This is a genomic window from Thioalkalivibrio sp. AKL8 (genome assembly GCF_000380525.1).
In the GTDB taxonomy this organism is placed as follows: Bacteria; Pseudomonadota; Gammaproteobacteria; order Ectothiorhodospirales; family Ectothiorhodospiraceae; genus Thioalkalivibrio; species Thioalkalivibrio versutus.
In genome coordinates this window covers 1-110487 of the sequence record NZ_AQYF01000002.1, presented here as the reverse complement: position 1 = coordinate 110487, position 110487 = coordinate 1, and the positions used below count along the sequence as shown (strand labels likewise).

Sequence of the window (110487 nt, the reverse complement as noted above, 5' to 3'; positions counted from 1 at the left end):
TGACGGCAAGGGCCAGGTCCGGCTGGCGCAGGCCGGCGAGTTGCCCGCGGCGCATGCCGAGCTGGGGCTGGTGGACTGCGTGCTGGAGGCCCAGGTCGAGCTGGAGCGCGAGCTCTCGGTGCTGGTGGCGCGAACCGCGGACGGCGCGAACGAGGCCTTTCCGGTGGCGGAAAACACCCATCACGAGGGCATCCTGCACCTGACGCGGGTGCCGGCCCGAGTCGGCGACGAGCCGCGCGAACGCGCCACGGCGATCGCGCGGCACATTGCCGAGCAGCTCGACTACCAGGGGTTGCTGGCGGTGGAGTTCTTCCTCACGGTGGAGGGTGAATTGCTGGTCAACGAGATCGCGCCGCGTCCGCATAACTCCGGGCACTACACCCAGGATGCCTGCACCATCAGCCAGTTCGAACAACAGGTGCGCGCAGTCTGCGGGCTGGGGCTGGCCCCGGCCTTGCTGACCACGCCGGTGGCGATGGTCAACCTGCTGGGTGACCTGTGGCCCGCCGCAGCGGAACCCGACTGGCAGGGCGTGCTGGCTGCCGGCCGCGCGCGGCTGCATCTGTATGGCAAGGCCGAGGCCCGGTCCGGCCGCAAGATGGGGCACGTCAACGTGCTCGGTCTGCCGGGCGAGGACGACGCCGGCGCCGCGGCCTCCACCGCCGAGGCCCTGTGGCAGGGTCTGGCCGAGGCTGTGGAGCGGACTGCGGACGGAGGGGTGGCATGAAGGAGGGCTTCCCCACGATCCAGGCGCGGCGTACCCGTCAGGCGGAGCTGAAGCGCGACCTGGAGTTCGAGGACACGCTGGCCGGAGAACACCTGCGGTTCCGCACGACCTGGGGTCTGTTCTCGCCGCGCCGCATCGACGATGGCACGCGGATGTTGCTGGAGCGCATCGAGGTGGAGCCAACCGATGCCTGCCTGGATCTGGGCTGTGGCTATGGCCCGATCGGCCTGACGCTGGCGCGCAAGGCGCCGCAGGGACACTGCACGCTGGTGGACACCAACTTCCTGGCGGTGGAGTACAGCCGGCGTAACGCCGAGCTGAACGGCATCACCAATGTGGACTGCGTGACCAGTAACGGCTTCGCGCAGATCCGTGACCGGCGTTTCGATCTGGTCACCTCGAACCTGCCGGCCAAGGTGGGGCGCGAGATGCTCTACACCTACCTGCTGGACGCCCACGAGCAGATGAACCCGGGTGGACGCATCTATGTCGTAACCATTACCGGGTTGCGGCGGTTCATCGAGAAGGGGTTCAAGGAAGTGTTCGGCAACTACGACAAGGTCAAGCAGGGCCGCGAGTACACTGTCGCGGCCGCGGTGCGCGAGCCCGACTGAGCATGGTCGAGGGGGCGGGCGAACTGCCGGTTGCGCTCCGGGTGCTGTCCGCCGTGCTGCTGGGTGGCGGCATGCTGGTGATGCTGCGGCGCATGCCCTGGGAGACCTTCTTCGTGCCCGGCCGCGCCCAGCTGTTCGTGATCGCCACGCTGTGCCTGCTGCTGATCTGGAGCATGCGGGCGCAGGCCCTGGATGGGCTGGCCCTGCATTTTCTGGGCATGGCCACCGTGACCCTGATGTTCGGTTGGCAGCTGGCGATCCTGATGGTCTTCCTGGTGGTGGCGATCCTCGGCCTGTTCGGCGTGCTCCCGCTAGCCGCCTTCCCGTTGACGGTGCTGCTGGCGGGTATTCTGCCGGTCGCGGTCACCTGGGGCCTGCTGCGGCTGTCCGAGGCGCGTCTGCCCGCGCACATGTTCATCTACCTCTACGCGGTCGGTTTCCTCGGCGGGGCGCTTTCGGTGGTTGCCACCGTGCTGGCCTCGGCGGCGATCTACGGGTTGTTCACCGAGCTCGCCTGGGCGGATATCCATCGCGACTACCTGCGCTACCTGGCCCTGCTGGTGCTGCCCGAGGCGGTGATCAACGGGATCGTGATTACCGGCCTGGTCATGGTGCGTCCCGAGTGGCTGGCGACCTGGTCGGACGAGCGCTACATCCACGGACGCTAGGAAGGCTCCGGCCCGCGTTCTCCGACCGATCGAATGGCTCCATGGAGCGGCCTGTGGCTATGTCCCTGTTTGGTTCTATGTTAATGCACCATTCAGGAAAGCCCTGCTAACGTTTGCATCAAGACGGGGCGACGACCCCGCCCGGGAACTTGAGCGAGGAGACTACAATAATGAAAACCAAGCTGTTCGTGCTGGCCGGTATTGCCGGCAGTGTCCTGATGCTGTCCAGTGCGGCCCAGGCCGCCGATATCCAGGCGGGGCAGTCCAAGTACCAGAACACCTGTGCCAGCTGTCACGGTGCCCAGGGCAAGGGGCAGGCGATCTTCCCGGCCTTGGCCGGCAAGGATGCGGACACCGTGGCCAGTCTGCTGGAGCGCTATCGCGCCGGCGAGGAAGTCGGTGATCATACCGCGCTGATGCGTCCGCAGGCCCAGGGCCTGAGCGATGACGACATCGCCAACCTGTCCAACTACATCGCGACCGAGTTCAACTGATCCGGGCGCCTTGGTAGAGGCAAGCGAAGGCAGCCAACGGGCCGGGGGTTTCTCCGGCCCGTTTGCGTTGGAGTGCCGCCCGCTGCGACCACTGGCTTTTGCCTGGCATCCCGGCATCCGGTAAAGTTCGGCGATTCCGAGAGCACGGTCGACGGTCGGCCCTGCTTCACCAGCGATCCCTGCGAGGCTTTCCATGGCACAACCCGATTTCATCGCTCCGTCCATCCTTTCCGCCGACTTCGCCCGCCTGGGCGAGGAAGTCGACAACGTCCTGGCGGCCGGTGCCGACACCGTGCACTTCGACGTGATGGACAACCACTATGTGCCCAACCTGACGATCGGTCCGCTGGTCTGTGATGCCCTGCGCAAGCACGGCGTGACCGCGCCGATCGACGTGCACCTGATGGTCAAGCCGGTGGATCGCATCATCCCGGACTTCGCCCAGGCCGGTGCCAGCTACATCACGTTCCATCCGGAGGCCTCCGATCACATCGACCGCACCCTGCAGCTGATCCACGCCGAGGGCTGCAAGGCCGGGCTGGTGTTCAATCCGGCAACCCCGCTGTCCTATCTCGAGTACGTGATGGACAAGGTCGACATGATCCTGCTGATGTCGGTGAACCCGGGCTTTGGTGGCCAGAAGTTCATCCCGAATACGCTGGACAAGTTGCGCGCCGCGCGCAAGATGATCGACGACTCCGGGCGTGATATCCGCCTCGAGATCGATGGTGGCGTGAAGGCCGACAATATCCGCGAGATCAAGGCCGCCGGTGCCGATACCTTTGTGGCCGGGTCCGCGATCTTCGGCGCCGGCAGCGACACCGACCCGAACCGCTACGACAGCATCATCCAGCAGATGCGCGACGAGCTGGCCAAGGCCTGAATCGACGGTTACCGGAGACCGGGATGTCCCTGAAACGCCCCCGCATGATCCTGATCGACCTGGACGGCACGCTGATTGACAGCGTGCCGGACTTGGCCTTTAGCGTGGATGCGATGATGCGCGAGCTGGGCCTGCCCGAACGCGGCGAGCCGGCCGTGCGCAACTGGGTCGGCAACGGCGTGGAGCGGTTGGTCCAGCGCGCGCTGGTCAACGACCTCGACGGCGAGCCGGACGCGGAGCAGTTCGCACATGCGCTGCCCGTGTTCATGCGCATCTATCAGGAGAACACCGCCGGGCGTTCGCCGCTTTATCCGGGCGTGCGCGAGGGGCTGGACCAACTGAAGGCCGCGGGCTACCGGCTGGGCTGCGTGACCAACAAGGCCGAGCGCTTCACCGTGCCGCTGCTGCGCGAAAAGGGCATCCTCGACGACTTCGAGATCGTGGTCGCCGGCGACGCCCTGCCGCAGAAGAAGCCGGATCCGGCCCCGCTGCTGCACGCGGCCGACAAGCTCGGCGTGGACCCGTCCGAGGCTTTGATGGTCGGGGACTCCAAGAGCGACGTGAAGGCCGCCCGCGCCGCTGGCTTCCAGATCGTCTGCATGACCTACGGGTACAACCACGGCAAGGATATCCGCGACGAGCACCCGGACGCGGTGCTCGATCGGCTGGACGAGTTGCCGGACCTGCTGCCCGCCCGGGCGGCGTGATCCGTGATGTCGGCAACGGACCGGACAATGGGGCGATGGCGAGACGGCGGATGAACCGCCACGCCATCCATCCCCCTTGTCAGGAACCGTTGTGATGACCCCCGAACAGTTCGACCAGCTGGCCCGCGAGGGCTATAACCGCATCCCGCTGGTGCGCGAGGTCCTGGCGGATCTCGAGACCCCGCTGTCCATCTTCCTCAAGCTGGCCAACCGGCCGTATTCCTACCTGTTCGAGTCCGTGCAGGGCGGGGAGCGCTGGGGGCGGTATTCCTTCATCGGCCTGCCGGCGCGCACCCTGGTGCGCGTGCATGGCCACGACATCACCGTGGAGACCGACGGCGCGGTGATGGAGCAGACCACCGAGACGGACCCGCTGGCCTGGATCGAGGCCTATCAGGCGCGCTTCAAGGCCGCGGAGCTGCCGGGGCTTCCACGCTTCACCGGTGGCCTGGTCGGCTATTTCGGGTTCGAGACCGTGCGCCTGATCGAGCCGCGCCTGGAGGGGCCGGAGAAGCCGGATGCCCTGGGGTTGCCGGATATCCTGCTGATGGTCTCCGAGGAGGTCGTGGTCTACGACAACCTCTCCGGGCGGCTGTATCTGGTGGTCCATGCGGATACGACCCAGGCCGGTGGCCAGGCCGTGGCCGCCGCCCGCCTGGACGAGCTGGAGACCCGCCTGGGCGAGCCGCTGGTACCGCCGGAGGATCCGCCGCATCCACACGCGGTGCCGGAGTATGTGTCCGGCTGGTCGGCCGAGGGCTATCAGGCCGCCGTCAAGCGGGCGCAGGAATACATCATGGACGGCGACGTGATGCAGGTGGTGCTGGCACAGCGCATGAGCGTGCCGTTCTCCGCACCGCCGCTGAACCTCTACCGGGCCCTGCGGGCGCTGAACCCGTCGCCCTACATGTACTACCTCGACCTGGACGATCACCACGTGGTCGGGGCCTCCCCGGAGATCCTGGTGCGCCTGGAGGACGACTGCGTGACCGTGCGTCCGATCGCCGGCACCCGCCCGCGTGGGCGTACCGAGGCGGAAGATCGCGCGCTGGAGGCCGAACTGTTGGCGGATCCAAAGGAGCGTGCCGAGCACCTGATGCTGATCGATCTGGGGCGCAACGATGTCGGCCGGGTCTGTGAGATCGGCTCGGTGGAGGTGACTGACACCATGAGCATCGAGCGCTACTCGCATGTGATGCACATCGTCTCCAACGTGGAGGGGCGGCTGGCCCCGGGCCACTCGCCGATGGATGTCCTGCGCGCGACCTTCCCGGCCGGGACCGTCTCGGGGGCACCGAAGATCCGCGCGCTGGAGATTATCGACGAGCTGGAACCGGTCAAGCGCGGGCCCTACTCCGGTGCGGTGGGGTACCTCTCGTGGTCGGGCAATATGGACACCGCGATCGCGATCCGCACCGCCGTGCTGCACGACGGTGAGTTGCACATCCAGGCCGGGGCCGGTGTAGTCCACGACTCGGTGCCGGAAAACGAGTGGCAGGAGACCCTGAACAAGGGGCGCGCGGTGGTGCGTGCGGCCGAGACCGCCCTGGGCGGTCTGGGGCCCCGGCGCCACCGCGACTGAGGGCCGGTCATGCGGTGCGGTGGCCTTCGCATCCTGTTGCTGGTGCTCGGGCTCTGGCTGTTGCCGGGGCTGGCGGCGGCGCAGATCGTGGTGCTGGTACCCGGGGGCTGGGATCGCGGCGACGGTTTTCGCCAGGCTGGGTTCACCGCGGCCCTGAACGCCGCCGGCTATGCCGATGGCGGGCGTGCCCGTGCAAACGTGGGCGCTGCGCACTTCGAGCGAGCTCCCGACCCCGCCGCACGCCAGTTCTATACCGTGGATCTGCCGACCGCTGTGGCTCCACCGGAACGGGCGCGGGCGCTCGGCCAGGTGGTCGATGGTCTGACCCGGCGCCACCCCGGCCGCGAGCTGGTGCTGGTCGGGCATTCCACCGGCGGGGTCGTGGCGCGCGAGCTGCTGGTGCGTCAGCCGCACCCGGCCATCTCCACCCTGGTGACCTTCTCCGCGCCGCATGCGGGGGGCGGCTGGTCCGCGCTGGCGCGTTCGGTGACGGATGCGCTGGCCGATTCCCCGCTGGGGCTGTACGCCCCGTTCGCCGGCGTGCAGGGGCTGCACCGGCGCGAAGGGCTGTGGGGCCCGGAGGGTGGTTCGCCGGCTGCGATGCATCTGGAGTGGCTGAACACGCAGGCGCATCCGCCCATCCGCTATGTCTCGGTCGTGCGCCTGGCCGACCCGTGGGTGGATGCCGCTAGCCAGGACATGAACCGCCTCCCGGCCCTGCGCGGACGGGCGCATACCCTGCCCAGCCCTGGCGGGCACCGGTTGGAGGCCGCCGACGGCACCCTGCTGGTGGCGCTATTGCTGCCGCGATGAAGGCGCGCGGTTTCGTCAGCGCGATTGCGGTTGCGGCGCAACCACTCGGGACCCGGGGTATGCTTGGTCCCTGCCTGGGTGCGCATGACCTCGGTTTTATTCGTCTGCCCGTTTCTTTCGGCCTCCAGGGACGTTCGCCATGATCCTGATGCTCGACAACTACGACTCGTTCACCTTCAACCTGGTCCAGTACCTGGGCGAGCTGGGGGCGGAGGTGGTGGTGCACCGCAATGACTGCATCACCCCGGAACAGATTGCGGAGCTCGACCCCACCGGTATCGTGATCTCCCCCGGCCCCTGTACGCCGAACGAGGCGGGGGTGTCGCTGGAGGTGATCCGGCGCTTTGCCGGCGAGATCCCGATCCTCGGGGTCTGCCTCGGGCACCAGGCGATCGGCCAGGTCTTCGGTGGCCGCGTGGTGCGGGCGCGCGAGATCATGCACGGCAAGACCTCGCCGGTGCATCACACCGGGGTCGGGGTGTTCGCCGGGCTGGAGAATCCGCTGGAGGCCACGCGCTATCACTCGCTGGTGGTCGAGGCCGCAAGCCTCCCGGAATGTCTGGAGGTCACTGCCTGGACCCAGCGCGAAGACGGCTCGCGCGACGAGATCATGGGCCTGCGTCATCGCGAGCTGGATGTCGAGGGCGTGCAGTTTCACCCGGAATCCATCCTGACCCGCCAGGGGCACGAACTGCTCGGCAACTTCCTGAGTCGCCTGCCCCAGCCGGCGTGAAGCGCAGGTCAATAGACACCTTTCCACGCGGCCCTTACTGCTTGTTCTGGACGGCAGGTGGGGTTCGCCTGGCCGCGCCTGCTGGCGGTATTGCGGCTCGCACCGCTCGCGCGGCGGCCTCTCGCGGGTCGTGCCCGACCGGTGTTCACTCTCGATTCCGGCGCGCATGCCTCGCTTGAGGGGCGCCGCCACGGAACGCCGCACGCGGCTGCGCTTCGCCCTGCTGGTAGCGCCGCTGTCCATGCTGGCGCCGTTCTCGCTGGATACCTATCTGCCCTCGTTTCCGGCGATGGCCGAGGCCCTGGCCGTCGATGGTGTGGCGATGCAGGCGACGCTGTCCGCCTATCTGGTCGCGTTCGCCGTTGCCACCCTGATTGCCGGCCCGCTGTCGGATGCCTATGGCCGGCGCCCGGTGGTGTTGTGGGCCCTGCTGGCCTACGTGTTGACCTCGGTGCTGCTGGTGTTCGCGATGGAGTACTGGCAGGTGCTGGCGTTGCGCATGGGACAGGGGCTGGCGGCGGCGGCCGGGGTGGTGGTCGGGCGAGCGCTGATCCGCGATCGCTTTGATCCCACCGACGCGCGGCGGGTGTTCGCGCTGGTCACCATGATGTTCGCGATCGGGCCGGCCGCCGCGCCGATCATCGGCGGCTGGTTGCAGGCGGCGTTTGGCTGGCGTTCGGTGTTCGCCTTCCTGACACTCTACGGCGTCTTCCTGCTGTTGGCGGTGCGCGCCTGGATGCCGGAGACCCTGCCGCCGGTCGGCCGCGTCTCCAGTCACCCGCGTCCGGTCATCCGGGGCTACCTGGGCACGCTGCACAACCCGGCGTTTCTGTTCCCGGTCGCGGTCCATGCGGGGATGTTCGGGGCGATGTTCCTGTTCATTGCCGCGTCCCCGACCATCATCTACGAGCACCTGCAAGGCGGGGAACAGGACTTCTGGTGGTTGTTCGGGCCGCTGGTCGCCGGGCTGGTGGTGGGCGGCTTCGTCGCCGGGCGCGTGGCCGGGGTGGTGAGCCCGCAGCGGGCCGTGGCGATCGGGCTCGGGCTGTCTGGGCTGTCGCTGGCGCTGGTGGGCCTGGCGGTGCTGGCCGACGGCCCGGTGGCCGCGATCACCGGGCCGTTCGCGCTATACAGCTTCGCCCTGGCCACGGCGATGCCGTCGCTGACCCTGCTGGCGCTGGATTGTTACCCCGGCGCGCGCGGCATGGCTGCGGCCATGCAGGCCTTCGTGCAGCTGGGCTTCAGCGCGCTGCTGGCGCTGTTCCTGGTCGACTGGCTGGACGATGCCATGGGGCGTCTGGTCCTCGCGGCGCTGCTGCTCTGGGCCCTGGCACTGGCCGCCTGGCTGGTCGCGCCGGGCGGTGGTCGTGCGGGCACCGCGCGGACGTTACACTAGCCGCTTCGAATTTCCGCAGGAGCAAGCCCGTGACCGTGCAGCAAGCGATAGCGGCCCTCATCGAGCGCCGCGACCTGGACGAGGCGACCATGACCGCCGTGATGCAGGCGGTGATGACCGGCGAGGCCACGGATGCCCAGATCGGCGCGTTCCTGGTGGCCCTGCGCATGAAGGGCGAGACCATCGAGGAGATCCGCGCGGCTGCCGGCGTGATGCGCTCGCTGGCCACGCGCGTGGATGTGCCGCGTACCGGGCTGGTGGATACCTGCGGAACCGGCGGCGATGCCTCGGGCACCTTCAATATCTCCACCGCCGCGGCGCTGGTGGCGGCGGCGGGCGGCGTGCGGGTCGCCAAGCACGGCAATCGCTCGGTGTCGTCGAAATCCGGCAGTGCCGACGTGCTGGAATCGCTGGGGATCTCGCTGGGCCTGTCGCCGGCAGCGGTGGGGACCTGCATCGACGAGGTCGGTGTTGGCTTCCTGTTCGCTCCCGCCCACCACGGCGCGATGAAGCACGCGATCGGTCCGCGCAAGGAACTTGGCGTGCGTACGCTGTTCAATGTGCTGGGGCCGCTGACCAACCCCGCCGGGGCGCCGAATCAGGTGCTCGGCGTGTTTTCCCAGGATTGGGTGCGCCCGCTGGCCGAGGCCCTGAAGGGGCTCGGTAGCGAGCACGTCCTGGTGGTGCATGCCGAGGATGGTCTGGACGAGATCAGCATCGCCTCGCCGACCCGGGTGGCGGAGCTGCAGGATGGCGAGATCCGCGAATACACCATCCGTCCGGAGGATTTCGGGCTGACCACCACGGCGCTGGATGCGGTGCGGGTCGACAGCGTGGAGGCCTCGGCCAGCATGCTGCGCGGCGTGCTGGACGGACAGGCGGGTGCGGCACGCGACATCGTGCTGCTGAATGCCGGGGCGGCGATCTACGCCGGTGGCGGGGCGGACACACTCCCAGCGGGGATCAAGGCCGCCGCCCGGGCGATCGATTCCGGCGCGGCGCGCGAACGGCTGGAGCGCCTGCAAGCGACCAGCGCAAGACTGGCAAACAAGGAAGCACAATGAGTGAAGGCAACGCAGTACCCGACATCCTGCAGCGCATCCTGGAGCGCAAGCGCGAGGAGCTGAAGGAACGCGAGGTGTACTGGCCACTGCGCGAGTTGCGCGGCTGGATGGGGTCCGCCCCGGCGCCGCGTGGTTTTCGCGCGGCCCTGCAGCGCGATATCGACGCCGGGCGCCCTGCGGTGATCGCGGAGATCAAGAAGGCCAGCCCGAGCCAGGGCCAGATCAGCCCGAACTTCAACCCCGAGGCGTTTGCGCGCAGCTACGAGGAGCATGGTGCGACCTGTCTGTCGGTGCTGACCGACGTGGACTTCTTCAAGGGACGCGACGGCGACCTGCGCGACGCGCGTGTGGCCTGCACGATCCCGATCCTGCGCAAGGATTTCGTGATTGATCTCTACCAGGTCTACGAGGCGCGGGTGCTGGGTGCGGATTGCGTGCTGCTGATCGCGGCGGCGCTGGATGACACGGCGCTGCACGAGCTCTTCTTCCTGACCCGCGAGCTGGGCATGGATGCCCTGGTGGAGGTACATGACGCCGAGGAGCTGGAGCGGGCCAAGCGCATCGGGGCCGACCTGATCGGCATCAACAACCGCGACCTGCACAGCTTCGAGACGCGGCTGGAGACGACGCTGGAGTTGAAGGATCAGGTGCCGGAGGAGGCCCTGCTGGTGACCGAAAGCGGCATCCACACGCGCGAGGATGTCGCGCGCATGCAGGCGGCCGGGGTGAATGCCTTTCTGGTGGGAGAGGCCTTCATGCGCACCGAGGACCCGGGCGCGGCCCTGGGCCGGCTGTTCCGCGGCGAATAACGGCCCCGCGGGCCCGACCCGGGCGGGCTCGTGTCAGCGGGTGCCGAACACCACGATGGTCTTGCCGTGGGCGGTGATCAGGCCGCGTTCTTCCAGATCCTTCAGCACGCGTCCGGCCATCTCGCGCGAGCAGCCCACGATACGCGCGATCTCCTGCCGGGTGATGCGCAGCTGCATGCCGTCGGGGTGAGTCATCGCGTCGGGCTGCTGGGCCAGGTCCAGCAGGGTGTGGGCGATGCGTCCGGTGACATCCACGAACGCGAGGTCCATCACCTTGCGCGAGGTCTGACGCAGGCGGGCCGCGATCTGGCTGGTGAGCAGCATCAGGATCTCGGGGTCGCGCTGGGCGATCTCGCGGAACTGGGTGTAGGGGATCTCCGCGGTCTCGGTGTCCTCGCGGGTGGTGACCGTCGCGCTGCGCGGGTCGTCCTCGAACATGCCCAGCTCGCCGAAAAACTCGCCCTTGTTCAGGTAGGCAAGTACCAGCTCATGTCCGTTGTTCTCGCCCAGTACCGAGACCGAACCACTGACCACGTAATACAGTGTGTCGGGTACGGTGCCCGAGTGAATGATCGTGGTGCGCTTGCGGTACTGGCGCCGGTGGCAGTAGCCGAGGAAACGCTCCAGCGCGGGCGATGGCTGCGCCGGGCGGTAAATGAACGGGTTGTTCAAGGCTTCCATGGTCACGTCCGATATCAGCTTCCTGAAGATGAGCGCCAGTGTAATGCAGCATCCGTGCCCTGCACCCCGGGGTAACTGGCACCGTTCACAAAATCCGCCGGCAGGGCCCTGTTTTGTGCAGCAGGTCCGCCCTGAGTAGAGTTCTACCCGAGTATAGGCGTGGATTTCTCCATCCAACAGTGTGAAAGGACAAGCCCGATGCAGGTGAAAGTGAAATGGCTGGATCAGGTGGCCTTTGTCGGCGAGACCGACAGTGGCCACGCGGTGGTGATGGACGGGGCGCCGGATGCCGGCGGGCGCAACCTGGGCGCACGCCCGATGGAGATGCTGCTGTTGGGGATGGGCGGTTGTACCAGCTTCGACGTGATTGCGATGCTGAAGAAGGCGCGCCAGCAGGTGCTGGACTGCGAGGTGACCGTGGAGGGCACGCGGGCGGAGACCGTGCCCAAGGTCTTTACCGACATCCATGTGCATTTTCGTGTGTACGGCCACGCGTTGTCGGAGAAGCAGGTCGGGCGTGCGGTGGGGCTCTCGGCCGAGAAGTACTGCTCGGCCTCGCTGATGCTGGGGGCCTCGGCGAAGGTGACCCACGACTTCGAGATCATCGAGGGGCCGGCGCCGCGCTGAAGCCGCGTCTCCCTGGGTCCGTCCTTGGACTTGCGGGCCGGGGCGTCTACAATTCGCCGCTCGCTGCGGCCCGGGCCAAGAGGACACGCCATGCCTCGTCACAAGAAGCAGATCAAGCTCCACGGTTTCAATAACCTGACCAAGAGCCTGAGCTTCAATATCTACGATATCTGCTATGCCTCGGGTGACCGACATCGCGATGAATACATTGCGTACATCGACGAGGCGTACAACGCCCAGCGTTTGACGCAGATCCTGTCCGACGTGGCCCACCTGATCGGGGCCAACATCCTCGATATATCGCGCCAGGACTACGATCCGCAGGGCGCGTCGGTGACCATGCTGATCTCGGAGGAGCCGGTGGCCACCGAAAAGATCGGCTACACCGAAGGCCCCGGCCCGCTGCCGGAGACGGTGGTCGGCCACCTGGACAAGAGTCACATCACGGTGCACACCTACCCGGAGGCGCACCCCGAGGGTGGGATCGCGACCTTCCGCGCGGATATCGACGTGTCCACCTGCGGGCGCATCTCGCCGCTGCGCGCCCTGAACTACCTGATCCACAGCTTCGAGTCCGACATCGTGATCATGGACTACCGTGTCCGCGGCTTCACCCGCGACGTGCGCGGCAAGAAGCACTTCATCGATCACAAGATCAACTCCATCCAGGACTTCCTGTCGCGCGACACCCAGGAGAAGTACCAGATGGTGGACGTAAACGTGTACCAGGAGTACCTGTTCCACACCAAGATGGTACTGAAGGACTTCGACCTGGACAGTTACCTGTTCGGGCTGGGCAAGGATGATTACTCGGCCAAGGAGGCCAAGCGCATCTCCAAGCTGCTCAAGCACGAGATGATGGAGATCTTCTACGGCAAGAACATGAGTCGCCCGGGCTGAGTCGGTGCGCGCCGCGCGGCGTTGCACGCGGCGGTGATCACCTGGCTCCCCGCGTCGCGGGTCAGATCCAGTAGGCGGTGCGCGTCATCACGCTGGACGTCAGCGGCATCAGGAGGTTGCGCACTGGCCACGGCGGCGCCTTGCCGCCCAGTGCCATCGCGTGCGCACCGTGCTCCACCTCGTCCTGCTTCATCCGCGCCAGGATGCGCGCGGAGACCTCGTCCTGTGCCGGCAACCGCTCCAGATGGCGGTCCAGGTGGCGTTCCACCTGGCGTTCGGTCTCGTCGATAAAGCCCAGGCTGTAGGCATCGCCGGTCAGCCCGGCGAGCGCGCCCATCCCGAACGAGCCCATGTACCAGAACGGCCCCAGCAGGCTGGTGCGGCCGCCCAGGTCGTGTACCCGGCGGGCGCACCAGTGCAGGTGGTCGCCCTCCTCGCGCGAGGCCTGATCCAGGTGGCCGCGGATCTCCGGGTTGCGGGCGGTCAGCATCTGGCCCTGGTATAGCCCCTGCGCCGCGACCTCGCCGGCATGATTGACCCGCATCAGGCGGGCGGACAGGTCGCGTTCGTGATCCTCCAGGTGCGGCCCGATGTCGTCCCCACCCGGGGAGGGCCGGCCGGTGGAGCGGGCCTGTCCGGAGACGACCTTCACGAAGGCGTCGGCCTGGTTGATCAGGTGGTCCAGCGGGGAAAGTCGGCGCATGGTTCCGGTCCGGTTGGGGCGTCGTGGTGTACCCCTCAAGGGTACCGCAAGCGCGGGCAGGGATCAGCGCCCGGCGGAGTTGTGAGTGTGGTTTTTCAGACGCCGGGCCAGAAAGCGGGCGGGTGACAGGATTTCCGGAAGACCCGATTGTTCGCTGGCCAGCGCCCGCAGGTGCACGCTGCAACCGACATTGGGGCTGATGATCGCGTCCGGGGCGTCGGCGGTCAGGGCCTGCAGGGTCTCGGTGCCCAGGTCGTCGGCCATGGCCGGCTGCGTCAGCATCGCGGTGCCGCCGGCGCCGCAACAGTTCGGCGCGTCGGCGACCGGCGCCAGCGTGACCCCAGGCAGGCGTGCCAGGAGCGCGGGCAGCTCGTGGGCCTCGCGGGTGACGTTGCGCAGGGTGCAGGGCCGATGCAGCGCGATGCGTATCGGTGTGGCGTCCCAGATATCTCCGTTGGTGTTGGTGTCCAGCCACTGCGCCAGAAACCGGGTGAGGCTCTGGCTGCGTGCCGACACAGTGCCCTCGGGGTATTCGCGCAGCGTGGCCTCGCAACCGCTGTCCAGCGCGATCACCGGCACCTCGCGGGTGCCGAAGGCTTCGCCATTCCGCGCCTGCAGCGCCTGCGCCGCCGCGCGGTGGCCGGTGTGCTGGTCCAGCGCTCCGCAGCAAACCTGGCCCTGCGGGATGGCGACGCGCACGCCGAGGGCGTCGAGGACCTCCAGCGCGGCCTCCAGGTCGGGTCCGGTGAAGAAGCGGTCCATGCAGCCGGTAAACAGCAAGGCGTCGGCCGTTTCCGGGGTCGCGGTCGCTCGCAGCCGGGGGGCGGGTGCCAGGGAGTCGCGGGTGTGGGCGAGACTGCGTTCCCAGCCGCCGCGCGGCAGCAGGCGGTCTACACCCAGGCGGGCGCCAGTGCGCGCCGTCAGCCCCCCGAGACTGCGCAGGGTTGGGTGCAGCAGGGCCTGGTGCTGTAGCGCCTGGCGCCAGCGGTCCCCGCGCGACGGCGTGGCGGGGTGTTCGGTCAGGATCTCGCGGGCGCGGTCCATCAGTGCCCCGAAGGGCACGCGTGCCGGGCAGACCAACTCGCAGGAGCGACAACCCAGGCAGCCTTCCAGATGGCTGCGCAGGCGTTCGGATTCCGGCTCCAGCCGGCCCTGGGCCAGGCCCTGCATCAGGGTCAGCCGCCCGCGCGGGGAGTCGCCCTCGACCCCGTGCCAGCCGTAGGTCGGGCAGTGTGGCAGGCATAGCCCGCAGTGCACGCACTGGTCCGCGGCGGAAAGTCCCCTGAATCTCAGGGGCTGGTCCGATACCCCCAGCGGCTTTGCTAGGGTTTCGCCTTTATTCGCTTCCGGGAGGTTTCCCATGCTCGTGCGTTCGTTCCGGTCCGTCGGGTCCGCGTTTGCCTCGCTCATCCTGCTGAGCATACCAGTCTCGCAGGCCCTGGCCTGGGAGGCCGAGGGCTGGCAATCGACGATCGAGCTCGGGGCCTCCAAGACCACCGGGAACACCGAGTCCACCACGGCCACGGGCCGTTTCCGCGCGGAGCACACGACCGTCGACTGGCGCAATCGCATCCGCCTGGACGCGTACTTTCACGAGGAAGACGACGAAACCACCGGCGAGCGCTACATCGCCGGCTATCAGGCGGACCGCAAGCTGGGCGAGCACGACTACCTGTTCGGGGCGCTGCGCTACGAGCGTGACCGCTTTAGCAACTATGACTATCAGGGTTCGGCCACGGCTGGTTATGGTCGGCGCCTGATCGACGGCGAGCGGGTGCAGCTGGACGGCGAGATCGGTGCCGGTATGCGCCAGGTGCGCATCCGCACGACCGGGGAGACCGACAGCGAACCGGTCGGCCGCCTGGCCGGCAACTTCCGCTGGGAGATCAGCGAAAGCGCCCGCCTCACCGACGAGTTGCTGATCCTGACCGGCAGCGACAACACCGAGATCGAGAACATCCTCGCCCTGACCGCGGACGTCACCAGCCGGATGTCCCTGCGTACCAGCTTCACCGTGAAGCACAACACGGACGTCGAGCCCGGCGTGGAGAATACCGACACCATCACGGACGTCAGCCTGGTCTACCGCTTCCGCTGAATGCACGGACAGCGCACGCTGCCACCCGCCGTTTTGCCAGTGGCAGCGTTATCATGAGTCGCAGGGATCACCGGAGACTTCCATGGGCTACTACCAGCGCCATATCTTTTTCTGCACCAACTGCCGCGAGGACGGCAACTGTTGCGAGGACCACGGGGCGACCGAGATGCGCGCCTATGCCAAGAACCAGGCCAAGGCCATGGGCATCCACGGCAAGGGCCAGGTGCGGGTGAACACGGCCGGCTGCCTGGACCGCTGCAACGAGGGCCCGGTCGCGGTCGTCTATCCGGAGGGCGTCTGGTACACCTACCAGGACGAACGCGACATCGACGAGATCCTGGAAGAGCACCTCAAGAACGGCCGCGTGGTCGAGCGCCTGCAGATCTGAACCCCGCCGGGCGCCGCGCTGGCTTGACTTTATGCGCCGGCCTCCGGAGAATCCGCATCCCGCGTGGCTACGTAGCTCAGCTGGTTAGAGCACATCACTCATAATGATGGGGTCCCCTGTTCGAATCAGGGCGTAGCCACCACCGAATTCTCCAAAAGGGCTGCCTTCCGGCAGCCCTTTTTGGTGTTGGGCGCTGCTACCGGTTTTGGCTTTGCGTATCCTGGCAGTGACGAAGGCGTGGGCAAGGGGGCGCTATGCGCAGCAAGCGGACGATTCTGGCGGGGCTTGGGCTGCTGGTTGCAATGGCGGCAGGCGGGGTCTCGTGCGCTGCTGAGGCGCGCCCGGCAGGGTTTGTTGCGGCGGGTGACGTGGTAACGGACCTGGTCGAGGAGATCCACTACTTTGGCGACGACAACTTCGTGGGCGAACCGATCGATGGTTACGAGGCCCCCGTTTGCATCCTGACGTCCCCGGCCGCCCATGCCCTCGCCCGGGTGCAGGAACGTCTCGCGGCGTTCGGGCTTGATCTCAAGGTATTCGACTGCTATCGGCCCGCGCGGGCCGTCGCGCACTTCGTGCGCTGGGCGGAGGACCTCGGCGATACCCGCATGCAGGCACAGTATTACCCGGAAGTTGCCAAGGACGAGTTGTTCGAGCATGGCTATATCGCGGCCCGGTCGAGTCACTCGCGTGGCTCGACGGTCGATCTGACCTTGATTGATCGCGATTCCGGCGAGGCTCTGGAGATGGGCACCGGCTTTGACCGGTTCAGTCCGCGCTCCTGGCCCGGGGATGACGGTGTTTCCGCACAGCAGCGGGCCAACCGCATGCTTCTGCAGCGGCTGATGGTAGAGGCGGGCTTCGAGCCCTACGAGCAGGAGTGGTGGCATTTCACCCTGGCGGACGAGCCCTTTCCGGATCACTATTTCGATTTTGTGGTCGGCCGGGGCCAATAGGCGCGCCGGAGGGCTTTATTGCCGCCTGTTCGGGGCTCGGCTAGACTGCGCGCCGGCCGGCCCGGCTCACTGGGACCAACCTCGGATGAACGCCATGAAACGTTACGGAATCCGCATTCGCCTGCCGGAAGGCAGCACCCTTTCCATGCCGCACCTGCTGGGGGCGGACTGGGAATCCTATCGCTGGTATGACAGTGCGCTGGAGCGTGACAAGGCGCTGGCGGACATGCAGCGCGACCTCCCGAATTACCGCAAGGGCGATCACGTTGCCCAGGTTCTCGAGCGCGTCGAACGCGACGCCTGAGCCGGATTCGAATCCGTCGCGAACAGCGGCGGGATCAGAGCGTCAGCGGCTCCATCAGGTAGCACAGGCAGTCCTGGGCGATCACGCGGGTGTCCAGCGTGAGCATGGACGGCATCGCCTGGCGCTTCAGGCGGATCTCCTGACCGGCCCGCTCCAGATATTCCCCGGTCACCTCCGAACCGTCCTCGGCGATCGCGATCAGCGGGTCCTGGGCGTCTGCGTGCACATTCACCAGGCGCGAGCCGGCGGGCAGTAGCTGGAAATTCAGGCCGTCCAGGTCGGGTTCCAGGCGGACGTCGTGCTGCGCGTCCAGTCCGACCTGTAGTCCGGGGCGCACCCGTACCTGGGCCACGGTGTGGAAGATCTCGATGGCGCCCGTCCGCGGCGGCTCCTGGGCGAAGTGGTCCAGGTGTAGCACTGCATCGATCATCTCGCGCGCGTGGTCCACGCCGGCCGCGTCCTCGGGGTGGCCGCATTCCACTGTGACGGCCGGTGCGATACGCGCCAGTGCCATGGAGGCGACCCCGCGCGGCCGGGTGAAGTAGACCACCGTGCGTCCGAACAGCGCGGCCAGATTGAGGAACGGCGCCTCCAGACGGTTGATGCAGGCGTAATGGGGATTGCGCCCGGTGTTGTTGTGCAGGTCGATTGCGGCGAACAGGCCGCGTCCTTCCAGGCGCTGGCAGAGTTCGGCGAAGACGTCGGCCTCGCGCGAGCCGCCCTGCTCGGTCCCCGGCCAGATGCGGTTGAAGTCCGGCTGGTCGTCCAGGTGGCGCTGGTTGAGCGCAGCGGCTTGTGGGTTGCCCACGACCAGGGTCAGCGCGCGCGGCAGCGGGCGCCCGGTGTAGTGGCGCAGGAGTTGCTGCACCGCGTGCAGGCCCACCGGCTCGTTTCCGTGCAGCAGAAGGACCACGGCCACCGCAGGCTCGCGCTGGCCTTCCAGGTGGATTAGCGCCGGCCCGGGCACGCACTGGTGCAGGGTGGCGGGCGTGGCCTCGAGGAAGCCGTCGGGTAGTTCGAAGTATTCGTTGATCGAGAGAGTCACGGGTTTCCTCAAAGTCCCCAGGTGTGAACCGGCGCGCCGGTGTTCTGCCAGCCGCGGTAGGCGTGGACCAGGCCCGGCCAGTCGCGGCCGTGGCGCGCGACCCAGTCGCGTTGCCAGTGCGTGCCGGTCTGGCGGCTGGCGACGCGCGCGGCGATGATGCCAAGAAGGTTGTCGCGTTCGCTACGGTCGATGCCCAGGCGCTCCAGACCTTCGGCCGCCCGGGGGAGCAGCTCCCGCGTGATCAGGCGTGGCGCCGGGACGGGGTCGCGATGGCCCCAGCGCAGGCGGGCGTCCAGCCCGTAGCGGGCGGCATTGTAGAAGTTGTCGCGGGCCTCGGAAAACGGGGTCTCCAGCGTTCCATCGGGCGATTCGGCCACCAGGTACTCGATCAGGCCCAGGGCGAAAGCGGTGTTGGCCAGCATGTCGATCAGCGACGGGCCGGCCGGCAGGCAGCGAAACTCCAGGCGTAGACTGCGTCGGCCATCCGCATCGCAGCCCACGATCGGCCGGTTCCAGCGCCAGATGGTGCCGTTGTGGAAGGCGAGGTGGGCCAGTTGATCGGCCGGCTCGTCGAGGGCCACTGGCAACAGCACCGGAAAGTGCTCGAGGTTCTCGGTGAACAACTCGCCGATGGATGCGTGCAGATAGCCGGTGCCGAAGGTCACGCGGCGGATCGGGCCACGCGCCGAGTTGGCGAACCCGCCGACCTCCACCGATTGCTCGAACAACGGGATGCGGCTCTCGGCCCAGAGGTCGTGGCCGAAGATGTAGGGCGTATTGCCGGCGGCGGCCAGCACCGGTGCCGCAGCCACCAGAGAGGCGTTGTAGGCGCGGTGGGCGACCTCGGGGCGGGTCTCGATATGCACCTGGAAGGAGGTCGCCGCCGCCTCCAGCATCACGTCCGCATGGCGGTGCTGGAGGTGCTCGTGACCGACGATGTCCACCTGCAGCGGGCGCTGGGCGCGTTGTTCCAGGATCGCGCTGTTCAGGGCCCGGTAGCGGGCCTGCTGCGACATGTGGTGGATCCCGAGGTCGTCCGGTTCCAGGGTGGGCAGGCTGCCGGCCATCAGCAGTTCCGCGCCGGCGTGGCGGGCCGCCCGGCGCGCCCGGCGCAGGGTCTCGTTCAACTCGTCGAGGATGGCGCTGAAGCAGCCGGGACCGGCGCGGAAGACGCCGCTGTTCAGTTCGACATTGAACTGCGCCAGTTCCAGGGTGGCCAGCGGGCTGTCCATCGCCGCAAGGAAGGCGTCATTGACCGGTAGCGGTCGCCCCTGGGTGTCGCACAGCCAGGCTTCGATCTCGAAGCCCAGCCGCGGGGGTGGGGCGGGGTCCTCGGGCGGTTGCGTGCGCAGCCAGTCCAGCAGCTGGGCGGTCTCGTCCGCGAGGGCCTGGTGGAAGCGGTTGAAGTCCGCCGCGCCGAAGTGCTCCTCGCGGATCTCGCGGCCCAAGGGTTAGTCCTCGTCCCGGTCGTCGTCCGGTGCGTCGTCATAGAGGCTCTCCAGAAGATCGCCCCAGATCTGTTCGTGGTGCTCGATGAAGGCCAGCAGGCTCTTGCGGAAGGCGAGATAGTCGGCCTCGAAGACTTCGAAGTCCGCCCCGCCATTGAGCAGCTTGGCGGCCCGGTCGGTCTGCTGCAGGCTGTCACGCAGGTTGAGGCTGGCGGCCATCGCACCCTTGACGCGTTCGCGCTCGTGCGGGATCCAGGCGCGGTCCGACAGCATGGAGCGCAGGTTCTCGCCCAGTTCCAGCAGGCGCTTGCGCAGGCGCGGGACGGCGCCGATGGTGCCGGTCTTGAGCTCGCTCCAGACGGCATCGGTGATCAGGCGCGCCCAGCGTTCGCGCAGATCCCGCACGGTATCGGGGTCAAAGGCGAAAGAGCGCTCCAGTTGTTGCGGATCGAATGGCATTGGGTATCCTGATCGACGAAGCCTGGGATGTGCGGCGTCTGCGGTGGAGGGGCCGGAATAGCCTCGCGCCCCGTAGCGTCCTACAGGGTACAAGAACAAGCAAGGCCGCATGTACGGCCTGCGGATGGAGGAATCGACAACATGGCGACCTGGTTCGCGCAGCGCAGGCTGCGTCAGAAGGTGTGCGACCTGCGGCCACAGATGTACCGCATGGCATTCGCGTGGTGTCACGACGCCGCGCTGGCGGATGACCTGGTGCAGGAGGCAATGATGAAGGCCCTGACCCGGCTGAAGTCGTTGCAGGACGAGAACGCCCTGAAGGCCTGGGTGTTCCGCATCATGACCAACTGTTACCGCGACTGGGGCCGGCGGCAGAAGGACACGGTGGATGTGGACAGCATGGAGCTGTCCTGCGAGGACTGCCCGGAGCAGCAGACCGAGCGCAATCGCATGGTCGCGGATGTTCACCGGGCGATGGCCGAACTGAGTACCGATCACCGGCAGGTGGTCGCGCTGGTGGACCTGGAGGGTTTTGCCTACTCCGAGGTCTCGGAGGTGCTGGACGTACCGATCGGCACCGTGATGAGTCGCCTGAGCCGGGCTCGGGCGCAGTTGAAGAAGGTGCTGCTGGAGCAGCAGGCCGACACGGGGACAGCGGCCGATACACCCTATCTCAAGGTAGTGAGGAATCGGCATGTCGAATGAACGACTGAGTGCAAAGAATCGACCCAGCGAGGAGATTCTCAATGCCTTCGTGGACGGCGAGTTCTCGCCGGAGGATCGTCTGTTTACGTTGAAGACGATCGCCTCCAGTGAGCATCTGAGTCGCGAAGTCTGCGACATGCACCAGCTCAAGGAGCTGGTGAACATGGCCTACGAAGACGTCCCGGCCGGGCGCGCGGCCGGCACCACCGGTGGCCGTTGCCGGTTATCGCGTGGTGGACGTTCGGCCTGGTTCCCGTCGGTGGCGGCCGGCGTGCTCGCGCTGGTCGTGGGTTCGCTGGGTGGATACGAGATCACTCGCGATGCCGGTTTCTTCGGGGGCGACCATGCTGCTGCGGCCGGCCAGGAGTCCGGGGCCCTGGCGCAAATGGCTGCCAGCGATAACGCGCCCGGCGGGGCCGCGGCCCCGCAGCAGGTGTTTTCGGCAACCGAAACCGATCAGATTCTGCTGCACATCAACGAGGCGGATACCCGTGCGATGGCCGAGTTGCTGGACGACATCGAGAGCATGTATCGCGAGGCGGCCACGGTCGGGCGCGACCTGAACGTGCAGGTGGTGGTGCACAACAACGCGATGGGCATGCTGCGAACCGACAGCGCACCCTATCCGGAACGCGTCGCGAGCATGGCGGAGGCGTACCCCACGCTGCGCTTTACCGCCTGTGCCCAGACCCTCAACCGCCTGGCGCGCGAGGAAGGCCAGAAGGTGGATATCCTGCCACAGGCTGAACTGATCGATTCCGGCGTCGCCGAGGCGGCCCGCCGTCAGGCGGAAGGCTGGATCTACATCAAGGTCTGATTCGGCACGGCCGGAGTCTCGATGCAAGTCGACCCACAAGTGCTGCGCCCCGGCTGGTTCCTGGCCGGGGCGCTCTTGTTGATGCTGGCGGCAGGCGGCGCGACTGCTGTATTGATGGGCGCCGTCGCCAAGGCGCCGGCGGCCGAAGAGCCGCTGCGGGTGGTCTATCACATCAACACCGACGACCTGGAGCTCCACCTGAACGCCCTGCGCAACCTGCAGAATCACATCGACGGTAGCCCCGATGATGTTTCGCTCAGGATCAAGGTGTTGACTCATGGCAGCGGCATCAGTCTGCTGCAGCACGCCCGTACCGATCCGGACCTGCGCAGTACCGTGAATACCCTTAAGCTGCAGGATGTGCGCTTTTTGGTGTGTGGCAACTCGCTGGAATCGCGCGGGCTCGAACGCAGCGATCTGCATGAGGTATCGGACAGGGACGTGGTTCCCAGTGGCATCGTGGAACTGACCCGCCTGCAACGCTCCGGTTACACCTACATCAAGCCCTGACCGGGGCGGCCGCATCCCCCCTGCGTTGGGTGATCAGCGCCCCCCAAGCTCGGTGTCCAGCGCCGCCAGGCGCTCCGGTGTGCCGATGTCGCGCCAGGCGCCGGTGTAGTGTTCGCCGGTGACCCGGCCGGCCTCGATGGCTTGACGCAGCAAGGGTCCGAGGGCCCGGCGCCCCGGTGGCAGATCACGGAACAGCGCCGGGTCGTACCAGCCGATGCCGCTGAAGGTCAGCAACTCGTTCCCCGCCAGGGCCACCCGCTCCCCGTCCAGGGCGAAATCGCCCTGCGTGTGATGGTCGGGGTTGGCGACCAGTACGAGGTGCGCGAGCGGTCGGTCGGTGGCTGTGTTCATCGTCGCCGGGGGTGTCAGCGGGTGGTCGCACCAGACATCGCCATTGACCACCAGAAACGGCTCCTCCCCCAGAAGGGGAAGGGCCTGGCGGATCCCGCCCGCGGTCTCCAGGGCACCCTCGGGCTCCGGTGAGTAGCGAATGGCGAGGCCCGTCTGGCATTCACCCAGGGTGGCGCGGATCTGTTCGCCCAGATGCGCGAGGTTGATGACTACCTCGCGGTACCCGGCGGTCGCCAGACGATCCAGCGTGTAGCCGATCAGCGGCCGGCCACCGACCGGCAGCAGCGGCTTGGGGCAGTGGTCGGTCAACGGGCGCATGCGTTCGCCGCGCCCGGCGGCCAAGATCATTGCGCGCATGGCTTAATCCTCCCGCATGCGTTCGGGCATGTGGGTTTGGAACCAGCCCGCCACCGGTGCCAGCGCCGGCTGTGACAGCCCCTGCGCCAGGAGTCGATGCAGGCGCGGCAGGTGTTCCAGGTAGCGTGGTTTGGCATCCCGGCGCGCCAGGCGCACGAAGATCCCGAGGATCTTGGTGGTGCGCTGGACGCCGAGGACGCGGTAGTGCTGCATGAAGATCTCGGGGTCCCAGGCCGTTCCCGCGGCATAACGCTTCAATGCCCGCTCCACGGTGGCGGGTGACACCTCGCGCCGGGCGTCTTCCAGCAGCGAGACGACATCGTAGGCGGGGCTGCCGATCACGGCATCCTGGAAATCCAGGACGGCACAATCGCCATGCTCGCCGGGTGGCAGCATCAGGTTGTCCACGTGGAAGTCGCGTAGCACCAGTGTCCCGGGCAGGACGGGCAGGCCTTCCAGCGCCTCCCGCCAGGCTGCGAGAAATCCGTTGCGCAGGGAGGCGCTCATCGGGGTGCCGTGTTGTTCCGGCCAGTACCAGTCGGCAAACAGCGCGGCCTCGTCCAGCAGGCGCGGGGTGTCGTAGGCGGGGACGTCCGGGGCCTTCGCGGCCTGCGCTGGCCAGGCGCGATGCAGCTGGATCAGGGTGTCGATGGCGCGGTCGTACAACGGGCCTTCCGCGGCCCCCTCGGCGAGGGCCCGGGTGAAGGTTCGGTCGCCGAGGTCCTCGAGCAGCACGAAGCCGGTGGCTGGATCGTGCGCAAGGATGCGCGGCGGGCGTAGCCCCAGCGATTCCAGCAGTCGCGCAATCTCCACGAACGGCTCGGTGGCCTCGCGCTCGGGTGGCGCATCCATCAGCACCACCGGTTGGTCGTCGCGGCACAGGCGGAAATAGCGCCGAAAACTGGCATCTGCACGCAGGAGTGCCAGGTCGGTAAACCTGCCCGGCTGGTCCTTCAGCCAGGCCTGGAGCTGCTCGCTGCGGCGATCGTCCGGGATCATGCGCGGGCCTCGGGAAATTCGTCGGATAGACGCTCGACGCGGGTATCGATGCGGCCATCGGCATGCAGTGCCAATACGCGGTAGCCGGCGTGTTCGGTATCCAGCGCGAACTGTTCGGAGCCGGGGGCGAACTGGACGCAGGTGGAGGGGCAGCCCAGCAGTTCGACGCCCTGGCGCTCGGCGCGGAAATCCTGATGGATGTGGCCGAACAGGCAGGCGCGTACGCGCGGGTGGTGATCCAGGATCGCGAACAGGTCGTCGGGATTGGTCAGGCCGATCCGGTCCATCCATGCGCTGCCGACGGGCACGACCGGGTGGTGAACGGCGACCATGCCCCAGTGATCGGGGTGTGCGGTCAGTACTTGATCCAGGCGCGACAACTCGGCCGGCTCGATGCGCCCGGACGCCTGCCCCGCAACCGCCGAATTGATCCCGACCAGCAGCCAGTCGCCGAGCAGCCGGTGGCCGTCCAGGGCGTGTCCGGCGCCCGTGAAGGCGCGGTGCAGCAGGGTCCAGTCATCGTGGTTGCCCGCCAGGCCGGCGAGCGGCCAGCCTTTCACGTGTTCGTCGAGCATTGCGAGGAGTCGCGTGTAGGCCGCCGGATCCGGATCTTCGGCCAGGTCGCCCGTGAGCCATAGCAGGTCCGGCCGGGCCTCGTTCCGGCGCAGGGCCTCGAGCACGCGGGCGAGCTGGCGGTCGCTGTCGGGATAACCCGGTCGAATGGGGCCCGGCTCCCGGCCGAGGTGGGTGTCGCTGATCTGAAGGATGTGCTGCATGCGGCCGGTGTCGTTTTCCGTATGGTGCCGGTTGTGTGCGTTCGGGCGCGCTTTCGCGTTTGCCGCCCGGCAGGGTTATTGCCCTATACTCGATCGGGTGTACCGTGCAATGCGCCGGGGCCCTCCCGCATGGGGCGAGAGGGGGCCTGGCGAGGGGTCCAAGATGAGCCAAGAAGCCAAGACCCGCCCGGATTCCGGGTACCGTCCGTCCGAGGACGAACCCTACATGAATCCGCGTCAACTGGACTACTTTCGCGCCAAGCTCGAGGCCTGGCGTGCCGAGCTGATCGAGGAATCGGAGCAGACTCTGGAGCACCTGCGCAGCGAGAGCTGGCAGGAGCCGGACCCGAATGACCGCGCCAGCCACGAGACCGATGCCGGCCTGGAGCTGCGAACCCGGGATCGGTACCGCAAGCTCCTGAACAAGATTGACGCGGCGCTGGCGCGCATCGAGCAGGGCGAATACGGCTATTGCGAGGAGACCGGTGAACCGATCGGCATCGCCCGGCTGGAGGCGCGCCCCATTGCCACCCTGAGCGTGGCGGCCCAGGAGGCCCACGAGCGCGAAGAGGATCGCTACGCGCAATAGCCGCCGAGAACGAACCCCGCGCCGCTCAGGGTGTGGGGTTATGCGTCCGTCAGGGTTCGGGTAAACACCCGCGAGTTGCGCGCCTGGTTGTAGCGGGTCTGCCGGCTGACGGGCAGATCGTCCACCTTGCCTGGCGTGTAACCGCGTTCCTGGAACCACTGGGCGGTGCGTGTGGTGAGCACGAATACCCGCCGGATTCCCTGTTCCTGCGCCAGGTGTTCCATCGCCTGCAGCAAACGGTCGCCGCGGCCGCTCCCGCGGTAATCCGCGTGCAGGGCCAGGCAGGCGATCTCCGCGGCATCCGCCTCGAACGGGTAGAGTGCGGCGGTCCCGATGATCAGGCCGTCGGCCTCCAGCACCTGGAAGCGGTCGATCTCCAGCTCCAGGTGCTCCCGCGCGCGATGCACCAGGATGCCCTCGGCCTCCAGCGGTTCCAGTAGTGCATGGATGCCGCCGACATCGTCGAGCGTGGCCGGGCGCAGCCGTTCCAGTGGCTCGCGCGAGACCAGTGTGCCGATTCCCAGACGTGTGAACAGCTCGGTCAGGAGCCCACCGTCGTCCCGACGGTCGATCAGGTGCACCCGGATCTCGCGCTGGCGACAGGCGTCGAGCGCGCTCTTCAGGTGGTTGGCCAGTTCCTGCGGCAGGTCGGTGGCGGTCTCCAGCAGCTCCTGCGCGGCCGGCACGGTGAGCTGGTCCAGCACGCCGTGTTCGGGATCGCGCAACACCCCGGCTTCGGTGAGAAAGATCAGCTTGTCGGCGTTCAGCGCGATCGCGACCTGGGTGGCGACATCCTCGCCGGAGAGGTTGAACACCTCGCCGGTGGGGGAGTAGCCGAGCGGGGAGACCAGGGCCACCTGCTCGCGGTCCAGCAGGGCCGCGAGTGCGGTGGTGTCCACCCCGCGCACCTCGCCGGTGTAGTGGAAGTCCACGCCGTCGCGTACGCCCAGTGGCCGTGCGGTGACGAAGTTGCCACTGGCCACGCGCAGGCGTGCGTTGCCGGTACCCGGCTGGCCGAGGCTGCGCGAGAGCAGGCCCTCGATCTGCAGGCGCAGCCGACCGACCGCATCCAGCACGGCTTCCAGCGCTGCGCCATCGGTTACGCGCAACCCGTTGGCGTAAGCCGGGGTCAGTCCGCGCTCGGTCATCCGTGCCTCGATTTGCGGGCGCGCCCCGTAGACCAGCACGACCCGGATACCCAGGGCATTGAGTTTGGCGATATCGCGCATCAGTGCCGGAAACTCCGGCGCCTGGGCGGCCTCGCCTGCGAGCGCGATCACCATGGTGCGCCCGCGGTGGGCGGCGATGTACGGCACCGCATCACGGAACCAGGCGAGCTCCCCGGGCTGCGGGGCTCGGCGCGAGGGCGCGTGATTGCGGGCGGCTGGGTTGGATGTGGCGGTCACGGGCGTGTCCGTTTCCTGATGATGTCCTTGAGCAGACAGTCTAGGGAATCACGGATCAATGTACACGTGGGATCAGTCAGGCCTGCTGGCCCGATCCTGCGGGAAGGGGTGTTAGGGAAACATTGATCAGTGTTTCCCTAGTCGGTCTCGCCCACGAGGCGTTCGAGGTCCGGGACGGAGGCGCCGGGCGCGATACCGTGTTCCTTGAACCACCCGGCATTGACCTCCAGGGCGTAGCGCACCGGCCGTTTCGCCTCGTGTATGCGGGTGGAGTGGGGCGTCATGCTGGCGATGTTGGTAATAGTGAAGTCGGCATCGATGAAGGCCACGTCCAGCGGGATGCGGGTGTTCTGCATCCACATGCCGTAGTGCGCCGGTCGTGGCCAGATGAACAGCATGCCGTGGTCGGCGGGCAGGTGGTCGCGGTGCATCAGCCCGATCCGGCGGCTACGGTCGGTCGCGGCGATCTCGATCGTCAGGGCTCGTTCGCCGAGTTGCAGTTCGGCGGTCGGTAGCCCGCTTTCGGCCTGCGCCAGCCCCGTGCCCAGGACGAACAGCAGCACCAGCCCGACAAGGCCGGGCTGCGCGCGCCCCCGCGACGTATTGATCAAGCCTATTCGCCGCTCATGCGCCCCACGGCGCAGCTGGCAAACGACTTGGCCTTGGCGCTGGCGGAGCGCAGGCCGGAGACCGAACCGACCTCGGGGTAACCCATGCTGGCGAGCTTGGCAGCGACCGCCTCGCGGGCGCTGTCGGGCGCCTCGATATCAACCGCACCGCCTTCCACGTCCACCTCGGCGTCGGTGACGCCCTCGACCTGCAGCAGGCCCTTGCGGATGGAGCTGGCGCAGCCGCCACACTTGATGTTCTCGACTTCGATTTTCATTGCAGGTGCTCCGGGGTACTGGGGTTTGTACGACTCATTATGTACGATCTGCGTTCACCGTAATCGTTCACGAGAATATACATGCCCGCCTATCGTTCCCGCACCACTACCCACGGCCGCAATATGGCGGGTGCCCGCGCCCTGTGGCGCGCCACCGGCATGAAGGATGGCGACTTCGGCAAGCCGATCATCGCCATTGCCAACTCCTTCACCCAGTTCGTGCCCGGGCACGTGCATCTGAAGGACCTGGGCCAGCTGGTGGCCGGCGAGGTGGAAAAGGCCGGCGGCGTGGCCAAGGAGTTCAACACCATCGCGGTGGACGACGGGATCGCGATGGGCCACGGCGGGATGCTCTATTCGCTGCCCTCGCGCGAGATCATCGCCGACTCGGTCGAGTACATGGTCAACGCACACTGCGCCGATGCCCTGGTCTGCATCTCCAACTGCGACAAGATCACCCCCGGCATGCTGATGGCCGCGATGCGCCTGAACATCCCGGTGGTGTTCGTCTCCGGCGGGCCGATGGAGGCCGGCAAGGTGCAGGCCCCGGGCAGCGACAAGGTCATCCACCTGGATCTGGTGGACGCGATGGTCAAGGCCGCCGACTCCAGTGCCAGTGATGAAGAAGTGGAGGCCATCGAGCGCTCCGCCTGCCCGACCTGCGGGTCCTGCTCCGGCATGTTCACCGCCAATTCGATGAACTGCCTGACCGAGGCGCTGGGGCTGTCGCTGCCGGGCAACGGCTCGCTGCTGGCCACCCACGCCGGGCGCAAGAGCCTGTTCGAGCAGGCCGGCCGGCGCGTGGTCGAACTGGCCAAGCGTTACTACGAGCAGGACGATGAATCTGCTTTGCCGCGTTCCATCGCCACCTTCGAGGCGTTCGAGAACGCGATGAGCCTGGATATCGCGATGGGCGGCTCCACCAACACGGTGCTGCACCTGCTGGCGGCCGCGCGCGAGGGCGAGGTCGACTTCACCATGGCCGACATCGACCGCCTGTCGCGCAAGGTGCCGAATCTGTGCAAGGTCGCCCCGGCCACCCAGCTCTATCACATGGAGGATGTCCACCGCGCCGGTGGTGTGGTCGGCATCCTCGCGGAGCTGGACCGCGGCGGGCTGATTCACCGCGACATTCCCACCGTGCACGCCGAGACCATGGGCCAGGCCCTGGAACAGTGGGACGTGATGCGCCACGCCGCCGAGGCCGAGACGCTTTACCAGGCCGCCCCGGGCGGTGTGCCTACCCAGGTCGCGTTCAGCCAGGACAAGACCTGGGACAGCCTGGACATCGACCGCGAGAACGGCTGCATCCGCGACATCGAGCATGCCTACTCGAAGGACGGTGGCCTGGCCGTGCTCTACGGCAACATGGCCCCGGATGGCTGCATCGTGAAGACTGCCGGGGTGGACGACAGCATCCTGACATTCTCGGGTCCGGCCCGTGTCTTCGAGAGCCAGGACGCGACGGTGGAGGCCATTCTTGGTGACCAGATCCAGGCGGGCGACGTGGTGATCATCCGCTACGAGGGCCCCAAGGGCGGCCCGGGCATGCAGGAAATGCTCTACCCGACGTCGTATCTCAAGTCCAAGGGCCTGGGCAAGGAATGCGCGCTGGTCACCGACGGGCGCTTCTCCGGCGGCACCTCCGGGCTGTCGATCGGTCACGTCTCGCCGGAGGCGGCGCAGGGTGGTGCGATCGGCCTGATCGAGGAAGGCGACACCATCGTGATCGACATCCCCGGTCGCGAGATCCGCATCGACGTCGACGACGCCACGCTGGCGGCGCGGCGCGAGGCCATGGAGGCCCGCGGCGCGAAGGCCTGGAAGCCCGGGTCGCGGGAGCGGGCCGTCACCCAGGCCTTGCGCGCCTACGCCCTGATGACGACCTCCGCCGCCTACGGCGCGGTGCGCGACATCTCCCGCTTCGAGGACTAGCCCAGGGCCCAAACCGAAAAAAGCGAACGCATGTAACGCAACCACAGGGAGGTGGTGATGGCGATTACCGACTGGCCCGCGGCCGAGCGCCCGCGGGAGAGGCTGATCGAACGCGGCGCGGCCGCGCTTTCGGATGCGGAGTTGCTGGCAATCTTTCTGCGCACCGGCGTGGCCGGCAAGAGCGCGGTGGATGTCGCGCGGGACCTGCTCAGCCGCTTCGGCGGGCTGCGGCCTTTATTACAGGCGGATCAGGCGGGGTTTTGCGCCGCCCCGGGGCTGGGGGATGCCAAGTACGCCCAGCTCCAGGCCGTGCTGGAGATGGGGCGACGGCACCTGGCTGCGGACCTCGAGCGCGGCGATGCGCTGACCTCGCCCGCGACCACCCGACAGTTCCTGGCGGCGCGCCTGCGCGACTATCCCTTCGAGGTCTTCGGCGTGCTGTTCCTCGATAACCGCCACCGCGTGATCGCCTTTGAGGAACTCTTTCGCGGCACCATCGACGGTGCCTCCGTGCACCCGCGCGAGGTTGTGCGGCGCGCGCTGCACCACAACGCGGCGGCTGTGATCCTGGCCCATAACCACCCCTCGGGCGTGGCCGAGCCGTCGCGTTCGGATGTCGCCATCACCCGCCGCCTGACCGACGCCCTGGGGCTGGTGGACATCCGCGTCCTCGATCACGTGATCGTCGGCGACGAGGCCGTCTCCCTCGCCGAACGCGGCGAGCTGTAGGGGGAGGCTGACCCAGTCGCACGTCTGCGTTGCAACGCGGTGAGCTGCCGGCCGCTGGTCCGGCACTGAATGGTCATGGCGAGGAGCCGCAGGCGACGAAGCAATCTGCCGATATTCTCTCCCGGGGCAGCCGGATGGTATTTGTTTCGTCGCTTTGCTCCCCGCAATGACGGTTAGAAGCTTGCGCGCGGTGTCACGCCGGTGTGTCCTTGAGAGCCTTTTCCAGCGCCTGCAGCAGTGCGTCGACCTGCGTTTGGGTGTGGGCGGCGGACAGGGTGATGCGCAGGCGGGCCTCGCCTTCCGGGACGGTCGGGGGGCGGATCGCGGGGACCAGGAAGCCGGCCTCGAACAGTCGCTCGGCGACGGCGCTCGCGCGAGTGGCGGTGCCCAGGGTGACAGGCTGGATGGGTGTGAGGGGCGGTGGGTGTGGCAGGCCGAGGCGATCCAGCCCGTCGCCCAAGCGTCGCAACAGGTTCTGCAGGTGCGCGCGGCGGTCGTGGGCGGACGCGGCGATTTGCACCGAGGCCAGGGTGGCGGCGGCCAGGGCGGCCGGCATCGCGGTGGTGTAGATGTAGGGGCGCGCGGTCTGGATCAGGGTCTCGATCAGCCGTTCGGAGCCGGCCACGAAGGCCCCGGCGGTGCCGAAGCCCTTGCCCAGCGTCCCCATCAGGACCGGTACGTCGTCGCCGCCGAGACCGAAGTGCTGGCAGGTGCCGCCGCCGGTGTCGCCCAGCACTGACAGGCCGTGGGCGTCGTCCACCATCAGCCAGGCATTATATTCGCGCGCCAGGGCGGCGAGTTCCGGAAGCGGGGCGATATCGCCGTCCATGGAGAACACGCCGTCGGTGATGATCAGGCGCTGGCCGGTCGCGGGCGCCTTCTCCAGGCGCTCGCGCAGGTGTTCGGGCTCGGCGTGGCGGTAGCGCTGGCTGCGCGCGCCCGACAGGCGCACGGCGTCGATCAGCGAGGCGTGGTTCAGGCGGTCCTCGAAGACGGTGTCGTGGCGCCCGACCAGGGCCTGGACCAGGGCCAGGTTGGCCATGTAGCCGGTGGAGAAGACGAGTGCCCGAGCGCGCCCGGTGAAGCGGGCCAGGGCCTGTTCCAGCTCGTCGTGGGCGCGGCTGTGACCGTTGATCAAATGGGCGGCCCCCGCACCGACGCCGTACTGATCCAGCGCCTTGCGGGCGGCGGCGGCGACCGCCGGGTCACCGGCCAGGCCCAGGTAGTCGTTCGAGCAGAAGGCAATCACGCGGTGGCCGTCGATAACCTGTTCGGGCCGCTGTGGGCCGTCGAGCATGCGGGTGCGGCGCCATAGCCCGGCGTCGCGCACAGTGCTCAGGCGTTGCTCCAGGTAGTGATCGAGTGAGTCGCTCATGGGCGCAGGCCCGCGCGCAGGAAGATCGGCCAGTGCACCCGTGCCGGCATGCTCGGGTTGGACCACAGGGCTTGCAGGGCCGGCGCCAGCGCGGCCAGCGGGTCCTGGCCGGCGGCGCGGGCGCGGCGGATCGCGGACCAGGTGCCGAGATAGCCCAGCAGGGTGGCGCGATCCCATTCGCGCGTGATGCGAAACTCGGGCGCCTCGATCTCGGGCCAGGGAAACGGCAGGTTGCGGTAGTGGTTGCGGATGTGCTGGCGCTCTTCCGGCCACCAGGGGGCCAAGGTGGCATCGTGAAAGTCGATCAGCAGGTGGTCCAGTGCCGGGTCCTCGGCCCGCAGCACGCCGTAGCCCCAGATCGCCAGGAGTCCGTCCGGGCGCAGGACGCGGGCGACCTCGTCGTGGAACTCGGTGTGGCGGAACCAGTGCGCGGCCTGGGCCACACAGGCGAGGTCGACCGAGCCATCGGCCAGAGCACAGGCCTCGGCGGCACAGGCGACGCGGTCGATCCCGGAGTGATCCGGCAGTGTGGCCAGCAGCGATGGGGCGGCGTCCGTGGCGAAGACCTGCGAGAAGTGGGGCGCCAGGCCCCGCGCGGCCTGGCCGTTGCCGCTGGCACAGTCCCAGGCGCGCTCGTGGTGCGGAGTGTGCGCCGCCAGCCAGTCAAACAGCTCGGCCGGGTAGTCCGGGCGGTGGCGGCCGTAAGCGTTAGCCACCGCCGAGAAATGGTCGGGGAAGCCGCCGCTCACCGCCGGTCTGGCTCAGGCCGAGGCGGAGGCTGACTGGTCCGATTTCGCAGGGGCTTCCGGGCCAGTCTCCGGGCGCAGGCCCAGGCGCTCGAACAGCGCGAGGTCGTGGTTCTCGCCGGGGTTTGGCGTGGTCAGCAGGGTGTCGCCGTAGAACAGCGAGTTGGCACCGGCGAGGAAGCACAGGGCCTGCATCTCGTCGGACATCTCGGTGCGCCCGGCGGACAGGCGCACGTAGGAGGCCGGCATCAGGATGCGGGTGGCCGCGATGGTACGCACGAACTCCAGCGGGTCGAGGTGCTCGATGCCGTGCAGCGGCGTGCCCTCCACCTGGATCAGCTGGTTGATCGGCACCGACTCCGGGTGTTTTGGCAGGTTGGCCATCTGCTGCAGCAGCCGCGCACGATCGCGGCGCGACTCGCCCATGCCGAGGATGCCGCCGCAGCAGACGTTCATGCCTGCCTCGCGTACGTGCTCCAGGGTCTCGAGGCGATCGTCGTAGGTGCGCGTGCTGATGATGTGACCGTAGAACTCCGGCGAGGTGTCGAGGTTGTGGTTGTAGTAGTCCAGTCCCGCCTCGGACAGGCGTTTGGCCTGCTCGGCCTTCAGCATGCCGAGGGTCATGCAGGTCTCGAGGCCCTCGTCCTTCACCGCGCGGACCATCTCGATCACGCGCTCCAGGTTCTTGTCGGTGGGGTTGCGCCAGGCCGCGCCCATGCAGAAGCGGGTCGCGCCCTGGGCGCGGGCGTTGCGGGCCGCCTCCAGCACCTCGTCCAGCGGCAGCAGGCGTTCGCGCTCGATCTCGACCTCGTGGTGCGCGCTTTGCGGGCAGTAGGCGCAGTCCTCGGGGCAGGCCCCGGTCTTGATCGACAGCAGCGTGCTCACCTGGACCGCGTTCGGGTCGAAGTGCTCGCGGTGGACGGTCTGCGCGCGGAAGATCAGGTCATTCAGCGGCAGGTCGAGCAGGGCCTCGACCTCATCGGTGTTCCAGTCGTGGCGGGGCGTGCTCATAGATGATGTTCCTTGTCGGCTTCGGCGGGGATCTCGACGTCCGTCCAGGGCTCGCGATAGATATTGAACAGGGCGTAGATCGTCCACGGCAGCAGGATGGCCGCGGCGATTGCCCAGTAGGCGCGGTAGTAGTTCAGATCCGGCGGAAAGAAGGTGGCGACCCCGATCAGCAGGCCCATCAGGGCGTAGTAGCGATAGGCGGCCCACTGCGTGAAGTGGCCGACGCGGGGATCGGGGTGGTGCTTGTTCAGGGCGTAGACCAGCATCGAGCCGCCAAACCACAGTACCAGCGGGACGATACCCATGATCGCGGCGATGATGAAACCGACCCCGACGCCCTCGCTGCTCACCAGGAACAGCGGGATGCCGGCAATCGACACGCTGATCAGGTTGCCGATATCGAACATCGACGCGGCGCGCCGCGAGCTGCGTCCGGAGACGGTCCTGGTGGCCATGGTCTACCCTGCATGCAAAAAGCAGAGCATACCATTATGGCCCAGGACCCTTCATTGCGCCCCGTTTCCAGGCGGTCTCCGGCCGCGCGCTTGAGGGCCCGGGCTGCGGCCTGCGTCGACTGGCTGGGGGAGGCCCTGTACCCCGGTCAGTGCGGACTGTGCCTGGCCCCCGGTCCGGCGATCTGCGCGGATTGCCGGGCGGATCTTGCGCCGCTCGCGCACCCCTGCCCCACCTGTGCGTTGCCCCTGCCGGTCGCCGGCGTGTGCCCGGCTTGCATCCGCCGAGCGCCGGTCCTGGATGCACTGCATGCCGGCTGGGCCTATGCCTGGCCGCTGGATCAGCTGATCCTGGCCTACAAGCACGGCGCCAATGCACGGGCCGAACGCATCCTCGCGGCCCTGGCGGAGCAGGTGGCGGGCCGTCTGGTGGGCGAGAACGGCGATCTGCCCGATCTAGTGCTCCCCGTGCCGCTGCATGGCAGGCGGCTGCGCGAGCGGGGTTTCAATCAGTCGGACTACCTGGCGCGGCGTGTGGCGGGGGTGCTGGATGTCCCGCTGGATACCCGCGGACTGCGGCGCATCCGCGCGACCGAGTCGCAGCAGGCGTTGGGTCGCAAGGCGCGGCGGCGCAATGTCCACGGTGCGTTTGCCTGGGACGGTTCGAGCCTCGCCGGGCAGCATGTGCTGGTGGTGGATGACGTGGCGACCACGGGCGCGACGCTGGCCGCACTGGCCGAAGTGCTGCGCCGCGAGGGTGCCGCACGGGTGGAGGGACTGGTCCTCGCGCGCGCCTGAGGGTGTGCGGGCGCGGAATTCAGGCCCCCAGGTGGTGGTCGGCGATCATCGCCAGAAGGATGACGGCGCCCAGGTAGTGGTTGTTTTTGAAGGCGCGCAGACAGTCGGCGGGTTCGCGTTCGAAGATCAGGAACTGCTGGTAGAACATCAGCATTGCCACCACCACGAGCCCGGCGGTGTAGTAGCCACCGAAATCGGCGTGCTGGCCGACGAGATAAAGCCCCAGCCACACGAGAACCTGCAGCCCGCCGGTGATCAGGCGGTCGAGTTCGCCGAAGGCGATGGCCGTGGATTTCACCCCGATCTTCAGGTCGTCTTCGCGATCCACCATGCCATAGAAGGTGTCATACACCACCGTCCACGCCAGCACGGTTACGAACAACAGCCAGGCCACTTCGGGCGGGTGCTCGCCGGTGACGGCGGTGAACGCCATCGGCACGGCCCAGGCAAAGGCGGCGCCGAGATGGACCTGCGGGAAGTGGTGGAAACGCTTGGAGAACGGGTAGGTGCCGGCCAGTGCCACCGCCACCAGGGAATACAGGATGGTCAGCCCATTGGTGAACAGCACCAGGACGAAGGCGACCACGCTGAGGGCCACGAAGGTACCCAGCGCCTCGCGTGGGGTGATGGTGCCGAGCGCCAGCGGTCGGTCGCGGGTGCGCGCCACATGGCTGTCGAAGTCGCGGTCGGCGTAGTCGTTGATCGCGCAGCCCGCCGAGCGCATCAGCACCACGCCGGCGGCAAAAATGAAGATCAGGTAGGCCGGCGGCCAGCCCTCGGCCGCCACCCACAGGGCCCAGAAGGTGGGCCACAGCAACAGGTAGATGCCCACCGGGCGATCCAGCCGGATCAGGCGGGCGAGTTCCCACAGGCGTTCGCGCTCGGTCATGGCGGCCAAGCTTACCAGCCTTGCGGCGCCAGGGCGCCGGGTGTCGCTCCGGCGTCGGGGGGCGCTACAGGTGCGCCTCCAGCCATTCGTCCAGGTCGGCCGGTTCCACCTCGCCACGATGGGTGTCGAGGATGGTGCCGTCACGGGCGATCAGGACGGTGTAGGGCAGGGCGCCGATGCGGTTGCCGTATTCCCGGCCGATCGCGACCGCGTCGTCCTGGCCGATCAGTACCGGGAATCCGATGCCGAAATCGTCGACGAAATGCTGCGTGGCTGTCTGCTCGTCCACGGCGACCGCGACGATGGTAAAGCCATCCTCCTGGTTGGCATCAAAGGTGTCCTGGAACAGCGGCATCTCCTTCTTGCAGGGCGGGCACCAGGTGGCCCAGAAGTTCAGCACGATCAGGTCGCCGTCCCACTCACTGAACTGGCGTTCTTCACCGGCGAGGTCGGGCAGGGTGAAGTCGATGCGCTGATTGCCCTGGGTCTCCTCGGCGGCGACCTCGGTGGCCGCGTTGGCAGAGGTTGCCCCGGCGTCCATCTCGGGTTCCGGGTCACCACAGGCGGTCAGGATCAGGGCGCTGGCCGTGGCGACCACCACCCCTGCGAGTGCGTGCTTGCGGTGTTTCATGGTGTCACCCCGATGGCGCTTTCTACATGTGCCAGGAAGCGGTCGGCATTCAGGTAGCCGACATTGCGGTAGTTGCGCAGCTCGTTGCCGTCGCGGTCATAGAAGATCATCGCCGGCGGCCCGAACAGGTTGAACTGACGCATCAGGTCGCGGTGCTCGGAGGTGTTGTCGGTCACGTCGGCCTTCAGGAGGTGCACGTCGCCCATGGCCCGGATCACGCGCGGGTCCTGGAAGGTGGTGCGATCCAGCCGCACACAGTCCACGCACCAGTCGGCGTAGAAGTCGAGAAACACCGGCTGGCCGTTTTCGCGGGCCCGGGCCACTTCGCGTTCCACGTCCTCCAGGCTGTCGACGTAGGTGAACGCCATCTCGGTCGGCCCGGACTGCTCGCCCGTGGCCGTCACCGCGGGCTGATTGAACGTGGCCAGCGGGCGGAAGATGTCCTTGCCGCCGGTCGCCGCGCCGAGCATCAGCAGCACGCCGTAGATCAGGATCACCACACCCAGGCCCTTCCACAGGCTGTACCAGCCGGAGACATTGTCCGGCAGGGTCCTTAGTGCGCCCATGTAGACGGCGGTCACGATCAGCAGGATCGCCCACAGGAACATCGCCACCTCGCCCGGGATCACCCGTTCGAGCAGCCAGATGCCGATGGCCAGCAGGCCGACCCCAAACACCGCCTTGATGGTATCCATCCAGGGACCGGCCTTCGGTAGCAGGCGCCCGGCGGAGGTGCCGATGACCAGCAGCGGCGCCCCCATGCCCATGCTCAGCGCGAACAGCGCGATCCCGCCCAGCACTGCATCGCCAGTGTGGCTGATGTAGAGCAGCGCCCCGATCAGCGGTGCGGTCACGCAGGGGCCGACGATCAGGGCGGAAAGGAAGCCCATGATGCCGGCGCCTGCGTAGGTGCCGCCTTCCTGCTTGTTGCTGATCTGCGAAAGCTTGCTCTGCACGCCGGCCGGCATCTGCAGCTCGTAGAAGCCGAACATCGACATCGCCAGCGCGATGAAGATGGCCACGAAGGTCCCGATAATCCAGGGGTTCTGGAAGGCCGCCTGCAGGTTGGCACCCGCCAGGCCCGCGAATACGCCGGCAATGGTGTAGGTCAGGGCCATGGCCAGCACGAACACAAGCGAGATCAGGAATGCCTTGCGTGTGGTCAGGTTCTTCTGCCCGATGATGATGTTCGACAGGATCGGGATCATCGGGAACACGCAAGGGGTGAAGGTCAGCAGCAGCCCGAAGCCGAAGAAGGCCAGGGCTACCAGCCAGATCTGGCCGTCTGCCAGCTGGGCCGCGATGCGGTCCTGCTGGGTGACCGGTGCCGCGGCCTCGTCGTCTTCCGCAGCCCCGTCGCCGGTTTCCGGAAGGGCGTCGGTGTCGGCCTCGGCGGCCAGATCGGCAGCAAAGGAAACCGAGACCTCCTGGGTCAGCGGCGGGTAGCACACGCCGGCGTCGGCGCAGCCCTGGTAGTCGATCGCCAGGGTGATGTCGGAGACGTCATCCGCGTCGCGCAGGACCGGAACAAGGATCTCGACCTGGCCCCGGTAGACCTGGCTCTCGCCAAAGAACTCGTCTTCCTGGAGCTCACCGTCCGGTGGGTTGACCGGCCCCAGCTCGATGCCATCGCCCTCGGCGATGCGCACATCCAGCTGCTCACGGTAGAGATAGTATCCCTCGGCGATGTCGAAGCGCAGGATCGCCGCGTTCTGGCTGATCGCCTCCAGCGAGGCGGCAAAGGCCTTCTCCGGTTCCAGCAGGTCATCGGCGGCGCCGAGGTCGCCGGACAGGTTGCCTAGGTCACCCAGCGCGCTGCGTTCTTCCCCGGCATCTTCGTCCGCGCGGGTCTCGCCATTGCCGCTTGGCAGGCCGGGCAGTTCGATGGATACGGTCTGGAAGTGCGGCGGGTAGCACACGCCCAGGTCCGCGCAGCCCTGCGAGCGCGCCGTCAGCTCGATGCTGGTGCTGTCGGCCGCCTTGATCGGCAGCTCCACCTGCACCTGGCCGCGATAGGTCTCGACGCGCCCGAAGAATTCGTCCTCGCTGACCTCGCCATCCGGGATCTCGGCCTCGCCCAGTTCCAGCCCGTCGCTTTCCGGGGTGAAGTCGAACTGCTCGCGGTACATGTAGTACTCGTCCGCGATGTCCCAGGTCAGCCGTACCGTGTCGGCGTCGATCGCCTTAGCGCTCAGGGCGAAGGCGTCATCCGGGTCCAGCAGGTCGTCTTCGAAGAGGGCGTGCGTCAGTCCCGGGGCCAGCAGGAGTGCGACCAGCAGGGTTGCCAGCCAGGTGCGCGGATTCATGAGGTGCATTGCGTTATCCAGTCCAGGTAATCGGGCAGCCCGCGTTCAATCGGCAGGGCGATGATCTCGGGTGTGTCGTAGGGGTGTTGGTCAGCCAGCTGCGTCTGGAGTTCGTTCAGGCGCGCAGGCGCGGTCTTGATCAGTAGAGTGACTTCGGAGTCGATTTCGATATTCCCTTTCCACATGTAGACCGAGCGTCCGGGCGGGAGGATATGCACGCACGCGGCCAGACCCTGTTTCACCAGGGCGCCGGCCAGGGTGTCAGCCGTGTCCGGGTCGTCGAGTGTGGTAATGACCAGCCAGGCGCGGGCGCTGGATGGCGATTGCTCATTGCTCATGTATCAGGAGTCCCGTTCGATCCGTGCAGGCTGACCCGGGCGCAGTGGGGTGTCGTCCATCGGTGAGAATTCGACCTCGACGCGGTAACCCCGCTCGGGCTCTTCGCCGGTCGGCTCCCAGCCGATGGTCGCAATGGTGCCGGAAAGACGCTGGTCGCCGACTACGACCGTAACGGCCTCTCCGGGTTCCAGGTCGGCGGCGGTGGCGGCCGGGACGGTGGCCACGGCACGCATCGGGTCGATGGTGCCAAGGATCGCCAGGACCGGCGGCAGCAACGCCGGATTGACGTACTGCCCCGTGTTGGCGTCGATGCGCACCAGGCGCCCGCTGGCCGGGGCGCGGATGGTCGCGTCCTCGAGATCGGCGCGGATGCGGTCGCGCTGGGCGCGGGCCTCGGCCAGGCGGGCCGCGACGGTCGCGTAATCGATACGTGCCAACTCCAGTTCGCGGGCGGCGATCAGGGTCTGGTCGTAGAGATCCTCGGCCTTGTCGCGCTCGCGCTCGGCTTCGTCCAGCTCCATCTGCAGGCGTTCCATGGTCGCGCGGGCGGCGCGCAGGTCGGCATCGCCGCGCCGGGTATCCAGCCGGAACAGGACGTCGTCGGCCTCGACCCGGTCGCCGGCGCGGGCCTCGATTGCCTCGATGCGGCCCGCGATCGGGGCGGTAATGCGGTGGCGCTCGCCCCAGTCGAGTTCGGCCGCGAAGCCGTCCTCGCCTAGCACGGGCACTGGCGCCAGGGCGAGCAGGGCCAGCAGGCTTCCGGTGGTCAGCAGGGATGGGGCATGGAATACGCGGGGCATGGTCAGGTCTCCCGTCCGGTCGCCGGTGGGTGGGCGGCTCAAGGGTTTTCGTCCGTGGCGCGGAACGGGCTCAGCTCGTCGCGCCCGCTCAGCAGGGCCAGGCGCTCGTAGGCCAGGGCCAGTTGGAATTCGGTGCTTGCATTGAAGTGCGCCGCGGCGCTTTGCTGGACCATCGAGTCGCCCAGGTCGGCCTGGTCCTCGATGTCGTACAGGTAGCGCGCGCGGTCGATGTACAGCTCGCGGTAGTCCATGCGCCAGGCGGCCTCGTCGCGCTGGGTTCGTAGTGCGCGGATCTCGTCGTACAGCTCGCGCAGGCGGTTGCGCGCCTCGATGCGGGCCTCGCCCAGTTCGGCCTCGGCTCGATGGCGGGCGGCGACGGCCTGGCCCACCCGGCTGTCGTGGCGGCGGCCCTCGTACAGCGGGATTTCCAGGACCAGGCCGGCGGCGAACGGGTTGCGATCGCCGCCACCGAGGTCGCGGTGCCACCAGCCGGATTCGGCCTCGGCGTACAGGCGCGGGCGCCGCTGCGCGCGCGAGGCCGCCACCTCGCGGCTGGCGGCCTCGACGTGGCGGCGCTCGGCCATCAGGCGCGGACTGGTGTTGTCGAGTTCGGCGAGCAGCGCATCCAGTTCGGGCAGTTCGGGCAGATCCAGGGGCAGCATGGGGGCGAGTACGGTACGCACGCGCCGGTCCGGGCGGTTCAGGGCCTCGGCCAGCGCGGCCCGGGTGCGGGCCTGGTCCTGCAGGGCGCGGGTACGTTGCACCCGCAGGGTCTGGTACTCGGATTCCAGGCGGAAGACCTCGATGTCCGAGACCTGGCCGCGCTGGTTGCGCTCCTCGGCCCGTTCCTTGGATACGTAGGCGGCGGCCATGGCCTCGGTGTCGCGGGCGAAGGCGAGATCCGCCAGCAGCACGTCGAAGTAGCGCTCGAGGACGTGGATGCGGTGACGGGCATGGGTCAGCGCTTCCTGCTGGCGGGCCGCCTCCAGGCGCTGCTCGCTGGCGGACTCGCGCGCATGGGACTGGCCGAAGTCGCTCAGCAGCTTGCGCGCGACGATGGCGGCGCGGGAGTCGTTGCGGGTGCGGTCTTCGACCAGGTCGTTGGGCTCGATCCAGCGGGCCTCGAGCCGCGCGTCCACGCGCACATCGCGCTCGGCCCGAGTCGCCTCCAGGGCGGCGCGGGCCTGTTCGCGGTCGGCGCGCGCCTGACGCACCCGGGGGTGCAGGGCGTCGACCCGCTCCAGGGCGTCACCCACCCGCATTGGGTTGGGCAGCGGGCCGAGGCCGGTCGCGCCGCCGGCTTCCTGCGCAGTCGCCGGCCCGGCCAGGTGCCACAGGAGCAGAATGGCCAGTAGCAGGCGAGCCAGGGGCCGCCGGCGTCCGGTGCAGGACGAGCGGGGGTGCATCGGCGACATCAGGCGTCGATCCTCGGGAGTGGCAAGAAGAGGGGTTTAGCGGCCGTCTTGCTCGCGCTTGAAGCGCGTGAAGTTCTGGTCCTTGTAATGCCCCTCGGCGACAAACTCGCCCAGTTGCAGGAATTCGCGGGAGTCGCGGGTGGCCCCGGTGAAGCGGGCGATGGGTTCGCCCTCCAGGTTGAAGAACTGGAACACCGGCGTGGCGCGTACCCGGTAGTCGCGGGTGGCCCAGTCCATCTGGGTCTTGGTCTCGCCCTCGAAGGTGACGATCTCGATGGCGCCCTCGACATCGACGCTGAACACCCGGAAGTGCTCGCTGAAGTATTCCTGGACCTCGGGCTGGTTCAGCACCTGGTTCTTCATGCGATGGCAGAACGGGCAGTCGGCCATCTCGAAGAAGATCAGGATGCCCTTCTTGCCAGCCGCGCGCGCCTCTTCAAGCTCTTCAGGGAACTCGCCGAAGGTCGGGTCGAAGAAGTGGTGTGTCGGATCGCGCGGGTCTTCGACCGCGGCGGTTGCCAGAGCGGGGACAAGGAAGGCCAGCAGGGCCAGCATCAGGATTGGATTACGCAACATGAGCCGTCACTCTCCGAATATGTAGATAGCCGTATGCACCAATGACGTGCAGGAGACTGGCTTAATTCCCTTTGTCGTGCAAGGACAAAGGGGCGAGCTCCCCGCGAGTGCCTGGATATCGGAGTGTCCACGCATCAGCGAGGTTCCAATCGACACCACCCGGGGCGCATGTTCCAATAAACAGGCCTGATCTGCGGAACCCTTCGATGCGCAACCCCCTCTTTCCCCTGTTTGTCTTTCTCGGTCTGGTGCTGCTCGAGATCTTCGGCTTCGCCTGGGTGGGCGATGCCGTGGGCGCCCTGATGACGGTGGTGCTGGTGATCGTCACGGCGGCGGCCGGGCTGATGTTGTTCCGATTGCAGGGCTTCTACCATTGGCGGCGGCTGCAACAAAGCCTGGCGCGGGGGGAGGTTCCGGCGCGCGGGCTGGTCGAGGGCTGGCTGCTGATGTCGGCGGCCGTGCTGCTGTTGCTGCCGGGGTTCTTTACCGATGCCGCCGGCTTCGTGCTGTTGATTCCGCCGCTGCGGCGCTGGGCGGCGGCCGGCATCCTGCGCCGCGGCATGGTCCGCACGCGCACCGGCGGCCCTGGTGGGCCGCCGGGCGGCGGTACCATCGAGGGCGAATTCCGCCACCACGACGATCGCCCCGAGGCGCCGAACGATCGGCTGGACCACGACGACCGTCGCTGATTCACGTTTCTGGCCCCGCTTTCGTAACGCGCGCTCTTGACTCGCCCTTGTGTGCCCCTATTATTAGCACTCGTCAGGGGTGGGTGCTAACAGGGTGCCTGCCCGACAAACCAATTTTCCTGTTTGAGACATTTTATTAAGGAGTTCGCGCCATGAACCTGCGTCCTTTGCACGATCGAGTCATCGTGAAGCGTATGGAAGAAGAACGCACCACCCCCGGCGGCATCGTGATCCCGGATTCCGCGGCCGAGAAGCCGATCCGTGGCGAAGTGGTTGCAGTAGGCAACGGCAAGATCCTGGACAACGGCGAAGCCCGTCCCCTGGACGTGAAGGCTGGTGACACGGTCCTTTTCGGCAAGTACTCCGGCACCGAGGTCAAGGTCGATGGCAACGAAGTCCTCGTGATGCGCGAAGACGACATCATGGCCGTCATCGAGGGCTGAACGCCCCGAACCGCGACCGTCTAACACGAATTTTCAGGAGTAGAACGAATCATGAGCTCTAAAGAAGTACGCTTTGGTACCGACGCCCGTACCCGCATGGCCAAGGGCGTGAACACCCTGGCCAACGCCGTGAAGGTCACCCTCGGTCCGAAGGGCCGCAACGTGGTCCTGGACAAGGCCTTTGGTGCCCCGACCGTGACCAAGGACGGCGTGTCCGTGGCCAAGGAAATCGAGCTGGAAGACAAGTTCGAGAACATGGGCGCCCAGCTGGTCAAGGAAGTCTCCTCGCAGACTTCCGATACCGCCGGTGACGGCACCACCACCGCGACCGTGCTGGCCCAGTCCATCGTCCGCGAGGGCATGAAGGCCGTCACCGCCGGCATGAACCCGATGGACCTCAAGCGCGGCATCGACAAGGCCGTGAAGGCCGCCACCGAGGAGCTGAAGAAGCTCTCCAAGCCGTGCACCGAGCACAAGGCGATCGCCCAGGTGGGCTCGATCTCCGCGAACTCCGACACCGCAATCGGCGAGATCATTGCCGATGCGATGGACAAGGTCGGCAAGGAAGGCGTGATCACCGTCGAGGAAGGTTCCTCGCTGGAAAACGAGCTGGATGTCGTCGAGGGCATGCAGTTCGATCGCGGCTACCTGTCGCCTTACTTCATCAACAACCAGCAGAACATGAGTGCCGAGCTGGAGGATGCCTACATCCTGCTGTTCGACAAGAAAATCGCGAACATCCGTGATCTGCTGCCGATCCTGGAAGGCGTGGCCAAGGCCAACAAGCCGCTGCTGATCATCGCCGAGGACATCGAAGGCGAAGCCCTGGCGACCCTGGTCGTCAACTCCATGCGCGGCATCGTCAAGGTCGCCGCCGTGAAGGCCCCGGGCTTCGGTGATCGCCGCAAGGCCATGCTGCAGGATATCGCCGTGCTGACCGGTGGCCAGGTGATCTCGGAAGAAGTCGGCCTGTCGCTGGAGAAGACCACGGTGGAAGACCTGGGCCGCGCCAAGAAGGTGCAGGTGACCAAGGAGAACACCACGATCATCGACGGCATGGGGTCCAACAAGGACATCAAGGGCCGCGTCGACCAGATCCGTGCGCAGATCGAGGAAGCGAGCTCCGACTACGACAAGGAAAAGCTGCAGGAACGCGTGGCCAAGCTGGCCGGCGGTGTGGCCGTGATCAAGGTCGGTGCTGCCACCGAGATCGAGATGAAGGAGAAGAAGGCCCGCGTCGAAGACGCCCTGCACGCTACGCGTGCGGCGGTGGAAGAAGGCGTGGTTCCCGGCGGTGGCGTGGCCCTGCTGCGTGCCTGCGCCGCGATCACCAAGCTCAAGGGTGACAACGATGAGCAGACCGCCGGTATCAACATCTGCCGTCGTGCGATGGAAGAGCCGCTGCGCCAGATCGTCTACAACTCCGGCGACGAGCCGTCCGTGGTCCTGAATCAGGTCCTGGAAGGCAAGGGCAACTACGGCTACAACGCAGCAAGCGGCGAGTTCGGCGACATGATCGACATGGGCATCCTGGACCCGACCAAGGTGACCCGTTCCGCGCTGCAGAACGCCGCATCGGTCGCTGCCCTGCTGATCACCACCGAGGCCATGATTGCCGACATCCCGAAGAAGGATGACGGTGGCGGCGCCGGTGGCGACGACATGGGCGGTATGGGTGGCATGGGCGGCATGGGTGGCATGGGCGGCATGATGTAATTCGCCGCTTTACCCGTGCATCGTTGATGTACCTTGGGACCCCGCTTCGGCGGGGTCTTTTTGTCTGACCGGTACCGTTTCCTGGGGTCCGGGTTCGGGTGCCAAATCCGCGGTTTCAGGAACCCTTAGCAGGGTTGTGTGTCTTCCGGAGTACAGCTTGCCGGAATATGTCTGTGCGATTCGGGTTTCGCCTGTTGCAATATCGAAACAGGGCAGTCGAAAGTCACTGGATATTCGGAAATTTACGGAATGTGACGATGTTGTGATGTCGACACATAATTTGCGCTCCGGCGCGTGCAAAACCCGAACTTGTGTGCCACTATCAGGGTACTGTAGGGGGCTTGGCGCAAGGAGCTCGCTGCTTTGGATTGCGGTCGCGGCGCGTACCATGGTGGTCGCGCGGTTCAACCCGGGTCCGACGTCGATTGTTTTTACAAGGAGGCTTTGCAATGAATCATAAGCTCGTTAAGAATCTTCTGGCCGCTTCCGTGGCCTCGCTGGTGCTCGGCGCCGCCGGGCAGGTTGTGGCGCAGGAACCGCCGGCCGCCAACGTGACCGACCGTAGCGGCAAGGTTGTGGTCGATCGCTCCGGCGAATGCGTGCGTACGCGTTCCTGGACGGAAGAAAACGTGAAGTTCCCGCATTGCGCGGGCTACATCGAAGAAGTTGCCGAGGCCCCCGAGCCCGAGCCGGCGGCTGCCCCGGCGCCGGAGCCGGAGCCGGAATTCACCACCACCACGCTGAGCGCCCAGGCCCTGTTCGACTTCGACAGCGCTGATCTGCGTTCCGAAGGTCGTTCCGCCCTGCGTGATCTGGCCCGCAGCCTGACCTCCGACGACGCCGAGTACAGCTCGGTGCTGGTCGAAGGCCACACCTGCACCATCGGCCCGGCCGACTACAACCAGGGCCTGTCCGAGCGTCGTGCCCAGGCAGTCACCGACTTCCTGGCCAGCGAAGGCGTGCGTGAAAGCGACATCCGCACCGTCGGCTACGGTGAAGACCGCCCGACCGCCGACAACTCCACCCAGGAAGGCCGCGAAGCCAACCGCCGCGTGGAAGTGACCTCCGACGTGCGCAAGCGCGCCGACTAAGGTCGCCGGCAAGACCCTGACCGCCGGTTCGCCGGCGAGTTGGAATCAGGCCCCGCTCCGGCGGGGCCTTTTTTGTGGGCAACTCGCGGGCGCCATTCGGCGGACCTTCGGGCCGGCCGGAGGCGGGGGCGCGATTGCTGGCTCTTCAGCCTGCGTTAATGTGGCGGCCCTAGACTGGTTCCAAACACCCAAGGATCCATGATGACCATGACCCTCAATACGAACCTTCCCCGCTCCCCGTTCGCCTCGATGCTGCTGCGCTCCGGTGCCTTGTTGGTCGGCATGCTGCTGGCTACTGCGGTCGCGGCGGGCGGCGTCGAACGCGCCACGGACCTCCAGGCGCTGAACACCCAGGGCGATGGCAAGGCGACCGTGATCATGTTCGCGTCGAGTAGCTGCCCGTACTGTGATCGTGCCGAACAGCGCTATCTCGGCCCGATGACCGCGGACCCGGCCCTCGAGGGTGTGAATATCCGCAAGGTCATGCTGGATCGCGAGGAGGTGCGCGATTTCGACGGCACGACCAAGCTGGGCAGTGAGCTGGGTCGTGCCTACGGCGTGCGGGTGGTGCCGACGATCATGGCGTTCGATGCCGAGGGCCAGCCGGTCGGGCGTCCCCTGGTGGGCATCCCCAACGAACAGCTCTACCGCAGCCAGATCCGCGTGCGCATCGACGCCGCGCGCAACGGCGCTCGCGATACCTCAAGCTAGGGAGACTCTGGTCAACGCGCACTTCGCGATCGCGCCAGAAGTGGTGTGGGTATGGAATGACAGGTTTGTCGTTCTGGGCTCAGCGAGGCCACCCCGAAAGTCCGCTGGGTTGCATTCCACGGAGATCGCCACGGCGCTTCGCGCCTCGCGATGACGGGCCAGCACCGGCATTGAGAAGATCTTCAAGATGAAATCATTCGAGCGCCGATCACCACCGAGAGCAGGTTTGAGCACCTCCGTGAACTCCGTGTCCTCTGTGGTTAAACCGGCATGGATCTTTTCTTCGTACCTTCGTGTGCTTCGTGGTGAAAAAGGCCTTTGATCCTTAGTCCGCAGCGTCCTCCTAGCGCTCGAATCGATAGATCAGGTCTACCGACTGTTCCGTCGTCCCGGAGGCGGTCTCGACGCTCAGGTTGCGGGTCAGTTCGTAGCGCAGCAAGACCTTCGATGTGTTGTCGAACAGCCCGATGGAGTAGCGCAGCAGCAGGCGCGGCGAGAGGTACAGGCCCAGTGTCAGCGCGCTTTCGTCCAGCCCGCCCTCGGTGTCCAGCTCCACCTCGTCCAGGCCCAGTTCGCGGCCGATGCGTTCGGTAATCACGGCCCCTTGTTCCAGCCCGTACGCGGCTGCGGCAGCAGCGATCATGTTGCCGTCGGATTGCGAGGCGCCGGATAGGGGGCGTCCAGTCAGCAGGTAGGACATCGCCTCGGTCTCGTCCATCGGCGGGTCCGAGATCACCCGCGAGCTCAGGTTGTCCGGCGTGCCGCGGATCTCCAGCCCGACGGTCACGTTGTATTCGCGCACGGTGCGTACCGCGCGCAGGTCCAGTTCCGGGTTCTCCGCCGGTCCCTGGAAGACCAGGCTGCCGCGTTCCACCCGCAGGTCCTGGCCGTAATCGCTGTACTCGCCTTCGGGGATCGTGATCTCGCCGAACAGTTGGGTCGGTTGCCCGGTGACCTCCTCGACATCCACCTCGCCGGCGAAGCGTGCGGTCAGGCCGAAGCCGTCGAAGCGCACGTCATCCCCCAGGCGGATCCGAATGCGGATGTCGGTCTTGAGTCCCTGTGCCTCCGTGATCTCCTCCCCGAGGATGATCTCGTCGCCGGAGACGCGGATCGCTCCGGGCGGCAGATCCGGCGGACGGATGCGCGCCCAGGGCAGAAAGACCTCGCCGCGCACACGAATACCGTCGTCGGGGGTAAAGACCAGTTGCAGGTCTGGTGTGATGCGGGCCTCGGCGTCGATCCGATTGACCACCAGGAAGTCCTCGCCGGTCAGGCTCAGCTCGGCACGGGGCCCGGCGTCGCCGAGGTCCACGTGACCGTCGAGGTCGATGCCGCCGTCTCCGGACTCCAGGCGGCCGGTCAGGGTCAGCTGTTCGGCCGAGACCACCCGGGCCGTGATCTCGGGAATGACGATATCGATGCCGGCCTCGGGGATCAGGACCCCGCCGTCGCGGAACGCCACTTCGCCTTCCACCAGTGGCGCGTCCAGTCGTCCGCCGAAATCCAGACGGGCGTTGAGCGAGCCACGCAGGCGCTGGATCTCGGGGCTCAGAGCCGCGAGCCAGGACAGGTTATCGAGGTGCGCCTCGAAGTCACCGTCGATACGCAGGTCGTCGCCGTCCGGGCGTAGTTGGATATCGCTGCGCGCCGTCCCGCCATCCAGGAAGTCGAGCCGCAGGGAGGCGTCCACGTCGCGATCGCGCACCCGGGCGGCCAGCCGCACATCGCGGTAGGGCACCTCCTCCAGGTCTCCATCCTCGTCGCGCACGACCAGGTGGCCATCGGTCGGGCTCACGGTCAGGTCGGCCGTCACGGTGCCATCGGCTTCCATACGGCCGCTGGCGTCAGCATTCAGCTGGCCCGCGATAGCGAGTTCCGGCGGCAGGAAGGGTTCCAGCCAGGCCAGGTCCACCGCCCGGGCCTCGGCGGCGAACTCGGCCCCTGTCGCCGCATCCCAATCCCCCTCGACGCACAGCCGTCCGTCGTCGCGTGCCAGGCACAGGCGCTCCAGCCGTGCATCTTCCGGCCCGCCTTCCAGTGCGACCGGTTCGGTCAGTTGCCAGGGGCCCCCCGCGGGTTGGTCCAGATCCAGCCGTGCGATCTGGCCGCGCCAGTGCAGGGTGTCGGGGTTCAGTTCGCCTTGCAGCGCCAGATCCAGCGAGCCCAGATCCCCGGCATCGGCCGCCAGTGTCACGCGATGCCCGTCGATGCGACCGGAGGCCCCAAGGCGCAGGGTCTCCACGCGTGTGCCGTCGGCCAGCCCGAGGCCGGTCAGGCGCAGGTCGATCTCGGCCGGGGCGGCGACCTCGAGGCCGGCGTCGGCCCCCAGCTCCAGTTGCTCGAGGGTGATATCCGCGAGCCGCAACCCCGCACCGGTTCCGCGTGCCGCCACGCGCGGCCGATCGGGTTCTCCGGTGATGTGTGCATCGAGCTCCAGTCGGCCGGCGAGGTTGGGCCAGAGCCGGTCCAGCTCCGGGGCATCCAGGCGCAGCTCGAAGTCCAGGGCCTCGGTCCATTCGCCGTGGGCGATCAGGGTGTTCCGGCCCAGCGCCAGGTCCAGCTGGTCCACTCGCAGATGTTCTCCCTCCAGCTGCAGTTGGCCCTGACCGGATACGGGCTGGTCGCGCAGCGTACCCTCCAGCCGTTGGAGTTGGGCCTGCACGCGGGGGGTGCCGTCGGCGTCGAGGTGCCCCTGGCTGAGCAGGGCGAGGGCGATCTGGCCGGGGGCCTCGGCGACCACCAGCGACGGATCCAGCCCGTCGCCTTCCAGCGCGAGGTCCCAGCGCAGGCCCTCGGACCAGTCGAGATCCCCATTCAGGGCGAGCCGGGCACCTGTGTCGGTGGCGAGGTGCAGCCGCTCGATCTCGCCACCAGCCTCGGTTAGCGCGATCCGTGCATCGCCCGTGATGTCGATCCCGCGCAGTCGGGCGCGCAATGGGTCCAGGCCAAGCTGCGCGCTCAGGGCGCCGCTGGCGGGGGCGTAGTTGCCGTCCAGCACGAGTCGAAGTTGCTCGATCTGCCCGTCCAGCTCCGAGTGCAGGCGCGCCAGATCCGGGGCCTCCAGATCCAGTCCGAGGTCGAAGACGAGGCGGTGATCGGGGTCGCTCAGGTCGCCCGTGAGGCCCGTGGCCGAAGCGTTCAGGTCCAGCTGCGCGGTATCGCGGATCGTCAGGTGCGTGTCCTCGATCCGCGCCTGACCGTCGACCAGCCAGGCGTTCAGGCTGCCGGTGATGGGTTCCCCCTCGTAGTGCCCGGTCAGCTCGTCAAGGGTGACGCTCGCGTCCAGGGCCGCCAGAGGCGGGGTGTCGGTTCCCAGCGGTAGGGTGCCCTGCAACCGTCCCTTCAGGCGTTCGACCCCGGCATTGAACTCCACACCCATTCCGGCGGGGGTCAGGTCCTCGGCCTCCAGGGTGAGGTCCCAGTCCAGGGTGTCGACAAAGCGAACGGGCCCGGCGAGCGTGACCCGCCCGGCCTCGGAATCGATATCCAGGGCTTCGATCTCCACCGATTCGAGGTCCCCGTGCGCCCGGGTGTTCAGCACAAGCCGTGGCCAGGGCGTCAGGGTGGCCGCGGTCTGCAGATTCAGCGCCCAGTCCTCCGGAGTCCCCTGCAGGTCGAGGCGGCCGCCCTCCAGGGCGATGTCCTGTTCCGGGTCGAGGTGGTAGGTGAAGGGTTGCCACTGCGCCGCCAGTTCCAGCGCCGGGGTGGTGAACAGTTCGTGGGCGCTGGCCTGCAGGTTCAGCTCGATCCCGGCGCGCAGGTCATGTTCGAGCTGCACACGTTCGCGCAAGGCCCCGGTGATCTCCAACTCGCCACGCGCCTCGTCCGTGCCCAGGCCCTCGGCCAGGGCCGTGGGCAGGGGCGCCTGCCACTGACCCCGCAGGTGCACGGGGTAGTCGCCATCGGCCTCGAGCGATCCGGCCAGTCGGGCCCGGACCTCCGGCATGTCCAGCTCCAGCGCGTGTAGCTCGATGCGCGAGCCGCTGGCCCGCGCATCGGCCGTCAGGCGGGTGATCGAGGCCAGGGGTTCGCCCGCCAGCAGGATCTCCATGTCCTCCACCTGGAGCTGGCCCAGGCGCACCGCCAGCGGCAGCCGGAAGGAATCGGGCAGGGCGAAGGGTTCGTCCGCGGGTGGCGCATCCGGGTCGGGTGGTGGCAGGTCCACGCGCAGCCCGGTGGCGGCCAGTATCCGGATGTTAAGCTCGCCGCGGAGCAGGCTGCGGGCGCTGATCCCGACGCGCCCGGTGGGCAGGTCGATCACCGGGCCGTCGGGCAGCGCGAGGTGCAATCCGTGCAGGTGCAGCTCGGTGAACAAGGTCCCCTCGACCCGGTCGATGCGCAATTCGACGGGGGCCAGGCGCTCGCCCTGTTCGACCAGCCAGCGGGTCCCCGATTCGGTCGCGAGCAGGGCCCCGAGGGTGCCCAGCAGGATGATCACCAGGGTAAGGACCGTGGAGAGCCCCCACAGTGTGCCGCGCAACAGGGGTCTCAAAGGTCCGGACCCATGGAGAAGTGGATGCGAAAGTCATCGTCCGAGTCCGGCCCGTGGGCCAGGTCCACGCGGAGCGGGCCGACCGGGGAGCGCCAGCGCACACCGACCCCGACGCCGTAGACGGGGTCGAACTCGTCCCACTCGTTGACGACGTTGCCGGCGTCGACGAAGGCCGCGGCGCTCCAGTTGCCGACGACCGGGTAGTCGTACTCGAGGCTGCCCACTACCTTGTGGCGTCCACCAATCACGTCGCCGCTGTCGTTGCGTGGCCCGACCCGCTGGTAGCCGTAGCCACGGATGCTGGCGTCGCCACCGGCATAGAAGCGCAGGGAACTGGGGAGGTCACTGACCGAGTCCACGTCGGTGAAGCCAGCATCCACTCGGGCCAGCACCCGGCCGGTGCCGATGCCGCGAACCACCTTGCCACTGGCCAGGACCTGGGCGAAGGAGGTGCTGGACAGGATCTCTTCGCGTGCGCCCTGCACGGTGGTCTCGAAGCGGTAGCCACGGCGTGGGGTCATGGGATCGTCCGCGTCCATGCGGCTGATGCGGTAGGACGGAATCAGCAACCGGCTACGGCCGCTGTCATCCTCGCCGGCGGTGTAGTCCTCGTATTCGTAGCGCAGCCCCTCGGTGGTCTGCCAGCCGCTGCGGCGCTGCAGGACCCGGTTGGCCCCGATCTGGAAGCGGTCGGACTCCTGGGTGTCGGTCTCTTCCGTGCGATAGGTGGTGAACAGGTTCAGGCGTTCACGCAGCGGATCGCGCAGCGGGATTTCGTAGTTGTAGCCGATCCCGGAGCGCACCGGTGACGCCTCGATCTCGGCCTGGTAGCGATGGCCGATCCGGTTGGCGTAGCGATGCTCGTAGCGCAGCCGGATACGCGGGCCGATATCGGTGGAGTAGCCGATGCCGGCTTCGTAGCTATGGCGTTTGCGGGGCTCCAGCTCGACCAGGATCGGGACTTGCCGATCCTCCGCCGCGTCGCGTTGCGGGCGCACACGTACGCCGCCAAAGTAGCCGCTGTCGTTCAGGTTGCGCTGCAGGGCGATGATCTGGGCCGAGCTGTATGGGTCGCCCGCCTCGAACGGCACCATGCGCTGGACGAAGTCCTCGGAGAGGATGTCCTGGTCGATATGGACCCGTCCTACGCGGTAGCGATCGCCGGTATCCATGTGCAGGCGGATGGTCGCGGTGCGGGTGTCGCGATCCACTTCCAGGCGTCGGGTGTGGAGATCGGCGTCGAAATAGCCGCGATCCGACGCGATCCGAGCCATGCGGTTGCGCAGGGCCTCGTAGCGATCATGGCGCAGGGTGTCGCCCTCGCGGATCTCGGTCTGGCTGAGCACGGCCTCGAAGCCGAGATCGCTGGCTCCCTCGCCGGTGATCTGAAGATCCACCTGCTCCACCGTGGTCGGTGGACCGGGTTCCAGGCTAATGCGGATATCCCAGCAGTCCTCGCGGCGTTCGAAGTCGAGATCCAGCTCGGGGTCGTAGAAACCGATTGCACGCAAGGCATCGGTGGCGCGCGCCTCGGTGTCGCGTAACACGCGGCCCTCGCGAAATCCGGGCAGGTCGCATGGCTGGCGCGCCAGGTTGATGCTGTTGCGGATATTGCTGCGCTGGGTGTCGGTACCCCCCTCGATCTGCAAGCCGGGGGTCGGGCCATCCTCCGCGACGACCGTGCCCGGGATGCCCGCCAGCGCGATCAGGACCGCGATCACGCCCAGCCCGGTGTGGGACGGGCGGTGGGCAACAGGGGCGTCGGCGTGGGTCATGAAGCGATGATAACGGTTGCGGAATGGGGTGCGTGTGGAGATCGGAACACGTGAAATCACGCGAGTTCCAGATGGCGTGGCGCCGGGGTCGCGCCGTGCGCGGATCAGGAGGCCGGGCAGTCGACCCCACTGCCGCGCGAGAACACCACCAGGTGGGTGAAGTCGAGGCGCAGGCGCACGTGCTCGCCGATGACGAAATTGTCGTGGCTGGGTGCCATGCAGAGCACGCTGAGACCGTCCGGCAGGCGCAGGGTGTAGAGGAAGTCCGCCCCGCGGAAGGCCTTGTCGAGGATCTCGGTGCGGATGGTGCCCGCTTCGTTGTCAATGGCGATGTCGTCCGGACGCACAAGGACATCCACGGCGGTGCCGGGTGGCAGCTGTTCCGACAGGGTGCCCTCGATCTGGCCAAAGGCGGTATCGACCACATGCTCGGCGCAGACCATGCCGGGGATCAGCGTACCCTCGCCGACGAAGTCCGCGACGAAGCGGTCCGCCGGACGATGGTAGAGGTTGTAGGCGGTGTCCCACTGGGCTACGCGACCCTGGTGGATCACCGCGATGCGGTCGGCGAAGGCAAACGCCTCGTGCTGGTCGTGGGTGACCAGGATCGCGGTGGTGTTCTCCGCGCGCAGGATGCGCCGCACCTCGCGCGCGAGCTCGCCGCGCAGCTCCACGTCCATGCTGGAGAACGGCTCGTCCAGCAGCAGCAGCTTGGGCCGTGGTGCCAGGGCCCGGGCCAGGGCGATGCGCTGCTGCTGACCACCGGACAGGGCGTGCGGGTAGGACTCGCCATAGCCCGACAACCCCACCAGCTTGAGGAGCGAACGGATGCGCCCGTCGCGATCCTTGCGGTTCCAGTGGCGGATGCCGAAGCCGATGTTGTCGGCCACGTTCAGGTGTGGAAACAGGGCAAAGTCCTGGAACACCATGCCGACCCCGCGCTTCTCCGGCGGAATCGTGCGGTGGGCATCGCTGACGCTGCGCCCGTCCAGCTGGATGCTCCCCGCCATCAGCGGCTCGAAGCCGGCGATCGCCCGCAGCAATGTGGTCTTGCCGCAGCCGGAGGGGCCCAGCAGGCAGCCGATCTGGCCCTTGGGCAGGGCCAGGGAGACCTGATGGACCACGGCGGTACCGTCATAGCCGATATCCACTCGATCCAGGGCGATCAGCGGGGTATGGGGCACCTGCAGTGTGGTTTCGATGGGCTGGGTCATGGCGTATTCGTCGTGCCTGCGGGCATGGCGAGGGGTTTTTGCGGCGATTCTTCGTCCGCCGCGCGGGTCGGGCCCTGCTGGCCGGGGCGCGAGCGGCCGATGGTCACCGACAGCAGGATAACGGGAACCAGCCCGACCAGCACGATGGCCAGGGCGGCGCTGGAGGATTCGGCCAGGCGCTCGTCACTGGCCAGCTCGAAGGCGCGCACCGCGAGGGTGTTGAAGTCGAACGGGCGCAGGATGAGCGTCGCCGGAAGCTCCTTCAGGACATCGACGAAAACCAGCAGCAATGCCGTCAGCAGGGTGCCGCGCATGATCGGCAGGTGTACCCGGGTCAGGGTCTGCAGTGGACGCATCCCCAGCGAGCGGGCGGCATCGTCCATGCTCGGCTGGATCTTGCCCAGCCCGGCCTCGACCGTCTGCAGCGAGACGGCGAGGAAGCGCACGGCATAGGCGAACAGCAGGGCGAACAGCGTGCCCGACAGCAACAGGCCGGTGGATACCCCGAAGGTGTCGCGCATGAAGCCGTCCAGGGCGTTGTCGAAGGCGGCGAACGGGATCATCACGCCGATCGCGATCACGATGCCGGGTACCGCGTAGCCCATCCCGGCGACGCGCACGGCAGCCGCGGTGAAACGCCCGCCCTCCATGCGCCGTGCATAGGCGAGGACCAGGGCCAGGACGACCGCGATCACGGCCGCGGCGATGGCCAGCCAGAAGCTGTTGAATACGAGCCGCCCGAAGGCCGGGTTCATCCATTGTTCGGTGGTCTGCACGGTCCACAGTCCGAGCTGGAGGGCCGGCAGCAGGAAGCCCAGCAGGACCGGAAACAGGCAGCCCAGGAAGGCCGCGGTGGCCTTCCAGCCGCGCAGCTGGTAACGCGGCAGGGTCGAGTAGCGGCGGCTGGTGTGATGGAAGCGCGCCTTGGCCCGCGACCAGCGTTCCAGCACGATCAGTACGAATACGAAGGTCAGCAGCACGGCCGCGAGCTGGGCCGCTGCGGCCGGGTCGCCCAGGGCGTACCAGGTGCGGAAGATGCCGGTGGTGAAGGTGCTCACGCCGAAGTAGGCGACCGTGCCGTAATCGGCCAGCACTTCCATCAGCGCAAGGGTCAATCCGGCGATGATGGCCGGGCGCGCGAGCGGCAGGGCGACCCGGCGAAAGCCACCGAATGGACCGGCACCGAGGGTGCGGGAGACCTCCAGTACGCAGACCGACTGCTCGAGGAAGGCGGCGCGGCTGAGCAGGTAGACATAGGGGTAGAGCACCAGCGTCAGCATGGCCATGGCGCCGCCCAGCGAGCGGATCTCGGGGAAGTAGTACTCGCCGTAACCCAGTCCCGTGAGTTCACGGATCAGGCTTTGTACCGGGCCGCTGAAATCCAGCATGCCGGTGTAGGTGTAGGCAATGATGTAGGCCGGCATGGCCAGCGGCAGCATCAGCGCCCACTGGAAGATCGAACGGCCGGGGAACTCGCACACGCTGACCAGCCAGGCAACCGGTACCCCGATCACCAGCACCCCGATCCCGACGCCAATCAGCAGGGCCAGGGAGTTGACGACATAGTCCGCGAGGACTGTCTCGCGCAGGTGGGTCCAGACCTCGCCGGCGGGGATGAACACGTGCCCGAAGATGACCAGGATCGGCAGGGCGAGTGTCAGCGCTACGACGATGGCGACCGCCGACCACGGGCTGAACGGCAGGCGCTGGCGAACCGCAGGATTCGCAGGCGTCGCGGGCGGGTTGGTGGTCTGGGCGGTCATGGATTGCGAATAATAAAGGTTCTTGTTTCGAATACCACTATGGCCGCCTTGTGACTGGCGGATTGTCGAGGCCATGTGCCGCGACCCCGGTCGCTACACCGCGCCTTATGCCCGGCCCTGTGCCCTCCCCGCGTTCTGTGGTGCCAAACAGAACGCCCCCGGAGGACCGGGGGCGAGAGTGAGTGGGGTGTCGTGGACGAGCATCAGCGCCAGCGGACGCGGTCCATGATGCGTACGGCCTCGGCGTTGTGGTTGCCCAGACGGTAGAGCTCGATGTCGTCGGACTGGAATTCGCCGAAACTCTGGAGGATGTCGCTGGCCGGTACGTCGTCGCGGATCGGGTATTCCTGGTTGACCTCGGCGTACCACTCCTGCGCCTCGGTGGAGGACAGGAATTCCAGCAGGCGAATCGCGTTGTCCCGGTTCGGGGCATGCGCGGTGACGCCGGCACCGCTGATGTTCACGTGGGTGCCGCGGCCGTCCTGGTTGGGCCAGAACACCCCGATCTGCTCGGCGACTTCGCGATCACGGCCCTCGCCGTCCAGCATCAGGCCCAGGTAGTAGGTGTTGGCAATCGCGACGTCGCAGACCCCGTCGGCCACGGCGCGGATCTGATCGCGGTCACCGCCCTGCGGCTGGCGCGCCATGTTGGCCACGATCCCGGCGGCCCAGTCCTGGGCGGCCTCGGCGCCCTCGGTGGCGATCATCGCGGCCACCAGAGACTGGTTGTACACGTTGCTGGAGGAGCGGATGCAGATCCGGCCCTCCCATTGCGCGTCGGTCAGGGCCTCGTAGGTAGAGAGTTCCGCCGGGTCCACGCGGTCCTTGTGGTAGAGGATGGGGCGCGCGCGCGACGACAGGCCGAACCACTGTCCGTCCGGGTCGCGGTAGCGCTCCGGGATATTCTCGCGCAGCACGTCCGATTTGACCGCCTGCAGCACGCTGGCCTCGCTGGCCTGGTGCAGACGCGCCGCGTCCACGGTGATGAAGAGATCGGCGGGTGAGTTGCGGCCCTCGTGGCGCAGGCGCTGCAGCAGGCTGTCCGCCCCGCCGGTCACCAGGTTGACCGGGATGCCGGTCTGATCAGTGAAGTCGTCCAGCAGCGGCTTGATCAGGTTTTCCTGGCGCGCCGAATAGAGGTTGACCTCGTCCTGGTCGGCGGGGCTGCAGCCGACCAGGGGCATGCTGACGGCGATGGCGGCGGCCGTGGCGATCAGCCAGGCAAACGGGCGAAAGTTCATGGCGAGCGATCCTCGTGTGGATTCATTCGGCGGACAGCCGGGTAGACGAGAACGATTGTTATTTGTGTTCTCATCCAAGTCAATACCCCGCGGCTGGTACGTGCCATGGGGTGGTCTCCCCGGGCCGCAACGCTGATACGCTTGGCACATGGACAAGCCCCTGCCCGAATCCCCCGCTCGCCTGTCGCCGCCGCTGGAGCAGGAGGTCCGCGATCTGCTGGCCGAGCTGGACGAAAAGCTCGCCTGGCCGGACACCTTCCTGGCGTCGACGCCGGCCCCGTTCGCCTTCAGCCACTACCTGGTGCAGACAGTGCGTCAGCATCCGGAGTACTTGCTCGAGGCGCTGGATCCACACGGCCAAATACCGGCGTGTGACGATGCGGACTTCGAGCGCACGCTGCAGGCGCGCCTGGAGGCCGTGACCGACGATGCCGGGCTGCGTCACGCGCTGCGCGAAACGCGGCATCGCGAGATGATCCGCATCGCCTGGCGCGACCTGGCCGGGCACGCCGACCTCGACGAGGTCATGCACGACCTGAGCCGTCTGGCCCGCTCCCTCATTGAGGGTGGCCTGCAATGGCTGGACCGCCATTTGCAGGAGCGTTACGGCCAGCCGCGCAGCCCCGCGGGCGAGGCCCAGTCCATGGTGGTCCTGGGCCTCGGCAAGCTGGGTGGCAGCGAGCTCAACTTCTCCTCCGATATCGATCTGATCTTCGCCTTCGAGGAGGCGGGGGAGACCGATGGCAAGCGCGTGATCGAGAATCAGGAATTCTTCCAGCGCCTGGGGCGCCAGCTGATTGCAGCGCTGTCGGACGTGACTGCGGACGGCTTTTGCTATCGCGTGGATATGCGCCTGCGCCCGTTCGGGGATTCCGGACCGCTGGTGATGCACTTCGACGCGATGGAGGACTACTACCAGGCCCACGGCCGCGAGTGGGAGCGCTACGCCCTGATCAAGGCGAGTCCGCTGGCGGGCGACCCGGACGCCGGCGCGCGCCTGATGCGCCGGCTGCGCCCGTTCATCTACCGGCGCTATCTGGACTACGGCACGCTGGCCAACCTGCGCGAGCTGAAGCAGATGATCAACGACGAGTCGGCGCGGCGCGGTCGATTCGAGGACGTGAAGCACGGCGAGGGCGGGATCCGCGAGATCGAGTTCATCGCGCAGTCGTTCCAGTTGATCCGCGGGGGGCGCGACCAGGGGCTGCAGCGGCGTGACCTGCTGGGCGTGATGACGGCATTGCAGGAGCGCGACCTGCTGCCCGGCTATGCCGTCGAGCAGCTGGAACGTTCCTATCGCTTCCTGCGTCGGGTAGAGAACCGTCTGCAGATGCTGAATGACCAGCAGACCCACCGTCTGCCCTCCAATGGTCAGGACCGGCATCGACTGGCGCTGTCGTTGGGGTTCGACGACGAGGCGGCCTTCGAGATGGCGCTGTTGCGCGAGCAGCGGCGGGTGCATGCTCACTTCGAGCAGGTATTCAGTGCGCCGCAGCGCGCGGACGGCGAGGCCATGGAGGCCTCGCCCGAGACCGGGCGCGAGCAGCAGCTCAATCGTCTGTGGCAGGGCTCGCTGCCGGAGGCGGATGCCCGGGCGGTGCTGGAGGCGATGGACTTTCAGGATGCGGATGAGGCTCTGCGCGGGATCGCCGATCTGCGCGAGAGTCCGGGCGTGCGCGCGATGAGCGTGACCGGGCGCCAGCGCCTGGACCGCCTGATGCCGTTGCTGATCGGGGCGATCGCGGAGATGGACGCGCCGGATGCGGTATTGCCGCGGGCGCTGCAGATGGTGCGCACGATTGCCCGGCGCTCGGTGTACCTGTCGCTGCTGGTGGAGAACCCCCTGGCGCTGTCGCAGCTGGTCAAGCTGGTGGCCGCCAGCCCGTGGATCAACGAGCAGTTGACCCGCCACCCGGTGCTTCTGGACGAGCTACTGGACCCGCGCGCGCTGTACGCGCCGCCCGATCGTGACGGGCTGCGCGAGGAGCTGGAGGCCGAGCTGGCGCAGTTCCCCGGGCAGGACCACGAGCAGATGCTGGACCGGCTGCGCCAGTTCAAGCAGGTGCAGACGCTGCGCGTGGCGGCCGCCGACATCATGGGCTTTCTGCCGCTGATGAAGATCTCCGACCATCTGACCTGGCTGGCCGAGGTGCTTCTGGAGCGGGTGCTGCAGCTGGCCTGGGACAAGATGGTGGAGCGCCACGGCGAGCCGCAGTGCGGGGCCACGGATGCGCGCCGCGTCGCGCGCTTTGCGGTGATCGGGTACGGCAAGCTGGGTGGCTTCGAGCTGGGCTATGGTTCGGATCTGGACGTGGTGTTCCTGCACGACAGCGAGGGCGACGAGGCGCAGACCGCGGGGCCCAAGGTGATCGACAACACCGAATTCTTCGCCCGCGTCGCCCAGCGGGTGGTGCACCTGCTGGGGGCCTTTACCCCGGCGGGTCGCCTGTACGAGGTGGATACCCGGTTGCGCCCCAGTGGTACCGCGGGTCTGCTGGTCAGCGGCTTACAGGCGTTCCGGCGTTACCAGGACGAGTCGGCCTGGACCTGGGAGCATCAGGCGCTGGTGCGTGCGCGCTTCGTGACCGGGGATGCCGAACTGGGCGAGCAGTTCGATGCCCTGCGTCGCGAGGTGCTGACTCGTGAAAGGGATACCGATGCACTGCGCGCCGAGGTGGTCGAGATGCGCAACCGCATGCTGGCCGAGCACGCCTCGAAGCGGGGCCACGGCTTCCATCTCAAGCGCGACCGGGGCGGTATCACTGATATCGAATTCATGGTTCAATACTGGGTTTTGGTATCTGCTCACGATCATCCCGCCGTGTGTGACTGGCCGGACAAGATCCGCACGCTGGATGCACTGGGGCGCGAGGGCGTGATCGACGCGGCGTTGAGCGAGGCGCTGGCGGATGCCTACCGCGATCTGCGCAACCGCATCCACCGCCTGACGCTGGCCGGCTTGGACGCCCGGGTCGAGAAGCCCGACGACGAGCTCTGCGCCGTGCGCGATGGCGTGATCGATGCCTGGAATGACCTGTTCGGCGAGCCGGAATCGGCCGCGAACGAGACCACATAGAGGAACAAGACAATGTCGATGGCCGACCGCGACGGGGTGATCTGGCTGGACGGGCAGATGGTGCCCTGGCGCGAGGCGAAGACCCACGTGCTCACCCACACGCTGCATTACGGCATGGGGGTGTTCGAGGGCGTGCGCGCGTACAAGACCGAGCGCGGCCCCGCGATCTTCCGCCTGCAGGACCACACCCGGCGGCTGTTTAACTCGGCCAAGATTCTCGGCATGACCCTCCCCTATACCGCCGAGGTGCTGAACGATGCCCAGATCGCGTCCGTGCGCGACAACGGGCTGGAAAGCGCCTACCTGCGTCCGATGTGCTTCCTCGGCTCCGAAGGGATGGGCCTGCGCGCCGACAACCTCCTAGTGCATGCGATGGTTGCGGCCTGGCACTGGGGCAGCTACCTGGGCGACGAGGGCATCGAGAAGGGGATTCGTATTCGCACCTCCTCTTTCAGCCGGCATCACGTCAACGTGACCATGTGCAAGGCCAAGGCCAACGGCAACTACATGAACTCCATGATGGCCCTGCAGGAGGCCACCCGCTGCGGCTACGACGAGGCCATGCTGCTGGATACCGAGGGCTACGTGGCCGAGGGCAGCGGCGAGAACATCTTTATCGTGCGCGACGGCGTGCTGTTCACCCCGGACCTGACCTCCGCGCTGGACGGCATCACCCGCCGCACGGTCATCGAGCTGGCGCACGAGGAGGGCCTGGACGTCATCGAGAAGCGCATTACTCGCGACGAGGTGTACATCGCCGACGAGGCCTTCTTTACCGGTACCGCCGCCGAGGTGACCCCGATCCGCGAGGTCGACGACCGCCCGATCGGCTCCGGCACCCGCGGACCCATCACCGAGCGCCTGCAGTCGCGCTACTTCGATGTGGTACAGGGCCGGGACAGCCGCCACGAGGGCTGGCTGACCTTCGTCTGAGACGCCCAAATTTTCCGTCAACCGGATGCGAGAAAAACCATGGTGAACCCCGATACCGCCCACCACCAGGATCAGTACCCGACCGCGAACGCGCAGACCGAAATCACCGTCACGCGCAAGGACCTGCCGCTGCACTGCCCCACGCCGACGATGGCGCTGTGGTCCTCGCACCCGCGCGTCTTTCTCCCGATCGACGAGACCCCCGACGGCCGCTACCTGTGCCCCTACTGCGGCACCCAGTTCATCCTGAAAGACGACGACTGAATTGTCAGGTCTTCTTGATCTGATATCCAAACCCCGCCGCTCCAATTGACTCGGGAGAGTGGGGCGAAAGTCGTATGGCCAAAATCCTCGTAATCAAACACGGCGCCTTCGGCGATGTTGTCCAGGTGGATGGAGCGCTACGTGATATCCGGAAGCATCACCCGGGCGATGAACTCGTCGTGTTGACGACGCCGCCGTACCGATCGATCTTCGAGCGCTGCCCACACGTGGATCGCGTGTTGACCGAAACTCGGCCCAAGGCGCGTGAGCCCTTGCGATGGTGGTGTCTGGCGCGGATGCTGCGGGGTGAGCGTTTTGATCTCGTCTACGACCTGCAGAATTCCAGCCGAACGTCGATCTATCGCCGCTACATCCTGAATCGCGCCGCTTGGGTTTTCGGCGAGCGCAAGCGTGGCGAAGAGTCGGCCCTGTCCGCGTTCCAGCGACAGCTTGCGAGGGCAGGGTTGGACACGTCCCATACCCTTGAGCCCGACATCGGCTGGATGGCGGATGACGTCACGCCCATCCTTCAGGCAGGTGGCGTGACCGGAAAGTACCTGGTTCTTATCCCCGGATCCTCCGCTAGCCATCCCGAGAAACGCTGGCCCTATTACTCGACCCTGGCAGCCGCGATCGCCAACCGGACGGACTATCAAGTCGTCACTGTCCCCGGGCCCGATGAGATCGAGCTCTGCCGATCGATATCCGCGACGCCCTTGTTGGGCACTAACGACGAGGTGCTCGACTGGTTCGGGTTGGCGGGTGTGATGCGGGGTGCCTCCTATGTGGTCGGGAACGACACCGGGCCGACGCATGTTGCGGCCTGTCTCGGCAAGCCCGGGCTTGCCTTGTTCGGGGCGCATGCATCGCCCGTGCGTACGGGGCTGTCCCGCGCCAACTTCCGGGCTATCGAGGCGGACGACCTGAAGGAACTCCCGATGGAGACCGTGTTGCGGGAAGTGCTCGCGGACCTTCGGCCCGCCTAGCTTTTGTAGTCCGAATAGGATTTTTCCTCGACAATCGCCGAGTTGCAGAGTGTATTAACGGCCTTTTTGATCCGGGCGCGCTCGTCGTTGGTGATGTACACCGACCGCGCCAGCTGTACGAAGCGTTCACCGAAATCCTTTTTCGCTTCACATTCGCGGATCTCGTCCTCGATGTCCCATAGCTTGGAGTTCACTTCGCGCAGGTCCCGCTCGAGCTCTTGGACCTCGGGGCTGTGCAAACCGGCTTGCACCCAGGTCTCCTGGAGCACATTCAGCTCATGGCGAATGTTCCGGAGTTTCTCGGCATCGCTGATGCGCTCATTCTTGATCTTCAGGATCGTGATCTTGTCCAGCAACTCGCCTGCGCCTACTTCGATCGTGACTGAACCTGCTTGGTTTTGCATGGGACCCCCGAGTCATTTGCATCGGTAATTATCCCCCAGGGTTGTATGCCGTGTCATGGTGCGGCTCGGCGGCCGAGCTGCTGGGTCACGCGAGTGCCAATTTGCGCTAAGATCACGCGCCTTCGGATGGGGGTGGGCATGACTTTTCTCGCTAAGGTTCCTGGGGGCGATTCGGCGGATAGCGCGCAAGAGCGCTGGATCTTCGGTCTTGTGCTGGGGTTGGTGGGGCTGGCCTTGTTTGTTCTGCCTTTTGGGACGGGGGCATTTTTCCCATTGGCGGCACTCTCTCTCGCCGGTCTTGTTTTGATCGCTCTCAGGTTGCCCGGCTTGTGGGCGGAGCGCTGGATCCGCTGGGCATTGCTGCTCTTGTTGGCGCTCTGGGTGCCGCAGTTGGTGTCACTGACCGTGGCGGTCGATTTCGACCGAGCCCTCCGGACAGCCCTGACCTATCCATTGTTCGCGATTGCGATACTTCCTCTGCTGTGGGTTGCCCGTCGCCGTGATGTGGCTACACCCCTGTTATACGTTGTGCTGGCGCTGGCCGTATTCTGGTCGCTCGACGGGGTTTTTCAGTTTGTTACTGGTGCAAACGTGCTGGGCTATCCGTACAACGGGCGCCGGATCGACGGTCTGTTTCACCCGAACATGCGCCTTGGCATTGTGCTGGCCCACTTGCTTCCGTTCGTCCTGGAGGCATCCCGCCGGTTGGCTTCTCGCAATCGCCTGGCCGCGGTATTGCCCCTGATCGTGGTCATCGCGATTCTCCTCTCGGGTTCCAGGGCTGCCATGCTGGCGACATTGATCACGCTGGTTGCCTACGGCGCCTTTCTGATCTGGTTCTACCGCTTGCGAATTAGGACCGTGTCAGCCTTCGCCCTGGTGCTTGTGCTGGGCGTCGCGTTGGCGCTGTGGGTGTCACCGGAAACCCGGGACCGGCTGGTGGTCATCTCCAAGATGTCCGAGTTCAGTCTTGAGGGTCTGGATCAGGCGACGGCGAAGCGCGGGACGATCTGGCTTGCTTCCTGGCGCGTGGCGATGGATGAGCCGATCCTTGGCGTGGGTGTGCGAGGGGTCGAGCCGGTGGCGGAGGCGCGAGGCTACTCTGACATGCCATTCGCGCATATCCATCTGTATTTTCTTGATGTCCTGGTCTCGACCGGGGCTGTGGGATTGTTCGCCTACCTCGCGGCATTGCTAGGGATTCTTTCGGCGTTTTGGCGGCGTGCGAGAGAGCATGGGGCCGTTGATTCTCCTGATGTTCTCGTAGCCGGTGTGGCGATCTTTGTGGCTCTTAACCCCATCAACGTCCACTGGACTGTCTACAGTTCATACACGACAGCGGTTCTCTGGCTGGTGGTCGCTCTCGCGCTGGCACCGCTCATTCAATCAAGCAATCAGAGGCCCGTGCCTGAGCGCGGCGGCGAGGGGATGGGTGAGAGAACCGGGCCTGGCGCGGGTGGCCACCAAGAATGAGCAGCGCCTCCGACTGGCGTGATCGCGTGTGACCAACATGTCCACCCTCTGAGTCCGGCTTGTCTTAAAGGAGCTCTCGGTAGACGTCGAGGGTTTGTCCTTGCATCTCGTCGAGCGTAAACCCCCTAAGATGCGCTGGCCGCGGGGCGGAGCCTTTCAGCCAATCAGATATCCTGTCTGCTGCCAGTTCGGGCCTGCATGGCGGGATTGTTCCCTCGCCGAACAAAGCGGCCATCTGCTCACCCACGCCTCCGTGATCGTAGGCAATCACGGGTCGCCCCAGGGATAGAGCTTCGAGCGAGACCCGGCCAAAAGCCTCTGGCTCGCGCGAGAGCGAAAGTACCGCGAACGACATCGCCATGATCTCCCGAAGATCGGAACGCTGTCCCAGCCAGGAGATGTGGGATTCCAGTCCCCGTTCTTGGATTTCCTGGCGCACTTCGGCTTCGTAGCGCTGGCGGCGTCTTTCCGTTCCTCCCACAACAAGGCCATGGACGTGGAGGTTCCGCTTGATTAGGGAATCCATGACCTTCACGAAATCCAGTTGCCCCTTCCATCGCGTGATGCGACCGGGGAGCGTTATAAGCGCTCGATCGCGGGCGTGCGCCGGAAGGGTTTGGAAGAAGCCCTCAATCCAGTCATCGCCTGGCTTATGGCCATAAGGGAACTCACTGGGATCCACGCCTCGATGGATGACGCGAATACGTTCTGTCGGGCATGCCGGAAAGTGCTTCTGAATGTAGGCCGAGATGCTCGTAGAGACGGCAATGACGCGGTCCCCGCGGGTCATAATCGAGCTGTATCGGCCGGGGCTGTAAAACCCGTGGAAGGTCGTGACCAGGGCCGGGCGTTCAGTCCGGGGCATGCCCTGTAACGCGCGCCATACGATCCATGCGGGTACGCGGGAGCGGACGTGTACCAGGTCTACTTCCTGTTCGCGTATGAAGTTGCGCAGCGGGCGCACCAGGCGCAATGACCGCAGGGACTTTTTGCCCACCGGCCAGGTGAAGTGCTGGCTCCCTTCGGCTTCCAGCGAAGGAGCCATGCTGCCCCCGCCGGACATGACCAGGGAGCGTTCTCCTGCATCCTGGATGGCACGAGCCATTTCCAGGGTACCGCGTTCCACGCCGCCGGATTCCAGGGCGGGCAAGACTTGCAGAATAGTTGCCATGGGGCTGGCTTCCTCGTGGAGTAGTGCGTTTCTTTGCGCTAATTGTTCTGGTGCCCGAGGTCGGGTCTAACTCAGGTACAGGATCGAGTTGGACCGTGAGCGGCTCTGGATTTGGTAACCATGCTCCCGAAGCAGGGCCAGGACGTCTTTTTCCCAGATGTGCCCGTGACAGCTTTCTATAACGATGCATCTAGGATGCAGCGATGGAGCCGCGTCCCGGAAAAACGGTTCCAGGGCCTGGTACTCGTATCCTTCGATGTCGATCTTGAGGCCGTCGATGCGTTCGATTCCGGCATTGGTGAGTACATCCAGAAGGGGCTCGGTCTGGACCTCAACCGTGTTGCCCCGTGACTGTTCCGACGGATTGAGCGAGGCGGAACCCAGTCCTTCGGCCAAGCGCAGCATGGCGGTACCGTTTGGGCCAATGGCCAGCGGGAGGGCTTGAATTGCCTCGGCAAAGCGATTGCATTCCAGGTTGAACAGAAGTCGACGGAATGTCGGAGGGTTGGGCTCAATGGCTAGGACCTGGCGTGCCCCGGCGGCCGCCACGTGCAGGCTGTAGTACCCGGTGTTGGCGCCGATATCGATGAACGTGCCTTCATCGCATGCGTTCGCGAGATGCTCCAGTTCCTCGCGGTCGTAGACCTTCGATGAAAGGAGTATTTTCGCGTCGGTGACATTGTCCCGAACGTTGAGCCGATACCGGATGCCTCGTCGTTCGATATCGACGGTGGTTGGAAGGCGGCTGTTCCAGAATCTTCTGAGCTGGCGCGACAACGTGCCTCGTGCCAGCCCTAGACGCACGATCCAGAGTAAGGCGTGGGCAAACCCCTTGGGGCGATATGTGCCAAACGGGGTTGTATCAGGGTCCGATAAGGGCCCGTCTGAAGGTGTCATGGCGTTGGCCTGGGTAACGGTGGATCTTTGGGGGTGCGATATCGGAATTGTCGCCAGTCTAGCAGCCTGTTTGAACGCTGTTTTTTGTGGAATCCCCCTGGTTTGCACTACACTGTGCGGCGTTGTTGAATTTAGTGGAAAAAGAAATGGATACCGCCGCTGAAGTGGCAAGTCAGGTCGAGGCGTCGCTTCGGCGCGCGCGGTCGGAGGCGTATCCGTATCGGCGGTGGTATCCGCAGGCGATACTGCCCGAGGCGGCGGCGCGCGCGGTGGAGGCGCTGCCGTTCGAGCCGCCCGCGATTGGTGACACCGAGGGCAAGCGTGAGACGCACAACAGCTCGCGGCGCTTCTTCGACGTCGAGAACCGGCGGGCCTCCGATGTGTGCGAAAGCGTTGCAGCGGCGTTCGAGAGCCCGCAGGTGCTGGATGCGATCTACGAGGTGTGCGGCGTGGACGTCAGCGGCAACTACCTGCGCATCGAGCATTGCCTGGATACCGAGGGTTTCTGGCTGGCACCACATACCGATCTTGGCGTGAAAAAATTCACCATGCTGCTGTACCTGTCCACCGATCCCGGTTACGAGAACTGGGGCACGGACGTGTACGTGGACGCGGACACGCACTACGAGACGGCGCCGGGCACATACAACAGTGCGTTGGTGTTCGTGCCGGCCGACAACACCTGGCATGGCTACCACCTTCGCCCCCTGGAAGGTGTGCGACGCTCGTTGATCATCAACTATGTGACCGAAGAGTGGCGCAACCGCCACGAACTGGCCTCTCCCGACACACCTGTGCAGCGCCGCGTGCCGGCGTGACCGCAGGCCAGGCGACGAACGCTTCATTGTGACCGAGGCTTACTGCTGGACACTGACGACCGGCGAGGCCGGGATGACCAGTCAGGTCCGTGGCCTGGCCGAAGCCGTGGGGCTGCCCTACGAACACAAGACAGTGGGGCTGCGTCCGCCCTGGCGCTGGATGCGCGGTTCCTTCGCGCCCGGCGTATTGCGAGGGCTCACCTCCGATAGCGATTCCCTGGCGCCGCCCTGGCCGCGCCTCTTGATCTCCTGCGGGCGCCGCAGTGCCACGGTGGCCGTGGCACTCAGGCGCGCCAGCGGGGGTGCCATCATGACCGTGCATATTCAGGATCCACAGATCGCCCCGCGGCATTTCGACTGGGTGGTGCCGCCGCGCCACGATGGGCTGACCGGCCCGAACGTGATCGCGACGCGCGGCGCCCTGCACCGGGTGACGGCCGAGCGGCTGGAGGCGGCGCGTGCGGACCTGGGGGATGCCTGGGCTGCATTTCCCCGGCCCTGGATCGCGGTGCTGATCGGGGGCGCCACCCAGCGGGGAGATCTGGGCCAGGAGCGGCTGGATGCCCTGATCCGTGACCTGCGTTCGGCGGCCGGAGCCTCTGGGGGTAGCGTGCTGGTGACCCCTTCGCGGCGTACGGGCGAGGCCAGTACCCGACGACTGGTGGAGGGGTTGGCGGATGTCCCGGGGTTTGTCTGGGGCGGGCAGGGAGAGAACCCCTTCATGGCGATGCTGGCAACGGCCGACCACATCGTGGTCAGTGCCGATTCTGTATCCATGGTCTCGGAAGCGGCGGCGACCGGTGTGCCGGTGTACACGGTGGCCCTGGGGCCACTCGGTCGTCGCCTGCAGGCCTTCCATTCCGCTCTGGAGGCGGAAGGGGTAACCCGGCCATTCACCGGCGCGCTTGACCAGTGGGCCTACACGCCAGTGAATGACACGCCGAAGGTGGCGGCACGTATCCGCCGCGAACTGGGGCTAGAAGCTGGTGCCGCACCAGAATCCGTGTCTCTCTCGCCGTGATTTCTAGGTGGGGTGTCCACGGGGTTTTCCGGAAGTGTCAATTTTTGGCTTGTGGCCACGAAAACTGAGGGCCGGAGAAAAATACCAGCTCCAAAATTGGACAGTCTATCCGCTTGTGTCCAATAGAGAGGTCGTACGGGGGCGCTTCGGAGCCACCCGGGCTACTTTTCGGCTCGTTCCGGGTAGAAGAGGTAGTCCTCCTCTCCCTCGATCAAACCCTCGACGGGGCGCTTTTCTCCTGACCTTTCGATCACGGCGGCTCGATAGCCGAGGTTGGTTAGGAAATCGAACACTGTCTCGGGTTTGTACCCCATACGTGCGGTGGAAGTGGAAATCAGCTCACAGTAGACATGAGGTTGAAGCTCTTTCAAGGTCTTTTCTGCGCCCTGGAGGATCTGGAATTCGGCCCCCTCCACGTCCATCTTGACGAAGTCGAGGCGCGCTAGCCCTTGCTCGGCTACATAGGCATCCAGGGTGAGGGTTTCCACGGGCTCCACGATGTAGTCTCGCCGCACCTCGTCGCCAAAATGCGCAAGTCCGATACCCAAGCGCCCGGATTCCTTTATGGGAATGCTTAGCTTCATGTGCCCCGCCTGATTTGAAAGCGCGCGTGATTCGATATGGACGTTTTGGAATCTATCGACCACTCGTTCGAGGATGGAGCGAGTGTATGGTACCGGCTCGAAGCAGTGGACCATGCAGCTGCCGTTGTGGATCACGGCGAACTCTTTGGCCAGATAGCCAAAGTGTGCGCCAACATCAAAGATTACCCCTCCCTCGGGAATGAAGCCTGCAAGGCGACGTACTCGTGGGCGCTCCTTGGGGTTCTGGCGGGCCTTGAGATAATGCAGCCACCAGGCAAAGCGCTGGCGCAAGTGGGAGTAAACAGCCTCTTTGGGCAATTCCATCGCTTCGTTATCCATTAGGGTTTGGGTAAGGAGTACGGCCAGCACCTTTGCGGGTGAGTGCCGGAGTTGGAGCCTTCCGGAGGGGCTCTTGCAATGGCCCGGGCAGTATAACGGCAGGCGGCTCGCCATGATCATTGTGGCTGGCTTATTGTCTCCTGCTCGGAGGCAGCCTTCGAGATTCCACGCTAGGGCGCGTAGGGGTCGGGCAGGCCCGCGCGTTTCTTGAAGCGCTTGTGGGTCCAGAAGTACTGCCCCGGGGCATCCATCACGGCTTCTTCGATGATGTGGTTGATGCGCAGGGTGTCGGCGTGGGCGTCCTCGGTGGGGAAGCCCTCTACCGGGGGGTGGATGGTCACGACGTAGTGGCCGTCTTCGCGCCGGTAGCCGAAGAAGGGGAGGACCGGGGCGCCGCTGACCCGGGCGATGCGATGCGTGGCGGTCTGCGTGTTCGCGGGTTCGCCGAAGAACGGGACCAGCTCGGTCTGGCGCCCGCTGGTGGCCTGGTCGGGTGCATACCACACCGGCATGTTCTCGCGCAGGGTGCGCAGCAGTCCCTTGACGTCGTCGCGTGCGATCACGCCGGCCGTGTGGCGGTTGCGATTGACCTTGAACAGGTAGTTGATCAGCGGGCGTTCGCTGGGGCGGTACATCGCGGCAAACTCCCGGTGCAGCGCCAGCAGGCGCCCGCAAAGCTCGAGTGTGGTGAAATGGGCGCTGACCAGCAGGGCCCCCTTGCCTTGCTCCAGTGCCTTGTCCAGATGTTCCAGCCCGTGGATTGTGTAATGCCCCTTGAGTTGCGCGTCGCGTCCCCACCAGGCCATGGCTATTTCCAGGACACCCATTCCGGCCGCCTCGAAGTGCTCGCGCAGCCACTGTTCGCGCCGTTCCGGCGGCTGGCCGGGAAAACACAGTTCGAGGTTGGTGCGGGCGATCGCGCGCCGCTTGCGGCCGTAACGGTAGAACAGCCGCCCAATGCCGCGCCCAAGCGCTTGTTGCCAGCGGATGGGCAACTGGATGACCAGCCGAGCCAGGCCGATCACCGCCCACATGGGCCAGGTGGCGGGGCCGCGGGGCGGGCGTTCGGTCGCGCTCGGATGTTCGGGGCGGGCCGTCACGGATCGGAGTCTCCCTGCGAATGACCCGCGTAGTCTACACGGCGCTGCTTGCGTTGCTGACCCCCTTGCTGCTGATCCGCCACGGACTGCGCAGTCGTCGGGCATCGGTGCGTGTGCGCCCGGGCGAGGTGATGGGGTGGGCCCCTCCGCCGGAGCCGGCGGAGATCTGGATCCATGCGGTTTCGGTCGGTGAAGTGCTGGCGGCGGAACCGCTCATTCGCCAGCTTCTGGCGCCCGGCCCGCGTCGCATCCTGGTAACCACGACGACGCCGACCGGCGCCGCGATGCTGACCGAGCGGCTCGGCGATCGCGTCATGCATCGCTTCATGCCACTGGATCTGCCCTGGCTACAGGGGCGCTTCCTGCGAGCGCTGCGGCCGCAGTGCATCGTGGTGATGGAGACCGAGATCTGGCCGAATATGCTGGCGGCGGCCCGACGGATGGGTATCCCGGTCGTGCTGGCGAACGCCCGTATGTCCGGGCGTTCGGCTCGGCGTTATGCGCGGCTCCCGCGGCTGATCACGCCGGCATTGAGCGGGTTTGACTGGATTGCCTGTCGCAATCCGCTGGACCGCGAGCGTTTCGTCGCGCTCGGGGCCGTGCCTGATCGCGTGACGGTCAACGGCGACATCAAGTTCGATATCCGCGTCGAGGAAACCGATCGTCAGGAAGTCGAGTCCCTGCGCCCGGTGGTTGATGGGCGCCCGGTGGTCGTTCTTGCCAGCACCCATGCCGACGAAGAGGCCCAGTTGCTCTCGGGACTGCGCGCACTGCGCACCGAGTATCCACGCCTCCTGGTTGTGGTGGCGCCACGCCATCCGCAGCGGTTTCCCGCAGTGGCGGACTTGCTGGAGCGTTCCGGTCACACCTTCGTGCGTCGCAGTGAAGGTCTGCCGGACGCCGCCACCCATTTCTGGCTCCTGGATACCCTCGGGGAGCTGAAGCGCTTCTTCGGGCTGGCCGATGCGGCCTTCATAGGGGGGTCGCTGGTTTCGGTGGGCGGGCACAATCCGCTGGAGGCGGTGTTGTGGCACTGCCCGGTTGTTATGGGTCCGCACGTGGACAACTTCGAACTCCTGGTGGAGCGCATGCAGGCTGCGAATGTGCTGGGGCGAGCGGCCGACGCCGACGAGGCCATTACCCGTCTTCGGGCATTGCTGGTAATGGATGAACCTGGGCGTGAGGCCTTGCGGCGCCGTTCGGCCGCTTTTATTGCGGAGCATCAGGGGGCAACGGTGCGGCTGGTTGACTATATCAACAGCCACGCGGCCCGGAATGATGGTGGCTCCTCAGGGCGCTCCGCCGTCGGCGTGCTTTAGCCATTCGCCGCATTGGCGGCACTGGTAGTGGTAGCCGCGTTTGCGAATAAGAAAGTGTCGGCGCGCGCTCAGTAGTTGAGGGCCGCAGGCGCACTCGTAGTTATATTGGCGCATCTTGCGTGTGGTCAGCGCGGTCGCATGTGTGACCCGGGGCTTTTGAAACCCCATCGCCTGCATGAACCCCCGCCATTCAGGGCCGTGGGGCCGAACCCTGCGCGCGCCGTAGGTGCGATATACCAGAGAGTGGGCGACTTCGTGTGCCACTGTTTCCGGGAAATGTTGATTCCAGTCCAGACTGAAGGCTTCCGGATTGAAGCGCAGGGTTTCCGTGTTCTTTCTCAGGCGCCACTGGCCGGCCGCCCGGCCTTTCAAGTCAAAGTGAACGGCGGGAGGATCGGATGCGCGCGTGCCCGCGGCCTGGTTATACAATCGGGCGACCTCTTCTCGTATGAGTGTGCGGTTTTCGCCAGAAAGTGCGTGTGGTCGCTCTTGTGCCGTGTGCGCCTTATTATGATCGTTACAGCATTTATCCATGGGGTGGTACTATTCTATGGTGATCAAATGTTAGAGGCTAGACTGAATAGCCGGAAACCCTTTGGTCTTAACCTGTAATCGCATCCGTTTTAAGAACCCGGGAGTTCTGTATGAGCATGGATAACAAGAAGGCCTCCGATCTGTCGGCCGAAGAACTGTACGCCCTCGCGCGCCAGCGGGAAAAGGAAGAAGCCGAGGGCAAGGAAGCCGAACGCCGCGAGAAGCGCGAGAAGCTGATGGAAAAGCGCAAGGAGATGGTGGCACGGCATCGCAAGGAACTCGGCGAGCTCGAGCGCCAGATCCGTGAACTGGGCGGGCGCGTGGGCCGTACCGCGGGCGGCGGACGTCGCGGGCGCCGGGCCGGTGGCGAGTCCATCAGCCAGAAGCTTTGCGATATCGTCGCCACCCAGCCGGAGATGGGGATCAAGGAGATCAAGGCACAGGCCGAGAAGGCCGGCCTGGATACCAAGAACATCAGCCAGACCCTGGCCTACCTGAAGCGCCAGGGTCGCCTGACCTCGCCGCGCCGCGGGATCTACAAGGCCGCCTGACGCTACCGCTGCAGATCCGCCAGGACGGCGGTTACGGGCGGATCTGCAGCCCTTCCTCCGTACGTGTCAGCTCACCATCGCCCGCAAACCAGCGGGCGATGGTCTTTCCGGCGATCTCGTGACGCCAGCCGCTGCCCAGACGGCCGCTCGTGCCGTCGCCCTTCAGGAGTTCGATGACATCCTTGCGCTGCGCAATCGCGCCGGCGGTGATCTGGTTGCGTCGCGCGCACTCGCGCAGCAGGGCCATGCCGATGTCCGCCAGGACCTCTTCCGCCTCGGTCAGCTTCGCCTTGTCCGGTAGTTGTGGCCATTCCTCGCGGGGCAGGGCCTGGCCTTCGCGGATCGCCTCCAGCAGCTCTTCCTGACGCGGCGGCTTCATGCCGTCGGGGAACCCGCGCAATTGGTGCAGGGCGGCGGTGTCCTCCGGCGTGCGCCGGGCGATATCGATCAGGATGTCGTCGGCCAGGATCCAGCGGCGCGGGCGGTCGCTCGCCTGCGCCGCGCGTTCGCGCCAGGCGGCCACGGCCTTGAGTACGCCGCGCTCGCGCGGCTTGAGCCGCTTGGCCCCGGAGACCCGCTGCCAGGCCGCCTCGGGGTTTGGTTCGTACAGGCCCGGGTCGCTCAGGGCCTCCATCTCCGGGCGCAGCCAGTGCATGCGGTCATGGCTTTCCAGTTCGTGCAGCAGGCGCATGAACACGGTGGCCAGGAAGCGTACGTCATCGGCGGCGTAAAGGATCTGTTCCTTGCTCAGGGGGCGGCGTGCCCAGTCGGTGCGGGTCTGGCTCTTGTCGAGGTCGCGATCGAGGATCGCCTTGACCAGGTTGGCGTAGCCGATCTGCTCGCCGTGGCCGAGCATGCTGGCAGCGATCTGGGTGTCGAACACCGGGGCGGGCACGCGTCCGAGTTCGCGATACAGGACCTCGAGATCCTGCGAGGCCGAGTGGAAGACCTTGGTTACGCCGGCATCGAACAGCAGGGGTTCCAGCAGCTTGATGTCGAGTTGCAGCGGGTCGACGCAGGCGATCTGGTCCAGAGTTGCCAGCTGGATCAGGCACAGGCGCGGGTAATAGGTCTTCTCGCGCATGAACTCCGTATCCAGCGCGATCCAGTCGGTCCCGGCGATGGTGTCGAGGAAGCCCTGCAGGGCCTCCGGGCTCTCGATCAGGCCGTGATCATGCATGGGGCGATTTCTGGCTGGCCTCGAAGGCCGCCTTCTGCTCCGGCGTCGCCTCCTTCTGGTAGCGCTCTTTCCACTCGCTGTAGGGCATGCCGTAGACGATCTCGCGGGCACCCTCGTAGTCGATGGACTCGCCGCGTTCTTCGGCGGCGGCCACGTACCACTTGGACAGGCAGTTGCGGCAGAAGCCGGCCAGGTTCATCAGGTCAATGTTCTGCACGTCCTTGCGTTCGTCCAGGTGCTGCAGCAGGCGGCGCAACACGGCGGCTTCGATCTCGGTTTGCTTGTTCGGGTCCATGCAAGGCTCCTTGTTTCGGTTCGGACACAGTATGCGTGACAGTCCCGGTTTGCTTCGACCGGGATGGGGTCGGCGTTTTCCTCAGGTGAGGTGCAGCAGCCAGCGCCGACGCAGGTCGCGCAGCAGGGAGAAGATCAGGGGCCAGACCAGGGCGCTGGTGAGGACCGGCGCCCAGTACCAGAGGCTGCCCGGCGGAAATCCGGTGATGCCCTGTGGCCACAGGGCCAGAAGCTTGAACAGGGCCATCAGGATGGCGACCACCATCATCTGTTGCCAGACCGGATAGACCCGCAGGCGCGGGTGGATCTGCAGCACGATGTAGATGACCACTGCCAGGGCGATGGCGTTCTGTCCCAGCAGCTGGCCCTGCAGGGTGTCCAGCAACAGGCCGGCGACGAAGGCGGTCAGGATGCCGATGCGCGACGGGAAGGCCATGGCCCAGTAGATCAGGATGAGCGCCAGCCACTCCGGGCGCGCCGGGCGCAGGATATCCGGGACCGGCACGATGGCGAGGGCCAGAGCTGCCAGCAGGGTCAGCGCCACCGGCCAGGGGATGCCGATGGCACGGGTCACGGTGTCCCTTCGGCCGGTTCTGATTCGAGCGCGTTCGGAGCCGCCTCCAGGTCGTTGTCCAGATTGAGCGGAGCGATCGCTGAAACGGCGCCGTCGGTCCACAGCAACAGGACCTCGCGGGAGCGGTCCAGGGCCGCCAGCGGTTCGGCCTCGATGCTCAGGAATGGTTGGCCCTGTGGCCGCTCGACCGAGGTGACCCGGGCCACTGGGTAGTCGGCCGGGAAACGGCCGCCCAGCCCGGAGGTCAGCAGCAGGTCGCCGGGCTCCACATCCTCCTGCAGCGGAACGTGGCGCATCTCCAGGCGTTGCGGGTTGCCGGTGCCGACCACCAGACCGCGCAGCCCGGTGCGTGCGCTCAGTACCGGCAGCGCGTGGCTGGGGTCGGAGATCAGCAGAGCGATCGAGCTGGTCAGGCGGGTCGACAGGACCTGGCCAATCACGCCGTCGGCATTGATGACCGGCTGGCCGGCATAGACATCGTCATTGCGCCCCTTGTTGAGCACGATCTGCTGGCGAAAGGGGTCGAGATCCACGGCCAGCAGCTTGGCGATCTCGACCCGCTCTTCGGCCTGCTCGGCGGTATTCAGCAGGGCGCGCAGGCGGTCGTTCTCCAGCTGCAGGGCCTCGAAGCGCAGCTGACGCGCGCGCAGCTCGGCATTCTCGCTGCGCAGGATGCGGTTCTCGGTGATCAGGTCTTCGCGGCTGGTGAACGACTCGAACACCCGGCTGACCGCGCGGACCGGTGCGTCCACCGCGACCTGCAGCGGGTAGGTGACGGTGGCCAGGGCGCCGCGGACAAACTGCAGTTCGTTGACGCGGTGATCCAGCGCCATCAGCGCCAGGCCCAGCAGGATCACCGCGAGCAGGCGCAGAGTGGGCGAGACACCCAGTCTGAACAGCGGCTTGCTGATGGCGTGACCTCCGGTTCCGGATCGCGTCGACAAGGCAAAGCCGCTGCGGAACCCCGTCCCGTGCGGCTTTGCCGACCTGTTGCGGCCCGGAGTGTAACCCGAACCAGACCCGCGCCGTGGCGACGCGGGCGGGGTGGTCCGGCCTTATTCCATTGCGAGGAAGTCGACCCGTTTCTCGTCGAGCATCTCCAGCACCCGGCCGCCGCCGCGGGCGACGCAGGTCAGCGGGTCGTCGGCGATGACCACCGGGATGCCGGTCTCTTCCATGATCAACCGGTCCAGCTGCTGCAGCAGGGCGGAGCCGCCGGTCAGCACAATGCCGCGCTCGGCGACGTCCGCGCCGAGTTCCGGCGGGGTCTGCTCCAGGGCGGTGCGTACGGCAGAGACGATGCCGTACAGCGGATCCTGCAAGGCTTCCAGGATCTCGTTCGAGTTCAGGGTGAACGAGCGCGGCACGCCCTCGGCCAGGTTGCGGCCCTTGACCTCGATCTCGAGCAGTTCCTTGCCCGGATAGGCCGAGCCGACGGTGTGCTTGATGCGTTCGGCGGTGGCCTCGCCGATCAGTACGCCGTAGTTACGGCGTACATAGGCCATGATGGCCTCGTCGAAGGTGTCGCCGCCGATGCGTACGGATTCGGAATAGACAATGCCGTTCATCGACAGCACCGCGACTTCGGAGGTCCCGCCGCCGATATCCAGCACCATGGAGCCGACCGCCTCGTCCAGCGGGATGCCGGCGCCGATGGCTGCGGCGACGGGCTCCTGCAGCAGATAGACCTTGCGCGCCCCGGCGCCGAAGGCGGATTCGCGGATCGCTCGGCGTTCCACCTGGGTGGCGCCGCAGGGCACGCAGACCAGCACGCGCGGGCTGGGGCGGAAGATCCGCCGCTCGTGCACCTTCTTGATGAAGTACTGCAGCATCTTCTCGGTCGTGGTGAAGTCGGCGATGACGCCATCCTTCATCGGGCGCACCGTCACCACGTGCTCCGGCGTGCGGCCGAGCATCTTCTTGGCCTCGATCCCTACGGCCTCGATGGAGCGCGGGCCGCCCGGGCCGCGGTCCTGACGAATCGCGACCACGGAGGGTTCGTTCAGGACAATGCCCTGGCCGCGCATATAGATGAGGGTGTTGGCGGTGCCGAGATCGATGGAGATGTCGTTGGAGAACAACCCCAGAAGGCGTTTGAACATGAAGAAGAAACCTGCTTGAGTGGGCGGGCGGGAAAGCCGTCGACTCTAGCAAGCGCCCGGGGTTTGGGCAACAACGGCTTTGTGGTAAGTTTGCGCTCCGTTTCGCCCAATGAATCCGAACGCTACAGGACCCACGCCGCCATGTCCGTCGATACCTCCGAAGTCCGGCGCATCGCCCATCTCTCCCGTCTGGCCATGAACGATGACCAGGCCCGGGATTTCGCGGGTGGGCTGAGCGACATCTTTGACTTTGTCGAACAACTGGATGGTGCGGCCATCGAGGGTGTCGAGCCGATGGCCCACCCGCTGGACGCCGAGCAGCGCCTGCGCCCGGATGCGGTGACCGAGCCGGATCGGCGCGAGGTCTTCCAGGCCATCGCCCCGGCTGTCGAGGGTGGCCTGTACCTGGTCCCGCGCGTGATCGAATGATCCGCGCGGTCGCCGTTCTGTTGAACCCGTCACGCTTCTAGCCAGCAAGAGTCCCCGAAACCATGGCCCAGGAAACCCTGTCCGGCTGGGTGCGCAAGCTCCAGGCCCGCGAGATCAGTTCGCGCGAATTGACCCAGCTGTATCTGGACCGGATCGAGCGTCTCGATCCGCAGTTGAACAGCTTCATCACCGTGACCGCCGAGCAGGCGCTGGCGCAGGCCGATGCCGCCGATGCGCGCCTGGCGAAGGGTGAAAAGACCCCGCTGCTGGGCGTGCCGGTCGCGCAGAAGGACATCTTCTGCACCGAGGGCGTGCGCACCTCCTGCGGCTCGCGCATGCTGGATCCGTTCGTCTCGCCCTACAACGCCACCGTCGTCGAGCGCATGAATGCCGCCGGCGCGGTGATGCTGGGCAAGACCAACATGGACGAATTCGCGATGGGCTCGTCCAACGAGACGAGTTTCTATGGTCCTGTTCGCAACCCCTGGGATACCGAACGCGTCCCGGGTGGTTCCTCCGGCGGCTCCGCCGCCGCGGTGGGGGCGCGCCTGGTGCCGGGTGCCACGGGCACCGACACCGGCGGTTCGATCCGCCAGCCGGCAGCATTCTGTGGCATCACCGGGCTCAAGCCGACCTACGGGCGCGTCTCGCGCTACGGCATGATCGCCTTCGCCTCCAGTCTCGACCAGGGTGGCCCGATGGCCGCGACCGCCGAGGACTGCGGGCGGATGCTGAACGCCATGGCCGGCTTCGACGAACGCGACTCCACCAGCGTCGAGCGCCCGGAAGAGGATTTCACCGCCGGACTGGAGCAGGACCTGAAGGGCCTGCGCATCGGCCTGCCGACGGAATTCTTCGGCGAGGCCGGTCTGGACGAGCGCGTGCGCGGCGTGATCGACGCCGCCATCGAGGTGCTCAAGGGCCGCGGCGCCGAGGTGCGCGAGGTCGGCCTGCCGAACAGCCACCTGTCGGTGCCGGCCTATTACGTGGTCGCCCCGGCCGAGTGCTCCTCCAACCTCGCGCGTTTTGACGGCGTGCGCTACGGCTACCGCTGCGAGAATCCCGAGGACCTGATGGACCTCTACACCCGCTCGCGCGGGGAGGGCTTTGGCGACGAAGTGAAGCGCCGCATCATGGTCGGCACCTACGTGCTGTCCGCCGGCTACTACGACGCCTACTACCTGAAGGCGCAGAAGGTCCGGCGCATCATCGCCGACGACTTCCGTCGCGCCTTCGAGGACGTCGACGTGCTGCTGGCGCCGACCACCCCGGAGCTGCCGTTCGCGCTGGGTGCCAAGGCCGACCCGGTCAGCATGTACCTGTCGGACATCTACACCATCGCCGCGAACCTCGCGGGGCTGCCGGCGATGTCGCTGCCGGGCGGGGAGATCGACGGCCTGCCGGTCGGGCTGCAATTGATCGGCAACTACTTTGACGAGGCGCGCCTGCTGGGCGTTGCTCACCAGTATCAGCAAGAGACCGACTGGCACGCCCGCGTGCCGGCGGCCTTCGCCTGAGGGCCCTGAACATGGAATGGGAAACCGTCATCGGGCTGGAGATTCACGCCCAGCTCAATACCGTCTCCAAGATCTTCTCCGGGGCGCCCACCGCCTACGGCGCCGAGCCCAACCGTCAGGCCTGCCCGGTGGATCTGGGCATGCCCGGCGTACTGCCGGTGCTGAACCAGGGCGCGGTGGAGCGGGCCGTGATGCTGGGGCTGGCGATCAATGCCGAGATCACCCCGCGCTCGGTGTTCGCGCGCAAGAACTACTTCTATCCGGACCTCCCCAAGGGCTACCAGATCTCGCAGTTCGAACTGCCGATCGTGGGCCTGGGGCATCTGGATATCGAACTGGAAGACGGCACCATCAAGCGCGTCGGGGTGACCCGCGCCCATCTCGAGGAGGACGCTGGCAAGAGCCTGCACGAGGGCTTCGAGGCGATGACCGGTATCGACCTCAACCGCGCCGGCACCCCGCTGATCGAGATCGTCTCCGAACCGGAGCTGCGCTCCGCGAAGGAGGCCGTTGCCTACATGAAGAAGATGCATTCGCTGGTGCGTTATCTGGATATCTGCGACGGCAACATGCAGGAAGGCAGCTTTCGCTGTGACGCCAACGTCTCGGTGCGGCCCAAGGGCCAGACCGAGTTCGGCACCCGCGCGGAGCTGAAGAACCTGAACTCCTTCCGCTTCGTCGAGCGCGCCATCAACTTCGAGGTCGAGCGTCAGATCGACCTGATCGAAGGCGGCGGTTCGGTGGTGCAGGAGACTCGCCTGTACGACCCGGATCGCGATGAGACGCGCTCCATGCGCAGCAAGGAAGAGGCAAACGACTACCGCTACTTCCCTGATCCGGACCTGCTGCCGCTGGTCGTGGACACCGCGTTCATCGACTCCGTGCGCGAGAAACTGCCCGAGCTGCCGGACGCCAAGCGGGCGCGCTTCGTCGAACAGTACGGCCTGTCCGACTACGACGCCGGCGTACTGACCGCTGCGCGCGACATGGGCGATTTCTACGAGGTCGTGGCTGCCGGTTGCGGCGCGCCCAAGCTGGCCGCCAACTGGGTGATGGGCGAGTTCTCCGCCGCGATGAACCGCTCCGAGGTCGAGCTGGCGGATGCCCCGGTCAATGCCGAGGGTCTGGCCGGCCTGCTCGCGCGCATCCAGGACGAGACCATCTCCGGCAAGATCGCCAAGGAAGTCTTCGAGGCGATGTGGAACGGCGAAGGCGACGCCGACGCCGTGATCGAGGCCAAGGGGCTCAAGCAGATCACCGATACCAGCGCGATCGACACCATCATCGACGAGGTGATGGCCAACAACCCGCAGCAGCTCGAGCAGTATCGCGGCGGCAAGGACAAGCTGTTCGGCTTCTTTGTCGGCCAGGTGATGAAGGCGACCCAGGGCAAGGCGAACCCGGCCCAGGTCAACGAGCGCCTCAAGGCCAAGCTGGACGGTTGATGCCGTTGCGTATTTCGGAGTCCTGCCACCATGCGTGAGACCGATACCCTCCACCGCTTCATGCTGGAGGAGGCCGGGGTGCGCGGCGAGTGGGTGCACCTGGACGCCTCCTGGCAGGCCCTGCTGGAGTTGCACGAGTACCCGCCCGTGGTGCGCGACTTGCTGGGCCAGGCCTATGCAGCCGTTGCCCTGACCGCCGCCACGCTCAAGTTCGACGGCTCGCTGATCCTGCAGATCACCGGCCCCGGGCCGGTGCACATGATCGTCGCCCAGGCCGATGGCCAGGGGCGGCTGCGTGGCCTGGCGCGCTTTCGCGAGACCCCGCCGGAGGGCGCGACACTGGCCGAATGCGCCGGCGAGGACGCACGGCTGATGCTGACGCTGGACCCGGGCGACGGCAGCGAGCGCTATCAGGGCGTCGTGGAGCTGGAGGGCGACTCGCTGGCGGAGGCGATGAACGTCTACTTCGAGCGCTCGGAACAGCTGCCGACCCGGTTGTGGCTGGCGAGCGGGGCGCAGTCCGCCGCCGGTCTGCTGTTGCAGGCGCTGCCGGCCGAGGGTGGCAATGCGGTGACGCGCGATTCGGAGGAGTGGAACCGCGCCACGATCCTGGCCGAGACCACCACCGCCGACGAGTTGCTGAAGCTGGACGCTGGTGCCCTGCTGGGCCGGCTGTTCGCCGAAGAGCGGGTGCGCTTGTTCGACGGCACGCCGGTGACTTTCCACTGCCCCTGCTCGCGCGAGCGCATCGCCGAAACCCTGCGCAGTCTGGGGCGTGACGAGATTCGCAGCATCATCGAGGAGCAGGGCGCGGTGGAGGTGACCTGCGAGTTCTGCAACGCGCATTACCACTTCGATCCGGTCGACGCCGAGGCCCTTTGTGCGCCCGAGGTTGCCCAGCCGCCGATCCCGGACACCCGCCAGTAGACAGGGCTTTCCGGGGTGCCCCCGATCCCGAAGCCTTTCCCGGACTCCCCTCGTTAGCCTGTCGTGACCTTCGGCAACTCTGCCGCAGGGACCCGTGGTCCCCATCGTCCCCCGGCCTTGCTATAGAACAGACTGACCTTGCAGCAGTCTGCAGACGAGGGCGCGATGTATTCCCGGCACACCGAAATCCCGACCCTGGATGTCCGCCCCGGCTGGCTGGTGGAGGCGCGCTATTTCAACCAGGTGCGTCGCGCCCTGGCTCGGCTGGGACCGGAGATCCGCCTGTCCCCGTCGGGGCTCAAACAACTGGACCTGATCCTCCAGCGCGATGCCTGGATCGTCGTGGACCGGGTGCTGAACGATATGCCCGTGGTTGCCTGGACGGCCTTCCATTCCCGTGGTCGGCGCAGCCTGCATCGCCCGGTGGCCTGCGAGCTGTTGCTGTTCCATGCCATGGCCAGCATGGTGATGAACCGCACGCTGTCTGCGATGGAGGCGGAGCTGAACGCGGCGATTTCCGAGGTCGCTCCACCATCATCACCCGGCAAGGTCCTGCCCTTTCATCCCCGCTCCTGCGCCTGATTCGCGCGTATCCGTTCGCTTCAGGCCGGGGCGTGGCGGTGGCTACATGCCGGGCAGGCGGGGTCGCGGCGCAGCCGGATCTCGCGGAACTGCATGGCGAGCCCGTCGAGGATTAGCAGCCGGCCGCTCAGGATCGGCAGCCCCATGAGCAGCTTCAGGGCCTCGGTCGCCTGCAGGCTGCCGACCACACCGGGCAGGCTGGCCAGCACGCCGTTGGCGGCGCAGGTGTCCTCGTCGCCGCCCCCCTCGCCGTACAGGCAGTGGTAGCAGGCCGCCTCCGGATCGCGGTAGTCGAAGGTGGTCAGTTGTCCCTCGAAGCGGATTACCGCCCCGGAGACCAGCGGCGTGCCGGCCGCCAGTGCGGCGCGGCTGATGGCCCCGCGCGCGGCGAAGTTGTCCGTCCCGTCCAGTACGACGTTGGCGCTGGCGAACAGCCGGGTCATCGCCGCGTCACCCAGGCGCTCGGCGCGCGTCTCTACCTGACAGCGGGGGTTCATGGCCGCCACGCGATCGGCGGCCGAGGCCACCTTGTCGCGGCCGATGTCCGCATCGGTATGCAGGATCTGGCGCTGCAGGTTGGTCACATCCACATGATCCGGGTCGACGAGCGTCAGCCGGCCCACCCCGGCTGCGGCCAGGTAGGCCGCCACCGGTGAGCCCAGCCCGCCGAGCCCCATGATCACTGCATGCGCCTGCTGCAGGGATTCCTGCCCTTCGATGCCCACGCCGGGGAGCATGATCTGGCGGCTGTAGCGCAGGAGTTGGTCGTCATCCATGGGGCAATCTCCGGGGTAAGGCCGAAATTGTAACCGGCGTCACGCTCGTGGACGGGCTCAGTTAGGAACCGTTCAGGAACGCTGCATACGCTTGATCCTGGCAATCCTGCCACAACCCCGGGCCGTCGATTCTCTCTCAAGGCGGCCGGGATGGAAGGAGGGATCCATCATGAAACGACTCGCCATTCTGGCGCCGGCCGCGCTGCTGGCATTCGCCCTGTCCGCCCCGACGCATGCGGCCCATCCGGTCGCGGCGGCGGGTGCCTCGACCTTCGATGCGGGTGCCCTGCAGCACGTGCGTCACGGCCATTCGAGCGGGCACAAGGACTACCGTGGCCATCCCGGCGCGCGGGGGCACAAGCAGGCGAAGCGTGCGAAGAGTCGTGGGCGTGGCCATCAAAAGCAGTCACGTGGTCACGAGCATCATCACTATCACTACTACGACCATCGTTCGAGCCGCTACCGCCACCGGTCTTCCCCCGCCGGTTCGGTCAACCTGCACCTGCGTCTGCCGTTCTGACCCGAGAGCGACTGTCACACGCTGGGCCCCGGCCATCTGGCCGGGGCCTTTTTTGTGGTCGGGGCATGCTCGTCACGTTGACGTCGTTTAGTGTCTCCCCAGGCTGGTCCGTTCGTGGCCGGCGGGATCCTTCTGGGTGTGGACGTCCCGATAGCCTGCCTGCTGCAGCCGTTGTCGAACGCGTTCGCCCTGGTCGAAGCCGTGTTCCAGGAGCAGCCAGCCGCCGGGCTTCAGGTGGGGGCGGGCGTTGTCGATCACCCGGTGCAGGTCGGCGAGGCCGTGTTCCGCCGCAGCCAGGGCGGTGCGTGGCTCGAAGCGCAGGTCGCCGCGCGTCAGGTGCGGGTCGTCCGGGTCGATGTAGGGCGGGTTGCAGGTGATGACGTCGAAGTGCAGCTGCGGGGTCAGTGCGTCGAGCCAGTCGCCCTGCCAGAGCTGAACCGGGAGCCCCAGCGCGTGCGCATTGGTCTGCGCCTGCTGCAGTGCACCCTCGCTGCGGTCGCTGGCAAAGGCCTGAATGTCCGGGCGTTCGCTTTTTAGCGCCAGGATGATGGTGCCGGGGCCGGTGCCCAGATCGAGTACGCGGGGTGCGTCGGTGTCCAACTCGTCGATCACGGCCAGCGCCTGTTCCACCAGCAGCTCGGTCTCGGGGCGTGGGATCAGGCAGGCGGGGGAGACGCCCAGCTCCAGCGTCCAGAAGGCGCGGCGCCCCAGGATGTGCGCCATGGGCTCGCCGGCGCAGCGGCGCTGGCAAAGCGTTTCGGCGTGGGCGGCCTGTGCGGTACTGGCGGGGTTGTTACCGCGCGCGATCAGCTGGGCGGTGTCGCGGCCGGTGGTGGCACTCAGGATCATGCGCGCCTCCAGCCCCGGGCTCTCGACGCCCGCCTGCTGAAGGCGGGTGCGCAGGCCCTGCAACAGGGTATCCAGCGTGGGTGGGGCCTCCATTACGCCTCCGCGAGGGTGGCGAGCTGCTCGGCCTGGTATTCGTGGATCAGCGGGTCGATGACCGGGTCGAGGTCACCGGCCATCACCTGTTCCAGCTTGTACAGGGTCAGGTTGATGCGATGGTCGGTCACCCGGCCCTGCGGGAAGTTGTAGGTGCGGATGCGCTCGGAGCGGTCGCCGCTGCCGACCAGACCCTTGCGTTCGGCGCTCTGCGCGGCCGCCTGGGCCTCGCGCTCGGTCTCGAAGATGCGCGCCGCCAGGTAGGTGAGCGCCTTGGCCCGGTTCTTGTGTTGCGAGCGTTCTTCCTGGCACTCGACCACGATGCCGGTGGGCAGGTGGGTCAGGCGCACGGCGGAGTCGGTCTTGTTGATGTGCTGTCCGCCGGCGCCGGAGGCGCGGAAGGTGTCCACACGCAGGTCGGTCGGGTTGATCTCCGGCATCTCGACCTCCTCCAGTTCCGGCAGGATGGCGACCGTTGCGGCGGAGGTATGGATGCGGCCCTGGGATTCGGTCTCGGGGACGCGCTGCACGCGATGAGCGCCGGATTCGAACTTGAGCCGGGAGTAGGCGCCTTGCCCTGCCAGGCGCGCGATGACCTCGCGGTAGCCGCCGTGCTCGCCCTCGCTGGCGCTGAGGATCTCCAGCTTCCAGCGCTGGTTTTCGGCGTAGCGGGTGTACATGCGTAGCAGGTCGCCGGCGAAGATCGCGGCCTCGTCACCGCCGGTCCCGGCGCGGATCTCCAGGAACACGTTGGCGTTGTCGTGCGGGTCGCTCGGGATCAGGTGGCGGTAAAGCTCCGCCTCCAGCGCCTCGGTCTGTTCGGTCAGGGATTCGATCTCGGCCTCGGCCATGGCGCGCAGATCGGCGTCGTCGTCCTCGAGCATCGCGCGCGCCTCCTCCAGCGCCGCGTGGTTGTCGTGCCAGGCCTTCCAGGCCTCGGCCACCGGTTCCAGCTGGCTGTATTCCTGTGACAGGCGGCGCAGCTGGTCCGGGTCCTCGGCGGCGTCGGGGGTGGCCAGCAGCTGCGCGATCTCGGCGTGGCGTTCGGTCAGGCCCTCGAGCTTGGTGCGGAACGAGGTCTTCACGAACGGGCGCCGGAGTCGGAATCGTCGCCGGGGTCGTCTTCCGGGGCGGGCAGCTGGAACAGCCGATGCGCGGCCTCCAGCAGGCGGGCATCGCCCTCGTGCGCGGCGGTGTTCAGCGACTTGCAGGGGGCATGCATCAGCTTGTTGGTCAGGTTGTGCGCCAGCAGCTGCATCGCCTCCTCGGGCGACTTGCCGGCGCGCAGCATGGCTTCGGCCTTGGCCAGCGCCTCGGCCTTCACGCTGTCGGCGCGCTGGCGCAGCTGGCGGATGCTGTCCACCGAGTCGCGGGCACGCAGCCAGCGCATGAACTCGCCGGCGCGCTGGGTGATGATCTCTTCGGCCTGTTCGGCAGCGGCCTGGCGCGAGGCCATGTTCTCGTCGATGACCTCCTGCAGGTCGTCCACGGTGTAGAGGTAGACGTCCTCGAGCTGGCCGACCTCGGGCTCAATGTCGCGCGGCACGGCGATGTCCACCATGAACATCGGTTTGTGCCGGCGCTTGCGCAGCGCGCGTTCCACCGCACCCTTGCCCAGGATCGGCAAGGGTGCGGCGGTGGAGGAGATGACGATGTCGGCATCGGCCATGCGATCGGGGAGCTGGTCGAGGCTGATGGCCTCGGCATCGAAGCGTCCGGCCACCGCGCGGGCGCGCTCCACCGTGCGGTTGGCGACGATGACGTTGCCGATGCCGCCCCCGGAGAGATGCTGCAGGGCCAGTTCGATGGTCTCGCCGGCGCCGATCACCAGGGCGGTCAGCGGCTTCAGGTCGCCGAAGATCTGGCGTGCCAGTGACACCGCAGCGAAGGCGACCGAGACCGCGCTCTGGCCGATGGCGGTCTGGGTGCGCACGTCCTTGGCGGTGGCGAAGGCATGCTGGAACAGACGCTCCAGCGAGCGCCCGAGCGTACCGGCGTTGTGGGCGTGCTGGTAGGCGGTCTTCATCTGCCCCAGGATCTGCGGCTCGCCGAGGACCATGGAATCCAGCCCGCTGGCCACGCGCAGAGTGTGACGCACGGCCGAGCCATCGTGGTGCAGGTAGAGGTAGGGTTTCAGTTCGTCGCGGTCGATGCCGTGGTAGCCGCCGATCCAGTCGATGACGCGCTGCTCGCTTTGCTGATCGTCCTCGCGGAAGTACACCTCGGTGCGGTTGCAGGTGGACAGGATCGCGGTTTCCGGCAATAGCACGCCGGAACGCAGCGAGTGCAGGGCCTCGCCGAGTTCGTGCTCGTTGACGGAGAGCCGTTCGCGAATGGCGACCGGAGCCGTCTTGTGATTGATCCCGAGAGTGAACAGCATGCTGGCGCGTATTGTGCCGGAAAACGCGGGCGCGTGGCCGAATTTCCCGATAGTGTACTGTGCTGTACGGTTAGCAGGAGGTGGCGCGCGCCGGCCGGACGTCTCCGTATACCCGTTGTGTGGAACCCGAGCTGTGGAACCCTGGGGGCCGCTGCCCCGTCCCATCCGATATGGCCGCAATGATCCCGATTGGACACAACATGATTCGAAGCCTGCTCGCGCTCACCGCCGTGTTCTCCCTGGTGGGTTGTGCGCATACCCCGCTGGACGCCTCCGAACCGCCGGAGTCGGATCGCCCCGAGGTGCTGCCCTTGATGCAGACCCAGGATCCGGAGGCTGTGCTGATGTTCAGCGTCCTGGCCGCCGAGATCGCGGTGCGCTCCGGCGAGCATGCCGAGGCGGCGCGCTATTACGGAGCCGCGGCGTTGCTGAGCGACGATCCGGCCATCGCCGAGCGTGCCACCCGGATCGCCTTGTTCGCGCGCGAGCCGGAACACGCACAGCGTTCGGCCGACCGTTGGCTGCGTCTGGCCCCCGAGAGCACCGATGCCAGCCAGGTTTCGACGGTCCTGCGGATCAACGCCGGTGATGCCGGGCAGGCGGCCGAACAGCTGGATTCGCTGATGAATCGCGTCGTGGTGCAGGGCGGCGACCCCTACGCGACCCTGGGTGGTGTGATTGGTCAGGCTCAGGACCAGCAGGCGGCTATGGAGACCATGCACCTGCTGGCCGAGCGCCGCCGCGACGACGTGGGCGTGCATCGCGTGCAGGCCGAGGCCGCGCTGCGCTTTGGCGAGCCAGGTGAGGAGGTGCTTGCGGTGACCGAGCGGGCCGCCGAGCGCTTCCCGGAATCGGTCCAGCTGCGTTTGCTGCATGCACGGGCCCAGAGCGAGGCCGGGCATGACGATGCGGCGGTCGAGACCCTGCGCGCGACCGTGGAGGCGCACCCGGACAGTCGCGAGGCCCGTCTGGGATACGCGCGGGTCCTGACCGAGATGGAGGATGACGTCTTCGCCCGCGAGGAGATGGACCGCCTGGTGGAGATGGCGCCGGAGGATGCCCAGCTCCTGTTGGCGCTTGCCCTGATGAACCTGGAGGCGGAGCAACTGGGCCCCGCGCGGGATTACCTCGAACGCCTGGATGCCATGGGTGAGCGCGAGAACGACGTCGCGTACTACCTGGGGCGCTTGCACGAGATGGCCGACGAGCCGGAGGCCGCCCTGGGCGCCTACGCCCGCGTGGAGGCAGGCGACCATGCCGAGGATGCCCGCCTGCGCAGCGCGCGCCTGACGCTCAAACACGACGGGGCCGAGGCCGCTCGTGACCTTTTCGACCCCATGCAGCAGGGCGTGGATGAGGATCTGGCCCGGCGCGCCTATTTGGCCGAGGCGAACGCCCTGCGCGAGCTGGGCGAGTATGCCGAGGCCCGCAGCCGGTTGAACCGCGGCCTGGTGCAGTTTCCGGGCAGTACGCAGCTGCTGTACCTGCGCGGGCTGGTCCACGAGCGCGAGGACGACATTACAGCGGCCGAGGCCGATTTCCGCGCGATCCTCGAGTCCGATCCGGAGAATATCGCCGCGCTGAACGCCCTGGGTTACACCCTGGCGGACCGAACCGATCGCTATGACGAGGCCTACGAATTGATCCTGCGCGCCTATGAGCGCGAGCCGGATGACGCCGCGATCATCGACAGCTATGGCTGGGTCCTGTACCGCCTGGGCCGTCTCGAAGAGGCCGAGACCCAGCTGCGGCGTGCCTACTCGCTGTCGGACGACGGCGAGATCGCCAGCAACCTGGCGGTGGTGTTGTGGGAGCGTGGCGAGCGTGAAGAAGCCCGGGAGGTCCTCGAGGCCGCGCTGGAACGCGAGCCCGGGCATGAGCGCCTGCAGCGCGTGCGCAACGATCTGATCGAATGAACGGGCACGGGACGACGCGACCGCCGCGACGGATCCGGGGCGCGGGGTGGCTGGCCGGGCTGGTGGGTGGCTGGGGGCTGTTGCTCGCGGGCTGTGCTGCCCCTCTGCCCGAGGCGGACACCTCGCCAGCGGCCGAGGCGGCCTTCGAGGAGCGCACCGAGCAGCTGGTGGCGCTGGACAGCTGGCGGCTGGTGGCGCGTCTGGGTCTGGCCTCCGGGGAGGAATACTGGTCGGCCCAGCTCAACTGGCGGGTGCAGGAAGGTCAGCATGTGCTGGACCTGTCCGGCCCGATGGGGCGCGGCGGCGGTCGTCTGACGCTCTCGGATAACGGGCGCGCGCTGCTGGTCACGCGGTCCGGCGAGCGCTTCCAGGCGCAGGACCCGGATACCCTGGTGGCCCGGGTGCTGGGCGAATCCATCCCGGTCAGCGGGATGATCTACTGGGTGCGTGGCCTGCTGCACCCGGAAGCCTCCTACCAGCTGGATATCGATGCGGACGGCCGTCCCCTGGAGATTTTGCAGTCCGGCTGGGCCATCGAATACACCGAATTCGAGGAGGTTGACGGCGTTTCGATGCCGGTTGCCATGGTCCTCGAACGCGAGGAGGTCGAGTTGCGCGCGCGCATCGGCCGGTGGCAGCTAGGGCCGGACGAGACGTGGTGAGTGCGGCGACGGGCGGGGGGTTCGGGATGCCGTTTCCGGCCCCGGCCAAGATCAACCGTTTCCTGCACATCACTGGCCGCCGGCCGGATGGTTATCATGAGCTGCAGACGGTGTTCCAGTTCCTCGGGCTGGAAGACCGCCTGCGCTTCGATCCCCTGCCCGAGGGGCGCTTCGAGATGGCCGGCGAGGCCATCGATGGGCAGGACAACCTCTGCCTGCGGGCGGCCCGGCGCCTGGCCGAGGTGGCGGACAAGTCCTTCGGCGTGCGCATCCACCTCGAAAAGCGGATCCCGGTGGGGGGCGGCCTGGGTGGCGGCAGCTCCGATGCCGCCACCACGCTGGTGGCCCTGAACTACCTGTTCGATCTGGGGTGTCCAGTCGAGCAACTGGCGGCGATCGGGCTGGAGCTGGGGGCCGACGTGCCGGTGTTCGTCGCCGGACATGCCGCCTGGGCCGAGGGGGTGGGTGAGCGGCTTGCGCCGGTGGCCCCGGATACCGGCTGGATTCTGCTGATTGATCCGGGCGTTTCGGTTGCCACGGGGGCCATGTTCGGGTGTGCGGAATTGACACGCGACTGCGCCACCGAGACAATTTCGTCCGCGATCGATGCCGAGCGGTTCGTGAACGTGTTCGAACCGGTCGTTCGGGCGCGCTATCCGGAGGTCGATCACGCGCTGGCCTGGCTGGCGGATCAAAGCCCCCGGGCGCATTTGAGCGGGAGTGGCGGCTGTGTGTTCGGGATGTTTCCCGATGAGGGGGCGGCCCGGGCAGCGCAGTCCGCGCAGCCCGCCCCGTGGAAAAGCTGGGTGACGACGTTGCAGAACACGTCACCCTTGCAGGCCTGGTTACCGCCGTGCGGCGGTAACCCCGAAAAAGAATAAGTCCACGCAAGGGTGGCGCGCAGCGCCATCATCCTGCCGGCCCGGATCGGCAACGCCGATCCGCGGGATAGGCCGGGCACGGTGCCGGCCAGGCAGTACAATTAGAGTCCAGCGAGATATTGGGCCGTAGCCAAGCGGTAAGGCAGCGGGTTTTGATCCCGCCATGCGCAGGTTCGAATCCTGCCGGCCCAGCCAACAACCGCTTCGCGCCAGAAGGGCGCGAAGCAAAACCACCAAGACCCCGGTCCCGATCCGGGGTCTATAATTTGGAGCTCGGGCGTTCTAGCGCGCTCGCTCCACTCCATCCAGACCGGGACGAACCGTGGTCGACAAGAATCGCATGATGATCTTCGCGGGCAATGCCAACCCGCGTCTCGCCCAGGCCGTTGCGGAACACCTGGGGCTGCCGATGGGCAAGGCCATCGTGGGACGTTTCAGCGATGGCGAGGTGCAGGTCGAGTTGCTGGAGAACGTGCGCGGCCGCGACGTCTTCCTGATCCAGCCGACGGGGCAGCCGACCAACGAAAACATCATGGAGCTGGTGATCATGGTGGATGCGCTGCGCCGCGCCTCGGCCGGACGCATCACCACGGTGATCCCGTATTTCGGTTATGCGCGCCAGGACCGTCGTGTGCGCTCGGCGCGGGTGCCGATCTCGGCCAAGGTGGTCGCCAACATGATCGAGGCGGTGGGCGCGGATCGCGTGCTGACCATCGACGTGCACGCCGACCAGGTCCAGGGGTTCTTCAATGTCCCGGTGGACAACATCTATGCCTCGCCGGTGCTGCTGGGCGACGTCTGGCGGCATGTCTCGGGCGACCTGACCGTGGTGTCGCCGGATGTCGGCGGGGTGGTGCGGGCACGCGCCATCGCCAAGCGGCTGGATGACGCCGACCTGGCGATCATCGACAAGCGCCGCCCGCGCGCCAACGAGTCCGAGGTGATGCACATCATCGGGGACGTGCGCGGCAAGTCCTGCATCATCATCGACGACCTGGTGGATACCGCCGGGACGCTGTGCCAGGCCGCGAAGGCCCTGAAGGCACACGGGGCGCACTCGGTGATGGCCTATGCCACGCACCCCGTGCTTTCCGGCGCGGCAATTGATAATATAAACGGTTCGGCGCTTGACGAGCTGGTGGTGACCGACACCCTGGCCCTGCAGCCCAATGCGCAGGCCTGCGAAAAGATTCGTCAGCTGTCGGTCGCGGAGATGCTTGCGGAGACCATCCGCCGCATCAACCTCGAGGAGTCCGTCAGCTCGTTGTTCATGGACTAGGCCCGTGTGGGCTGGAGCTGTGGACCGCCGATAACCGATTTCGGGAGGCTTGCCTCCCATTCAGCGCCCCGCCTGGTCGCGGGCGGGGTGTTTCAAGGCGCTTCGGGTGAAGCGCCTTTCATTTTGGAGACCGTAGCAATGAGCATGAGCTTTACCATTGAAGCCGAGAAGCGTGACGAACAGGGTTCGAGTGCGAGCCGCCGCCTGCGTCGCGCTGGCAAGCTGCCCGCCATCCTGTACGGAGCGGACAAGGACGCCGTGGCCATCACGCTGGATCACAATGCGATGGTCCACAACCTCAAGGAAGATGCGTTCTATTCGCACATCCTGAGCGTGAAGCTGGGCGGCAAGACCGAGAAGGCGATCCTGCGAGATGTGCAGCGCCATCCGTTCAAGCCGACCATCTACCACGTCGACCTGATGCGCGTGAGCGCCAATCAGCCGATCCGCGTCAGCGTGCCGCTGCACTTCCACAACGAGGAAGAGTGCAAGGGCGTGAAGCTGGGCGGTGGCATGGTCAGCCGCATGATCAACGAGCTCGAGGTCGAGTGTCTGCCGGGCGACCTGCCCGAGTCCATCGATCTCGACGTGATCGAGCTGGATGTCGGTGACACCGTGCACATCTCCGAGCTGAAGCTGCCGGAGGGCGTGCAGAGCGTGGCCCTGATGCACGGCGAGGAATACGACTACGCCGTGGTCAGCGTGCTGCTGCCGCGTTCCGCGAAGGCGGAAGAGGAAGAGCTCGAAGGCGAAGCCGCGGAAGCCGAAGGTGGCGCAGAAGCCGAGGGTGGCGACGAGGCCGCTTCCGGCGACGAGTCGGAGTCCGGGGACAAGGAGTAAGCCTTGCGGCTTGCCGCCTGACTGATGGCGATCCAACCCGAACCGATCCGTCTCGTGGTCGGGCTGGGGAATCCGGGCCCGCGTTATGCCGAAACCCGGCATAACGCGGGTTTCTGGTTTGTGGACACCCTGGCCCGCCGCCATGGCACGGAGTTCCGCCCCGAGAGTCGCTTCGATGGTGAAGCGGCACGTCTGACCCTGCCGGACGGCGACTGCTGGCTGCTCAAGCCCATGAGCTTCATGAACAAGAGTGGCCTGCCGGTACGCAAGTGCGCGGATTTCTACCGCATCCCGCCCGCGGCCATCCTGGTCGTGCATGACGAGCTGGATCTCGATCCTGGCGTAGTGCGACTGAAGCTGGGCGGCGGCCATGGTGGACACAACGGGCTGCGCGATCTGCACCGCCACATGGGCGGGCCGGACTACGCCCGGCTGCGGGTCGGGATCGGCCACCCGGGGCATCGCGACGACGTGGTGCCGTTCGTGCTCGATCGCCCTGGGCGGGATGATGCCCGGGCCATCGAGGAGGCCATCGATACGGCCCTGGACCAGATCCCGGCCCTGGTGGCCGGGCGCTGGGACGAGGCCGTGCGCAATCTGCATGGGGGCGGGTCGAAGCCGGCCGGCTCCAAGAACTCCGAGGAAGCCCGATGAGTCTGAAATGCGGGATCGTGGGCCTGCCGAATGTCGGCAAGTCCACCCTGTTCAATGCCCTCACGCGCGCGGACATCGCGGCGGAGAACTACCCCTTCTGCACCATCGATCCGAACGTGGGCGTGGTGGAGGTCCCGGATCCGCGGCTGACGCGGCTCGCCGAGATCGTGAGGCCCCAGCGCACGCTGCCGACCACGGTCGAATTCGTGGACATCGCCGGCCTGGTCGCGGGCGCCGCCCAGGGCGAGGGGCTGGGCAACCAGTTCCTGGCGCATATCCGCGAGACCGACGCCATCGCACAGGTGGTGCGTTGTTTCGAGGATGACGACATCGTACATGTCGCCGGCAAGGTCGATCCGCTGGCGGATATCGAGACCATCAGCACCGAGCTGATGCTGGCGGACCTCGAGACGGTGAACAAGGCGCTTTCCCGTCTGGCACGTGCGGCCAAGTCGCAGGACAAGACCGCCATCGCCCAGTTGCAGGCGGCCGAGAAGGTGTCGGCGGGCCTTGATCAGGGCATTCCGGCACGGGCACAGGGTCTGGACGAGGACGAGCGGCGGGCCCTGTACGACCTGCACCTTCTGACCCTCAAGCCGGCGATGTACATTGCCAATGTGGACGAGGCCTCGCTGTCCGCTGGCAATGCCATGGTCGAGGCCGTGCAGGCGAAGGCGGCCGAGGAGGGCGCCGAGGTGGTCAGTGTCTGCGCCGCCATCGAGGCCGAGATCGCGGTGCTGGATCCCGAGGAGCGTACCGAGTTCCTGGCCGACCTGGGTCTCGAGGAGCCGGGGCTGGACCGGGTGATCCGGACGGCCTACCGCCTGTTGAACCTGCAGACCTTCTTCACCGCGGGCGAGAAGGAGGTGCGTGCCTGGACCGTGCGCCAGGGCTCCACTGCGCCGCAGGGGGCGGGGGCGATCCACACGGATTTCGAGCGCGGTTTCATCCGTGCCGAGGTAGTGGGGTACGACGACTTCGTCGGATACAACGGCGAGCAGGGCGCGAAGGACGCGGGGAAATGGCGCCTCGAAGGCAAGGAATACGTGCTGAGAGAAGGCGACGTGGTACATTTCCGCTTCAATGTCTGAGCGTTATACTAGGAAATAAGTTTGGGGCGTGCCGCGATGCGCGGCTGCGCCCTGTTTTGGCACCAAATTTCGGGAGTACAGTAATGGACGTAATGGATCGCATCCGCCAGCAGGTGGAAGACAATCCGGTGGTGATCTTCATGAAGGGCACCCCGCAGTTCCCCATGTGTGGGTTCTCCAGCCGTGCGGTGGAGGCGCTCAAGCGCTGCGACCAGGAATTTGGCTACGTGAACGTGATCGCGGATCAGGAAGTCATGCAGAATCTGCCGCGCTTCGCCGACTGGCCAACTTTTCCGCAGGTCTATATCGACGGCGAACTGGTCGGGGGCTGCGACATCACCCTCGAGATGTTCGAGAGCGGCGAGCTGAAGAAGATGGTCGACGAGGCCCACGCCAAGCGCGCGGCCAGCTAGGCTGAACTGGTCCGGCGGCCATGCGGCCGTCCGGCATATGACCCGTCACCCGGGCGCCCTTGTGGCGGCTCGGGCGGCGGGTTTTTTGCGTTCAACTCCCGGGCGGGAGTTCTTCCGGGTCGGGCAGGCGCAGGGCGTTTTGCGGCACCCCGATCCCGTCCTGCCAGCGGTTGGTGATCTGGCAGAAGATGTCCGCCGTCTTTTCCGCATCGAAGGCCGCGCTGTGCGCCGACTCGGTGTCCCAGCCCAGTCCTGCGGCGTCCGCCGCGCGCGCCAGCACGGTCTGGCCGAAGGCCAGTGCCGCCAGGGATACCGTGTCCAGGCTGCTGAACGGGTGGAACGGGTTGCGCTTGATGCCGCAGCGCTCGGCCGTCGCGTGCACGAAGCCCAGGTCGAAGTGGGCGTTATGCCCCACCAGCACCGCGCGCTTGCAGTGGTTGACCTTCACCTCCCGACGCACCTCGCTGAACACCTTGCCCATCGCCTGATCCTCGGGGTAGGCCGCGCGCAGCGGGTGGTAGGGGTCGATGCCGTTGACCTCCAGCGACTTCGGGTCCATTTCCGAACCCTCGAACGGCCGCACATGCACGCTGACCGTGCGGTCGCGCACCAGGTGGTCGTTCGCGTCGCGGCGCAGAAACACCGCAGCGATCTGCAGCAAGGCATGTCGGTGGCAGTCGAAGCCGCCGGTCTCCACGTCGACGACCACCGGCAGGAAGCCGCGGAAGCGGTTCGCCATCGGGCGGTGATTGGGGTCCAGCTGCAGAGTTTCGGGCATTGAGGTACTCGGTTTCGGGTGCGGCGGTGGTTCGGGATGTCGGCGGCGCCGGGCGGGGATTGTCCCGCGTTCCGGCTGTTCAGGCGGGTTGCGCGCACTTTGCGCACGTTCCCGCAGATTTCCCCGACGATCGGCGCCATAGCGGGCTTTCGCTTGACCTGTTGGCGGGACAGTCGGGATACTTGCGCCTTTTATGCCCGCCCAACACCGGCGCATGGTAGCAAATGCCCGCCTGCCCGGTGGCCCGGCCCCCGTAGTGGCAACCCGATTCCCAACCCGTTTTCAGGGGTAGAGCGCATGGACCCGAACGCGACCGAACACGATATCGACCCGCAGGAGACCCAGGAGTGGATCGACGCCCTGGCCTCCGTGCTGGAGACGGATGGCCCGGAACGGGCCCATGCCCTCCTCGAGCGACTGGTCGACAAGGCGCGCCGCAGCGGGGCCTACCTCCCGTACTCCGCCAACACTGCCTATGTGAACACGATCCCCACGCACCTGGAGCCGGAATATCCGGGCGATGGCGCGGTGGAGCATCGCATCCGTTCCTATATCCGCTGGAACGCGATGGCCATGGTGGTCAAGGCCAACCGCGCCTCCGCCGAGCTGGGCGGGCATATCGCGACCTTTGCCTCGGCCGCGACCCTGTACGACGTCGGATTCAACCACTTCTGGCATGCCCCTGCGCATGACCACGGTGGTGACCTGCTGTTTGCCCAGGGCCATTCCTCGCCGGGTATCTACGCCCGCGCGTTCATGGAAGGGCGCTTGAGCGAGGAGCAGCTGGACCACTTCCGCCGCGAGGTGGACGGCAAGGGCCTGTCCTCGTATCCGCACCCCTGGCTGATGCCGGACTTCTGGCAGTTCCCGACCGTGTCCATGGGCCTGGGTCCGATCATGAGCATCTACCAGGCGCGCTTCATGCGCTACCTGCAGGACCGCGGCCTGGCGCAGACCAAGAACCGCCGTGTGTGGAGCTTCGTCGGGGACGGCGAGGTGGACGAGCCGGAGACCCTGGGGGCGATCACTCTGGCCTCGCGCGAGAAGCTGGACAACCTGACCTGGGTGGTGAACTGCAACCTGCAGCGCCTGGACGGCCCGGTGCGTGGCAACGGCAAGATCGTGCAGGAGCTGGAGGCCATCTTCCGCGGCGCCGGCTGGAACGTGGTCAAGGTCCTGTGGGGCCGCTACTGGGATCCGCTGCTGGCCAAGGACACCGACGGCCTTCTGCAAAAACGCATGATGGAGGCGGTCGATGGCGACTATCAGAATTACAAGTCGCGCGACGGCGCCTACGTGCGCGAGCACTTCTTTGGCAAGTATCCCGAACTCCAGCGCATGGTGGCCAACATGTCCGACGAGGACATCTGGCGTCTGAATCGCGGGGGGCACGACCCGGTCAAGGTCTATGCGGCTTACAAGGCGGCAACCGAGCACACGGGGCAGCCGACGGTGATCCTCGCGCACACCGTGAAGGGCTATGGCATGGGCGCGGCGGGCGAGGCCCAGAACCGCACCCACAGCCAGAAGAAGATGGATTCGGACGACATGAAGCAGTTCCGCGACCGCTTCAATATCCCGCTGTCCGACGAGCAGGTGGAGAAGGCCGAGTACATCAAGCCGGATCCCGACTCCGAAGAGATGAAGTACATGAACGCGCGGCGCAACGACTTGGGCGGGCATCTGCCCGTGCGCCGGCCGCTGGCCACGCCGCTCGAAGTGCCCGGGCTGGATGCGTTTAACGGCCTGCTGGAGGCCTCCGGCGAGCGCGAGATGTCGACCACCATGGCCTTCGTGCGGCTGCTGACCCTGCTTGCCCGCGACAAGAAGATCGGCAAGAACGTGGTTCCGATCGTGCCCGACGAGGCCCGCACCTTCGGCATGGAAGGGTTGTTCCGTCAGCTGGGGATCTACTCCTCGGTCGGTCAGCTCTACGAGCCGCAGGACAAGGACCAGGTGATGTATTACAAGGAGGACAAGAAGGGCCAGATCCTGGAAGAAGGGATCAACGAGGCCGGTTCCATGTCCTCCTGGATCGCGGCGGCGACCTCCTACTCCACGCATGGCGTGGCAATGGTGCCGTTCTACATCTTCTACTCGATGTTCGGCTTCCAGCGCGTCGGCGACCTGATCTGGGCGGCCGGGGACATGCGCGCCCGCGGCTTCCTGATGGGTGCCACCGCCGGGCGCACCACCCTGGCCGGGGAGGGCCTGCAGCACGACGACGGCCACAGCCAGATGATGGCCGCCAACGTCCCCAACTGCATCGCCTACGACCCGACCTTCGCCTATGAACTGGCGGTGATCGTCCAGGACGGCATGCGCCGCATGTACGCGGAGCAGCAAAGCGTCTTCTACTACATCACCGTGATGAACGAAAACTACCCGCAGCCGGCCATGCCGAAGGGCGCCGAGGAAGGTATCCGCCGCGGGCTGTATCGCTTCCAGGCGGGCGGGCGCAAGAAAAAGAAGGTGCGTCTGCTGGGCTCCGGCACCATCCTGCGCGAGGCCATCGCCGCCGCCGAACTGCTGGACAACGACTTCGGCGTGGCCGCCGAAGTGTGGAGCGCGACCAGCTTCAACGAACTGGCCCGCGACGGCCGCGATGCCGACCGTCATGCGCGCCTGAACCCGGAGGCCAAGCCGCGCAAGTCCTGGGTGGAGGAGTGCCTGGGTGGTTCGGACGACCCGGTCATCGCCGCGACCGACTACGTCCAGGCCTACGCCGATCAGATCCGCGCCTTCGTGCCGGCCGACTACCGCGTGCTGGGCACCGACGGCTTCGGCCGCTCGGACACCCGCGCGGCGCTGCGCCGGCACTTCGAGGTCGATCGTTACCACATCGCGGTCACGGCCCTGAAGGCCCTGGCCGACGCCGGGACCGTCGAGGCCAAGACCGTCTCCGACGCGATCAAGAAGTACAAGATCGACGTCGAACGGCCCAACCCCTTGCAGGCCTGAGGCCGCCGGTACCGAGGCAGGAGCAGACATGAGCAACACGACTACCGTGCACGTACCGGACATCGGTGACTTCAAGGACGTCGAGATTATCGAGGTGATCGTGAGCCCCGGGGACACCGTTTCTCCCGAGGATCCGCTGATCACGCTGGAATCGGACAAGGCCTCCATCGAGATCCCGGCCCCGCAGGGCGGGACCGTGAAAGCAGTCAAGGTAAAGGCCGGCGACCGCGTCAACGAGGGCGATCCGATCCTGGAACTGGAACCCTCCGACGAGGGTGCCGCCGAGGACAAGTCCGCGAAAGACGAGCCGCCGAAGCAGGAAGCATCCTCTTCGGATGCCAAAGCCGAATCGGCCCCCGAGGCCGAAAAGCCGCAGCCCTCCGAGGCATCAAAGGCCGCCGACCGGGCCGACCCGCGCCCGTCGCCCACCGAGCACATCCGTGACGAGTCGGCCTTCCGCAAGGCGCATGCCTCGCCGGTGGTGCGCAAGTTCGCGCGCGAGCTGGGCGTCGACCTGAGCAAGGTCGACGGCTCCGGGCGCAAGGGGCGCATCCTGCGCGAGGACGTGCAGGGCTTCGTCAAGCGCGCCTTGAGCCAGGGCGCCGGTGGCGGGCTGGGGGTCGAGCCGATGCCGGAGATCGACTTCTCCGAGTTCGGCCCGGTCGAGACCCAGGCGCTGTCGAAGATCAACAAGCTCACCGGCAAGAACCTGCACCGCAACTGGGTCACCGTCCCGCACGTGACCCAGTTCGACGAGGCCGACATCACCGAGCTCGAGGACTTCCGCAAGTCGCTGAAGGCCGAGTACGAAAAGAAGGGCGTGAAGGTCACCTTCCTGCCGTTCCTGATGAAGGCGGTGGTCTCCGCGCTCAAGCAGTACCCGCGTTTCAACGCCTCGCTGGACGCGACCGGCGAGAACCTGATCATCAAGCAGTACTACAACCTCGGCATCGCGGTGGACACGCCGGACGGCCTGGTCGTCCCGGTGGTGCGCGACGTGGACCGCAAGAGCCTGGTCGATATCGCCTCCGAGCTGATGGACCTGTCCCAGCGCGCCCGCGACAAGAAGCTCAAGCCGGCGGACATGCAGGGCGGCTGCCTGACCATCTCCAGCCTCGGCGGGATCGGCGGGACCCAGTTCACCCCGATCGTGAATGCCCCCGAGGTCGCGATCCTGGGCGTGTCGCGCTCCAGCATGAAGCCGGTCTGGAACGGCAAGGAGTTCGAGCCGCGCCTGATCCTGCCGCTGGCACTGTCGTACGATCACCGGGTGATCGACGGCGCACTGGGCGCGCGCTTCGCCACCACGCTGAGCGGGCTGTTGTCCGACATGCGCCGCATGCTGCTGTAACTGAATTCGAACCGGAGCGAACGGATGAGCCAGACCAAGACCATCGAGGTCCCGGACATCGGGGATTTCAAGGACGTCGAGATTATCGAGGTCCTGGTACAGCCGGGCAGCGACATCGCGCCGGAAGACCCGCTGATCACCCTGGAGTCCGACAAGGCGACCATCGACGTGCCCGCCCCCGAGGCCGGCACGGTGAAGAAGCTGCACGTGAAGGTCGGGGACAAGGTGTCCAAGGGCAGCAAGCTCCTCGATCTCGAGGCCAGTGGCGACGCTGCGGGCACCGAGGAGCAGGGCGCTTCCGGCGGTGATGCCAAAGCCGAATCCGCGAAGGCCGAATCCGGCGCCGCCAGTGAGCCGAATAAGGCCGCGGCCCCCAAGGCGGCCGCCGACCCGAACACCGACAGCCAGTGCCAGGTGCTGGTGTTGGGTTCCGGTCCCGGTGGTTATACCGCCGCCTTCCGCGCCGCGGATCTGGGCCTGGACGTGGTGATGGTCGAGCGCTACCCGGAGATCGGCGGGGTTTGCCTGAACGTCGGCTGCATCCCGTCCAAGGCGCTCCTGCATGCCGGCGAGGTGCTGCACGAGGCCGAGCGCTTCGCCGCGCTGGGTATCAAGTTCGGCGAACCGGAGATCGATCTGGAGGGCCTGCGAGGCTACAAGGGCGGCACGGTCAAGAAGCTGACCGGCGGGCTCAAGCAGCTGTGCAAACAGCGCAAGGTGCGCGTGGTCCAGGGCGTCGGCGAATTCACCGGCGCCAACAGCATCGCAGTGGAGGGCAATGACGGCCGCGAGGTGATCGGCTTCGAGCACGCGATCATCGCGGTCGGTTCGCAGGCGATCAAGCTGCCCGGCTTCCCTTGGGACGACGAGCGGGTGATGGATTCCACCGACGCGCTGGACCTGGCCGAGATCCCCGAGCGCATGCTGGTGGTCGGTGGTGGCATCATCGGTCTGGAGATGGCCTGCGTGTACGAGTCTCTGGGCTCCAAGGTCACGGTGGTGGAGCTTTCGGACACCCTGATGCCGGGCGCGGATCGCGACATCGTGCGCCCGTTCGAGAAGCGCGCGAAGAAGCGCTTCGAGAATATCTTCCTGAAGAGCAAGGTGTCCGAGGCCAAGGCCACCAAGGCCGGGATCGTCTGCCAGTTCGAGGGCGAGGCCAAGGGCCTGCCGGAAGAAGACACCTTCGATCGTGTGCTGGTCGCCGTGGGCCGCAGCCCGAACGGGGCGAAGATCAAGGCCGAGGCGGCCGGCGTGCAGGTGAGCGAGCGCGGCTTTATCGAGGTCGACAGCCAGCAGCGCACCAACGTCGAGCACATCTTCGCCATCGGCGACGTGGTCGGCCAGCCGATGCTGGCGCACAAGGCCACTCACGAGGGCAAGGTTGCCGCCGAGGTGATCGCCGGGCACAAGGTCCACTTCGATGCACGCGCGATCCCGTCCGTTGCCTATACCCACCCCGAGGTCGCCTGGATGGGCGTGACCGAGGAGCAGGCGAAGGCCGACGGTATCGAATACACCAAGGGCGTGTTCCCCTGGGCCGCCTCCGGGCGCGCGATCGCGCTGGGTGCCGAGGACGGCCTGACTAAACTGCTGTTCGACGCGGATGGCCGCGTGATCGGAGCCGGTATCGTCGGCCCGTCCGCCGGCGACCTGATCGGCGAGGCGATGCTGGCGCTGGAGATGGGCGCCGAGATGGAAGACATCGGTCTGACCGTGCACCCGCACCCGACGCTCAGCGAGACGGTGGCCTTCGCCGCCGAGGCCGCGCACGGCTCGATCACCGATATTCTGCCGCCGAAAAAGCGCTAGCGGGTCATGGCCCGCTTGCGCCAGTGGCTGCGTTGCGCACTCCCGGGATTGGTGCTGCTGGGGGTGGGTATGGCCACGGCGGGTGCTGCGCCCTACAGCGAACCGCTGGAGCGTAGTGACTGGCAGCTGACCGAGGAAGATGCCGCCTGTCGCATCCAGCAGACCGTGCGTCACGGCGGTACGCTGCGTTTCGAGGCCCGGCCGGGCCTGTTGACCGCAGTCTTCTGGCAGGCCCCCTACGCGATGCCGGCGGGCGTCGCGCCGCGGCTGCGCACCGGCGCGCCGGAATGGCTGCGCCCGGCGACGCAATCGCCGCTGGATGTGCGGTTGCAGCCCCGCGACGCCCGCCTGTTCCGGGTCCCCCAGGCGTTGGCGCAGCCCCTGAAGGCCCGTCTTCTGGCCGGCCATGACGCGCGCATCGATTTTCCCGATGGCGACGACTCGGTGCACTTCCGGGGTATCCGCTTTGCCCTGCGGGCGCGGGATTTCCGCGCCTGTTACGGGGAGCAGGACACGCCTGCCGCGACCCCGGAAGCGGGGGCCCTGGACCGCTGGAGTGTCTATTTCGAAACGGGTAGCCATCGTCTGGATGCCGAGGCGCGTGAGGTCTTGGAACAAGCAGCCCGCATCTTGGCCGATTCGGAAACGCCCCGCATTCGGGTGGTCGGCTGGACGGATGCTGCCGGCCCGCTGGAGATCAACCGCCCACTCAGCCGCAACCGAGCTGAGGTGGTGCGCGATGCCCTGGCGGAGGCCGGTCTCTCGGCTGCACGGGTCGAGATCGAGGCCCCTGGCGTGGATCCGGCCGCCGATGGCGCGCGCCAGGCCTCGCGGCGCAGTGATATTTGGTGGCTGGATACGGGCGATTCGGGCGCGGGCGGCGCATCGGTTGAGGTGCTGCCGGGCGCCGGCACGGAAGAGCCTGAGGGCCACAATCCGCGCCCCGATTCGGCCCCGGCTGCGCCCTCCGAGACCCCGGCGTGGTAGTGACGCTAGCCGTCAAAACGACTATATCTTTACCTTAGGAAAAGGATAGAAATTCTTATGAGCTCCTCGATCAAGCGCGTCGTCCTTGCATACTCCGGCGGTCTGGATACCTCGGTCATCCTCAAATGGTTGGAAGATCAGTACGGCTGCGAGGTCATTACCTTCACCGCCGATCTGGGTCAGGGTGAGGAGGTCGAGCCGGCCCGCGCCAAGGCCGAGGCCCTGGGTGTGAAGCAGATCTACATCGAGGATCTGCGTGAAACCTTCGTGCGCGATTACGTGTTCCCGATGTTCCGCGCCAACACGATCTACGAGGGCGAGTACCTGCTGGGTACCTCCATCGCGCGTCCCTTGATTGCACGGCGCCTGGTCGAGATCGCCGAGGAGACCGGGGCCGATGCCATCGCCCACGGCGCCACCGGCAAGGGCAACGACCAGGTGCGTTTCGAGCTGGGCGCCTATGCGCTGAAGCCGGGCATCAAGGTGATCGCCCCCTGGCGCGAGTGGGACCTGAACTCGCGCGAGCGCCTGATGGCCTACGCCGAGCAGCACAACATCCCGGTGGACTACAAGAAGCAGGGCACCAAGTCGCCGTATTCGATGGACGCCAACCTGCTGCACATCTCCTACGAAGGTGGCCCGCTGGAGGACCCGTGGACCGAGGCCGAGGAGGACATGTGGCGCTGGTCGGTCTCCCCGGAGGCCGCGCCGGACGAATCCGAGACCCTGGCCATCGGCTTCGAGAAGGGTGATCCGGTCTCGATCAACGGCGAGCGCCTGAGCGCGGCCGAACTGCTCGCGAAGCTCAATGAGCGTGGCGGGGCCCACGGTGTTGGCCGGCTGGATATTGTCGAAAACCGCTATGTCGGCATGAAGTCCCGCGGCTGCTACGAGACCCCGGGTGGCACGATCCTCTTGCGTGCCCGCCGGGCGCTGGAATCCATCACCCTGGACCGCGAGGCCGCGCATCTGAAGGACGAGCTGATGCCGCGCTACGCCAGCATCATCTACAACGGCTACTGGTGGAGCCCGGAGCGGCGCATGCTGCAGGCCGCGATCGACGACACCCAGGGCGTGGTCAACGGCGAGGTGCGCCTGCGCCTGTACAAGGGCAACGTGATCGTCGCGGGTCGTCGCTCCGAGGACACCCTGTTTGATGATGCCATCGCCACTTTCGAGGATGACGCCGGCGCCTACGACCAGAAGGACGCCGAGGGCTTCATCCGCCTGAACGCGCTGCGCCTGCGTATCGCCGCCAGCCGCAACCGCAAGCCGACATGACATGAGCGGGGCGGGCCGCCAGCGCTCCTCATTGAGGGTTGCCCCGCTCCGGCGCCCGGGAATCGCGTGGATGTCTGGTGGCCTGGCGGTGCTCCTGCTCTGTTGTCTGTTGCTGTATCCCTCGGCGCCCTTGTTCGCGGAGGAAACGGCGGCGGTGGACGAGCAGCGGCTGTTCCTCGGGGTGCTCGCCCACCGCGGCGACGATGTGGCACGCCAACGCTGGACGCCATTCGTCGAGTACCTGTCAGAGCAGATCGACGGGGCCCGTTTCGTGCTGGAGCCGGTGGACAACGACGGGTTGCAGGCGGCCGTAGCAGACAAGCGCTTCGATCTGATCCTGACCAACAGCGGTTCCTACGTGATGTTGGAGCAGCAGCACGGGATATCGCGCATCGCGACCATGCAGCCGCGTCAGGTGGGCCGTGACGAGGACCGTTTCGGGGCCGTCGTGATCGCCCGCGCCGATCGGGATGACCTGGTGGAGCTGGACGACCTGCGGGGGCAGCGCTTGTCCGCGGTGCATCCTGATGCCTTTGGGGGCTGGTGGATGACCTGGCGCGAATTGCAGGCGGCCGGGCTGGACGTCGAGAGTGATCTGGCGTCGGTGGTATTTACCGGCTTCCCGGTCGGCCGCGGCCTCGACTGGGTGCTGCAGGGGGAGGTCGATGCCGCGACCTTCCGGACCGGCATCCTGGAGGACCTGGAGGCACGTGGCGATCCACGGGTGGAGCAGGTCCGGGTGGTCGGCGAGCGCGCCTTCCCATCGTTCACTTACCGCGCCAGTACCCGTTTGTACCCCGAGTGGCCGCTGGCGATGCGTGGTGACCTGGATACCGGGCTGGCGCATGCCATCCTGCTGGCGACCCTGTTGCTGGATGAGGAACATCCGGCAAGTCAGGCGGCCGGCATCGGCGGCTGGGCGGCACCCCGGTCCTACGAGGACGTGCACGGGCTGATGTACGAACTGGGGGTTGGCCTGTATGCGCCGCAGCCCTTCGATATCCTGGTCTGGCTGCGTGGCAACATCCTGTGGCTGGTCTCGGCGCTGGCAGTGGTCGCGCTGCTGGCGCTGTTGTATGTCTCGCGGGTCCACACCCGGGTGCGCCGCTCCGGGCGCAACCTCGAGCGCAGCATGGACGCGATCCCGGATGCGGTGATCACCCTGGATGCGCGTGGCGGGATCTCCTATGTCAACCCCGCGGCCCGCGAGCTGGCGGGGCTGACCCGGGACCAGGTTCTGGGTTGTTCCCTGGATCAATTGCTCGACTTGCGCGAACTGGGTACCGGCCAACCCCTGCTGCCGGCGGATGCCCGGGGCGAAGCGCTGAACCAGGCCCTCGGCGAGCGTTCGGATGCCCGTCTGGTCCGGCGTGACGGTCACGAACTGATCGTGCGTATCGCCCGTACCGCGCTTGACCCGGTAGCCGGCAGTTCCGTGCGGACCCTGCTGGTGCTGACGGATGTCTCCGAGGAACGCAGGCTGGTGGATCGGCTGGTGCACGAGGCGAGCCACGATGGCCTCACCGGCTTGTTGAACCGGCGCGCCTTCGAGCGCGAGCTGGAGATTGCCATGCATGCCGCCCGCGACAACCGTGCGGTGGCCAGCCTGCTGCTGGTGGACCTCGACTACTTCAAGGACGTGAACGACCACCATGGCCATCGGGTCGGCGACGAACTGCTGCGCCAGGTCGCTCATGTGCTGCGCCAGCTTACCCGTGGTCACGATGCCGTGGCGCGGATTGGGGGTGACGAATTCGCCGTGATCGCGCGCGATACGAACGCGGAGTATGGGCGTATCCTTGGTCAGCGGATCTGCTCGGCCCTCGCCGACCGGCCGTTGCAGGTGGAGGCCCGGGAAGTCACCATTGGCGCCTCGGTGGGCGTGGTCGAGCTGGGACCGGACGTGCCGGGGGTGGACGAGGCCTTTGTCGCCGCGGATCGCGCCTGTTATCAAGCCAAGGATCAGGGCCGTGGTCAGGTCGGGGTTGCCCGCAAGGCGGACATCTACCCGATCACCGGGGCCTGAGCGTAACCGGCTCGGCGCCGGATCGAAAAGTTAAGGAATCACATGTCTGTTGTCTCCTGTTTGCGCCCGGGCCTGCTGGCCCTGATGTTCCTTGGCCTGGCCGGTTGCGCGACGGTGCCCAGCGAGGACCGCCACCCCGATGATCCCTGGGAGTCCTACAACCGGGCGGTGTTCGAGATCAATCAGGACTTCGACGAGTCGCTGCTGCGCCCGGCCGCAGTGCAGTACCAGCGCCTGCCGCAACCGGTGCAGACCGGGGTGGGCAACTTCTTTTCCAACCTCAATGACTTCACGGTCCTGTTCAACAACCTGTTGCAGGGCAACCTGGAAAACGCCGCCTCGGATACCGGGCGAATCATGTTCAATTCGACCTTCGGACTGTTCGGGCTGATCGACGTCGCCTCGCCCATGGGGCTGGACAAGAACAACGAGGACTTCGGCCAGACACTGGGCGCCTGGGGCGTGGCGCGAGGCCCCTACCTCCAGCTGCCCTTCCTCGGACCGAGCACGGCACGGGATGCCCCGGCGCGGCTGGTGGATGGCTACACCAGCCCGCTCTATCACACCAACCTGCGCGACGATCACACCGGGTGGTGGATCGGCCTGATCGCACTGGACGTGGTCGACATGCGCGCCGGCTTGATCCCGACCGAACGCATGCTGGCGCAACTGTCCGACGACCCCTACATCGCGATGCGCCAGGGTTACCTGCAGCGCCGGGACTTCCTGGTGCGGGGCGGCACGCCGGATGGCGAGGCCGATGCCATGCTGGACGAACTGGATGAGCTCGAGGCGCTGGAGGCCATGGAGGCCGAGGAGAGCGAACGTTGAACGGCCTTGCCGCGATGCTGAACATCCTGCGCCTGCGCGCCGGGCCGCAGGACTTGCCGGCGGATAACGGCACGCTGATCTTCTGGGTCGGCATCGCCCTGATCGCCGGCATGGTGATCGGGATCCCGTTGTACGGCTTCGGCCAGGCGCTGGCACTGAACGTGATGGACCTGGTGGTCCTGTATGCCTTTGTCGCCATCCTGCTGAGCATGCAGGGCGTATCGGATCGCTGGCGCCAGACCTTCACCGCGATGGCGGGGACCGGCGCGGTCCTGGGCTTGTTGATGGCGTTTCTGATGGTGCTGGCGGGCGGACCCGATCCGGCGCGCGAGCCGGAGGAGGTCGCCACCGGGGTCGTGTTCGGGATGCTGGTGCTCCTGGCCTGGTTGCTGCTCGTTTTTGGTCACATCCTGCAGCAGGCGCTGGGGTTGGGTTCGCGTCTGGTGGGAATGCTGACCGCACTTGGCTATATCGTGGTCTCCAGCGTGGCCACCCAGACCGCGATCGGGTTGTTCCAGTGACCGGCGGGCAGCTCCACGTCCTCGGGATTGGCGGGACCTTCATGGGCGGGCTGGCCCAGTTGGCGCGCGCGCAGGGGTATGCGGTCACGGGTTCCGACCAGAAGCTGTACCCGCCCATGAGCGATCAGCTGGAACAGGCCGGGATTGCCTACCACGAGGGCTACGACCCCGGCACGCTGCCCGACGCGGGGCCCGTCGTGGTCGGTAATGTAATGCGCCGCGGCATGCCCGTCGTCGAGGCCCTGCTGGATCGCGGGCTGGACTACACCTCGGGCCCGCAGTGGCTGGCCGAACACATCCTTCGTGATCGCTGGGTGCTGGCGGTGGCCGGTACCCATGGCAAGACCACGACCGCCAGCATGCTCGCCTGGATTCTTGAATACGCGGGGATGAGCCCCGGCTTTCTGATCGGCGGGGTCCCCGGCAATTTCGGGGTCAGTGCGCGCCTGGGGGATGCCCCGTTTTTCGTGATCGAGGCCGACGAATACGACAGCGCGTTCTTCGACAAGCGCGCCAAGTTCGTCCATTACCGCCCGCGCACCCTGGTCCTGAATAATCTCGAATTCGACCACGCCGACATCTACCCCGACCTGTCCGCGATCGAGCGCCAGTTCCATCACCTGGTGCGTACGGTGCCGGGGCAGGGGCGTATCCTGATGCCGGCCGGTGATGCCGCACTGGAGAGGGTGCTGGAGATGGGGTGCTGGACGCCGGTGGAGCGCCTCGCGACCGACCCTGAAGGCGACACTGGAAATGCGACCCCCGCGCTGGCCGCGCGCGCCCTGAACCCCGAGGCCTCGGTCTTCGAGGTGCTGGCCGATGGCGTGGCACAGGGGCGGGTGGAATGGTCGCTGACCGGGCGTCACAACCTGGCGAATGCCCTGGCGGCCCTGGCCGCCGCTCGGCATGCCGGCGTTCCGCTGGCTACGGGCCTGGCCGCCATGCCGGCGTTTCGCGGCGTTCGTCGGCGTCAGGAGCTGCGTGCCGAGATCGACGGCATCCGGGTGATCGACGACTTCGCCCACCACCCCACGGCGATCCGCCTGACCCTCGAAGGGCTGCGCGGACAGGTGGCGCCGGGTGGGCGTCTGGTGGCGATCCTCGAGCCGCGTTCCAACACGATGCGCATGGGGGTGCACGCCGAGGCCCTGGGTACGGCGCTTGCGCAGGCCGACGCAGTGCATCTGTACCATGCCCCGGAGATCGACTGGTCCACCGAGGGCCTGCAACAGCAACTCGGCGAGCACCTGTCCGTGGCGCGCGATATCGAATCCCTGCTGCAGGGGATTCTTGCCACCGTTCGATCCGGCGATACGCTGGTGATCATGAGCAACGGAGGCTTCGACGGGTTGCACCTGCGCCTGATTGACGCCCTGCAGGGGACGCCCGCATGACCGAACGCCCGCGCAGCATCTCTCTGGCCCTGACCGGCGCCTCCGGTGCGCCCTATGGTTTGCGCCTGTTGCAGTGCCTGGTCGAGTCCGGCGTCCAGGTGCACCTGATGCTGTCGAAGCCGGCCCAGGTCGTCCTCGGGCTGGAAACGGACCTGAATTTGCCCGGCCGCCCGGTGGAGATTGCGCGCTACTTCGCCGACCGCTATCAGGCGGCCCCCGATCAGATCCACTGTTACGGGCCCGAGCAATGGACCGCCCCGGTCGCCAGTGGCTCGGCCGTGCCGGAGGCCATGGTGGTCTGCCCCTGCACCACCGCCACCGTGTCGGCCATCGCGACCGGTGCCTCGCGCGGGCTGATCGAGCGTGCCGCCGACGTGGTGCTCAAGGAGCGGCGCAAGCTCCTGCTGGTGGTGCGCGAGACGCCGTTCTCCGAGATCCACCTGGAGAACATGCTGCGTCTGGCGCGCATGGGTGCGGTGGTGATGCCGGCCAATCCGGCCTTCTATCACCGTCCGCAGTCCATCGATGACCTGATCGACTTCATGGTGGCGCGGGTGCTGGATCACCTCGACGTCGAGCACGCCCTGGTGCCGCGCTGGGGCGCGGCCCCGGAGCCGGGAGAGGATGCATGACCACGCTGCCGCTGTTTCCGCTGAACACGGTGTTGTTCCCCGAGGGGTTGCTGCCGCTGCGGATCTTCGAGACCCGCTATCTGGACATGGTGCGGCGCTGCCTGCGCAGCGATGGTCGCTTCGTCATCGTGGCGACCGAACCGGAACGCGAATCCGGTGAACTCCCGTCCGAGACGGATCCCTCAGCGGGTTTCTACAGTGTCGGCACCGAGGCGGTCATCGTGGACTGGGACCAGCGCCCCGACGGGTTGCTGGGGATCCTGGTCAAGGGCGAGGGCCGGCGGGTCATCCACAATGCCCGGCACGCCGATGACGGTCTGTGGCTGGGTGATGTGGAGCCCTTGCCGGAGTATCCCGAGGTGAGTCTGCCGGTGGATTATGCCTCGCTGGCCGATCTGCTGGAGCGCTTGCTGGACCAGCTGGGTACGCCCTGGTCGCACCTGGAACGGCGCTTCGACGACTCGACCTGGGTTGCCGCGCGGCTGACCGAACTGCTCCCGATCGACCTCGAAATCAAGCAGCAATTGCTGGAGGCGGACGACCCGATCGAGCGTCTGGAACGCCTGCGAGCGGCCATGCTCGCAGCATCGAAATCCTGAAAGCGGCCGCGGAGGCTGGTAAGGTTCGGGGACATTTTTAACCGGAGCCCGCCATCATGGCCGTTCAGGAACTCACGCAGGACACCTTCGAATCCACCATTACCGGGAATGACATCGTCATCATGGACTTCTGGGCCCCCTGGTGCGGCCCGTGCCAGCAGTTTGCCCCGACCTTCGAGGAGGCCTCCGGCAAGCACCCCGACGTGGTCTTCGCCAAGGTGAATACCGACGAAGAGCAGGCCATCGCCGGCGCCTTCCAGATCCGTTCCATCCCGACCCTGATGATCTTCCGCGAGCAGATCATCGTGTTCTCCCAGCCGGGCGTGCTGTCCGCCGGTCAGCTGGACGAGGTGCTGGGCAAGGTGCGCGAGCTGGACATGGAGCAGGTGCGTGCCGACGTCGAGCGCCAGCAGCAGGAACAGGAGCAGGCCGGGGGCGCGTAAGCCGCCTCTGACAACGGTTTCCCGCGGGCCAAACCCGCGAGATCGAACCCGGCCGGGGGCGTCGCCCCGCCGGGTTTTTTTGTGTGGGGCGCGTGCCAGGATCGTAGAATGACCGCAAACCCCTGCGCCATGCGCGAAAGGATGCCGTCACCATGTCCCAGCACCCCGAGGCCGGACGCCTGCCATGTTGAGCGTGATGACCCAGATGGGGGCGCTGATCGTCGCGGGCGTGGTCTGGCGCGCCCTGCAGCCGGGTGGTCTGGATGCGGATACGACTCGCCGGGTCCTTACGACCCTGGTCTACTACCTGTTGCTTCCGGCGCTGGTCCTGCAGGTGCTGTGGGTGGCCCCGCTGGGCCTCGACTCCCTGCGTATCGCCCTGGTGGCGGGCCTCACGGTTCTGGCGATGGTCGGTGTCACGTTGCTGGCCTGTCGCGTCTGCATGGCGGAGCGTGCGGCGATCGGCGCGATGCTGCTGGCGGCTGCCTGGCCCAATGCCACCTATCTCGGTCTCCCGGTGCTCGACAGCCTGTTCGGCGAGCCTGGCCGCGCGGTGGCGATCCAGTACGACCTGTTTGCCTGCCTCCCGCTGGTACTGACACTGGGCGTGCTGCTGGCGCGGCGCTACGGCGATCCCGAGGCGGTACGCCTGTACGGGGGCGGGAGTCCACTGCGCGGGCTGGCGGCGGTGCCGTCGATCTGGGCGGCGGTGGTGGGTGTGGCGCTGAATCTCGCCGGGGTCCCATTGCTCGACTGGCTGGACGTCTTTCTCGGCTTCCTGGCGGACAGCGTGGCCCCGCTGATGCTGTTCTCGCTGGGGCTGGCGCTGGTATTCAATCGCTTTCGTGGACGCGATGCCCGGCCTCTGGCGGTGGTGGCCGTGGTCCAGCTGATTCTGGCCCCCATCTTCGCGTTGGGGCTGGTGCTGTGGACCGGCCTCGAGGGTGTGCCCGGTGTCGGATCGGTGCTGGAGGCGGCGATGCCGGCGATGGTCCTGGGACTGGTGTTCTGCGATCGCTTCCGCCTGGACACCGGCCTCTACGCGGCCGCGGTCACGCTGACCACGGCGCTGTCGTTGGTCACCCTGCCCCTGTGGTTCGCTCTCGCCACCCGACTCATCGCCTGACCATTGAGGCTCCGTGCGGTCGGCTTTCGCATGTCCGCTAGGCTGGCCCTGGCTCATCGTTCGGTGTTTACGGTGCCTTCGTCTGGCCGCCTGCCAGGCGCTCTCTCGCGAGCGCGCCGCGAGGTACTTTCTTGCTTGCCCAAGAAAGTACCCAAAGAAGGGCACCCGGATTCCGCCCGGGAACCTTGCTCCAGGGCCCTCGGGCCGGCGGCGCTGAACTCGCTGCGCCTTCGGCT

At 66.8% G+C, this 110487-nt stretch carries 109 protein-coding genes, 2 tRNA genes and 1 pseudogene (1 of these 112 only partly in view); 68 read left to right on the top strand and 44 right to left on the bottom strand.

Features of this window, described 5'->3' with window-relative positions:
- The 12 genes from G335_RS0101135 to trpC all read left to right on the top strand — a co-directional run.
- Positions 1 to 727, top strand: partial view of a 5-(carboxyamino)imidazole ribonucleotide synthase gene (locus G335_RS0101135; RefSeq protein ID WP_018168953.1) — the 3' portion only. The gene continues 455 nt to the left of window position 1, outside the view; 727 of the gene's 1182 nt are visible here — the last part of the coding sequence; its start codon lies off the left edge, out of view; the stop codon is at positions 725 to 727.
- Positions 724 to 1341, top strand: coding sequence for a class I SAM-dependent methyltransferase (locus tag G335_RS0101130; RefSeq protein ID WP_018168954.1), 618 nt, complete (start codon positions 724 to 726; stop codon positions 1339 to 1341). The genes G335_RS0101135 and G335_RS0101130 overlap by 4 nt, the downstream gene beginning before the upstream one ends.
- 2 nt (positions 1342 to 1343) lie before the next feature.
- Entirely contained in the window at positions 1344 to 2009 is a 666-nt protein-coding gene (locus G335_RS0101125) for an energy-coupling factor ABC transporter permease (RefSeq protein WP_018168955.1), read from the top strand.
- A gap of 170 nt (positions 2010 to 2179) precedes the next feature.
- The gene (locus G335_RS0101120; protein WP_018145150.1) at positions 2180 to 2503 is read left to right on the top strand and encodes a c-type cytochrome; all 324 of its coding nucleotides are present in this window, start codon (positions 2180 to 2182) and stop codon (positions 2501 to 2503) included.
- A 193-nt stretch (positions 2504 to 2696) separates the two neighbouring features.
- Complete coding sequence (gene rpe / locus G335_RS0101115; RefSeq protein ID WP_018145151.1) at positions 2697 to 3386, top strand: ribulose-phosphate 3-epimerase; 690 nt, start codon at positions 2697 to 2699, stop codon at positions 3384 to 3386.
- Between the two features lie 23 nt (positions 3387 to 3409).
- On the top strand, positions 3410 to 4093 hold the full coding sequence (locus tag G335_RS0101110) for a phosphoglycolate phosphatase (protein WP_018168956.1): 684 nt from the start codon (positions 3410 to 3412) through the stop codon (positions 4091 to 4093).
- A 94-nt stretch (positions 4094 to 4187) separates the two neighbouring features.
- Positions 4188 to 5675, top strand: a complete 1488-nt coding sequence (trpE, locus tag G335_RS0101105; protein ID WP_018168957.1) for an anthranilate synthase component I — start codon at positions 4188 to 4190, stop codon at positions 5673 to 5675.
- Between the two features lie 9 nt (positions 5676 to 5684).
- The gene (locus G335_RS0101100; RefSeq protein ID WP_018168958.1) at positions 5685 to 6488 is read left to right on the top strand and encodes a triacylglycerol lipase; all 804 of its coding nucleotides are present in this window, start codon (positions 5685 to 5687) and stop codon (positions 6486 to 6488) included.
- A 139-nt stretch (positions 6489 to 6627) separates the two neighbouring features.
- Positions 6628 to 7221 carry an aminodeoxychorismate/anthranilate synthase component II gene (locus G335_RS0101095; protein ID WP_018168959.1) on the top strand — a complete coding sequence of 198 codons (594 nt, stop codon included), beginning with the start codon at positions 6628 to 6630 and terminating at the stop codon, positions 7219 to 7221.
- A 166-nt stretch (positions 7222 to 7387) separates the two neighbouring features.
- Positions 7388 to 8617, top strand: coding sequence for a multidrug effflux MFS transporter (locus tag G335_RS0101090; protein WP_018168960.1), 1230 nt, complete (start codon positions 7388 to 7390; stop codon positions 8615 to 8617).
- 29 nt (positions 8618 to 8646) lie between these two features.
- A complete protein-coding gene (gene trpD / locus G335_RS0101085) occupies positions 8647 to 9681 on the top strand; it encodes an anthranilate phosphoribosyltransferase (RefSeq protein WP_018168961.1) in 1035 nt (344 codons plus the stop codon).
- Positions 9678 to 10490 carry an indole-3-glycerol phosphate synthase TrpC gene (trpC, locus tag G335_RS0101080; protein WP_018145158.1) on the top strand — a complete coding sequence of 271 codons (813 nt, stop codon included), beginning with the start codon at positions 9678 to 9680 and terminating at the stop codon, positions 10488 to 10490. The genes trpD and trpC overlap by 4 nt, the downstream gene beginning before the upstream one ends.
- A 33-nt stretch (positions 10491 to 10523) precedes the next feature.
- On the opposite strand, the gene crp is transcribed toward trpC, so the two are convergent.
- Positions 10524 to 11171 carry a cAMP-activated global transcriptional regulator CRP gene (gene crp, locus G335_RS0101075; RefSeq protein WP_018145159.1) on the bottom strand — a complete coding sequence of 216 codons (648 nt, stop codon included), beginning with the start codon at positions 11169 to 11171 and terminating at the stop codon, positions 10524 to 10526.
- 198 nt (positions 11172 to 11369) lie between these two features.
- Between crp and G335_RS0101070 the strand changes: the two genes are divergently transcribed.
- The gene (locus tag G335_RS0101070) at positions 11370 to 11798 is read left to right on the top strand and encodes an OsmC family protein (RefSeq protein WP_018168962.1); all 429 of its coding nucleotides are present in this window, start codon (positions 11370 to 11372) and stop codon (positions 11796 to 11798) included.
- Positions 11799 to 11888: 90 nt separating this feature from the next.
- Positions 11889 to 12698 (top strand): adenosylmethionine decarboxylase, encoded by an 810-nt coding sequence (gene speD / locus G335_RS0101065; RefSeq protein ID WP_018145175.1) that lies wholly within the window; start codon positions 11889 to 11891, stop codon positions 12696 to 12698.
- 61 nt (positions 12699 to 12759) lie between these two features.
- Here speD and coq7 read toward each other — a convergent pair whose 3' ends face one another.
- Positions 12760 to 13401, bottom strand: coding sequence for a 2-polyprenyl-3-methyl-6-methoxy-1,4-benzoquinone monooxygenase (coq7, locus tag G335_RS0101060; RefSeq protein ID WP_018168963.1), 642 nt, complete (start codon positions 13399 to 13401; stop codon positions 12760 to 12762).
- 63 nt (positions 13402 to 13464) lie between these two features.
- Positions 13465 to 14658, bottom strand: a complete 1194-nt coding sequence (locus tag G335_RS0101055; protein WP_018168964.1) for a (Fe-S)-binding protein — start codon at positions 14656 to 14658, stop codon at positions 13465 to 13467.
- A 103-nt stretch (positions 14659 to 14761) separates the two neighbouring features.
- Here G335_RS0101055 and G335_RS0101050 point away from each other — a divergent pair, with 103 nt between their 5' ends.
- The 5 genes from G335_RS0101050 to G335_RS0101030 all read left to right on the top strand — a co-directional run bounded on the left by G335_RS0101050 (position 14762) and on the right by G335_RS0101030 (position 17147).
- Complete coding sequence (locus G335_RS0101050; RefSeq protein ID WP_018168965.1) at positions 14762 to 15499, top strand: YdiY family protein; 738 nt, start codon at positions 14762 to 14764, stop codon at positions 15497 to 15499.
- An 82-nt stretch (positions 15500 to 15581) separates the two neighbouring features.
- Positions 15582 to 15887 carry a ferredoxin gene (locus G335_RS0101045; RefSeq protein ID WP_018168966.1) on the top strand — a complete coding sequence of 102 codons (306 nt, stop codon included), beginning with the start codon at positions 15582 to 15584 and terminating at the stop codon, positions 15885 to 15887.
- 65 nt (positions 15888 to 15952) lie between these two features.
- Positions 15953 to 16029 (top strand) — tRNA-Met (locus tag G335_RS0101040).
- 112 nt (positions 16030 to 16141) lie between these two features.
- The gene (locus tag G335_RS0101035) at positions 16142 to 16843 is read left to right on the top strand and encodes a M15 family metallopeptidase (RefSeq protein ID WP_018175654.1); all 702 of its coding nucleotides are present in this window, start codon (positions 16142 to 16144) and stop codon (positions 16841 to 16843) included.
- 94 nt (positions 16844 to 16937) lie between these two features.
- Positions 16938 to 17147 carry a hypothetical protein gene (locus tag G335_RS0101030; RefSeq protein WP_018168968.1) on the top strand — a complete coding sequence of 70 codons (210 nt, stop codon included), beginning with the start codon at positions 16938 to 16940 and terminating at the stop codon, positions 17145 to 17147.
- 34 nt (positions 17148 to 17181) lie between these two features.
- Here the strand turns inward: G335_RS0101030 and G335_RS0101025 are convergent, their stop codons facing one another.
- From G335_RS0101025 to G335_RS0101015, 3 genes are read right to left on the bottom strand one after another with little or no spacing between them, the layout of a single operon-like run.
- Positions 17182 to 18192 (bottom strand): M14 family metallopeptidase, encoded by a 1011-nt coding sequence (locus G335_RS0101025; RefSeq protein ID WP_018175653.1) that lies wholly within the window; start codon positions 18190 to 18192, stop codon positions 17182 to 17184.
- 8 nt (positions 18193 to 18200) lie between these two features.
- Complete coding sequence (locus G335_RS0101020) at positions 18201 to 19640, bottom strand: glutamate-cysteine ligase family protein (RefSeq protein ID WP_018175652.1); 1440 nt, start codon at positions 19638 to 19640, stop codon at positions 18201 to 18203.
- Between the two features lie 3 nt (positions 19641 to 19643).
- Positions 19644 to 20099 (bottom strand): hypothetical protein, encoded by a 456-nt coding sequence (locus tag G335_RS0101015; protein WP_018175651.1) that lies wholly within the window; start codon positions 20097 to 20099, stop codon positions 19644 to 19646.
- Between the two features lie 141 nt (positions 20100 to 20240).
- Between G335_RS0101015 and G335_RS0101010 the strand changes: the two genes are divergently transcribed.
- From G335_RS0101010 to G335_RS0101000, 3 genes are read left to right on the top strand one after another with little or no spacing between them, the layout of a single operon-like run.
- Positions 20241 to 20804, top strand: a complete 564-nt coding sequence (locus G335_RS0101010; RefSeq protein ID WP_018175650.1) for an RNA polymerase sigma factor — start codon at positions 20241 to 20243, stop codon at positions 20802 to 20804.
- The gene (locus tag G335_RS0101005; protein WP_018175649.1) at positions 20794 to 21621 is read left to right on the top strand and encodes a hypothetical protein; all 828 of its coding nucleotides are present in this window, start codon (positions 20794 to 20796) and stop codon (positions 21619 to 21621) included. Before G335_RS0101010 ends, G335_RS0101005 begins: the two co-directional genes overlap by 11 nt.
- Before the next feature lie 21 nt (positions 21622 to 21642).
- A complete protein-coding gene (locus tag G335_RS0101000) occupies positions 21643 to 22131 on the top strand; it encodes a DsrE family protein (protein ID WP_018175648.1) in 489 nt (162 codons plus the stop codon).
- Positions 22132 to 22164: 33 nt separating this feature from the next.
- On the opposite strand, the gene murU is transcribed toward G335_RS0101000, so the two are convergent.
- Genes murU through G335_RS0100985 form a run of 3 tightly spaced genes read right to left on the bottom strand, consistent with a single transcriptional unit; the run spans position 22165 to position 24614 of the window.
- Positions 22165 to 22839: an N-acetylmuramate alpha-1-phosphate uridylyltransferase MurU gene (gene murU, locus G335_RS0100995; RefSeq protein ID WP_018175647.1), complete on the bottom strand. Its 675-nt coding sequence runs from the start codon at positions 22837 to 22839 to the stop codon at positions 22165 to 22167.
- Positions 22840 to 22842: 3 nt separating this feature from the next.
- Positions 22843 to 23838, bottom strand: coding sequence for an aminoglycoside phosphotransferase family protein (locus G335_RS0100990; protein ID WP_018175646.1), 996 nt, complete (start codon positions 23836 to 23838; stop codon positions 22843 to 22845).
- Positions 23835 to 24614, bottom strand: coding sequence for a metallophosphoesterase (locus tag G335_RS0100985; RefSeq protein ID WP_018175645.1), 780 nt, complete (start codon positions 24612 to 24614; stop codon positions 23835 to 23837). Before G335_RS0100985 ends, G335_RS0100990 begins: the two co-directional genes overlap by 4 nt.
- 163 nt (positions 24615 to 24777) lie before the next feature.
- On the opposite strand from G335_RS0100985, the gene dksA reads away from it, so the two are divergent.
- Complete coding sequence (gene dksA / locus G335_RS0100980) at positions 24778 to 25203, top strand: RNA polymerase-binding protein DksA (protein ID WP_018175644.1); 426 nt, start codon at positions 24778 to 24780, stop codon at positions 25201 to 25203.
- 38 nt (positions 25204 to 25241) lie between these two features.
- On the opposite strand, the gene argA is transcribed toward dksA, so the two are convergent.
- The 3 genes from argA to G335_RS0100965 form a co-directional block, all read right to left on the bottom strand.
- Complete coding sequence (argA, locus tag G335_RS0100975) at positions 25242 to 26609, bottom strand: amino-acid N-acetyltransferase (RefSeq protein WP_018175643.1); 1368 nt, start codon at positions 26607 to 26609, stop codon at positions 25242 to 25244.
- Positions 26610 to 26746: 137 nt separating this feature from the next.
- On the bottom strand, positions 26747 to 27220 hold the full coding sequence (locus G335_RS0100970) for a DUF192 domain-containing protein (RefSeq protein WP_018175642.1): 474 nt from the start codon (positions 27218 to 27220) through the stop codon (positions 26747 to 26749).
- 2 nt (positions 27221 to 27222) lie between these two features.
- The gene (locus tag G335_RS0100965) at positions 27223 to 27495 is read right to left on the bottom strand and encodes a heavy-metal-associated domain-containing protein (protein WP_018145194.1); all 273 of its coding nucleotides are present in this window, start codon (positions 27493 to 27495) and stop codon (positions 27223 to 27225) included.
- Between the two features lie 81 nt (positions 27496 to 27576).
- On the opposite strand from G335_RS0100965, the gene ilvD reads away from it, so the two are divergent.
- Both ilvD and radC read left to right on the top strand, forming a co-directional pair.
- Entirely contained in the window at positions 27577 to 29430 is a 1854-nt protein-coding gene (gene ilvD / locus G335_RS0100960) for a dihydroxy-acid dehydratase (protein ID WP_018175641.1), read from the top strand.
- A 57-nt stretch (positions 29431 to 29487) separates the two neighbouring features.
- Positions 29488 to 30159, top strand: a complete 672-nt coding sequence (radC, locus tag G335_RS14130) for a DNA repair protein RadC (protein WP_018175640.1) — start codon at positions 29488 to 29490, stop codon at positions 30157 to 30159.
- 193 nt (positions 30160 to 30352) lie between these two features.
- Here radC and bioF read toward each other — a convergent pair whose 3' ends face one another.
- The 4 genes from bioF to G335_RS0100935 are packed head-to-tail and all read right to left on the bottom strand — an operon-like array spanning position 30353 to position 33746.
- Complete coding sequence (bioF, locus tag G335_RS0100950; protein ID WP_018175639.1) at positions 30353 to 31534, bottom strand: 8-amino-7-oxononanoate synthase; 1182 nt, start codon at positions 31532 to 31534, stop codon at positions 30353 to 30355.
- The gene (locus tag G335_RS0100945; RefSeq protein WP_018175638.1) at positions 31531 to 32283 is read right to left on the bottom strand and encodes a class I SAM-dependent methyltransferase; all 753 of its coding nucleotides are present in this window, start codon (positions 32281 to 32283) and stop codon (positions 31531 to 31533) included. The genes bioF and G335_RS0100945 overlap by 4 nt, the downstream gene beginning before the upstream one ends.
- Positions 32284 to 32295: 12 nt before the next feature.
- The gene (gene bioB / locus G335_RS0100940; RefSeq protein ID WP_018168982.1) at positions 32296 to 33291 is read right to left on the bottom strand and encodes a biotin synthase BioB; all 996 of its coding nucleotides are present in this window, start codon (positions 33289 to 33291) and stop codon (positions 32296 to 32298) included.
- Positions 33288 to 33746 (bottom strand): hypothetical protein, encoded by a 459-nt coding sequence (locus G335_RS0100935; RefSeq protein ID WP_024327561.1) that lies wholly within the window; start codon positions 33744 to 33746, stop codon positions 33288 to 33290. Before G335_RS0100935 ends, bioB begins: the two co-directional genes overlap by 4 nt.
- A 240-nt stretch (positions 33747 to 33986) precedes the next feature.
- On the opposite strand from G335_RS0100935, the gene G335_RS0100930 reads away from it, so the two are divergent.
- Positions 33987 to 34541 (top strand): ComF family protein, encoded by a 555-nt coding sequence (locus G335_RS0100930; protein WP_018168984.1) that lies wholly within the window; start codon positions 33987 to 33989, stop codon positions 34539 to 34541.
- Between the two features lie 19 nt (positions 34542 to 34560).
- Here G335_RS0100930 and ubiA read toward each other — a convergent pair whose 3' ends face one another.
- The 7 genes from ubiA to G335_RS0100895 all read right to left on the bottom strand — a co-directional run bounded on the left by ubiA (position 34561) and on the right by G335_RS0100895 (position 41497).
- Entirely contained in the window at positions 34561 to 35430 is an 870-nt protein-coding gene (gene ubiA, locus G335_RS0100925; protein WP_018175637.1) for a 4-hydroxybenzoate octaprenyltransferase, read from the bottom strand.
- A 64-nt stretch (positions 35431 to 35494) separates the two neighbouring features.
- Positions 35495 to 36061 (bottom strand): redoxin domain-containing protein, encoded by a 567-nt coding sequence (locus G335_RS0100920; RefSeq protein ID WP_018175636.1) that lies wholly within the window; start codon positions 36059 to 36061, stop codon positions 35495 to 35497.
- Positions 36058 to 38376 (bottom strand): protein-disulfide reductase DsbD, encoded by a 2319-nt coding sequence (dsbD, locus tag G335_RS0100915; RefSeq protein ID WP_018175635.1) that lies wholly within the window; start codon positions 38374 to 38376, stop codon positions 36058 to 36060. The genes G335_RS0100920 and dsbD overlap by 4 nt, the downstream gene beginning before the upstream one ends.
- A complete protein-coding gene (cutA, locus tag G335_RS0100910) occupies positions 38364 to 38705 on the bottom strand; it encodes a divalent-cation tolerance protein CutA (protein WP_018175634.1) in 342 nt (113 codons plus the stop codon). The genes dsbD and cutA overlap by 13 nt, the downstream gene beginning before the upstream one ends.
- A 3-nt stretch (positions 38706 to 38708) precedes the next feature.
- Positions 38709 to 39506: an efflux RND transporter periplasmic adaptor subunit gene (locus G335_RS0100905; protein ID WP_018175633.1), complete on the bottom strand. Its 798-nt coding sequence runs from the start codon at positions 39504 to 39506 to the stop codon at positions 38709 to 38711.
- 38 nt (positions 39507 to 39544) lie between these two features.
- Positions 39545 to 40921: a TolC family protein gene (locus tag G335_RS0100900; RefSeq protein ID WP_018175632.1), complete on the bottom strand. Its 1377-nt coding sequence runs from the start codon at positions 40919 to 40921 to the stop codon at positions 39545 to 39547.
- 36 nt (positions 40922 to 40957) lie between these two features.
- Positions 40958 to 41497, bottom strand: coding sequence for a thioredoxin family protein (locus G335_RS0100895; RefSeq protein ID WP_026304737.1), 540 nt, complete (start codon positions 41495 to 41497; stop codon positions 40958 to 40960).
- A 206-nt stretch (positions 41498 to 41703) separates the two neighbouring features.
- Here G335_RS0100895 and G335_RS0100890 point away from each other — a divergent pair, with 206 nt between their 5' ends.
- The 5 genes from G335_RS0100890 to G335_RS0100870 all read left to right on the top strand — a co-directional run bounded on the left by G335_RS0100890 (position 41704) and on the right by G335_RS0100870 (position 46147).
- Complete coding sequence (locus tag G335_RS0100890) at positions 41704 to 42186, top strand: FxsA family protein (protein ID WP_018168990.1); 483 nt, start codon at positions 41704 to 41706, stop codon at positions 42184 to 42186.
- A 152-nt stretch (positions 42187 to 42338) separates the two neighbouring features.
- Positions 42339 to 42629, top strand: coding sequence for a co-chaperone GroES (gene groES, locus G335_RS0100885; protein ID WP_018145210.1), 291 nt, complete (start codon positions 42339 to 42341; stop codon positions 42627 to 42629).
- 51 nt (positions 42630 to 42680) lie between these two features.
- Complete coding sequence (groL, locus tag G335_RS0100880) at positions 42681 to 44345, top strand: chaperonin GroEL (protein WP_018175630.1); 1665 nt, start codon at positions 42681 to 42683, stop codon at positions 44343 to 44345.
- A 449-nt stretch (positions 44346 to 44794) separates the two neighbouring features.
- Positions 44795 to 45436, top strand: coding sequence for an OmpA family protein (locus G335_RS0100875; RefSeq protein WP_018168992.1), 642 nt, complete (start codon positions 44795 to 44797; stop codon positions 45434 to 45436).
- A gap of 201 nt (positions 45437 to 45637) precedes the next feature.
- Positions 45638 to 46147, top strand: coding sequence for a thioredoxin fold domain-containing protein (locus tag G335_RS0100870; protein WP_018175629.1), 510 nt, complete (start codon positions 45638 to 45640; stop codon positions 46145 to 46147).
- A 343-nt stretch (positions 46148 to 46490) separates the two neighbouring features.
- Here G335_RS0100870 and G335_RS0100865 read toward each other — a convergent pair whose 3' ends face one another.
- The 5 genes from G335_RS0100865 to G335_RS0100845 all read right to left on the bottom strand — a co-directional run bounded on the left by G335_RS0100865 (position 46491) and on the right by G335_RS0100845 (position 56635).
- Entirely contained in the window at positions 46491 to 50630 is a 4140-nt protein-coding gene (locus tag G335_RS0100865) for a translocation/assembly module TamB domain-containing protein (protein WP_018175628.1), read from the bottom strand.
- 8 nt (positions 50631 to 50638) lie between these two features.
- The gene (locus G335_RS0100860; protein WP_026304736.1) at positions 50639 to 52459 is read right to left on the bottom strand and encodes an autotransporter assembly complex family protein; all 1821 of its coding nucleotides are present in this window, start codon (positions 52457 to 52459) and stop codon (positions 50639 to 50641) included.
- Between the two features lie 62 nt (positions 52460 to 52521).
- The gene (locus G335_RS0100855; RefSeq protein WP_018175626.1) at positions 52522 to 53631 is read right to left on the bottom strand and encodes an ABC transporter ATP-binding protein; all 1110 of its coding nucleotides are present in this window, start codon (positions 53629 to 53631) and stop codon (positions 52522 to 52524) included.
- Entirely contained in the window at positions 53628 to 55394 is a 1767-nt protein-coding gene (locus G335_RS0100850; protein WP_018145217.1) for an iron ABC transporter permease, read from the bottom strand. Before G335_RS0100850 ends, G335_RS0100855 begins: the two co-directional genes overlap by 4 nt.
- Positions 55395 to 55597: 203 nt before the next feature.
- Complete coding sequence (locus G335_RS0100845) at positions 55598 to 56635, bottom strand: Fe(3+) ABC transporter substrate-binding protein (RefSeq protein ID WP_018175625.1); 1038 nt, start codon at positions 56633 to 56635, stop codon at positions 55598 to 55600.
- Between the two features lie 148 nt (positions 56636 to 56783).
- On the opposite strand from G335_RS0100845, the gene glnE reads away from it, so the two are divergent.
- The 4 genes from glnE (at position 56784) to G335_RS0100825 (ending at position 61894) form a co-directional block, all read left to right on the top strand.
- Entirely contained in the window at positions 56784 to 59711 is a 2928-nt protein-coding gene (glnE, locus tag G335_RS0100840; RefSeq protein WP_018175624.1) for a bifunctional [glutamate--ammonia ligase]-adenylyl-L-tyrosine phosphorylase/[glutamate--ammonia-ligase] adenylyltransferase, read from the top strand.
- 12 nt (positions 59712 to 59723) lie between these two features.
- Entirely contained in the window at positions 59724 to 60644 is a 921-nt protein-coding gene (locus G335_RS0100835) for a branched-chain amino acid transaminase (RefSeq protein WP_018145220.1), read from the top strand.
- A 39-nt stretch (positions 60645 to 60683) separates the two neighbouring features.
- Positions 60684 to 60908 carry a zinc-finger domain-containing protein gene (locus G335_RS0100830; RefSeq protein ID WP_018145221.1) on the top strand — a complete coding sequence of 75 codons (225 nt, stop codon included), beginning with the start codon at positions 60684 to 60686 and terminating at the stop codon, positions 60906 to 60908.
- A 74-nt stretch (positions 60909 to 60982) separates the two neighbouring features.
- Positions 60983 to 61894 (top strand): glycosyltransferase family 9 protein, encoded by a 912-nt coding sequence (locus G335_RS0100825; RefSeq protein ID WP_018175623.1) that lies wholly within the window; start codon positions 60983 to 60985, stop codon positions 61892 to 61894.
- Here G335_RS0100825 and G335_RS0100820 read toward each other — a convergent pair.
- Positions 61891 to 62298: a DUF6165 family protein gene (locus G335_RS0100820; RefSeq protein WP_026287876.1), complete on the bottom strand. Its 408-nt coding sequence runs from the start codon at positions 62296 to 62298 to the stop codon at positions 61891 to 61893. The genes G335_RS0100825 and G335_RS0100820 overlap by 4 nt on opposite strands.
- 138 nt (positions 62299 to 62436) lie before the next feature.
- Between G335_RS0100820 and G335_RS0100815 the strand changes: the two genes are divergently transcribed.
- Entirely contained in the window at positions 62437 to 63771 is a 1335-nt protein-coding gene (locus G335_RS0100815; protein ID WP_026304735.1) for an O-antigen ligase, read from the top strand.
- Between the two features lie 64 nt (positions 63772 to 63835).
- Here G335_RS0100815 and G335_RS0100810 read toward each other — a convergent pair whose 3' ends face one another.
- Together G335_RS0100810 and G335_RS0100805 are read right to left on the bottom strand one after the other, a co-directional pair.
- A complete protein-coding gene (locus tag G335_RS0100810) occupies positions 63836 to 64942 on the bottom strand; it encodes a glycosyltransferase family 4 protein (protein ID WP_018175620.1) in 1107 nt (368 codons plus the stop codon).
- Positions 64943 to 65008: 66 nt separating this feature from the next.
- Entirely contained in the window at positions 65009 to 65719 is a 711-nt protein-coding gene (locus G335_RS0100805; RefSeq protein WP_018175619.1) for an FkbM family methyltransferase, read from the bottom strand.
- Between the two features lie 266 nt (positions 65720 to 65985).
- Between G335_RS0100805 and G335_RS0100800 the strand changes: the two genes are divergently transcribed.
- Positions 65986 to 66657, top strand: a complete 672-nt coding sequence (locus tag G335_RS0100800) for a 2OG-Fe(II) oxygenase (protein ID WP_018175618.1) — start codon at positions 65986 to 65988, stop codon at positions 66655 to 66657.
- A 28-nt stretch (positions 66658 to 66685) separates the two neighbouring features.
- Positions 66686 to 67678 carry a mitochondrial fission ELM1 family protein gene (locus tag G335_RS0100795; RefSeq protein ID WP_018175617.1) on the top strand — a complete coding sequence of 331 codons (993 nt, stop codon included), beginning with the start codon at positions 66686 to 66688 and terminating at the stop codon, positions 67676 to 67678.
- Between the two features lie 161 nt (positions 67679 to 67839).
- Here the strand turns inward: G335_RS0100795 and G335_RS0100790 are convergent, their stop codons facing one another.
- Positions 67840 to 68601: an FkbM family methyltransferase gene (locus tag G335_RS0100790; protein WP_231368434.1), complete on the bottom strand. Its 762-nt coding sequence runs from the start codon at positions 68599 to 68601 to the stop codon at positions 67840 to 67842.
- Between the two features lie 170 nt (positions 68602 to 68771).
- Positions 68772 to 69701: an LpxL/LpxP family Kdo(2)-lipid IV(A) lauroyl/palmitoleoyl acyltransferase gene (gene lpxL, locus G335_RS0100785; protein WP_018175615.1), complete on the bottom strand. Its 930-nt coding sequence runs from the start codon at positions 69699 to 69701 to the stop codon at positions 68772 to 68774.
- Positions 69702 to 69721: 20 nt separating this feature from the next.
- On the opposite strand from lpxL, the gene G335_RS0100780 reads away from it, so the two are divergent.
- Positions 69722 to 71020, top strand: coding sequence for a 3-deoxy-D-manno-octulosonic acid transferase (locus tag G335_RS0100780; RefSeq protein ID WP_018175614.1), 1299 nt, complete (start codon positions 69722 to 69724; stop codon positions 71018 to 71020).
- On the opposite strand, the gene G335_RS13660 is transcribed toward G335_RS0100780, so the two are convergent.
- Positions 70991 to 71554 carry a SprT-like domain-containing protein gene (locus tag G335_RS13660; protein WP_081620846.1) on the bottom strand — a complete coding sequence of 188 codons (564 nt, stop codon included), beginning with the start codon at positions 71552 to 71554 and terminating at the stop codon, positions 70991 to 70993. The genes G335_RS0100780 and G335_RS13660 overlap by 30 nt on opposite strands.
- 110 nt (positions 71555 to 71664) lie before the next feature.
- Here G335_RS13660 and G335_RS0100775 point away from each other — a divergent pair, with 110 nt between their 5' ends.
- Positions 71665 to 72105: a hypothetical protein gene (locus tag G335_RS0100775; RefSeq protein WP_018145243.1), complete on the top strand. Its 441-nt coding sequence runs from the start codon at positions 71665 to 71667 to the stop codon at positions 72103 to 72105.
- 31 nt (positions 72106 to 72136) lie between these two features.
- Here the strand turns inward: G335_RS0100775 and rnd are convergent, their stop codons facing one another.
- The 5 genes from rnd to G335_RS0100750 all read right to left on the bottom strand — a co-directional run bounded on the left by rnd (position 72137) and on the right by G335_RS0100750 (position 76255).
- Positions 72137 to 73285, bottom strand: coding sequence for a ribonuclease D (gene rnd, locus G335_RS0100770; RefSeq protein WP_018175613.1), 1149 nt, complete (start codon positions 73283 to 73285; stop codon positions 72137 to 72139).
- A complete protein-coding gene (locus tag G335_RS0100765) occupies positions 73278 to 73580 on the bottom strand; it encodes a DUF1244 domain-containing protein (protein ID WP_018169024.1) in 303 nt (100 codons plus the stop codon). Before G335_RS0100765 ends, rnd begins: the two co-directional genes overlap by 8 nt.
- A gap of 81 nt (positions 73581 to 73661) precedes the next feature.
- Positions 73662 to 74153 carry a rod shape-determining protein MreD gene (mreD, locus tag G335_RS0100760; RefSeq protein WP_018169025.1) on the bottom strand — a complete coding sequence of 164 codons (492 nt, stop codon included), beginning with the start codon at positions 74151 to 74153 and terminating at the stop codon, positions 73662 to 73664.
- Complete coding sequence (gene mreC / locus G335_RS0100755; RefSeq protein ID WP_018169026.1) at positions 74150 to 75097, bottom strand: rod shape-determining protein MreC; 948 nt, start codon at positions 75095 to 75097, stop codon at positions 74150 to 74152. Before mreC ends, mreD begins: the two co-directional genes overlap by 4 nt.
- Positions 75098 to 75208: 111 nt before the next feature.
- Entirely contained in the window at positions 75209 to 76255 is a 1047-nt protein-coding gene (locus tag G335_RS0100750; protein WP_018142132.1) for a rod shape-determining protein, read from the bottom strand.
- Between the two features lie 141 nt (positions 76256 to 76396).
- Between G335_RS0100750 and gatC the strand changes: the two genes are divergently transcribed.
- The 5 genes from gatC to G335_RS0100725 all read left to right on the top strand — a co-directional run bounded on the left by gatC (position 76397) and on the right by G335_RS0100725 (position 81155).
- Complete coding sequence (gatC, locus tag G335_RS0100745; RefSeq protein WP_018169027.1) at positions 76397 to 76684, top strand: Asp-tRNA(Asn)/Glu-tRNA(Gln) amidotransferase subunit GatC; 288 nt, start codon at positions 76397 to 76399, stop codon at positions 76682 to 76684.
- Positions 76685 to 76746: 62 nt separating this feature from the next.
- A complete protein-coding gene (gene gatA / locus G335_RS0100740) occupies positions 76747 to 78201 on the top strand; it encodes an Asp-tRNA(Asn)/Glu-tRNA(Gln) amidotransferase subunit GatA (RefSeq protein ID WP_018175611.1) in 1455 nt (484 codons plus the stop codon).
- A gap of 11 nt (positions 78202 to 78212) precedes the next feature.
- Positions 78213 to 79646 (top strand): Asp-tRNA(Asn)/Glu-tRNA(Gln) amidotransferase subunit GatB, encoded by a 1434-nt coding sequence (gene gatB, locus G335_RS0100735; protein ID WP_018169029.1) that lies wholly within the window; start codon positions 78213 to 78215, stop codon positions 79644 to 79646.
- Positions 79647 to 79676: 30 nt separating this feature from the next.
- Entirely contained in the window at positions 79677 to 80573 is an 897-nt protein-coding gene (hslO, locus tag G335_RS0100730; protein ID WP_018145251.1) for an Hsp33 family molecular chaperone HslO, read from the top strand.
- A gap of 165 nt (positions 80574 to 80738) precedes the next feature.
- Complete coding sequence (locus G335_RS0100725) at positions 80739 to 81155, top strand: hypothetical protein (protein ID WP_018145252.1); 417 nt, start codon at positions 80739 to 80741, stop codon at positions 81153 to 81155.
- A 20-nt stretch (positions 81156 to 81175) separates the two neighbouring features.
- Here the strand turns inward: G335_RS0100725 and G335_RS0100720 are convergent, their stop codons facing one another.
- Positions 81176 to 81931 carry a molybdopterin-synthase adenylyltransferase MoeB gene (locus tag G335_RS0100720; RefSeq protein ID WP_018175610.1) on the bottom strand — a complete coding sequence of 252 codons (756 nt, stop codon included), beginning with the start codon at positions 81929 to 81931 and terminating at the stop codon, positions 81176 to 81178.
- A gap of 169 nt (positions 81932 to 82100) precedes the next feature.
- On the opposite strand from G335_RS0100720, the gene G335_RS0100715 reads away from it, so the two are divergent.
- Positions 82101 to 82451: a hypothetical protein gene (locus G335_RS0100715; protein ID WP_018175609.1), complete on the top strand. Its 351-nt coding sequence runs from the start codon at positions 82101 to 82103 to the stop codon at positions 82449 to 82451.
- An 87-nt stretch (positions 82452 to 82538) separates the two neighbouring features.
- On the opposite strand, the gene prmC is transcribed toward G335_RS0100715, so the two are convergent.
- Genes prmC through hemA form a run of 3 tightly spaced genes read right to left on the bottom strand, consistent with a single transcriptional unit; the run spans position 82539 to position 85773 of the window.
- Positions 82539 to 83393 carry a peptide chain release factor N(5)-glutamine methyltransferase gene (prmC, locus tag G335_RS0100710; RefSeq protein WP_018175608.1) on the bottom strand — a complete coding sequence of 285 codons (855 nt, stop codon included), beginning with the start codon at positions 83391 to 83393 and terminating at the stop codon, positions 82539 to 82541.
- Positions 83393 to 84478, bottom strand: coding sequence for a peptide chain release factor 1 (prfA, locus tag G335_RS0100705; RefSeq protein ID WP_018175607.1), 1086 nt, complete (start codon positions 84476 to 84478; stop codon positions 83393 to 83395). The genes prmC and prfA overlap by 1 nt, the downstream gene beginning before the upstream one ends.
- A complete protein-coding gene (gene hemA / locus G335_RS0100700; protein ID WP_018145259.1) occupies positions 84475 to 85773 on the bottom strand; it encodes a glutamyl-tRNA reductase in 1299 nt (432 codons plus the stop codon). The genes prfA and hemA overlap by 4 nt, the downstream gene beginning before the upstream one ends.
- A gap of 170 nt (positions 85774 to 85943) precedes the next feature.
- On the opposite strand from hemA, the gene G335_RS0100695 reads away from it, so the two are divergent.
- The 9 genes from G335_RS0100695 to grxD all read left to right on the top strand — a co-directional run bounded on the left by G335_RS0100695 (position 85944) and on the right by grxD (position 93509).
- On the top strand, positions 85944 to 87689 hold the full coding sequence (locus tag G335_RS0100695) for a tetratricopeptide repeat protein (RefSeq protein WP_018175606.1): 1746 nt from the start codon (positions 85944 to 85946) through the stop codon (positions 87687 to 87689).
- Positions 87686 to 88351: a lipoprotein insertase outer membrane protein LolB gene (lolB, locus tag G335_RS0100690; protein WP_018175605.1), complete on the top strand. Its 666-nt coding sequence runs from the start codon at positions 87686 to 87688 to the stop codon at positions 88349 to 88351. Before G335_RS0100695 ends, lolB begins: the two co-directional genes overlap by 4 nt.
- A 26-nt stretch (positions 88352 to 88377) precedes the next feature.
- The gene (gene ispE, locus G335_RS0100685; protein ID WP_051080055.1) at positions 88378 to 89232 is read left to right on the top strand and encodes a 4-(cytidine 5'-diphospho)-2-C-methyl-D-erythritol kinase; all 855 of its coding nucleotides are present in this window, start codon (positions 88378 to 88380) and stop codon (positions 89230 to 89232) included.
- Between the two features lie 120 nt (positions 89233 to 89352).
- Positions 89353 to 89427 (top strand) — tRNA-Gln (locus G335_RS0100680).
- A gap of 145 nt (positions 89428 to 89572) precedes the next feature.
- Positions 89573 to 90511 carry a ribose-phosphate diphosphokinase gene (locus G335_RS0100675; protein ID WP_196799408.1) on the top strand — a complete coding sequence of 313 codons (939 nt, stop codon included), beginning with the start codon at positions 89573 to 89575 and terminating at the stop codon, positions 90509 to 90511.
- Between the two features lie 138 nt (positions 90512 to 90649).
- Positions 90650 to 91351 (top strand): 50S ribosomal protein L25/general stress protein Ctc, encoded by a 702-nt coding sequence (locus G335_RS0100670; RefSeq protein ID WP_018169038.1) that lies wholly within the window; start codon positions 90650 to 90652, stop codon positions 91349 to 91351.
- A gap of 24 nt (positions 91352 to 91375) precedes the next feature.
- Positions 91376 to 92005 carry an aminoacyl-tRNA hydrolase gene (pth, locus tag G335_RS0100665; RefSeq protein ID WP_018169039.1) on the top strand — a complete coding sequence of 210 codons (630 nt, stop codon included), beginning with the start codon at positions 91376 to 91378 and terminating at the stop codon, positions 92003 to 92005.
- Complete coding sequence (gene ychF, locus G335_RS0100660) at positions 92002 to 93096, top strand: redox-regulated ATPase YchF (RefSeq protein WP_018169040.1); 1095 nt, start codon at positions 92002 to 92004, stop codon at positions 93094 to 93096. Before pth ends, ychF begins: the two co-directional genes overlap by 4 nt.
- An 83-nt stretch (positions 93097 to 93179) precedes the next feature.
- Positions 93180 to 93509 carry a Grx4 family monothiol glutaredoxin gene (gene grxD, locus G335_RS0100655; protein ID WP_018145267.1) on the top strand — a complete coding sequence of 110 codons (330 nt, stop codon included), beginning with the start codon at positions 93180 to 93182 and terminating at the stop codon, positions 93507 to 93509.
- Between the two features lie 91 nt (positions 93510 to 93600).
- On the opposite strand, the gene rnt is transcribed toward grxD, so the two are convergent.
- Complete coding sequence (rnt, locus tag G335_RS0100650) at positions 93601 to 94287, bottom strand: ribonuclease T (protein ID WP_018145268.1); 687 nt, start codon at positions 94285 to 94287, stop codon at positions 93601 to 93603.
- A 297-nt stretch (positions 94288 to 94584) separates the two neighbouring features.
- Between rnt and aceE the strand changes: the two genes are divergently transcribed.
- From aceE to G335_RS0100585, 13 genes and pseudogenes are all read left to right on the top strand, one after another.
- Positions 94585 to 97248: a pyruvate dehydrogenase (acetyl-transferring), homodimeric type gene (gene aceE / locus G335_RS0100645; RefSeq protein ID WP_018169041.1), complete on the top strand. Its 2664-nt coding sequence runs from the start codon at positions 94585 to 94587 to the stop codon at positions 97246 to 97248.
- Positions 97244 to 98599: pseudogene (gene aceF, locus G335_RS0100640) on the top strand (dihydrolipoyllysine-residue acetyltransferase); the annotation flags it as partial. The gene aceE and the pseudogene aceF, both read left to right, overlap by 5 nt.
- A gap of 24 nt (positions 98600 to 98623) precedes the next feature.
- The gene (lpdA, locus tag G335_RS0100635; RefSeq protein WP_018175602.1) at positions 98624 to 100411 is read left to right on the top strand and encodes a dihydrolipoyl dehydrogenase; all 1788 of its coding nucleotides are present in this window, start codon (positions 98624 to 98626) and stop codon (positions 100409 to 100411) included.
- Positions 100412 to 100417: 6 nt separating this feature from the next.
- Complete coding sequence (locus G335_RS0100630; RefSeq protein WP_018169044.1) at positions 100418 to 101398, top strand: OmpA family protein; 981 nt, start codon at positions 100418 to 100420, stop codon at positions 101396 to 101398.
- Between the two features lie 57 nt (positions 101399 to 101455).
- Positions 101456 to 102679 carry an argininosuccinate synthase gene (locus tag G335_RS0100625; RefSeq protein ID WP_018175601.1) on the top strand — a complete coding sequence of 408 codons (1224 nt, stop codon included), beginning with the start codon at positions 101456 to 101458 and terminating at the stop codon, positions 102677 to 102679.
- A 70-nt stretch (positions 102680 to 102749) separates the two neighbouring features.
- The gene (locus G335_RS0100620) at positions 102750 to 104705 is read left to right on the top strand and encodes a diguanylate cyclase domain-containing protein (RefSeq protein WP_018175600.1); all 1956 of its coding nucleotides are present in this window, start codon (positions 102750 to 102752) and stop codon (positions 104703 to 104705) included.
- A gap of 42 nt (positions 104706 to 104747) precedes the next feature.
- A complete protein-coding gene (locus tag G335_RS0100615) occupies positions 104748 to 105536 on the top strand; it encodes a VacJ family lipoprotein (protein ID WP_038084487.1) in 789 nt (262 codons plus the stop codon).
- Complete coding sequence (locus G335_RS0100610) at positions 105533 to 106057, top strand: hypothetical protein (RefSeq protein ID WP_018175599.1); 525 nt, start codon at positions 105533 to 105535, stop codon at positions 106055 to 106057. Before G335_RS0100615 ends, G335_RS0100610 begins: the two co-directional genes overlap by 4 nt.
- Positions 106054 to 107451, top strand: a complete 1398-nt coding sequence (gene mpl / locus G335_RS0100605; protein ID WP_018175598.1) for a UDP-N-acetylmuramate:L-alanyl-gamma-D-glutamyl-meso-diaminopimelate ligase — start codon at positions 106054 to 106056, stop codon at positions 107449 to 107451. Before G335_RS0100610 ends, mpl begins: the two co-directional genes overlap by 4 nt.
- A complete protein-coding gene (locus G335_RS0100600) occupies positions 107448 to 108083 on the top strand; it encodes a flavin prenyltransferase UbiX (RefSeq protein ID WP_018169050.1) in 636 nt (211 codons plus the stop codon). Before mpl ends, G335_RS0100600 begins: the two co-directional genes overlap by 4 nt.
- Positions 108080 to 108682 carry an LON peptidase substrate-binding domain-containing protein gene (locus G335_RS0100595; RefSeq protein WP_018175597.1) on the top strand — a complete coding sequence of 201 codons (603 nt, stop codon included), beginning with the start codon at positions 108080 to 108082 and terminating at the stop codon, positions 108680 to 108682. The genes G335_RS0100600 and G335_RS0100595 overlap by 4 nt, the downstream gene beginning before the upstream one ends.
- Positions 108683 to 108738: 56 nt before the next feature.
- Positions 108739 to 109125 (top strand): thioredoxin, encoded by a 387-nt coding sequence (gene trxA, locus G335_RS0100590; RefSeq protein ID WP_018169052.1) that lies wholly within the window; start codon positions 108739 to 108741, stop codon positions 109123 to 109125.
- 184 nt (positions 109126 to 109309) lie between these two features.
- Positions 109310 to 110251: an AEC family transporter gene (locus G335_RS0100585; RefSeq protein ID WP_018175596.1), complete on the top strand. Its 942-nt coding sequence runs from the start codon at positions 109310 to 109312 to the stop codon at positions 110249 to 110251.
- Positions 110252 to 110487: the final 236 nt, after the last annotated feature.

What these genes read in the sequence shown, in the direction of transcription:
- G335_RS0100675 (WP_196799408.1), top strand. Translation starts at nt 89,573, where the DNA reads ATGATGATCTTCGCGGGCAATGCCAACCCGCGTCTCGCCCAGGCCGTT.
- rnd (WP_018175613.1), bottom strand. Translation starts at nt 73,285, where the DNA reads ATGCATGATCACGGCCTGATCGAGAGCCCGGAGGCCCTGCAGGGCTTC.
- G335_RS0100670 (WP_018169038.1), top strand. Translation starts at nt 90,650, where the DNA reads ATGAGCATGAGCTTTACCATTGAAGCCGAGAAGCGTGACGAACAGGGT.
- trpC (WP_018145158.1), top strand. Translation starts at nt 9,678, where the DNA reads ATGAGTGAAGGCAACGCAGTACCCGACATCCTGCAGCGCATCCTGGAG.
- ychF (WP_018169040.1), top strand. Translation starts at nt 92,002, where the DNA reads ATGAGTCTGAAATGCGGGATCGTGGGCCTGCCGAATGTCGGCAAGTCC.
- G335_RS0100965 (WP_018145194.1), bottom strand. Translation starts at nt 27,495, where the DNA reads ATGAAAATCGAAGTCGAGAACATCAAGTGTGGCGGCTGCGCCAGCTCC.
- G335_RS0100790 (WP_231368434.1), bottom strand. Translation starts at nt 68,601, where the DNA reads ATGGATAACGAAGCGATGGAATTGCCCAAAGAGGCTGTTTACTCCCAC.
- gatB (WP_018169029.1), top strand. Translation starts at nt 78,213, where the DNA reads ATGGAATGGGAAACCGTCATCGGGCTGGAGATTCACGCCCAGCTCAAT.
- G335_RS0100750 (WP_018142132.1), bottom strand. Translation starts at nt 76,255, where the DNA reads ATGTTCAAACGCCTTCTGGGGTTGTTCTCCAACGACATCTCCATCGAT.
- G335_RS0100890 (WP_018168990.1), top strand. Translation starts at nt 41,704, where the DNA reads ATGCGCAACCCCCTCTTTCCCCTGTTTGTCTTTCTCGGTCTGGTGCTG.
- dksA (WP_018175644.1), top strand. Translation starts at nt 24,778, where the DNA reads ATGAGCCAAGAAGCCAAGACCCGCCCGGATTCCGGGTACCGTCCGTCC.
- crp (WP_018145159.1), bottom strand. Translation starts at nt 11,171, where the DNA reads ATGGAAGCCTTGAACAACCCGTTCATTTACCGCCCGGCGCAGCCATCG.
- G335_RS0101090 (WP_018168960.1), top strand. Translation starts at nt 7,388, where the DNA reads ATGCCTCGCTTGAGGGGCGCCGCCACGGAACGCCGCACGCGGCTGCGC.
- G335_RS0101000 (WP_018175648.1), top strand. Translation starts at nt 21,643, where the DNA reads ATGCAAGTCGACCCACAAGTGCTGCGCCCCGGCTGGTTCCTGGCCGGG.
- grxD (WP_018145267.1), top strand. Translation starts at nt 93,180, where the DNA reads ATGGACGTAATGGATCGCATCCGCCAGCAGGTGGAAGACAATCCGGTG.
- G335_RS0100800 (WP_018175618.1), top strand. Translation starts at nt 65,986, where the DNA reads ATGGATACCGCCGCTGAAGTGGCAAGTCAGGTCGAGGCGTCGCTTCGG.
- aceE (WP_018169041.1), top strand. Translation starts at nt 94,585, where the DNA reads ATGGACCCGAACGCGACCGAACACGATATCGACCCGCAGGAGACCCAG.
- G335_RS0100630 (WP_018169044.1), top strand. Translation starts at nt 100,418, where the DNA reads ATGGCCCGCTTGCGCCAGTGGCTGCGTTGCGCACTCCCGGGATTGGTG.
- cutA (WP_018175634.1), bottom strand. Translation starts at nt 38,705, where the DNA reads ATGAGCAATGAGCAATCGCCATCCAGCGCCCGCGCCTGGCTGGTCATT.
- G335_RS0100595 (WP_018175597.1), top strand. Translation starts at nt 108,080, where the DNA reads ATGACCACGCTGCCGCTGTTTCCGCTGAACACGGTGTTGTTCCCCGAG.
- G335_RS0100765 (WP_018169024.1), bottom strand. Translation starts at nt 73,580, where the DNA reads ATGGACCCGAACAAGCAAACCGAGATCGAAGCCGCCGTGTTGCGCCGC.
- glnE (WP_018175624.1), top strand. Translation starts at nt 56,784, where the DNA reads ATGGACAAGCCCCTGCCCGAATCCCCCGCTCGCCTGTCGCCGCCGCTG.
- G335_RS13660 (WP_081620846.1), bottom strand. Translation starts at nt 71,554, where the DNA reads ATGGATAAATGCTGTAACGATCATAATAAGGCGCACACGGCACAAGAG.
- G335_RS0100990 (WP_018175646.1), bottom strand. Translation starts at nt 23,838, where the DNA reads ATGATCCCGGACGATCGCCGCAGCGAGCAGCTCCAGGCCTGGCTGAAG.
- G335_RS0100615 (WP_038084487.1), top strand. Translation starts at nt 104,748, where the DNA reads ATGTCTGTTGTCTCCTGTTTGCGCCCGGGCCTGCTGGCCCTGATGTTC.
- groES (WP_018145210.1), top strand. Translation starts at nt 42,339, where the DNA reads ATGAACCTGCGTCCTTTGCACGATCGAGTCATCGTGAAGCGTATGGAA.
- G335_RS0100620 (WP_018175600.1), top strand. Translation starts at nt 102,750, where the DNA reads ATGTCTGGTGGCCTGGCGGTGCTCCTGCTCTGTTGTCTGTTGCTGTAT.
- G335_RS0100900 (WP_018175632.1), bottom strand. Translation starts at nt 40,921, where the DNA reads ATGTCGCCGATGCACCCCCGCTCGTCCTGCACCGGACGCCGGCGGCCC.
- G335_RS0100715 (WP_018175609.1), top strand. Translation starts at nt 82,101, where the DNA reads ATGAAACGACTCGCCATTCTGGCGCCGGCCGCGCTGCTGGCATTCGCC.
- radC (WP_018175640.1), top strand. Translation starts at nt 29,488, where the DNA reads ATGGCGATTACCGACTGGCCCGCGGCCGAGCGCCCGCGGGAGAGGCTG.
- prmC (WP_018175608.1), bottom strand. Translation starts at nt 83,393, where the DNA reads ATGGAGGCCCCACCCACGCTGGATACCCTGTTGCAGGGCCTGCGCACC.
- G335_RS0100830 (WP_018145221.1), top strand. Translation starts at nt 60,684, where the DNA reads ATGGTGAACCCCGATACCGCCCACCACCAGGATCAGTACCCGACCGCG.
- G335_RS0101070 (WP_018168962.1), top strand. Translation starts at nt 11,370, where the DNA reads ATGCAGGTGAAAGTGAAATGGCTGGATCAGGTGGCCTTTGTCGGCGAG.
- hemA (WP_018145259.1), bottom strand. Translation starts at nt 85,773, where the DNA reads ATGCTGTTCACTCTCGGGATCAATCACAAGACGGCTCCGGTCGCCATT.
- ispE (WP_051080055.1), top strand. Translation starts at nt 88,378, where the DNA reads ATGCCGTTTCCGGCCCCGGCCAAGATCAACCGTTTCCTGCACATCACT.
- G335_RS0101125 (WP_018168955.1), top strand. Translation starts at nt 1,344, where the DNA reads ATGGTCGAGGGGGCGGGCGAACTGCCGGTTGCGCTCCGGGTGCTGTCC.
- G335_RS0100720 (WP_018175610.1), bottom strand. Translation starts at nt 81,931, where the DNA reads ATGGATGACGACCAACTCCTGCGCTACAGCCGCCAGATCATGCTCCCC.
- G335_RS0101120 (WP_018145150.1), top strand. Translation starts at nt 2,180, where the DNA reads ATGAAAACCAAGCTGTTCGTGCTGGCCGGTATTGCCGGCAGTGTCCTG.
- ubiA (WP_018175637.1), bottom strand. Translation starts at nt 35,430, where the DNA reads ATGACCGAGCGCGAACGCCTGTGGGAACTCGCCCGCCTGATCCGGCTG.
- G335_RS0101035 (WP_018175654.1), top strand. Translation starts at nt 16,142, where the DNA reads ATGCGCAGCAAGCGGACGATTCTGGCGGGGCTTGGGCTGCTGGTTGCA.
- G335_RS0100935 (WP_024327561.1), bottom strand. Translation starts at nt 33,746, where the DNA reads ATGGCCACCAGGACCGTCTCCGGACGCAGCTCGCGGCGCGCCGCGTCG.
- bioF (WP_018175639.1), bottom strand. Translation starts at nt 31,534, where the DNA reads ATGAGCGACTCACTCGATCACTACCTGGAGCAACGCCTGAGCACTGTG.
- G335_RS0100775 (WP_018145243.1), top strand. Translation starts at nt 71,665, where the DNA reads ATGAGCATGGATAACAAGAAGGCCTCCGATCTGTCGGCCGAAGAACTG.
- G335_RS0100625 (WP_018175601.1), top strand. Translation starts at nt 101,456, where the DNA reads ATGAGCTCCTCGATCAAGCGCGTCGTCCTTGCATACTCCGGCGGTCTG.
- murU (WP_018175647.1), bottom strand. Translation starts at nt 22,839, where the DNA reads ATGCGCGCAATGATCTTGGCCGCCGGGCGCGGCGAACGCATGCGCCCG.
- lolB (WP_018175605.1), top strand. Translation starts at nt 87,686, where the DNA reads ATGAACGGGCACGGGACGACGCGACCGCCGCGACGGATCCGGGGCGCG.
- rpe (WP_018145151.1), top strand. Translation starts at nt 2,697, where the DNA reads ATGGCACAACCCGATTTCATCGCTCCGTCCATCCTTTCCGCCGACTTC.
- G335_RS0100985 (WP_018175645.1), bottom strand. Translation starts at nt 24,614, where the DNA reads ATGCAGCACATCCTTCAGATCAGCGACACCCACCTCGGCCGGGAGCCG.
- groL (WP_018175630.1), top strand. Translation starts at nt 42,681, where the DNA reads ATGAGCTCTAAAGAAGTACGCTTTGGTACCGACGCCCGTACCCGCATG.
- G335_RS0101130 (WP_018168954.1), top strand. Translation starts at nt 724, where the DNA reads ATGAAGGAGGGCTTCCCCACGATCCAGGCGCGGCGTACCCGTCAGGCG.
- G335_RS0100905 (WP_018175633.1), bottom strand. Translation starts at nt 39,506, where the DNA reads ATGCCCCGCGTATTCCATGCCCCATCCCTGCTGACCACCGGAAGCCTG.
- G335_RS0100810 (WP_018175620.1), bottom strand. Translation starts at nt 64,942, where the DNA reads ATGGCAACTATTCTGCAAGTCTTGCCCGCCCTGGAATCCGGCGGCGTG.
- G335_RS0100920 (WP_018175636.1), bottom strand. Translation starts at nt 36,061, where the DNA reads ATGAAACACCGCAAGCACGCACTCGCAGGGGTGGTGGTCGCCACGGCC.
- G335_RS0101110 (WP_018168956.1), top strand. Translation starts at nt 3,410, where the DNA reads ATGTCCCTGAAACGCCCCCGCATGATCCTGATCGACCTGGACGGCACG.
- G335_RS0100895 (WP_026304737.1), bottom strand. Translation starts at nt 41,497, where the DNA reads ATGTTGCGTAATCCAATCCTGATGCTGGCCCTGCTGGCCTTCCTTGTC.
- G335_RS0100870 (WP_018175629.1), top strand. Translation starts at nt 45,638, where the DNA reads ATGACCATGACCCTCAATACGAACCTTCCCCGCTCCCCGTTCGCCTCG.
- G335_RS0101010 (WP_018175650.1), top strand. Translation starts at nt 20,241, where the DNA reads ATGGCGACCTGGTTCGCGCAGCGCAGGCTGCGTCAGAAGGTGTGCGAC.
- trpE (WP_018168957.1), top strand. Translation starts at nt 4,188, where the DNA reads ATGACCCCCGAACAGTTCGACCAGCTGGCCCGCGAGGGCTATAACCGC.
- G335_RS0100845 (WP_018175625.1), bottom strand. Translation starts at nt 56,635, where the DNA reads ATGAACTTTCGCCCGTTTGCCTGGCTGATCGCCACGGCCGCCGCCATC.
- G335_RS0100875 (WP_018168992.1), top strand. Translation starts at nt 44,795, where the DNA reads ATGAATCATAAGCTCGTTAAGAATCTTCTGGCCGCTTCCGTGGCCTCG.
- G335_RS0101015 (WP_018175651.1), bottom strand. Translation starts at nt 20,099, where the DNA reads ATGCCATTCGATCCGCAACAACTGGAGCGCTCTTTCGCCTTTGACCCC.
- G335_RS0100850 (WP_018145217.1), bottom strand. Translation starts at nt 55,394, where the DNA reads ATGACCGCCCAGACCACCAACCCGCCCGCGACGCCTGCGAATCCTGCG.
- ilvD (WP_018175641.1), top strand. Translation starts at nt 27,577, where the DNA reads ATGCCCGCCTATCGTTCCCGCACCACTACCCACGGCCGCAATATGGCG.
- G335_RS0101100 (WP_018168958.1), top strand. Translation starts at nt 5,685, where the DNA reads ATGCGGTGCGGTGGCCTTCGCATCCTGTTGCTGGTGCTCGGGCTCTGG.
- G335_RS0100825 (WP_018175623.1), top strand. Translation starts at nt 60,983, where the DNA reads ATGGCCAAAATCCTCGTAATCAAACACGGCGCCTTCGGCGATGTTGTC.
- speD (WP_018145175.1), top strand. Translation starts at nt 11,889, where the DNA reads ATGCCTCGTCACAAGAAGCAGATCAAGCTCCACGGTTTCAATAACCTG.
- G335_RS0101095 (WP_018168959.1), top strand. Translation starts at nt 6,628, where the DNA reads ATGATCCTGATGCTCGACAACTACGACTCGTTCACCTTCAACCTGGTC.
- gatC (WP_018169027.1), top strand. Translation starts at nt 76,397, where the DNA reads ATGTCCGTCGATACCTCCGAAGTCCGGCGCATCGCCCATCTCTCCCGT.
- hslO (WP_018145251.1), top strand. Translation starts at nt 79,677, where the DNA reads ATGCGTGAGACCGATACCCTCCACCGCTTCATGCTGGAGGAGGCCGGG.
- G335_RS0100585 (WP_018175596.1), top strand. Translation starts at nt 109,310, where the DNA reads ATGTTGAGCGTGATGACCCAGATGGGGGCGCTGATCGTCGCGGGCGTG.
- G335_RS0100600 (WP_018169050.1), top strand. Translation starts at nt 107,448, where the DNA reads ATGACCGAACGCCCGCGCAGCATCTCTCTGGCCCTGACCGGCGCCTCC.
- G335_RS0101005 (WP_018175649.1), top strand. Translation starts at nt 20,794, where the DNA reads ATGTCGAATGAACGACTGAGTGCAAAGAATCGACCCAGCGAGGAGATT.
- G335_RS0101045 (WP_018168966.1), top strand. Translation starts at nt 15,582, where the DNA reads ATGGGCTACTACCAGCGCCATATCTTTTTCTGCACCAACTGCCGCGAG.
- G335_RS0100855 (WP_018175626.1), bottom strand. Translation starts at nt 53,631, where the DNA reads ATGACCCAGCCCATCGAAACCACACTGCAGGTGCCCCATACCCCGCTG.
- trxA (WP_018169052.1), top strand. Translation starts at nt 108,739, where the DNA reads ATGGCCGTTCAGGAACTCACGCAGGACACCTTCGAATCCACCATTACC.
- G335_RS0100820 (WP_026287876.1), bottom strand. Translation starts at nt 62,298, where the DNA reads ATGCAAAACCAAGCAGGTTCAGTCACGATCGAAGTAGGCGCAGGCGAG.
- pth (WP_018169039.1), top strand. Translation starts at nt 91,376, where the DNA reads ATGGCGATCCAACCCGAACCGATCCGTCTCGTGGTCGGGCTGGGGAAT.
- G335_RS0101050 (WP_018168965.1), top strand. Translation starts at nt 14,762, where the DNA reads ATGCTCGTGCGTTCGTTCCGGTCCGTCGGGTCCGCGTTTGCCTCGCTC.
- G335_RS0100695 (WP_018175606.1), top strand. Translation starts at nt 85,944, where the DNA reads ATGGCCGCAATGATCCCGATTGGACACAACATGATTCGAAGCCTGCTC.
- coq7 (WP_018168963.1), bottom strand. Translation starts at nt 13,401, where the DNA reads ATGCGCCGACTTTCCCCGCTGGACCACCTGATCAACCAGGCCGACGCC.
- dsbD (WP_018175635.1), bottom strand. Translation starts at nt 38,376, where the DNA reads ATGCACCTCATGAATCCGCGCACCTGGCTGGCAACCCTGCTGGTCGCA.
- G335_RS0101030 (WP_018168968.1), top strand. Translation starts at nt 16,938, where the DNA reads ATGAAACGTTACGGAATCCGCATTCGCCTGCCGGAAGGCAGCACCCTT.
- gatA (WP_018175611.1), top strand. Translation starts at nt 76,747, where the DNA reads ATGGCCCAGGAAACCCTGTCCGGCTGGGTGCGCAAGCTCCAGGCCCGC.
- rnt (WP_018145268.1), bottom strand. Translation starts at nt 94,287, where the DNA reads ATGCCCGAAACTCTGCAGCTGGACCCCAATCACCGCCCGATGGCGAAC.
- G335_RS0100835 (WP_018145220.1), top strand. Translation starts at nt 59,724, where the DNA reads ATGTCGATGGCCGACCGCGACGGGGTGATCTGGCTGGACGGGCAGATG.
- G335_RS0100725 (WP_018145252.1), top strand. Translation starts at nt 80,739, where the DNA reads ATGTATTCCCGGCACACCGAAATCCCGACCCTGGATGTCCGCCCCGGC.
- G335_RS0100815 (WP_026304735.1), top strand. Translation starts at nt 62,437, where the DNA reads ATGACTTTTCTCGCTAAGGTTCCTGGGGGCGATTCGGCGGATAGCGCG.
- lpdA (WP_018175602.1), top strand. Translation starts at nt 98,624, where the DNA reads ATGAGCCAGACCAAGACCATCGAGGTCCCGGACATCGGGGATTTCAAG.
- G335_RS0100780 (WP_018175614.1), top strand. Translation starts at nt 69,722, where the DNA reads ATGACCCGCGTAGTCTACACGGCGCTGCTTGCGTTGCTGACCCCCTTG.
- bioB (WP_018168982.1), bottom strand. Translation starts at nt 33,291, where the DNA reads ATGAGCACGCCCCGCCACGACTGGAACACCGATGAGGTCGAGGCCCTG.